The sequence below is a fragment of the Peribacillus sp. NPDC101480 genome (assembly GCF_050277335.1).
Classification (GTDB): domain Bacteria; phylum Bacillota; class Bacilli; order Bacillales; family DSM-1321; genus Peribacillus.
Genome location: NZ_JBNNSB010000003.1, coordinates 507,023 through 611,742, shown reverse-complemented (window position 1 = coordinate 611,742; position 104,720 = coordinate 507,023). Strand labels below are relative to the sequence as shown.

Genomic DNA, 104,720 nt, shown 5'->3' with positions numbered 1-104,720 from the left:
CAGGGAGCAAGCTCCCATCGATTCGCTCGACTTGCATGTATTAGGCACGCCGCCAGCGTTCGTCCTGAGCCAGGATCAAACTCTCCGAAGAAATGCTTGACTTGCTCATTTACTTTTTTGATAGTGTGTGCTCACTTAAAATTTAACGTTGGCGCTTTGTTTTGTTCAGTTTTCAAAGAGCAATTTGTTGTCGTTTCTCTCAGAAGCGACCTCTATAATGTAACACATTCTGTCACGTTTCGTCAACAACTTTTTTTAAAATGTTTTTCACAGCTTGTTAGCTGTTTAAGTTGCTGTCTTAGCGACAAGAAATAATATACCATGTACAAAAAATGTTTGCAATACGTTTTTTAAAACTTTTTCAAAAAAAACCGTTTCACCTATTTTCTTCTATATATCCTTTACACCAACACACCCTTATCCCTGCTTTCTGGACCAAGCTCAATGGTTTATGAATAAACGAAGCATATTTCCAAAGAAACACAAATAGTCATATATAGATATCTTTTTCCATGAGGTGAAGCAATGAATCTGCCATTAATCGGATTACTCATTTCCTACAGTATGACCCTTTACTTATTCAGTACCGCTTATTATGAAGCCATCAAGTTCAGCAGAGAAAAAGGCAAGGTGAATGGTACGACGTTTTTATTCAGCTTTACATTCGCTTTGGTTTTCACACGGATCACCTATTTGTTTCACCCCTATTAAATAAAAGCAGTAAGTCGGGAGACTTACTGCTTTTATACGGAAACTTGCGCTTCTTCATGTACCTTGCTTTTCTTTTCATCTTTTAAGAACATCATCAAACCACCCAATATGATGGTGCCTCCCAGGACCTGAGTCCAGAGTATCGGTTCATCTAATATGAAGTAAGCCAGAATTGTAGCCCCCACCGGTTCAAGTAAGATTCCCATCGAAAGCGTCGAAGTGCTTAACCACTTTAGTGACCAATTGAATAAAGAATGACCTAATAAAGTCGGGAAAATCGCAAGCAAAACGAAATAAACCCAATCGGAAGCAGGGTAAGGCGCCAATGCCTCTCCCTTGAAGATCACATAGAAAAACAATGCAACAGCACTGATTGCATACACGACAAATGTATATGTTATAGAAGAGATACGTTTTCGAACATTTTGACCAAACAGTAAATAACCGGTTACCAGCGCACATGCGATAAGCGAAAGAATATCTCCCCAAAGCGCCATACCACTAATTCTCAAATCGCCCCAGCTAATGACGAGGCTACCTGCTATTGCAATAATGCCGCTCAATATCGCCTTCATTGAAAATCTTTCTTTAAAAAACAGGTAAGCTCCGGCAAAAGCGAATAAAGGCTGGAGGGTGACAAGCACAGTTGAACTCGCGACCGACGTGTAATTAAGCGATTCAAACCATAAAATAAAATGAAAAGCCAAAAACACTCCTGCCGCAATCGAATATAGCCAATCCTTTTTTTCAATGAATTTAAGTTCATGACGGTATTTCATCAAGAAAAACGGCAACATAAGTAAGACGGTAAATAATAATCGGTAAAAAGCGATAACACCCGATGGAGCGGTGGCCAATTTAACAAGGATGGCCGAAAACGATACGGATGCCACACCGATTGCCAACGCTACATAGGGATTCACTTTTGGCATTTGCACTCAAATTCCTCCTTTCAAATGGAATTACATTTCATTGAACTCTATTTTACTATGTTAAAATCATTAGGGTAGTTTTTTTTCAAAAACGGGTATATGGCAACAGACGATCTTATTCTTCGATAATAATTCGGAAGTGGTGAAAAAAATGGAATGGACATTCGACCCTCAATCGGAACTGCAAATCCTTATCAAATTGGGAATTTCAGCTCTACTTGGACTAATTATCGGACTCGAGCGAGAAATGAAGCGAAAACCCGTAGGATTAAAAACAAGCCTGGTCATTTCAATCGTGAGCTGTTTATTAACGATCGTTTCCATGGAATCCGCTTATAAGTTCCCTGGGAGCGATGACGTAAATATCACAATGGATCCCTTGCGTCTAGCTGCCCAAATCGTTTCTGGCGTAGGCTTTATCGGTGCTGGCGTCATTCTCCGGCGGGACAACAACAGCATATCCGGTTTAACGACAGCCGCCATCATCTGGGGAGCTGCAGGAATCGGAATCGCCGTTGGAGCTGGATTTTTCCTCGAGGCCATTGCAGGCGTCATCCTATTGATCATAAGTGTCGAATTGGTGCCCGCAATCGTCACCTGGCTAGGACCGATGAAGTTACGGCAAAAAGAAATCTTTCTGCAGCTGGTCGTACAAAATAAAGATGACATTGCCGTCGTATTGAAAAAAATCAAAGACGAAAAAATATTCATCAAAAACCTTAGAATCAAAGATGTCGCAAATGACAATCACCTTTTGACACTTAAAGTGCTGGTCGATCATAAAGTCAGAACATCGGAAGTGTATTACACCGTTTCCAACCTTAAGGAGATTGAAAGAGTAGAGATCGAAAATGCATAATTAAAAAACCGTTTGATTACCCTCAAACGGTTTTTTTATCATTTTTGCAAAAATCTCATATTTTATATTGACTTTTCGCTAAAATCCGATAAAATAGTTATTGTACCTCAACTCGGGGCATTAGCTCAGCTGGGAGAGCGCTACGCTGGCAGCGTAGAGGTCAGCGGTTCGATCCCGCTATGCTCCATATCCGAAAACCCTTGCGTAGCAAGGGTTTTTTTCTTTGGCTTTAAAAAAATACTTCATTGTGACCATATGAATAATCAGAATCTACATATACACATTTTAGGTTGCATGCTTCAGCAGTGGGCTTAATCTACGGTGCTTAAACAATTTGAGATAAAATCATCGCGAAGGAGTTAAAGAATCCTTTCATTAACAAAGTGCCTACCTCCTTTAAGGAAGTAGGCTCATTCAAATCCATTTTCAAAAAAGCATCGAAATAACTTATAGATTAATCAACTAACATTCCTTCAGGACAATCTATTCAAAAAAGATGCGATAAGCTGTCCTAGCCTTCGAACTCCCTCGATTATTTCTTTCTCATTGGCATAACTGAACGAAAGCCGGAGAAACTCGGTTCCATCGTTTTGATCCAAGAAAAAGTATTTCCCTGGAACATATGAAATACCCTCAGCAAGAGCCTGTGATAACAAATGCGACGTATCCACACCTGGAATTCTCACCCATACAAAGTAACCACCATCTGGTACATACCATGAAACGGATTCTGGAAGAAATTGTTCCATCGAACGGATTAACGCATTACATTTAGAACGATACACATCTTTTAGTAGGTCGAGCCGTTTATCAAAATCGGCGTTTTCTAAGTATACAGCCATTGTACTTTGAGCAAATGGATGGTCTAAATCTTTTTTAAACCACTCTAAAGCCTTAATGAATTCACTTTCTCCCGCTATCCATCCAATCCGCATTCCTGGCGCAACAACCTTGGATAAGGACCCAACGTGGAGGACCCGCCCGCGTTCATCAATGGATTTTATTGGCGCCGGATTTTTATCGAAGGATAATTCTCCGTACGCATCATCCTCTAGAATGAGAAAATCAAACTCGATGGAAAGCTCCAATAAATGCTTTCGGCGCTCAATTGTCATAGTCGTGCCAGTTGGATTTTGAAAGCTTGGGATAGTATAAAGAAAACGCGGAAGGGTTAGACCTGTACGCTTCCTTTGATCCAGCATTTCTTTTAATCGGTATGTTTGGATCCCCTGTTCATCTATAGGTATACTGATAATATGCTTCGTATAGTTTTGAAAAATTTCTAAAGCCTCCATATAGGTGGGAGACTCTACCGCTACAACCGCTTTATCATCAAGGAGAATGCGGGCAATGAGATCAATCCCCTGGCAAGCTCCTGATGTAATCAAAAGCTGTTCTTCTAAAATCAAAATTCCACGCTCTGCCAATCTTTTCTGGATTTGCTGCTTCAGTTTTGCAATTCGTGGACTTCCAAGATAATGGAGAGGCAAATCCTGCTCCTCATCAAGAAGTTTTGCTACAGCTGCCTTGAGCTCCCCAGCAGGAACGAGTGCAGGCTCAGGATAGCCTGAACTCAAGCGAATACAGCCATCCGGCAGATTTGGCATCCATGCACCGGGCGGATCATTCTTAAGTGCCGCTTTAATGTTTTCAGAAAAAAAAGATTCAACATTCACTTCAACCATACACCTTTCCGTCAATGAAATTTTAATTGATACTCGTGATTTTTGAAGCTCCCTTATTTTATATAAGCATAAATCTATTGTAGAAACACTCTAAATTAATTTTAAAATTTCTCTAATGAGAGAAAATAATCACTCTTTGCAAATTCTGGAGTCCCTTTTACAAAGACTTTCTTGGTCACTCCAATGCAATCATAAATTATGTGTGTATGGATGAGGTCGTGATTTTTGTCATCAGTATCTGTAAAGCTGGTTAAAGAACGAAAAAATAAAGAAAGGCAGATCGTTCGCCTTTCTTCACCTTTTATGCAACTCATGGCATTTCTTAACCAATCGCTTCGGTGCCGCACGTAAATAGGCTTCTTGAATTAGATAGGTCAATTCATCCCAGTCTTCCCCATCCGGACTTTGAATAGAGACCCAACCGTGATGTCCTATATATGGAGTTTTGAAAAAATTCTCTTTCTGTAGCAATAATTCTTGAGTTTCTCTATCTGACTTGAACGACAAGCTGAATCCTTTCTCGCTTTCACCTGAAATCACGAAGGATTTCCCATTGATTTTAAAAGTGTTGTGACCGAATCCGTCAATATGTTCAACAGCTTCGGGCAGCGCAAGACAGATATTGCGTACATTTTCAAGCATGGCTGCCGTTTCTTGTGATTTCATGTTTTAATTCACCTATTATCAACTCTATTTTGCATTCACATCGGGTTGGTGAATTCCAAAAGTATTGCCTTCGGTATCAATATAGTATCCTTGCCATGCCATTCCGGGCAGGGCAAATTTGGGCAATGCGACCTTGCCGCCATTCTCAATAATTTTAGCTTCCGTTAAATCGTAATTTTCCACTCCCATGGTACAGGCAAATGCATTTAACGTTTGGTGTGTTTCCGGCGGAGCACTATGACGCTGCATCAAAGCACCATCGATCCCATGTTCATTCTCATTGCCAGTTACTGCTCCAAAGTAAGGCACTCCTGCATATTCACTCCAGTCTTGAAAAGACCATCCGAATACCTCTCCATAAAACTTCTTTGCCCGTTCCATGTCATTCACATGAATTTCAAAATGAACTATTCTTCCCATGATTTCCTCCTAATTCACACAAGAATTAACCGTATCCTTAAATTATTCAGTCAGTGTTCGCTTACAATAACCCATTTATCATTATATTTTAAATGGAAATAAATTCAAAGAACATCATACATCCTATATAACTTTTTAGAAAGACAACAGGAACCACTTTTTAATTCTCGTTTGCTCCGACCAACCGTTTGTATACCAAATATTTGCGAAACTATGCGTATATTTTTGTGAAAGTTGGACGAGACTGCTAGTAAATAATTCTAGGAGGTTATCAAAATGTTTAGATTCGGGAAGAGTAAGCCGCGGAGCAAGGTCGGTAAATTAATAGATAAGCACGGATATACACAAGAGGAGTTTGTAAGTGCGTCCGGTATCTCACGCAATACGATAAGCAGAGTTTGCAGCGACCCTAAGTATGTGCCGTCAGCCGGAGTTTTAAAGAAAATCATGAAGGCGGTTCGAAGTATAGAGGCTGACGCAAAGGCAGATGATTATTTTGATTTATGAACGAATATAAAGCCCAAACATCAAGGGTCAGGGCTTTGTCTTATTCCCCGCTTATCTTGCGTACTGCTTTGGAAGGTACCCAGCCAACATCGCCAGTCTTCGTTAATTCAATCCGGGGCTGTGTACCCTCTCGTTCGATGAACGTGATAGGCATTACTTCGTCTGTTGTTATTGGCCTCTCATCGGAAAACATAATCAAAGATTTAAACACTTGAATTTCCATGCGAGTAAGCTTATTAAAAAAATGATCTACTGTACCTACAAGTAAATCGCCATCCTAATTGTAAAAAACAACCTTCATTTTAATTTTTGTTTACACATATATTGACCTGCTTTATCAGGATAAAAAAATTGATCATTTTTCATTGAATGGATTGAATAAACTTATTAATCCTGATCCACCTCCCGATTTCTGACTTTTTTGATTAAGGATGTTAGGTCGCAAATTTTCCCGGCTGTTTCCCGTTCCAATACCAGCTGTTGCCCAATGGCGAGGGCTAATCTTTCTCCTTTTGCTCTTAATTTGGGATCATTTATACTTTCCAAATCAGGAACATGAGCTAAACCAACCACTCGACGCATCATTTCACACCCCGCGTATCCAAAGGAATCCTGAAGCAAACGCAGCAAATAATCATCTTCATATCCCTGTATGGACACGTAAGAACCGCTTGCTTTTTCCTTCCACAAAGTTCTAAATTCTTCTTCAAAGGTTGTCCAAATTTCCTCTACTGTATTTAATAAATACTCTTGGTATTCAATCCGTTCCTTTTGAATGAGAGTATGTCCTTCATGAGAGCAATAGTTGAGTAATAGATTAGCAATCACAGCTCCAACATCAAAACCCATCGGTCCATAAAAGGCGAACTCTGGATCAATCACTTTCGTGTCCTTTTCCGTGATCATAATGCTGCCTGTATGAAAATCTCCATGGATAAGTGCTTGAGTACGAGTGAGAAATCCTTCCTTTAACTTCGTGATTTCAAGTTTAAGCCGGTCATGACTCCAAATTTCTTCTACGACTGCCTTAATTAGCGGGTTGAATCGATTCGTTTTTGCATCGTAATATGGATCAGTAAATACAAGATCTTCTGTAATTTTGCACATTTCAGGATTTATAAACTGAATTACTTTTTGCTTTTTACATTCAGGATCTAACGCTAAATCGGAAGTTAAAAACAGAGTTCTAGCTAGAAAAGCACCAATGTGTTTTGCAAAATAAGGATAACGATTACGGGCAATTAAGCCTTTACGCATTATGATATGTGTAGATAAATCCTCCATGACAGTTAACGCCAATACTTTATCATAATGATAAACTTTTGGAACTGAACCAGGACAAATTCCATTTTGCATCATCAATGCTTCACTCTCAATACGTGACCTGTCTAATGTTAATGGCCAAGACTCCCCAACTACGCGCGCATAAGGAAGTGCTTGTTTTATAATTACACTTTTTTCCGACGAATCTTGTTCCGCTATACGAAATACTAAATTTAGATTCCCATCCCCCATTTCCTTGCAAATTAGTTGAGCATTCTCCGAAAATAAACCCGGAATCTTTTTAATATATTGCATTGTTTCTAGCTCACTAAGTATATGATAATTTAAATTTGTCATTAATCCCCTCTCCCCTTTCTAAGAGCTCTTTTCCTGAGTAAATTCAACTAGGTGTGTGCAACAACACTAGTATAAGTAAGTTAAACAATTGTTTTTTTTGTATTTACTCACTAAAAGGGTTATGTCATCATATGTTGTTTTTAAGAGAGGGGTGATTAATTATTCAAAATAACAATTTTATAATCAAAGCAACCAACCTAAAGAATCGCCTGCCAAATCAATTTTTCTCTATTATTCGGAAAAGTGTAAGGGCTTATTAATGCGGGGTATGTTGTTATTAATTTTGGACAAGGCATCCCTGACCTTCTCACAAGAAGGCGTTCAAGAGCTTGTGGATACTTACGAATTACGATATTGCCTTTTTGAAGAGCTAAAAAATTCAATCGGCATGCTCCAGCTCCTAAAGGATCCTACTTTGCCTGGCTGCCAGTAAGAAATTTGCTGATACGTTATTGAAAAAATGCAAAAGTTGTCCTGGGACCGGGAATTGGATTTGGTAAGCATGGAGAGGCATATGGTCGAATAGTGTTTCTTGCCGGAGAGGAATGGATTCAGGAGGATACAAGCGGAATTGATATTTCGTTCTCCTTATTTTATCGCGTTACCCTATCCCCAAATATGATATCTATTGCAATGCCAGTGATTTTAATGACAAACAAATCAAAATCATATGGCCCTTTTCTTGTGATTCAAACTGCAACAAAGACTGTGGAATGTGTAAACCTACTATATTTCGTTCGCTTTCAACTACCGATTATATGAAAGTTGTAATTGGAGATAGTATCACAGATTTGGCGATTGCCAAATTGGCTGAACTTGTTATTGCACGAGATTTTCTTTTACAAAAATGTAAAGAGCAGTCTCTTCCTTGTAAAGAATTTGAATCATTTTTTGATGTGATTAAAATTTAAACCAAATTACCAATAAGTGTGGTGAAGATCCATAGATAAAAAGGATTTTGAAAAAATCACTCTCGAATCAATCGAAAAGGCCTTTAAAACATTACAAACAATTAAAGGAAGCCTATCGGAAAGAGGCTGGTTTCCGGCAACCAGCGGGAACCTGTCCATTCGTGTAAAAAACTCTTCGTTAGAGCTTGATCAACCTATTATAGCAATAACATCTAGCGGGAAAGACAAATCGATTGATACTCCAGAAGATTTTATTTTAATTGATTCGCATGGGAATCTTGTGTTTCCTACCAACTTAAAACCTTCTGCCGAGACCTTGATTCATACTGCTATTTATCAATTAATCCCTAATTGTGAAGCTGTTTTCCATGTCCACACTATTTACAATAATCTCATTTCAGATCTTTATGGCGATCAAGGAAAAGTTACCTTCACGAAACATGAAATCATTAAAGCATTTGATATTTGGAAAGAAGATGCTTCCATAACAGTTCCAATTGTAGAAAACTATGCTTCCATTCCTAAATTAGCAGAAGAAATCGGCGGAGTTATCCAACCCGGGGTACCAGGTGTATTAATCCGCAACCATGGAATCTATGTATGGGGAGATAGTGAGTTTACTGCTAAGCGTCATTTAGAGGCATTTGAATTTCTATTTGAATATCAAATTAAAATGTTTTTTCTGAAAAAATTCAACCAAACTTTTTAAAATTTTCAAAAAGGAGAATTTTACGATGGCAACAATTCGCATGCGTACTACCAATAAAAGATTTACAGAAGAACAAGAGGTTAAAAGATTTTTGGATGAACAAGGAGTCCTTTACGAACATTGGGATATGAAAAAATTACCCAAGCATCTTTGTGATGAATTTATACTTTCCGACGAGAAAAAAGAAGAAATTCTTAACGTCTTTGATGCGGAAATTAAATCCCTTGCAAATCGACGTGGCTATAAAGAATGGGATATTGTTGCATTATCCGATGCCACTCCTAATTTAGACGAGCTTCTAAAGAAATTTGAACAAGTACATGTTCATACCGAAGATGAAGTTCGTGCCATCACTGCAGGAAATGGCATCTTTACTATCAAGGGTGATTCTGGTTATTTCGACGTAGAATTATCTGCTGGAGATGTGATTTCTGTTCCCGTTAACATCCCCCACTTCTTTACTTTATTGGAAAACCGTCAAGTAGTGGCCGTTCGTTTGTTTATTGATGCTTCCGGCTGGGTTGCCCACCATTATGATGATCCGGATTTCAAGTCGGAATAGAAACTGATCCATCGATTTAATCTAACCCATCTCTAGCAGCCTGAAGTCCAATTGTTTGCCCCCCTATGCTCTATACGTGTAAACCCTATACTGCAAGGTTTTTTTCTTGTTCTTGAACACATGAAAATCCCCCGCTTCCATTAGAAGCGGGGGATTTTCATCATTCTCGGATAATATGCTTTTAGCTTGCGGCTCTTTTGTCGCTTTTAGACAAACCCTGCAGGGATTGTTTAAAAGCAACAAATATGTATTGCGCTTGTGCTATTTTCGACTAACCATTTTCTTTATGAACTGAACCACAGGTGACACAATGGATTCATGTACATTCGTAAGGGCATAACCGATCAGCCCCATAATTATCAGGGCTATTATTAATCCTATTATCAATCCTGATGTTTCTCTAAGTTCTTCAAGTACAGCATCCATTCCTTATCCTCCCCGGCTTGCCGAAGCGACTTAATTTTACGGTTTTACATCCATTTTACTTCTGAAAGCTTCATTTATCGTTTTTTCTTCGAGCATTGACCGATTCTGTTAAATAAGGTTCATTATAACGCATTGGATGATTATGGTCGAGCTGCCACTTTTACACGCATTCATTGATGTCTTTCACATCATCGCTTCCTGATAAAGGCTTTATTTCTAGCGTTTCTATATAGGTTTAAAAATAAACCTTCGTATCATTCGAACATTCAAGAAAAATTGTAAACCTTTTCATTTGTCCAAAACCGACAAACAAATGACAGAATTATTGTTTTTTAAGAACATTGAGAATATTGTCGAAAAACCGTAAGCTTAATTTATTGAAATACATCTTCTTAGGGGGTGCGCTTTATATGGAAGCCATTACAAGGGACTTTTTCTTATTTTTATCTAAAAATAATCTGCTTAATAATATTGCTAAAAAAAGCGGAGGAAATTTTGCTGCTGGAAAGATCATTGGAGGAACTGATTTCCAAAGTTCCATTAAATTCATTAAACAACTTAATAATAGCGGCTTGTCGGTTACAGTCGACCATCTTGGGGAATTCGTTGATTCCAAGGAAGTGACCCTGGAACGTACGGCAGAATGCATCGAAACCATCGAAATGATCAGCAGGGAAAAACTTGATTCACAGGTTTCTCTGAAGATGACTTCTTTGGGACTTGATATCGATCATAAACTCGTGATTGAGAATATGACGAAAATTCTTGATACAGCCGAAAAACATAAAGTCATGGTCACGATCGATATGGAAGATGAAGTTCGCTGTCAGGCGACAATCGATATCTTCAGGCAGTTCAAGGAAAAATACAGCTGCATAAGTACTGTTCTGCAAGCATATTTATTCCGCACAGAGAAAGATTTGGAGGACCTTGCCCAATATAAGCCATTCCTGCGTCTCGTAAAGGGTGCCTACAAGGAATCTCCCGAGGTTGCTTTTCCCGAAAAGGATGATGTAGATGAAAACTATAAAAAGTTGATCAAGCAAAGTCTTCTTAACGGTAATTATACGGCCATCGCCTCACATGATGACAAAATCATCGAGTATACAAAAGAGTTGGCTAAGAGGCACAACATTCCAAATACACAATTCGAATTCCAAATGCTTTATGGCATGAGAAACAAAACTCAATATGAATTGGTCAAGCAAGGTTACAAAATGCGCGTCTATGTACCATATGGTCTGGATTGGTATGGATACTTCATGAGAAGGCTTGCAGAAAGGCCATCCAATATTGCCTTTGCCTTCAAAGGGATGGTCAGAAGCTAAATATACATTCAACATTATTAATTGCTACAAAAAATCTATTAAAAGGTGTGATTATCAATGATTTCATATAAACACGAACCATTTGTCGATTTTACAAACGAGGAAAACAAAAAAGCTTATCAGGAAGCACTTCAAACCGTTGAGGGCTACTTAGGGCAAGACTACCCTCTTTATATCGGGGCAGAGAAAGTGACGACTGATGAGAAAATCGTTTCATATAACCCTGCAGATAAGCAAGAGGTCATCGGCCGAGTATCGAAAGCGAATAGGGATCTTGCTGAAAAAGCCATGCAGGAAGCTGTTACCGCTTTTGAAAGCTGGAAAAAAGTGAAACCTGAAATCCGCGCTGACGTTTTGTTCAAAGCGGCTGCCATCATTCGCAGACGCAAGCATGAATTCTCTGCGTTATTGACAAAAGAAGCGGGAAAACCTTGGAATGAGGCTGATGCGGATACAGCGGAAGCAATCGATTTCCTAGAATTCTATGCCCGTCAAATGCTGACTCTTAAAGATGGTGTGCCTGTTCAAAGCCGTCCGGGAGAATTTAACCGCTATGATTATATTCCATTAGGGGTAGGCATCATCATTTCTCCTTGGAACTTCCCATTCGCTATCATGGCAGGTACAGCTGTTGCCGCTATCGTCACTGGTAACACAATCCTGTTGAAACCAGCTTCGACTACTCCTATCGTTGCAGCTAAATTCGTTGAAGTGATGCTTGAAGCAGGCCTTCCGGCAGGTGTGTTGAATTTCGTTCCAGGAAGCGGAGCCGAAGTGGGCGACTACCTGGTTGATCATCCAAAAACACGTTTCATTTCCTTTACAGGTTCACGTGATGTAGGTCTGCGTATTTACAAACGTGCTTCAGAAGTGAACGAAGGCCAAATTTGGCTGAAGCGTGTCATTGCTGAAATGGGCGGAAAAGATACTATCGTTGTCGACAAAGAGGCAGATCTTGAATTGGCCGCTCAATCGATCGTGAAATCTGCATTTGGCTTCTCTGGACAAAAATGTTCTGCTTGTTCACGTGCTGTCATCGTAGAAGATGTATACGATCAAGTATTAGATCGCGCTGTTGAATTAACAAAACAACTTACAGTTGGTAATCCTGTAGAAAACCATTTCATGGGTCCAGTTATCGATCAAGCTGCTTTTGACAAAATCATGAGCTATATTGAAATCGGGAACCAAGAAGGACGCATTCTGACTGGAGGAGAAGGAGATAGCTCTACAGGCTACTTCGTTCAACCGACAATCGTTGCTGATGTCGATCCGCAAGCCCGCTTGATGCAAGAAGAAATCTTCGGACCAGTCGTTGCCTTCACAAAAGCGAAGGACTTTAACGAAGCTCTTGAGATTGCCAATAACACTGAATATGGTTTGACTGGGGCTGTCATTACGACAAATCGCCTTAACATGGAAAAAGCACGCGAAGAATTCCATGTCGGGAACTTGTATTTCAACCGCGGCTGTACTGGTGCAATCGTAGGTTATCAGCCATTCGGCGGGTTCAACATGTCAGGAACTGATTCCAAGGCTGGCGGACCGGACTACTTGCAGCTTCATATGCAAGCAAAAACAACATCCGAAACATTCTGATAATGTTCCATTGAGCTATTTGAAGATGATTTGAAACCCCTATGGTTTTCGTATCTTTCATTCTGGATACGGAAACCAAAATGAAGTTAAATGGAGGAAGTGACAAATAGGTTGCTTCCTCTTTTAAAACAAAAAATTATATATTTCATCACGAAGGGAGTCTTTTATGGATTACGCATTAATAATTTCGATCAGCATTTACATGGCTGGCATGCTTCTCATCGGTTACTTCGCTTACAAAAGGACTTCCAATTTAAATGATTATATGCTGGGCGACCGGGGTCTTGGACCTGCCGTCACTGCATTAAGCGCCGGTGCCGCTGATATGAGCGGTTGGCTTTTAATGGGTATGCCTGGTGCCATGTTCGCAACAGGACTAAGTTCAATCTGGATTGTAATCGGTCTCACATTAGGAGCCTATATGAACTGGCTGTATGTTGCACCTAGATTGAGAACCTATACGGAAGTCGCCAATAACTCGATTACGATCCCCGCTTTCCTGGAAAATCGTTTTGGCGAGGGCTCACAGATCTTAAGGCTCATTTCGGCTTTGGTTATCCTCGTATTCTTTACCTTTTACGTTTCTTCCGGAATGGTATCCGGCGGAGTCTTATTCCAAAGTACATTCGGCCTTGATTACCATACAGGTCTATGGATCTTAACAGGCGTCACCGTTGCCTATACTTTATTCGGTGGATTCCTGGCAGTAAGCTGGACAGACTTTGTTCAAGGGATCATCATGGTTGTCGCCTTGGTTCTTGTACCGATCGTCACCCTTTTCCATGTTGGCGGTTTCGGTCCTTCCATAGATACGCCACGTTCCATTGATCCAGCTCTATTGAATATTTTCACGGGGACAAGCTTTTTAGGCATCATCTCATTATTTGCTTGGGGACTGGGTTACTTCGGACAGCCGCATATCATTGTCCGCTTTATGGCGATCAGTTCTATTAAAGAAATCAAGAAAGCCCGTACTATCGGAATGGGCTGGATGATTTTCTCCAGTATCGGTGCCATGCTGACTGGATTCATCGGTATCACATATTTCCATCAGAACAACCTGAAGTTAGCTGATCCTGAAACGATTTTCATAGAGTTAGGGGAAATACTATTCCACCCGCTTATCACTGGTTTCTTGATTTCAGCGATACTGGCAGCTATCATGAGCACGATTTCTTCGCAGCTTTTGGTTACGGCCAGCTCTTTAACGGAGGATATGTACAAAACCTTCTTCCGTCGTTCCGCTTCAGATAAAGAGCTTGTTTTCCTGGGCAGGCTTTCCGTACTGACCATATCCGTCATAGCGCTCATTCTCTCTTGGGAACAGAATGACACGATCCTTGGACTTGTCGGGTATGCATGGGCTGGATTCGGATCTTCATTCGGTCCATTGGTCATACTGAGCCTCTGCTGGAAGCGAATGACAAGATGGGGCGCTTTAGCCGGGATGATCGTTGGTGCCGCTACTGTAATTTTCTGGTCGATGGCAGGATTATCCGATATGATGTATGAAATGATTCCTGGTTTTGGCGCAAGCTTGATTGCCATCATCGTGGTCAGTCTTCTAACAGCGAAACCATCAAAAGAAGTAGAAGAGAAATTCGAAGAATTTGAAAAAACTTTAAAACAAAAATAAAACCCCTAAAAGGAACGGTATTTTTCATATACCGTTCCTTCTTTTTTCTTCCCCCTATACACATCATCCGTTTAAAAGTATTATTAAACTAAGTTGTCATATACTTCAAAAAATAACAGGGGGCCATATATGTCATTAGAAAAAATTCTGACTATCACAAACATCAACGATATAACGGATATGGTCAGCACTTATTTAAAAAAACCAGTCGTCATCGAAAATGACCAATTTTTATTGCTGGCATATAGTTCATATTATATCGAACACTTCGACCAAGCCAATCGGCAAACCATCTTCACAAAGCATTGGCCGATTCCAATTCTGGAAAAATTCATGGATGAGGGCATTGTCGAACAGCTTAAAACCGTGGAGCATCCATTTAGGGTGAAACAAATGGAGGAAATCGGTTTAAATCAAAGAGTCGTTGTAAGCGCCGTTCACAAAGGACAGGTCTTCGGATTCATTTGGGTCCAAGAAACGGAAATGATGACTGAATCCGATTTAGAATTTTTACATGAAGTTTCCCATCATATCGGCAAGCTCCTTTATCAGAAAAAACAGATAAACATGAAAAAAGATGAAGAAAAAAATGAATTTTATCAAAAGGTCATTGACGAAGTCTATCAAACGGAAAATCAAATAAAATGGGAAGCCGCTAATATGAGTCTTCTCATTCCGGAAACTTTCCTTGTCAATGTCTTTACAATCGCTCAATCCGATGCGGAACATTTCGATGAATTAGCTGATACTGTAAGTCTATTCGCCAATGCATTAAATCATTTTACCCATGTATTCACAAACCAATTGAAGATCATCGTTTTGATTGGCAGCAACGGAAAAGGGAAAGACCTGCTTACCGATAGCGCCAATGATTTAACGAACACCGTTCTTTCCCAATTCAATGACAAAAAGGTATTCCCGGGAATCGGAAATGAGTATTCTTCGATTCTTCAATTAAGAAAATCCTATCTCGAAGCCCTGGAAGTGATCAACGCAGCCAAGTTCATCGGTGAACCTGGACAGCTTCCCTTCCAATATAGCAAGCTTGGGATTTTCCGTTACCTCGAAATGATCTCCAACCATCATACTAAAACGAATTATATCAATACGGATTTAGAGATTCTTCAAAAGAAGGACCAGGAAAGCCAGACCAAACTCCTTCAAACACTGGAAATATATCTGTTGAACAATTGCCGGATCAAACCGACAGCTGAACAGCTATATATTCATACCAACACATTGAAATATAGATTGAATCAAATAACCGATCTCACCTCCATCGATTTTGATGACTTTCATTCGAGAATGCAGCTATACATCGATTTACAGCTTATAAAGCAGAGATCTTAAAGAGCATCGCCAATTTTTGGGTTCGGGAGATTAAATAAGCTAAGGAGAGAAGAAACGCGGCTAGGTCTGCCGTATTCTTCTCTCCTTATACATGTTTCACCTATCGTCTTTCTAAAGGGTTAGTACGATTTTTCTGGACTCACCTTATACGGAAACTTTAGGCGTCCCAGTACGAACGAAATCCATGATTTCCTCTTTTGATAGTTTGCTAAGACCCAGAGTTTCAATCGTTCTTCCACTATTCGGTGTGCCCCCAACAAGAATTTCCCCCAAGGTGATCATGGAATCCATCACTGGTGTGTCTAATCCAATATGGTCGGCAATTGAAGCGAATGTTCGCAAACCAAAAGGAATATCTTCGGATAAATAACGTGATTGTAAAGAAGTCGGTCCTTTAATCGGTGTCAAACTGCGGCTTCCATTTAACACTTCCCAGGTTGTTCCTTTTGGGCCATACCCTGATGTATGGAGAAGTTCAGCGATTGTCCTCAGTTCCAAACCAAACCACTTACCAATCTCCAATCTTTCTTGATCCAACTGCTCCATCACCCGAATGACGGATGGGGTCATCCCTTCTTCGTATATATAGAATTCCCCGTTTGAACGCTCAATTCGACCAGCATTCAAAATGGTTCCAGGCGGATGATCGATTGGGTTCATACTGCTCAAACCAGCCTCAAGCACATTGCTGACAGGTGTGATGGATAAAATATCAGCAAGCAAAGCCGTTGCCCAGTCAGTACGGATGGAAGGAAACACCCCTATTTGCACATTGATTTTCACATTTACCCTTACTTTACCCGGTCCCTCAAGTCTTGTCGCATACGGAAGGGTATCCGATTCAGCCAGCACAACATCCTGATTCACCCCTAATTCATTCCAGATCCTCACAAACTCCAAAGATCCCAGCGTTCCTGGCAGGAGAACAACCAATTGATCTGAACTCACTTTATCCGCCAATAAATTCGCATAATCTTTATGCGCAAAAGCTGGTACTGCAACAAGGATGATTTCTGCCCCTTTTAATGCTTGGTCGATGTCACTTGTGACCATCGCTATTTCTGCTGTTCCATTTAACACCTCACCAAGGCATTCAATCCTTTTCGTTGCAAATACATGCTTCATGGCATGACTGAATTTCTCCACTTCAAATAGTCGAACTTCATGTCCAGCCAAACTTAAATCAGCCGCTAATGTATGTCCTCCGTTACCTCCACCTAAAACAGCCACAGATCTTTTCATGTACATTACCCCTCCATATCTTTTTGTCCATATTTCATGCTTGAAATTGTTCTCTACGTACAAATCTTTTTTCACTTCTTTATGACATCCTCTATATAATGTTTTGTACAAACTATACCTGTCATAATGGTGACTACGATTAATAACGATGGAATGAAATAAAGCAGAAAACTATATAACATCATTTTCAATCAGCTCCTTATCCACCTTATTTGCAGTTTTTTTCGCTTCGTTGTTTTTCGTTAGTGAAAGGGCGATAAAAAAGGCAATTGCATTACCGATGAATCCCGGAACGACCCCAGATAAGCCAAAAGGTTCATGCAGGGCAAAGGTCCAAACCAACGTGATGACTGCCCCAACGATGATTGAGCATATACCGGCCGCCGCACTACGTATCTGCCACATGATTCCCATCACCAATGGGCATACGATGGTCGGAGCCCAAAGGTAATAAGAATATTCCAAGGCCGCGATTATACTTGGAACATTGATAGCAAAAATTAAAGAAGCGACCCCTACGACCACAGTCAAGACTCTTCCCATGAATAATTCTTGCTTATCCGATATTTTTTTCCTTCTAAGATAAGGATAGATGTCCCTCATGAAAGAAACCGTCGTTGCATTTAAAAAGGAGCTTGCCGTGGACATGATTACCGCTAATAATGCAGCAACTGCCAATCCAGTCACACCAACAGGCAAAAGCTCTTTCACTATCGTTGGCAAAGCATTATCGGTTTGAATTCCAGGGAATAACACATAAGCGATTAAACCTAGTGAACCTGTGATGAAAAAGAATCCAAAAGAGAAGAAACCCGAAATGATATAGCCTTTCCTGGCCGTTTCAGGATCTTTTGACGAGAAAACCCGTTGTGTGTAAGGAGGAATCAGCGCTTCTCCTAAGAGAAAGGTGACGAACAATCCAATAAAGGTAGCTAGTTCCCAATTGCCCAAAAGGGTAAAATGAACATCAGGGATTTTTTCGATTAAAGTTTCAGTACCGCCCACCGCAAACAATCCAATGATAAGAGAAAGAGGTAATATGACACCTAGCAGGACAAATTGAACGACATCCGTTTGAATGACCGCCATGACTCCTCCAAAAGAAGTATAGAGAATCACCGATCCCATCCCGATCAGGATCCCAACGATCGGAGGTATATCTAGAATTACATTCAGCATGGTTCCTAACGCTAAAGCCTGACCCCCTATAATCCCCGTACATAATCCCACCGAGAGAATCCCCGTCACTAACTTCGCTTTTTTTCCATAATGCCTTTCCATGATATCCCCAACGGTTTGAGCTCCTTTATAGGTTTTTAACCGTGGTGCAATAAAATAGCCAATTAATACACTTGCAATCCCATACGCACAAAAAGCGAACATAAAGACATACCCATCTTTATAAACATTTCCCGCCATTCCAGTTGAGGCCCCTCCACCTAATACAGAAGCTGCCAAACTGGCAAAAAGAATGGTCCAAGTCACTTTCTCTCCTGCAACATTATAGTCTTTAACGGTTTGTATACGCTTACTTGTTTGGTATCCGATAATGCCTATGATTGTGAAATAACCCACGACAAAGATCCAATCTACAATTCCCATACCCCTTCCCCCCTTAATTCTATTATTTCAAATCAGTTTCTCCCTCTCCCTAATTTGAATTATAGAGGTTCGGTGCCTCTCAAGGCATCGTAATGACCGCCTAATTATCGCTTTATAAATGAGGCGATGGATTGTGCTATCAGCACAAAGCTAATCCGCTTTTCTTTCCGGTTCAAGTATCTGCAGCAGTTTAACCGCGAGATAAAGCTCCAACGCCTCTTTGAAGTTCCGCAGATTACTTCCTGTTATTTGTTCTATTTTGTTCAATCTATAAAATAAAGTATTACGATGGATGTTCAATTCCTTGGATGAATTAATCGGACTTAAGCTAGATTCACACCAAGCTGTAATCGTACGGAATAATTCATCATGATCCGGGTACTCTGTTAATTTCGTTATGGTTTCTTCGACAAAATGCTGTGCAGTACTTTTATGTATATAAGATAACAACTCTTCCAAAACAAAATCTTTTATATAAAAAATATCCGGGTGATCCGTCATTTTCTTTCCGATTCTAAGTGCCCTCCAAGCAGCATGGTAGGATTCATTCAGATCGGTTAAGTTACTTCCAATGGTTCCTATGCCGATTGATGCGTCAATTCCCAACTCCTTTAATACTGTAATAAGCAGCTTGCATTTCTTTTTAATCATTTCAGGACTAGCTTCATCATCGATTTCACCATTCAGCATATGAAAGACAACATATTTATCAGACCCCAAAGACACCGTTATATCCTGATTATTCGAGAAGATTTTTTTTATTTTTGATTCTATGTTTATCTTTAAAGATTGAATATATATTTCAGGTGAATCCATCTTTAAAGCTTGGTGATGAATTTCGCTGGTAATGTGATTAAATTGAAAGAGATCGATAACAAGCGTTATCCGGGGCGGTTTTAAATCATAACCCAATTCCCTGCCGCGAGTCAGCAGTAACATTTCATCAGTTTGGTCATGGTCAAAAGCGGCTATTTCCTGAACGAGACTCTGTAATGCCCGTTCACGCAGCAGGGAAGATTTATTGACGATTTCCTCTCGCAATAGGATTTCGGCATATTTTTTAGCTAACATCCCAAACTTCGATACTTCATTAGGATATCCCGTGATGCCTAATGTCCCAACATACTCCCCTGATAATTCAATAGGGATGGTTATTCCAGGTTTCACTCCCTTCAATGTACTCGATACCACTTCATTGTGAGTCATTTCCTTACGACGAAAAATGGCTCCAAGAGAAGCCTGATGCAATGTGCCGATTCTCGACTTATCGCTTGAACCAAGAACCATTCCGTCTTTATCCGTGATAAGTACATCATGACCGATTACTTCACTGGTTATGTTCACAATTTCTTGAGCTAATTTGGCTAACATATAATCCCCCCTGGTTATCGCAAAACTATAACAAAGCTGTTTTCTCATGTATCTTCTTATATTAAATATAAGGGCATTTTCCTTCAAGAATCATTTTCCTTGTCGCCGTTCTATTCACCTCTCCCAATAATCAACGTTATTTATCTTCCTTTAAAGTAATACGCGCTGGTTTAGTCAGAATTAAAATGGCTGGCCGCTAGGACCATGAGAGAAAGAAGAAAAGGGCTAATGAAAAAAACGCCAGCGATTCCGCCGGCGTCATGTTTTTTGCATATTGGTCAAGATACTTTAATCGCACCCAATATTTCCTGTTCCAATTGATTGGTTCTTTCCATTTTTGTTGATTCCGTCCATCCAAAATAACCAGCCATATAATCGATCACTGCATGTTTATGAGTTTGGACTAAATCGATATCGAATAACAGTGTCCCCGTCCTGCGGAAAAAGAAATCCACTGGAGTTGCGGCCATTTCATGATCTAGTGCGTATTTCAGCTGTACGAACAATTTCTTTGGAAGGCCGCTGTTCGCTCCTCCGTCTCCTTCGTTTTTGGCGATATCGAATAACACAGGTGCGTTGGACCCGTACATGGCCAATATCGCTTCGGAATCCTTTACAGCGAGTCCTGAGTCTACTCCCATTTGAATATGTTGCTTGATATAATCGGAGAAGTTGCTTGATCCCCCGACATCCCCTCCGGAAATCGGCATGCCTTTAGTGCTGCTGGCTGGGTAAGTTTTATTGGATTGCTCGGCAAGCTTCCCTGCCAAAAGGTCGACCGTCGTTTTTGCCATTTTACGATAACCGGTCAATTTTCCTCCCGCAATCGTGATAAGGCCAGAATCGGACTCCCATATTTCATCTTTCCTTGATATCTCTGAAGGATCTTTTCCTTCTTCAAGAATCAACGGCCTTACCCCAGCCCAGCTAGATTCGATATCATCATCCGTAATGTTCACTTCCGGAAACATATAATGTATGGACTTTAATAGATAGGCACGGTCTTCGGAAGTAACGGTAGGCACAGCAGGATCACCATCATAAAAAGTGTCCGTAGTTCCTACATAAGCTTTACCGGCTCTCGGGATGGCAAAAATCATCCGGCCATCAGGCGTATCAAAATAAAGCGCCTGCTTCAACGGGAACTTCGATTGGTCGATGACCACATGAACACCCTTGGATAACTTCAGCGTTTTCCCTTGTTTTGATTGGTCCTTCTCACGAATGGAATCCACCCACGGTCCCGCTGCATTAATGACTTTGTCTGCGTATATTTCATAAGCATCACCTGAAAGTAAATCGGCAACTTGGACGCCGTTCACCTTACCATTTTCATATAACAATTTTTCTACTTTTGTATAATTTATCGGTGTTGCTCCTTTATCGACAGCCGCCTTCATGACTTCAATCGTAAGACGTGCATCATCTGTCCGATATTCAACATAATAGCCTCCGCCCTTCAGTCCCGCTTTCTTAACGAGGGGCTCCCTTTTTAGTGTTTCATCCGCAGAAAGCATTTTCCTGCGTTCAGCTTTTTTAACCCCAGCAAGGAAATCATATACCCGAAGTCCAATCGAGGTACTGAATTTCCCGAAGGTGCCACCTTTGTGCATCGGTAACAGCATCCATTCCGGCGTGGTCACATGCGGTCCATTTTCATAAACGATTTCTCGCTCTTTACCAACCTCGGCAACCATTTTTATTTCAAATTGCTTCAAATACCGCAATCCGCCATGAACAAGCTTTGTCGAGCGGCTTGAAGTACCTGCAGCAAAATCCTGCATTTCAACCAAAGCCACTTTCATCCCACGGGTCGTTGCATCCAGGGCGATCCCTGCACCGGTAATTCCCCCACCAATGACAACCACATCAAATTTCTCTTTTTTCAGAGTTTCGACCGTTTCTTCCCGATATATATTTGAAAACCTCATGCCTGACTCCTCCTTTAAGTATTGCATTCTATTGTTTTTTGTATGAATTGGCGCTGTTCACTCGTGAATTCTGCACTTTTACTCATGAATTCGCGCGGTTTACTCGTGAATTCACACTATTTACTCGTGAATTCGCGCTTTACTCCTGAATTCACACGATTTACTCGTGAATTCGCGCGGTTTACTCGTGAATTCACACGATTTACTCGTGAATTCTGCACTTTTACTCGTGAATTCGCGCTTTACTCGTGAATTCACACGTTTTACTCGTGAATTTTGCACTTTCACTCGTGAATTCACACGTTTTACTCGTGAATTCGGTCAATATATTCAATTGATTCATTTGTTCGCATAGTTTATATAGATATTAATATCCCTAATCTGCCATTAAAAACAAAAAAAGAGACCATAAATGCACATTATCGAATTAACGATAACGCATTCATGGTCTCTCCTGTTCTCCGGCCGAGTTATTAACTTGATTTCATTATAGCATACTCCATCTCATTTGAGAAAGAATACATCTTGTTTTTTATTTAAACGCCATAGCGGCATGTACAGCTTTTTTCCAGCCTTCATATAATTTTCCACTATCTTGCTCTTCCATGGATGGTTTAAAGGTTTTATCTACCGCCCATTGCTGGGAGATTTCTTCTTGATCCTTCCAATACCCGACAGCAAGGCCAGCTAAGTATGCAGCACCTAATGCTGTAGTTTCGTTTATGGTAGGCCTCTCGACGGGCACACGTAATAAGTCGCTTTGGAATTGCATCAAGAAGTCATTCTTGACTGCCCCGCCATCCACTCTTAATGTCTGCAGCTCGATTCCTGAATCCGCCTCCATTGCATCAAGGACATCCTTCGTTTGATACGCAAGTGATTCAAGTGTGGCACGAATGAAATGCTCTTTAGATGTGCCGCGCGTCAAACCAAAAACGGCTCCCCGCACTTCGCTGTCCCAATATGGAGTTCCAAGTCCTACAAAAGCCGGTACCACATATACTCCATCCGTACTTTCCACCCGTTTTGCATAGGCTTCGCTGTCCTTGGCATCATGCAGCATCCGCAGTCCATCGCGCAGCCATTGGATGGCGGAGCCAGCTACGAATATACTGCCTTCAAGTGCATATTCGACCTTCCCATTCAATCCCCAAGCAAGGGTCGTCAATAGTCCGTGTTCGGAGCTGACAGCCTTGGCTCCTGTATTCATGAGCATGAAACAGCCTGTTCCATACGTATTTTTAGCCATTCCTTCATTAAAGCAGGCTTGGCCGAATAATGCTGCCTGCTGATCACCGGCTGCCCCTGCAATCGGAATCGATTGGCCGAAGAAATGATATTCGATCGTACGTGCATATTCCTCAGAGGAAGGCCTCACTTCCGGCAGCATCGACTTTGGAACAGTCAATATCTCGAGCAGTTCTTCATCCCATTTCAGTTCATGGATATTGTACATCAATGTCCGGGATGCATTGGAATAGTCCGTTACATGAGCCTTGCCTCCTGATAGCTTCCAGATCAGCCAAGTATCGATGGTACCGAATAACAGCTTTCCTTCATCCGCCTTTTGTCGTGCCCCTTCTACATTATCAAGGATCCATTTCACTTTCGTTCCGGAAAAATAGGCATCTATCAACAATCCCGTTTTATCCCGGAATAGATCATTAAGTCCCTTTTCCTTCAAATCATCACAGATTTCACTTGTTTGCCTGGACTGCCATACAATCGCATTATAAACAGGGTTACCTGTTTCCTTATCCCAAACGACTGACGTTTCACGCTGATTAGTAATCCCGATACCGGCAATTTGCTCTGGCTTTACACCGGATTCAGATAGTACACCGGCAATCACCGCCAAGATCGATCCCCAAATCTCATTGGCGTTATGCTCGACCCAGCCTGGTTTAGGGAAATGCTGCGTGAATTCCTTTTGGGAGGAATGGACGATTTCCCCCTTTTCGTTAAATAAAATCGCCCGCGAACTAGTTGTTCCCTGATCTAATGATAAAATGTATTTTTCCATTGTGTATGCCCCTCCTTTTAATTTAACTGGCGATATTTCTGCTTTCCAATTCATGTGACTGTTTTTTACCAAAAGCATAGGCTAATATCAATAGTACCAGGCTTGCACCCAAAACAGACCAAAATCCTGCTGTTATTTCCCCCATAAAGAATGCTTTATAACAAACGGCACCAAGTGAACCCCCTACAATCGGTCCAATGACCGGAATCCATGAATAGCCCCAATTGGAATTGCCTTTACCGGGTATCGGCAGCAAAAAGTGAGCGATGCGCGGCCCCAGATCGCGGGCCGGGTTAATGGCGTATCCTGTCGTTCCGCCAAGAGACATCCCAATCACGACAATCAATAACCCGACTGCAAATGGGTTTAGGCCCTCTGTAAAATCATTGGCACCTATAAATAATAATCCAAGAACAAGGATGAAAGTTCCAATCATCTCACTTAATAGATTTGAAAATGTGTGCGGGATCGCAGGTGAAGTCGCGAACACACCAAGCTTCGCTCCTGGATCATCCGTAGCTTTCCAGTGTGGCAAATAGTGCAGGAATACTAGAGTCGCGCCCAGGATTGCGCCAATCATTTGGGCAACGATGTAACCGGGCACATCACTCCAAGGAAATTCTCCAATAATGGCAAAACCTACTGTGACCGCCGGGTTTAAATGTGCCCCGCTTATGGACCCTACTGCAAAAACCCCCATGGTAACGGCCAACCCCCACGCAATCGTGACAACAATCCATCCGGCATCCTTTGCATAGGAACCCTTTAAGGATGAACCAGCCCCAATACCTGCTCCGAATACAACTAATATCATCGTGCCTAACACTTCTCCCCAAAATGGAGTCATGATAAAACCCCTCCCCTGTTAAATTATTAAACCTTGCCAACAAATAAAAGGAGATCCACAGCAGAACTATCTTCATAAATAAATTATGAATAGATCTGTTGTGAATCTCCTAGTCTCCGTCACATATATTAACTTGTACTGTAAAATATACTAGGTTATGAAAACGCTGTCAATATTTTGTGAAAAATTAATCTATTTTTCTGTAATTTTTTTCAATTTTCCCCTATTAGACGATATCCCATAATTCAGTTTTGGATGTGGTGATCGACGAAGCTCCAGCATCAAGGGCATTCAGGACTTCATCCGAAGTACGTATGAGGCCGCCTGCAAAAATCGGTGTCTGCAATCGTTCCTTCACTTCTTTTATCATCCATGGCATGGCGCCCGGCAATACTTCGATATAATCCGGCTTGGTTTTCTGCACCAGCTTATAACTTTTCTCAAGCGCATGTGAGTCTATTAAAAAGATTCGCTGGATGGCAATGACCCCCTTTTGCTTCGCCTTCAATATAACGCTTGATTTAGTCGAAATCAGCCCATAGGGATTATATTCCTGACAAATGAATTCTGTCGCGTACTCATCACTTCTTATGCCATGGATCAAATCGACATGATAAATCATTTTCTTATTATGTTGTTTTGCCATCATACTTACATTTTTCAATTGTGATATATGCAAATCAAGAAACACACCTATTTCATAGGAACTTTCTAGAAATCTTTCAAAATCCTTCATGCTTGCTGAAGCAGGCAAAATCTTTTGATCCATCATTATCCTCCTCATTCCCAGAAAAACTCAAAACTTCAAGTTATTTAGTATATTTTAAAGAGCTTGATTTATCAATCACATTTTTTTCATGACAATCTCACAATAACACTAACATACCTGGCACTCCCTTTATAGATTGCGGATAAGGTTGTATGTAAAATATCCCTTAACTCATAAAGAAAGTTTCATTATCAATGCACCTTCGACAAGTTCATACGATTTAATTGTGCCCACCGGAATTTTTCTCACGATGTTCCAAGCATTAACATTCATTTTGATCGTTCTTTTTTCAAATTCAAAAAATGGCGGTCTGTTAAATATCCTTTGGTTGATGAAATTCCTGTCAACTGGTTCCATTTCCACTAATTCAAATGAAATCGTTCTTTTTTCCACATGAACCGGTTTTAATGTAATCCGGAAAGCTACATTTTTCTTAAACATCATTTTTTTCACTTCCATCGTTCCGGAAAGCACAATTTGCTTCGGCGTAATCTCGACTTTAATATCCTGACAAGATGATTTCATTTTTATGATTCTCTCTACCATGGCTTCAGTTACCGATATCGGTATGCCACTTTTGAATGGACTGAATGTACTCATCCTCGCATTCCCCTCCTGCCATGCATATAAAACGTCGGTTATAGCATATGCCGGGTTTCCCGATGCAGTTAACATTCATCTTCCTGATCATATAATAAATTTTTACCAAACGGAGAGGTTGCCAATACTTATTCATAACAGGTTGACGAATAAAACAAAACAAAGAGCCAGTCACTCAAAATGAATGGCCGGCTCTTTTCCCTATAGGTTATTCGATCGCTAATTCTTTTTTAATGATTTCCTTTAGGTTTCTTTGATATTTTTCGGTATGGATACTCACCTTTTTGAGTCGATCAACTAGTGAAAATGGCTCTTTATAATGAGGGGTAATATAGCTTGATTCATTATGTCCAATATGAAGTAGCCCATCAAAGAATCCAATGGAATCAATATCTCCAATAATTCCCTTTCCAATATGTATATCATTTGAATATAAGCGGATTTCTCCTTGATTGCTTTTCAATATTTCATGTTCGACCTTAAGTTGTTGATATCCTGCTTCCAGCCTTCCCTCAGAACGAACGAGATACTTTTTAACATTTTTATGGTTAAAATAAAAATGCAGTTTCCCTTCCTTAATGAAGATGCTGATCCCTCCGCTATTTTCACCGTGTGCAAAAATGACGCCTTCCGTTCCTGAATCCATAAGTACTTCTGCTGTGATTTCAAAGTTTTTGTTTCTTAAATCCGGTGCAACCGAACCCCGAAAAGGGACACTTGATGGATAAAACACTTTGAAAGCAGGCTCAGAAGATTGAGGTTTCAGCTTGGTCATGCCTTCAAGTTTCTTATCTAATGAGCGGCCATCTAAAGGCAGCACACCATATTTTTTTGCTTCTTTCCACCATAGGTCAATTAGCTCTTTAAGCTTCTGGGGATAAATCGAAGCTAAATTGTTCAATTCCGTGAAGTCTTCGTCTGAATGATATAATTCCCACTCGTCATTCTCAAAGTCACCATTAGGAGTATGGGCGGCAACGGCTTTCCAGCCATTATGCCAAATCCCACGATTCCCTATCATTTCGTAATATTGGGTTTCCTTATGGGTTCTTTCTTCACTATCTAATGTGTAAAGCATGCTTGTTCCATGAACAGGCTGCTGTTTGACTCCTTTGACCTGTTCAGGCATATCGATTTCCAGTAACTCTAAAATGGTAGGGACGATATCCGTTACATGATGATATTGTGTACGAATCGTTCCAGGATGTTTGATTTTCCGTGGATATCTGATAATTAGAGGATCTCTTATCCCGCCTTCATGGACATATGATTTATACCATTTAAGAGGCGTGTTGCCCGCAAAAGCCCAACCTTTCGGATAATGATTATTCGCCATCGGTCCGCCGATTTCGTCCAGACGGGTCAGTTTGGATTCTAACGTTTCCGTTGCACCATGCCAGGAATTAACAGTACCTTCCTCTCCACCCATAGCACATGCACCATTATCGGAAAGCAAAATGAATATAGTGTCATCCAAGCGATTGATTTCTTTCAGAAATGAAACGAAGCGACCGATGTGATAATCAGTATGTTCCAAAAAGCCGGCAAATGCTTCTTGAAGACGTGCATACAGTTTCCTCTCATCTGCAGATAGCGCATCCCATGCTTTAACATCGTGATTCCGTTCTGGTAATATTGCATTTTCAGGGACAATACCCAACTCTTTTTGACGTTCGAACCATTGCTCACGAATCGCATCCCACCCCTCATCGAATTTACCTTTATAATGATCGATAAATTCTTTAGGCGCATGGTGTGGTGCATGAGGTGCCCCATATGCCAAATAAGTGAAGAATGGTTTATTTGGAGTTTCAGATGTTTGATCTTTAATATACGAGATTGCTTTCTCCGTTAAATCCTCTGTAATATGGTATCCATCCTCTGCCTTTTTGGGTTGGCGGATCCGATGGTTGTCTTCCACTAAATCCGGGTTCCATTGATTCGTAGCTCCTGGTAAAAAACCGTAAAATCTTTCGAATCCCCGTCCGAGCGGCCAGTTATCGAAGGGGCCCGTATTCGTATGCTCTTTTCCGGGAGTTAGATGCCATTTCCCCACGGCAAATGTGTTATAACCGTTTTCCACAAGCACTTCACTTAGTAAGGCACTATCTTTTCTAACCTTCCCACGGCTGTGCGGAAAGCCGCTATCATATTCAGCTACAAAGGATACACCTGCAGAATGGGGATTCCTTCCTGTTAATAAGGCCGCCCTGGTCGGAGAGCAAATCGCGGTTGTATGAAAGTTGTTATAGGCAAGCCCTTCTGAAGCCAAACGATCAATATTGGGTGTTGAAATAGAAGACCCATAGCATCCTAATTGCGAAAATCCAAGATCATCCAAGAGAATGACCACAACGTTTGGTTTCTTATCTGAGGTCTTTGAAGTATCAGGCCACCATGGAGTCGATTCTTCTACTGTTTTAGCTATTTTACCTAGAAATGTTTCATCTTGATACGTACTCATTTTCATACCTCATCCCTTATTTTTTTACAACGTCATATCTCTTCAATACGATTTTTCCAAATTGGGTAAACACTCGGTCCATAATGAATCCCATCAAGCCAAGTATGACTAGACCAACGAAAATCCAATCCGTTTTAAAGTACAATCGTGCATTCCAGATCATGTACCCGATTCCTTCATTTGCCGCAACCATCTCTGCACCAACAATGGCCATAAATGAGGATCCCATCGCCAATTTTGCTCCAGTGAAGATATATGGGAGGGACGCAGGTATAATGACATGGAACATGATCTGTAATTCCGATGCCCCCATACTTCTCGCTGAACGAAGTTTATCTTCTTCTATCGCCAATACACCAGTCATTGTATTGATTACGACAATAAAGAAAGTTGCATACATAATCAGAAAGATTTTCGATTGCTCACCAATTCCAAACCAAAGCATGAATAACGTAATAAATGCCAGGGGGGGGATAAAGCGAACAAAATTGATTATGGGGTCAAATAGTGCTCGGATAACCTGAACGCGCCCTACTAATAACCCAATCGGGATTGCCACGATATTACCTAACGTCCAACCTGTAATGACCCTTAAAAAACTTACCCACATATATAAAAACAGGGAACCATCCTTACTAAGATCGATGGCACCTTGCCAAACGGCTAGGGGACTCGGTAAAAATTGAGGGTCAGAGAAGCTTGCAGCCATGCTCCAAATCAAAAGAACGATAGCCCAGGCGATCATTCCACTTTTCACTAATTTCTTAAAGAAGGCAGGAACCTTCTTCTTTTTTCGAGGTTGAGATGCCTCTTTTTTTATGATTTCCTGTCCCAATACACTCATGTTTTTATCTCCTATCAATCAAAATGTGCTTGAATGTTTTGATAAAAAAGATTGAATTCTTTATCGGTGAACATTCTTGGATATGGCAAGGGAATATCATATATATCCGTAATTCGGGAGGATGGACCAACAGACATGACACCAATGCGATTACCTAGTAATAATGCTTCCTGAATATCATGTGTTACAAAGATGACCGTTTTATTTGTTTCTTTCCAAATTCGAATCAATTCTTTTTGCATCGTTCTTCGGGTCATTGCATCGAGTGCCCCGAAAGGTTCATCCATTAATAAGATGTCAGGATCATTAGCTAATACCCTTGCTAATTGCACGCGCTGTTTCATCCCTCCAGAAAGCTCTTTAGGGAACTTCCCTTCATGACCCTTTAAGCCAACAAGTTCAATGAAATAAGAAGATTTCTCTTCACGATTCGATTTAGGTGTTTTCTTCATTTTCAATCCGAATTCGACATTTTCCTTAACAGTCAGCCATGGAAATAGAGCTGCATCTGCTTGTTGGAAAACAACACCTCGATTGCTTCCGGTCTTGTTTACCTCCTCTCGGTCCACGATAAGTTTCCCGGAAGTTTTTTCAATGAATCCAGCAATCATGCTCAATAAAGTGGACTTTCCGCATCCGCTTGGCCCAAGTAAGATAAAGAACTCACCGCTTTTTATCGTCAAATCTATATTCTCAAGGACGTAATGACTATTTTCATTGAAGGATTTCGATAAATCGGAAATTGAAATCGCAATAGGTGACTTCATTACTTCGTCAATTACTGTACTCATATCACTTCACTCCTTTTAATTGACAGAAAAAACTTTGATGCAGCACATCCTGAACCATGTCATAAACGAGAATATCAACGACAGATATGGCTGCATTTTTCTAGTAAGTGACGGATTCAGGCAATGCTTTTTTTAATGGCTCAAGAGCTAATTTTTCTTTCAATTCATACGAATCTTGTAATATTCCTTTTTCTTCAAGCCATACTCTCATATCCTCGAGGTGAACGGCATCTTCCTTTGTAAATCCTAAAACATAATTTGTTCTTTCTAGATCCTTAAGTGCATCTTCTTCTGGTATTTTCAGCTGTTCGAATGCCAGTTTTGCAGTTTCCCCTTTATGGCCATCCACATAGTCAACTCCTTCAGATAAGGCTTTCAATGCATGTTCAAGAGATTTTGGATTTTTTTCAACAAATGATCTTTTTGCAAGAAGATAGCTATCAATCGTCACTCCTGCACCAACCAAATTATCAAGTTGATTTACTTCATCAATTTCCTTAAATGTATCTGTAAGTGCACCACTAACCCAAACAGCATCAATATCGCCTTTTTTCATTCCAATAATCGCTTCGTCAGGCGTACTGTATGGAACATATGTGATATCTTTTTCATTGATTTTATTAGCTTCTAAGTATTTAGCCCACACATATTCATAGACAGTTCCTTTTGAAACTCCTAACTTTTTCCCTTTTAAATCACTTGCCGATTCAATATCCCCTTTAACAAGTAGCTGGGTTTCCTTGGAGGAATCCTCTTTCCCTCTTGTCAGTGTTCCTAAAATCACCATATCCCCTTTACCTAACGAGTTTAACAAGGCGTAATCTGCAGCTATTCCAGTATCAGCTTGTTCTGTTAATACAGCATTAACCGTGTCAATTCCCATGGCAAAATTGGTAAGCTTTGCTTCTACGCCGTAATTTGAGAAGTATCCCTGTATCTCTGCCGCCCTGAATTGAAGTGAACCACCTGCTGCAGTATCAATAGCCATCCTTATAACGTCACTGTTAGGTGCACCAGCATCTTCTGAAGGAGATGAGGAACATCCAGCGATAAATAAAATGTTTAACATCGAAATAACAACCAATAAAGACCTCAAATTTTTCATGTTCATATCCCCTATGGCACTTATTTTTTTAAGTTGGCAACACATCTAAAACCCATATGCCCTGTAGAGCTGTCAATCATATTATAAGTACGGGCTGAAATCCTATAACGATTACAATATGATCGATGGCATAGATAGGATCCGCCTTTTATCAGTTTTGCAAAAGGATCGGGATCGAGGACTTCACTTCCATGTTGAATTGAAAATGTATCCTCGCACCATTCCCACACATTCCCCGACATGTTATAAAGGCCAAAATCATTCGGTTCAAAGGTATCAACAGGAGCCGTTCCTAAAAATCCGTCTTCTACCAAATTTTCGTTTGGAAAATTGCCTTGCCAAATATTACAGTGATGCTTTCCCCCTTGGTGCAACTCATCCCCCCAAGGATATTTACGATTTACCACTCCACTGGCAGCAGCATATTCCCATTCCGCTTCTGTCGGAAGTCTTTTTCCAGCCCATCTACAAAACGCTTTGGCATCATTCCATGACACATGGACGACCGGGTGGTGAAAGCGATTCACGATTGAGGAATCCGTCCCTTCCGGATGCTTCCAGCAAGCATTTCGAACAGCTATCCACCAAGGTGTTTTTTCGGCTGCCCCCACCATATCCCGTTCCATTCGTTTGTTGACAAACAAGTTAAAAACAAAAGACCATCCATATTTCTCCGCATCTGTTACATAACCGGTATCCTTTATAAAACAATAGAATTGTTCATTTGTTACGGCGTATCGGTCCATGTAAAAGGACTCAATCTTTACTGTTCGTGGTGGATATTCACCATCTTCTCTTGAACTATCTTCATCACTTGATCCTAGTAAAAATTCACCTGCTTGTATCAAAGACATATTATAGAAATCGTTTTTCTTTGTCGGGATCGAATCAAGGTCAGTTTCAATTGAAAGAAAATTCCGTCTTTTTAATACAGTACAGCATGATTTCATATTTGTTGTTTTCATGTTTCCACTCTCCAATGAATCTTCTCCTAGGCACTGCTTATGCCTGTATTATCACAATTTTTTCCGAACAAAAAAGGACACAGAAATGTTGTAATGAACAACAATTCAGTATCCTTTGGTTGACCAATTGGATAATCCAATTTTATTCTCTTTTCTTTATGCAATTTAACAATAAAACATAAATACTCATTAATCAAGTAGGTTTAATTATTTTATTTATTTTTTTCAGTCTTCCCTACTAATCGTTGTTTTAAAAAACCACGTCTAAACCTGATCTAAAAAGTGGTATAAAAAGCCGAATACAGAAAATGATCATGCCAGGAACCGAGTAATAAACGGTATATTCGAAATATTCAACCTCCAACTCTTGACCTTTATAAAAACTACCTGTATAGTCATAGTTAATTTAATAGACACTCTTATCCAGAGAGGTGGAGGGACTGGCCCTTTGATGCCTCAGCAACAGACTATTCATGTACTGTGCTAATTCCAGAAGTTTAAAAACTTGAAGATAAGAAGAGTATATAGCTTTGTTGCCAACACCTCTTCTTATTTTTTAAGAAGAGGTTTTTTATTTTTAAAAGGAAAGAAGGAATGCAACATGTCAATCACATTAACGAAAGCACCATTTAGGGCCGATCACGTCGGAAGTTTATTAAGACCGGAACGTTTACATATTGCCAGAAAGCAATTTAGGGAGGGTACCCTTTCAGCAGAGCGGCTTCGTGAAATTGAAACCGAAGAAATCAATCGGATTGTCGATAAACAAATTGAAGTTGGATTGGAGGCTGTTACGGACGGCGAGTTCAGACGAACATGGTGGCACTTTGACTTCCTCGAACAATTAAATGGCATCGAGGGATATGTGACTGAAAAAGGTCTCACATTCGATGGTGTGGAAACAGAGAGATATAACGTTCGCAATACCGGGAAGGTTTCATTCAATCCTGAACATCCCTTCATTAGTGATTTCATTGAATTGAACAAAATCGTGAACGGACGTGCCGTTGCTAAGCAAACCATTCCCAGTCCGAATCAGTTATTTGCTGCAGGTATTCATAATGAAGACATCTACCCTGATATTGAAGATTATGCAAATGATATCATCAAGGCGTATCAGCATGCTTTGAAAGCCTTTTATGAAGCAGGTGTGCGTTATCTTCAATTGGATGATGTATATATTGCCAGACTTTCAGCTCCAGATTTCCAGTTCAAAGATGGAAAATATACGAGGGAACAGTTAATTGATCTTGCACTTCGTGTCATTAATGGAGCATTGGAAGGCAAACCAGAAGACCTTGTCGTCACTACCCACCTATGTCGCGGAAACTATCAGTCGACTTGGGCGTTTGAAGGAAGCTATGCCCGTATCGCTCCAACTTTATTGGCAAAAGAAAAAGTGGATGGATTCTTCTTGGAATATGATGATCAACGCTCAGGGGATTTCAAACCATTGGAATACATTCCAAATGGCGGTGCACAGGTTGTACTGGGGGTCGTCACTTCAAAAAATGGGGAAATCGAAGACAAGGAAGCTGTTAAGGCACGCATTAAAGAAGCCTCGCACTTCGTTCCTCTCGAACAATTATGCTTAAGCCCTCAATGCGGCTTCTCCTCCACCCATCACGGCAACAAGCTAACCGAAGAACAGCAATGGGAAAAGCTGAAATTCGTCGTTGATGTAGCAAAAGAAGTGTGGGAATGATTCATCTTTAAATGTAACGTAAAAGCTAGGCATTAGGCAGGCCTAGCTTTTCTTCAAAACAGCTCAATAAAATGTTTTGCCGTTTTGGAAAGATAACGATCTTGTCTAAAAACCAAAGCTATATTCGATTGAATTGAAGAATCGATAATATCCAACACTTTCACTCCTTTTATAATATGAGGTGAAACAGCTGATTTCGGAACAATACTCGCCCCAACTCCAGCTGAAACCAGAGAGAGCAGAACATTTACATCATGGCATTCGCATAAAATATTTGGCTGTATTTCCCGTTTTTTAAATTCCTCGATAATTTCTTCGTAAATCCCTTGTCCTTTTTCCCTATGCACTAAAAGCAATGGGATATTTTCAATATCCTTTAAATGAACCCTACTCTTTGAAGTGAAACTGTCCCAAACCTCAGGTACAACAAAAACATTCGGCACTTGTCCTATGTTCAAAATGGAAAGACCCTTCATCTCGACAGGTAAATGAACAATGGCAAGTTCAATATCCTGATTCTCCAAATAATTACTTATTTCATATGGATCTCCTGCGAATATTTTAAAGGAAACGGAAGGATATTTTTTCTTAAAATCATTAATTTTATCAGGTAAATAAGACATATAGGCAAGTACGGAACCTACTGAAAGGGTACCTTTAATTCCCTCACCCGTTTCCTTCACTTCGAGCAAGGAGTCCTCGAAATATTGCAGCATATTCTTAGCCTTCTCGTAAAGTACCCTCCCAGCTTCGGTCAATTCCATACTTTTACCGTTCCTTTTTCGCTCAAGTAAAGTAGTCCCTAATTCTTCTTCCATAAGGCGGAGCTGCTGGCTTAATGGCGGCTGTGACATATTCAATTTTTTTGCTGCACGGGAAACCTGGCCTTCTTCTGCAAGAATAAGAAAATATCGTAATTGTCTAATATCCATTTTGGCACCTCTAATATATATGTAAAGCGTATATAAACTTAATTATATAGATATTTTAAATATGATACAAACAGCAGTAAAATATATTTGTTTACAATATAAAGGGGTGTTCAAAATGGAGAAATTCAAGGATCTAAACAAAAGCTTCATCAATGGGGAATGGATGGAAGGCTCAAGTCAACGCAAATATAATATTTTAAACCCATACAATAATGCCGTGATTTCAAATGTGAGCTTGGCTACATCAAAACAGCTCGAAGAATCATTTGAAATAGCAAAAAATGCTCAAAAAGGTTGGGCAAAAACATCAGCTGAAAAACGTCGTCAGGTCCTGCTTAAAGTTGGTGAATTCCTACAGGAAAACCGGAATGAAATCGTTGAAATGATTTCCCGTGAAACGGGTGGATCGCTTATTAAAGCAAATGTTGAATTTCAGCTTACTATGGAAATAGTCGAAGAATCTACTAACATGGTGGATGAAATATATCAAATGCATGAGGTTCCGTCAGCTATAGATCATAAAGTCAATCATATACATCGACTGCCACTAGGAGTTATTTCTTCAATATCTCCGTTTAATTTTCCGATGAACTTGTCAATGAGAACCATCGCACCAGCCATTGCATTAGGAAATGCAGTCGTTCACAAACCGGACGTTCAAGTTGGATTTACTGGAGGAATCATCATTGCTGCAGCATTTGAATATGCCGGTCTTCCAATAGGCGTCTTTAATATGATCCTAACTGACCTGGAAGAAATCGGTGATGGCATGCTGACAAACCCGATCCCCAAATTAATCAGCTTCACAGGTTCTACTCCTGTAGGACAGCACATCGGGGCCATTGCAGGGAAAAACCTAAAACGAGTTGCGCTGGAGCTCGGCGGTAATAATCCTTTCATTGTATTATCTGATGCAGATGTGGACCGTGCCGTTGATGCTGCAATTTTTGGGAAGTACATTCACCAAGGACAGATTTGTATGTGCATTAACCGCATAATCGTGCATAAAGACCTTTACGAAGAATTTACTGCAAAATTCGTTGAACGTGCAAAAGCTCTTCCATTTGGTGACCAATTAGATCCTAAAACAATCATTGGACCACTTGTGAACGAGCGTCAATTAGAAAAGGTACAACAAATCATCGAGGAAACTAAAGCTGCTGGGGTCAATGTAGCACTTGAGGGAGAACGCATTGGCAATGTACTGACACCAACTATTTTCCGGGATGTACAGAACTCGGATAAAATCGCACAAACAGAAATGTTTTCCCCTGTCGTGTCCATCATTCAAACAGAAACAGATGAAGAAGCCATTGATATCGCCAATGACACCATTTATGGTTTAAGCTCGGCTATCTTCACTTCTGATCTGGAAAAGGGCGAACGCTTGGGGTTGCAAATCGACAGCGGAATGACACACATCAATGATCAAACCGTTAATGATGGAACGAACATACCATTCGGCGGGAACAAAATGAGTGGTTTAGGCAGATTCGGAAGCCCATGGATTGTCGAAGAATTCACTGTTACGAAATGGATTTCCCTTCAAACACAATATCGTGAATATCCATTTTAACCATTAAATCATCAGGCATCTGATACAACCTTTTAGGATGTATACAGATGCCTTTTTTCAGTAATTACGTACTAAGGAAAGGTCACAAAAAAAAGAACGGCCACCAGCACGTCCCCTTTTTACTTGCAGCTATCATCATCATCCATTTTTTTCACAAATATATCATCCGTCACCCTATCTTCCAGCTTGTTCCTCAAGGCCAATTCCGCAGCCTTCCCGTCACTAGGCGATCCGTCCGCGAAATACATCGGAAACAAGGAGAAAAACATAATATAGAAAGAAAAATAGATAAATTGATACCAGATTACCGAGCTGTCCAGGATATTCTGATACACTAAGCTATATATGATCAGCATGCTGACCAAATTAAAGATAGACCCGCCTAAATATATAAGCGTATTCGTCAATCGATTATCATGTTTCAATCCCTTGAACTCGCAAGTCCCATTCCAAAAATAATATTTCCTCACCTCTATGTTCCGAAAGGCGAAAAGTTTATTACCACAACCGATCAATATTTTCTTTTCTGATCCCCCAAAGATCGTAACAAAGAAAATATGCCCGCTCAAATGTATCAGCGTAACGATCGGCATGATCAAAAAAAAGGAAAATAGAAATTTAATGATATCAGAGAGACCAAACATGTTTTATCACCCCTCCTTACCAGAGCATTATCAGGATGCTACTCTGATACCCTGCCCACACTAGTTATAACTAGTAAATTTTCACAGTGGTAATATGTTGCTTTCCACAACTGATAGGAGGATAATTTGTCCTCTTCTGCTTAATCCGGCCTTCCACCGATTAATTCGACCTATCTCCTGCTTTATTCGACCTTTCATAAATTAATTCGACCTTCCTCCTGCTTTATTCGACCTTTCATCAATTAATTCAACCTATCTCCGCTTTATTCGGCCTTCCATCAATTAATTCGACCTTCCTCCTGCTTTATTCGACCTTTCATCAATTAATTCGACCTTCCTCCTGCTTTATTCGACCTTTCATCGATTAATTCGACCTATCTCCTGCTTTATTCGACCTTCTACCCATTAATTCGACCTATCTCCTGCTTTATTCGGCCTTCCATCAATTAATTCGACCTTCCTCCTGCTTTATTCGGCCTTCCATCAATTAATTCGACCTATCTCCTGCTTTATTCGACCTATCTCCTGCTTTATTCGACCTTTCATCAATTAATTCGACCTATCTCCTGCTTTATTCGGCCTTCAAAAAAAACAGGCTATCTCCTTCCCAAAAATTCCGGAAAAGTGATAGCCTTTACATCTTTATTTAGCGATTGGGGGTGCGAAGAATTTCTGCGTTGTTTTGTCCTGGCCTCAAGCCAGCATGTTTATATTCAGGGGTGAAAACCGATGTTTTGATTGGACAGGCGATTTGCTTCTGGACATTTCCTTTTCCGTCAGGTACCTCGACGATCATTCCCCTCTCCTTCAATTGGGGGTGTTCGGCCGCTTCGGTGAAGGTCAGCACTGGTTCTGCACAGGCCTCGAAATCAGCGAATATTCCCTGCCATTCTTGAAAATCTCTTTCAAGGAAAGCAAGTCGGATGGCCGTTTTAAACCTGATTCCGCTATCTTCATCGCTATTCATGCTCAGTTCATATAATTCGGGTGCACCGATCGCTTCACATAATGCTTTTCGAAAAGGGGGCTCAAGGCTTCCTACCGAAAAATGACGTCCATCTTTCGTTTCGTAAAAGTCATAAAAGGACCCTCCGTTCAACATCAGTTTTTCTGGTTCAAGCTCGAGGCCCCCTTGTAAATTCAAAGGTGCGGATATGGCATTCAAGGCAAAGCTGCAATCGGTCATGCTGATGTCGATGGCTTGGCCGAATCCCGTTCTTTCCCTGTGAATGACTGCAGATAATATACCGATAACAGCATGCAATGAGCCTCCGGCAAGATCTGCTATTTGGGTTCCGTTTTTTGCCGGTCCGCCCTTTTTCGTACCGGAATAGCCTGATAAGCCTGCAATCGAAATATAATTGATATCATGTCCCGGTCGGTCTTTATAGGGACCAGTCTGGCCGAAGCCCGTGATGGAACAGTAAATCAGCTTTGGATTGATCGATTTTAATGCCTCATACCCCAGTCCCAGACGTTCCATTACACCTGGACGGAATTGTTCAATGACGATATCGTATTCCTTCACTAGGTTTTTTACGGATTCGATTGACTCAGATTGTTTTAAATCCAGTGTAATCGACTTCTTCGATCTGTTAAGATATTGGTTCACACCCCATGAATCCTTTGCTCCCGGCCTCTCTACCTTCAAAACATCCGCTCCTAAATCCGCTAGCATCAAAGTGGCAAATGGGCCTGGCAGTAACGTTGAAAAGTCCAATACTTTTAAATGAGTCAATAAGGTCATCAGCCGTGCACCTTCCCTTTCCATTGAAAATATTAAAAGCTTTCCGCGTCGCTCTGTAAATTCAATTTAGCAGAGATTACGATTATCATATAACACCTCTCATCAGATATGTATAAATTTCCATTTAACAAAAATAAAAAGCTAGGAATCAGTTTCCTAGCTTTTTGATAATGAGCCTAACAAGTAAAAGCCGGACAATTCAATACTGCATTGTCCGGCTGATTTCACTTTAAGGTTGTTCATTCATATTTTTTGTCAAAGTCAAATTCGACTTCATCAAGTTTAACGAATTTAGTTTTTCTTATTAGTTTATAGCCAAACCATAGACCAAGGAAAAGCGGGATTCCCAGATATGCAGCTATAACACTGCCCCAATCGATCTGGTCTGAGAAAAAGGCTTGGATATTTTGGGACAGGATGACGATCATGCCAATTAATATGGCAAAGATCGGACCTATCGGGAACCATAATGCCTTATATGGCAGCTTCTCCAATGAATGGCCTTGAGCGATGAATGCTTTCCGGAAACGGTAATGGCTGATGGATATGCCCAGCCAAAAGATGAATCCTGTAATTCCAATGGCATTCATTAACCAAATATACACTTTACCATCACCGAATACGGAGGCTAAAAAGGCAAGCATGCCAATGGAACATGTCAAAATCATGCCTGCAACCGGTACTCCGCGTTTATTAAGTTTTGCAAAAATACGCGGTGCTTGCCCATCTTTTGCCATAGAATATAACATACGCGTAGATGCATATAGACTGGAGTTACCTGCAGATAATACTGCTGTTAAAATGACGGCATTCATAAGCGAAGCAGCAAATGCAACTCCAGCTTTTTCAAAAATGAGCGTGAATGGACTTACCATGACGTTATCGCCTTGTAAACTTGGATTCGTATAAGGGATAAGCAGTCCTATTACGAAGATTGCAAATACGTAAAAGAGCAGGATTCTCCAGAATACACTTTTAATGGCCTTCGGTATATTCCTTGCTGGATCTTCACTCTCACCGGCAGCCACACCGACAATTTCAGTACCTTGAAAAGAAAAGCCAGCAGCTATGAATACAATGAAAACACCCATGAACCCACCCGGGAAAGGGGCCTCATCGACGGTGAAGTTTTTAAAGCCTACCGCTTCGCCGCCCATAATGCCGATGATCATTAGCAGCCCGACGATTATAAAAATAACGATGGCCGTGACTTTTATGAAGGAAAACCAGTATTCCCCTTCACCATATCCTTTAACGGATAAATAGTTCAATAGGAAAATGAGCACCAAGAATGATGAACTCCACAACAATGATGGACTATTCGGAAACCAGAATTTCATGATCATTGTCGAGGCCGCCAACTCTGCCGCTATCGTCATCGACCAATTGAACCAATAAGTCCATCCCAAGGCAAACCCAAATGCCGGATCGACGAATTTCGATCCATAGGTACTGAATGAGCCGCTTGTCGGCATGAATGCTGCCAGTTCCCCTAAGCTCGTCATCACAAAGTACACCATTGCCCCAACTAAGGCATAAGCAAGTAATGCGCCGCCTGGTCCAGCTGTATGAATGGCTGCCCCGCTGCTGAGGAACAGCCCGGTGCCAATAGCCCCGCCAATGGAAATCATCGTTAAATGGCGGGATTTTAAACCGCGCTTTAGTTCTTGTCCTTCTTGCTGTGGAGGATGCAAGATGTCATGTTCTTGTTTTGGTATCATAAATTTTCATCCCTTTCTATATAAGCGCTTTCATATATGGAGAAATCCATTTGATAAATTTTCCTATTTCATAGACTTTCAAATAGACCTAATTTACAATTCGAATTCCTTTTCTGAATATATGCAATTTTCATGCCAAGTTTATAAAACGCAATATTCAACAAATCATCAAAAAAATCGCCTTAAATAGACAAATTTTTTTGCACTTTACGCCATGTTTTTTTGCACATTATGCCATGTTTTTTTGCACATTTATTCATTTGGTTTAATTTAAACACATTCCAAATATTACTAAAAGAATATATTCAAAGAATATTTCTATCAAAATCCATTTTTCTCCATTTTATTCCTTTAAATGTCATATTTTTTGCGAGTTTTCTCCATTTGATAATAATTATGAAACGATGTAAAAATGAGGTATTCTCATGAAGGAGTTGAGTGTTATGAAAGGTAAGGTATTTTTAGGAACTGCACTATCCATCGGTCTATTATTTTCTGCTATTCCCAATCAAGAAGCTTTAGCGGCAAAAAATGTGTTAAGTGTTGAAAAGTACAATAAGCATAAGGATTCGCTAGAATACAAGTCTGGGAAACTTACGGATCCCTCAAAGCAAACGGCAGAAGATATCATTCTTACCTTTTTTGATGAAAACAAAAAGTCTTACAAGCTAGAAAAGCAAAAGGCGAAAGACTCCTTCACGATCGAGAAAGAAAGCAAGGATGAACTGGGCAATACCGTCCTTAGATTGCAACAAACCTATAAAGGCGTACCTGTATGGAATTCCACACAAGCAGTATTGATTGATGCTAAAGGTGTGTTGACCGTCGTGTCCGGTACGGTTGAAGCCAATCTAAACACGAAATTAGGGAAAAAGGCTAAAAAAGGCATCAGTGAATCCGAAGCTATCAAAATAGCTGAAGCGGATCTAGGGTTCACACCTGCCTACGAACAATCACCTGAATCTGACCTATATGTATATGCAAATGAAGGCAAGGCCGATTATGTATATAAAGTCAATTTGAAATTCTTAAGTCCGGAACCAGGAAATCATAATTATTTCATTTCAGTCAAAACGGGTAAAATCCTGAATAAATATAATACACTGGATGAAGTAACGGGGACCAACTCCGTCGGAACGGGCACTGGCGTCTTAAACAATACGGTGTCGCTGAACACTACCTTATCCAACGGTCAATACTACTTACAAGACAATACACGCGGTAAAGGCATCTACACGTATAATGCCAATAACCGTTCAAGATTGCCTGGTACGCTCTTTTCAAACACAACAAATGCATTTACTGCTTCTGCCGATAAAGCTGCGGTGGATGCCCATTATTATGCGGGTAAAACCTATGATTATTACAAATCCACGTTTGGCCGGAACTCCTATGATGGTAATGGAACCATCCTGAAATCAACCGTCCATTATGGCTCAAGATACAATAATGCTTTCTGGGATGGCACCCAAATGGTTTACGGTGATGGAGATGGCACGACGTTCATCCCATTGTCCGGCGGGCTCGATGTCGTTGCGCATGAACTGACTCATGCCGTCACTTCCTCGGAATCGAACCTTACCTATCAATATGAATCCGGTGCTTTGAATGAAGCGATATCTGATATTTTTGGCACCGTTGTGGAATTTAAGAATCAAAGTGCAAAAGCCGATTATTTGGTCGGGGAAGATATTTACACACCTAACATTTCCGGTGATGCACTCCGCTCGATGGCTAATCCAACATTGAATGGTGACCCTGACCATTATTCGAACCGTTATACAGGAACGGGTGATAATGGCGGAGTCCACACGAACAGCGGAATCATTAATAAGGCAGCTTATTTAATCTCTGCAGGCGGAACCCACCATGGCGTGAGTGTATCCGGAATCGGCATCGATAAACTAGGAACCATCTTTTACAGGGCAAATACAACATATTTAACTTCCTCATCGACTTTTTCACAAGCCAGAGCGGCGGTCATACAATCGGCCTCTGATTTATACGGTTCAAGCAGTGCAGAAGTCACGGCCGTCAAAAATGCCTTTACAGCTGTCGGTGTGAATTAAGAGATTTACCTTTATGATAAACACCTCCCTAGCTTCACCTCTAGCGGAGGTGTTTTTTCTTATGCTGGCTACCCCGATCATTTCAGCAGTTCGCTGCCTTCTTTCGGCCTTAATGTTTGGAATTCCGTCCTTTGGTACGGGGAGAACCTCAATAAAAACAATCTTGTCGTTTGCTAAAAATGATTAATTCCGTAAAATAGTTGCTTTTCTTCTTATTAACTGTCAAGCTTAGATAATCTGGACTATATTGAATAGAACAAGTAGGTGACGAACATGATTGAAGTTAAAACTTCCACACTCAGTGATGGTGAGTTCAATAGAGGCGTATTCGCAACACGAGATATTAAAAAAGGTGAGCTTTTACATGAGGCACCTGTCATTGCATATCCAAACGAGGAGCATGTTTTCATAGAGAAGACATTGCTGGCTGACTATGCGTTTGAATATGGAATAAACCATACTGCCATGCTTTTAGGCTATGGCATGCTGTTTAATCATTCTTATACACCCAACGCTACGTATGACATAAACTTCAAGAATCATACGTTTGATTTCTTTGCTTACACCGACATAAAGGCAGGAGAAGAAATCCTGATTAATTATAATGGTGAAGTCGATAATGAGGATCCGCTTTGGTTCAATAAAGAAAATGATGGTGAAGATGAAGCTGAATGATCATTGATCATTCATGAAAGCACTTGTACTTTTTAAAACCTGTCCAAGGTTTTTCGAAAGTATAAGTGCTTTTCCTTTTTCCTTTCACCGGCTTGATGAATTCACTGCTGGATTTTAAAAAGATCATACGCAATAAATAAAGCCCCATTAAGAATAACTTAATGGGGTCATTTCACCTTAACGTACGGATGGGTTACTTGATTTTGTTTTGGTTATTGATTGGAATTGGCCCTTAACCTTATCAATGGTTTCGGGTGTAGCTAGGGATTTTATTTGACTCATCGTTTTTTCACGGGTTTTCTTATTGCGCATTAAAAATGCAGCTGCTCCTATCAGGACGGTTCCAAGCATTTTGTTTGATGGCATGTTAGTTTCCTCCTTCAAGTTAGTCCTATATAGTATTCCCTCTATGGACTGATTTAAACAAAAGCATACTTGGGAGAGCGATTTCGCTTTTATTTATCCTTGCTCAGGCTTTCGATAAACTTTAGGCTTTCGGGATTTTTCACGACTTTTTCAGCTTCATCCGGATCAGCTTTCGTTAGCTTCATATTGTAAAGTTTATATGTCAGCACTCTTTTCACTGACTCGTCAATTCTATCCATTGGAACTTCCCCTGCTTTTACTGCTCGCAGTAATCCGTTATATACTTCAAGCTCATGGGCATATTCATGACAGACAAGTAATAAGTCAGCTCCTGCAAGAATTGCCTGCTTCCCCATCTCTTCATAAGAGAAATACTTGTTCACAGCACCCATTTCCAAATCATCTGTAACGACAAGTCCTTCATATTTGAGTTTCCCCCGAAGCAGGTCTTCGATGATGATTTTAGAAAGGCTCGCTGGTTTTTCTTTATCATAGGCTGGATATTTAATGTGGGTCACCATCACGAAAAAATTTTGGTTATCCAGTTCACTTATGATTTGCTTGAAAGGATAAATATCAGAATTTTCCAGATCAAGTTGGTTTGCCTCCACGGATGATGTTTCGACATGCGGATCGATTTCGCTGCGTCCGTTTCCAGGAAAGTGCTTCAATGCACCAGTTATCGATACATCGTTCAAGCCTTGAATGGCTTTCTTTCCGTATTGATACACCTTTTCCGGATCTTGTCCCAATGAACGCTTATCCGTTTTCGATAGATCAAGAACAGGGGCAAAATTAATGTTAATCCCCATGGAGCCCAGTTCTGTACCATTCAATTTGGCCACTTTGTACACGTCTGTAACGGATGCATTATTTCCAAGGTCCTGTTGTGCAGGGAGGGGCGATACCCGTTCCTTCATCCGAATGATGTCCCCTCCTTCCTGATCGATGGCAACCATCAACGGGAGTGAATGGGTACTTTGATTGGCCATTTGCTGAAGCGAATTGGATAACCTGGCCACTTGTTTAGGGGATTTCATATTGCGGTCAAAATAAATGACGCCCCCTATATGTTTTTGTTCGATAAGCTCCGTAATTTCACTGCTCTTTTCGGTTCCCTTGAAACCGACCATCATAAGCTGTCCGATTTTTTCTTCAAGCGTCATTTTTTTTAGCAATTTTTCTATTCTTTCATGGTTATCCGCACCGGCTTCTTTCCCTTTTTCCGCTCTGTAATTCACATCCATATTCAACTGAATGAACACCACTGTAAAAGTGAGGATTGCGATGAGGAAAAGACCCCAATATATATTTTTTTTATTCTTCATGCTTTGACCTTCATTGACATTTTCTCTGTCCTTCCTTGATAGCCCTTTTATTGATTTTGCTGTACACATCTTAATCATGTTCATAAAGTGACAATTCTATATCATCATTGCTGATTTTTTTGAATAAAGCATTAGCCGCGTACCATACTACAAACATAGCCTAAATAAAAGGAGATGCCCCCATGAACGGAATCTTGAAGAATATTGCCGTCACCTTCAGTCATGCAGTCGATTATGCAAAAGAAAAAATAACGGCCTTTACAGGATCAACTTCTGTTACGATAGCGGAATTGAGTGAGCACATCATCAATCAGCCTGAAACAAAACTAATCAGGAAAAACCTTTTAGGTATACCTTTTTCTTTTTATCATTTACAAAAAGAAGACGTTACGTACTATTTGGAAATGAAAAGCTCACAGGTTCTCCAGTTGGATGTTCAAGCGCATAATCATCCGATTGTGTCTTACAGGTCTTATCGAGATAAATCCAGCTTGCCCACGGCCATTAGGTTTCCTAAAACCCTTTTATCCGAATGACTTCGTTACAAAAATAAAAAAGCTGATATCCCCTGCATATGGGGTTATCAGCTTTTTTCAATCTTATAGGGAGAAAAAACGGTCTCTTTCACTTGAAATCCATTTCTCTGCATCTTCTTCATCCTTTTTAACCAACCGGTTAACGAGGATATCATGCCAAATGTAATTTTCGAGAAAATTGATATGAATGGGATCATCTGTGTAGAACGCGGTTTCCCTCGTTTCGGGCGAAGGGCCGTAAATCGTCTCCTTGCCATCGATGGATAAAATGAACCATTTGTTTTCTCCGATATTTTCCACATAGCTTGTTTTGCGATGTATATCTATACCTGATAATGGGTTTTCAACCTGAAATGCAATCCCCTTTAGAGTGCAATGCGCGGCGACCCCTTTTAGCTCTTGTTCAAGTTTTTCATACATCTCGTCCCATAAGGAAACCACCACCCTTTTCTCGGCTTTGTGAATCAAAGTACGGCAGAAGGATAGGATGTGCCCTTCACCCTTAAGCGTCATTACACGATTGTCGGACATCGGTTCGATTTTCTCGAATTGCTTTAGTGTATGACTGATGGATTGATAGGTATTGTTCCATTTTGATTGAACCGATTCCAAAAAAACATCGACTGGCAGCGGTGAATATTTTATCGAGTCATTGATTTCCTCTTTTAAGACGATTCCTTCTTCTTGCAGTCCATTTAATATCTCATAGATGCGGGCCCTCGGAATTCCTGATTCCTTGCTTACTTGATAGGCACTGGCTGGGCCTTGGCGAACCAAAGAAACATAAGCCTTTGCTTCATATTGACTAAACCCGAGAGACTGTAGTTTTTGAATGATATCTTGCATAGTACCTCCTAGTGCTTTTAGTAAGTTATATGCCTATCATACCAAATCTCTTATCGAAATCTATTTCGAATTCAAATCGGCATGACTCATAATATTCTTATTTACAGAATGGTTTCGATTAGTTACTATCTAAATAGTGACTAATAAAAACGGCTTATGGCTTCTGCAAAACAAGCAATCCAGCCTGACTGCCATTGATACGGAGGCTTCTTAGATGGAAGATATACAAATTTCAACACTTTTGCTGCTGATGTTTTTCGGATTTTTGGCAGCATTCATTGATTCTGTGGTCGGCGGCGGCGGCCTGATTTCGATACCCGCTTTATTATTTTCAGGACTTTCCCCGTCAGCAGCGATCGCAACGAATAAGTTAGCAAGTTCCATGGGGTCTTTAACAAGTACCATTGCCTTCATTCGCTCAGGTAAGGTTGATTTCAAATTGGTTTCCAAACTTTTCCCATTGATTTTCATAGGTTCCCTGCTAGGAGCTTGGGTTGTCAATTTCGTCTCGCCTGAATTATTAAAGCCAATGATCTTGGTTCTATTAATAGCTATTGCCATTTATACCTTTTTTAAAAAGGACTGGGGCCAGAAATCGACTTACCATAAACTCACATGGCAAAAGGCTGCACTATTTGCGTTCGCTATATTTGCGATTGGTTTTTATGATGGGTTTTTGGGCGCTGGAACGGGATCTTTCATTTTGTTTGCCTTTTTAATGATTGGCTTTGATTTTTTGCACTCTGCAGGAAATGCAAAATTTTTGAACTTCGGAAGTAATTTGGCAGCACTGATCATGTTCATATTCCTTGATACCGTCAATTTTTCCTATGGAATACCGATGGGGATCTCCATGATAGCAGGAGCGTTGGCCGGTTCTAAATTTGCTATTAAAAAGGGAGTGGCCTATGTAAGAGTATTATTTATCATAATAACTGTCATTCTGATCATGAAAAATATAATGGATTACTTAATGGGCGGCTAATTTTTAAAAAAATAGAATTCAGCACCTGATTCCCGCCACAGTATGTGACATATAGGAATTATTTGGGTATATGATAGGTATAGACTGTGTGGAAAGGTGTGGTTGGATGATTGAAAAGTGGAATGGCGAAGAAATGGCAGATGCATCAGGGCAAACCATTGTGATTACTGGTGCCAATAGTGGGCTTGGCTTCGAAACGGCTTTTGCACTGGCGGGTAAGGGGGCAGAAATCATCCTTGCTGTCCGGAATGCTTCAAAGGGAGAAAAGGCGGTCGATAGAATCCTAGGGGTCCACCCTAAGGCGAATGTACGCGTGATGCAGCTGGATTTAAGTGATTTAAGCAGCATTCGGCATTTTGCCGATTCCTTTCAGGAAAACTATGACTCACTCTCCGTCCTCATCAATAATGCAGGTGTGATGATTCCGCCATACAGTAAGACGAAGGATGGTTTCGAGCTGCAATTCGGCAGCAATCATCTCGGTCATTTTGCTTTGACAGGTCTCCTTCTTCCGCTAATCCTTTCTACGCCAAAATCGCGTGTGGTCACATTGAGCAGCTTGGCCGCCATCAATGGATATATAGACTTCGAAAACTTAAATGGTGAAAACGGTTATAAACCAATGAAATACTATGGGCAAAGCAAACTGGCCAATCTACTCTTCGCCCGTGAATTACAGAACAAATTCACCCAGCATGGTGCAAGTCAGATCAGTGTTGCCTGTCATCCGGGCCTTTCCCATACTAATCTCATGTCACGCGGATCTGGCAAACCCATAAATAGATTCGTGCACTTTCTTTCGAAAACCATCACCCAGCCGGCAAGTATGGGAGCATTGCCTACCCTTTATGCCGCAACGGAGCCTACATTAACAGGCGGGGAGTACATCGGACCCGATGGAAAGAAGAGCAGAAAAGGCTTTCCTAGAAAAGACGATATCATCGATACCTTATATAATGAAGAAACTTCTAAAAGATTATGGGATATTTCAGAAACCTTGACAGAGGTCAAATATCGTTTCACTGTAAGCATCACACCAAAATGACTCTATATTTCCCCTGTTTTTTCATGAACGGTGCAAAAAAAAGAGGGAGCATAATGCCCCCTCTTTTCGCTTCATCATTCAGCGTCAAAAACTTCGACTTTTTCCATTTTATCGCCATTTTTCATAGCTTTGGCTGTTTCTAATCCAGATGTCACTTTACCGAATACTGTGTGAACACCGTTAAGATGCGGTTGTGGTTCGTGCACGATAAAGAATTGGCTTGAGCCTGTATCTTTTCCGGCATGTGCCATTGATAGGCTTCCAGCCTCATGTTTGTGAGGGTTTCCTTCTGTTTCACATTTGATTTGCGTGCCGCTTCCGCCTGCGCCTGTACCTGTTGGATCTCCGCCTTGGCTTACGAAACCAGGGATTACACGGTGAAAGACCACACCATTATAAAATCCTGTGTTTGCCAAGTTTTCGAAGTTAGCCACTGTGTTCGGTGCTTCGTTCGGGAAAAGGTCGAATTCGATTTTTTCCCCATTTCCCATAAGTATGTATCCTTTTTTAGCCATGTAAAACATCTCCTTTAATATGAACTGAATCAAATCTTATAGTACCACTTTTAGAAGCAGAAAGAAAAGCAAGCGCTACTTATTTCGAATTGTATCATTATACATTCCTATATTTTTTCTTTTATAATGGAGTAGATTCATTATTATAAGGGGGAATGTACCATGATTCAGCAATTTGATGCTTTAGTCGTGAACAAGCAAGATGATCAATTCACCGTTAACATTCAGAAACTATCACTTGATGATCTACCTCAAGGCGAAGTGCTCATCCGCGTTCATTATTCCGGTGTGAACTATAAAGATAGCCTTGCAGCCATTCCGAACGGAAACATCGTCAGCAGCTATCCGATCGTTCCGGGCATTGATATGGCTGGTGTAGTCGTTTCATCTGAGGATTCCCGCTTTAAAGAAGGAGACGAAGTCATTGCGACCTCCTATGGGATTGGCGTTTCCCAATCAGGAGGCTATAGTCAGTTTGCCCGTGTTCCTGCAGAGTGGATCGTCCCGTTACCTGATGGCCTTACAATGAAAGAGGCGATGATCATCGGAACGGCCGGTTTCACTGCAGCACTATCGGTTCTGCGATTGGAGGAAAATAACCTCACTCCTGAGCAAGGGAGCGTTCTCGTCACTGGTGCAACTGGCGGGGTTGGCAGTTTCGCTGTCTCGATCCTTTCCAAACTTGGCTATTCCGTTGAGGCGAGTACAGGAAAAGAATCGGAACATGGATACTTGAAGAAAATCGGTGCGGCGACCATTGTATCACGAGAAGATGTATATGATGGCAAGCTGCGGGCACTGGGCAAGCAAAAGTGGAGCGGCGCGGTAGATCCCGTCGGCGGTGAACCGTTAGCATCGGTCCTTAGCCAAATCAAGTATGGCGGAGCTGTAGCGGTCAGTGGATTGACAGCTGGTACAAGCCTTCCTTCCACCGTCTTTCCTTTCATCCTAAGAGGGGTTAATCTTCTTGGGATCGATTCGGTCAATTGCCCGATGGATACAAGATTGAAAGTTTGGCATCGTCTTGCCACCGATTTTAAACTCGAGCATTTAGAACAGCTCATTCAACAGGAAATTACACTTGAAGAATTGCCTGACGTCCTTCCTACCCTATTAAAAGGGGAAGCAAGAGGCAGAACGATCGTTAAGCTATAATCCAAAAAGTGACGAGAGCATGGCTTCTCGTCACTTTTCATTGTGAACTTTCATTGATAGGGAGACTGATATCTACAATCGTCCCTTCTCCCACTTCGCTGCTGAAATGAATTTCCCCGTTATGCTCATGGATGATTTTAGTGCTGACCATGAGCCCAAACCCTGTTCCTTTTTCAGAAGTGCTATAAAAAGGCTGGCCTAGATGCTTCATGCGCTCATTTGAGATTCCGCAGCCTTGATCAATGAACCGGATCATTGCAGAGTCACCTTCTTGGTTTAACTCTATATGAAGTTTGCCGCCATTCGGCATGGCTTCTATCGCATTATTGACGACATTCGTGAATACTTGTTTTAACTGATTCGGCTCGCCAAAGACAGATGCCGAATCCGTATTATATTCCTTGATGACTTCGACATCATTCAATATCGCTTGAAACTCAGCTAACGTAATTACACTATCCAATATATCGTTAAGCTGAATGAATTCACAAACCTTCGCTTCAGGCTCTGCTAAACTTAAAAACTCATTGGCCAGGTTTTCGATTTTTTCTACTTCACTGACCATCATTTCAAGATAGTCCTTTTGCTCAGGATCTTCCCTTAATAATTGTAAAAATCCTTTCACCGTAGTTAATGGATTTCTTATTTCATGTGCGATTCCCGCAGCCATCTGTCCTACCGCCGATAACATATTGGATTTACAGAGCAGCTCTTCGGTCTTTTTACGCTCCGTAATATCCCTGCAAAATACCTGTATGGCCGGTTGACCTTTATATATAATCGGAAGACCGAGTGTTTCTCCATAAAATACTTGGCCGTCAAGTCGGATGAACTTTTGTTCCAGTAAACCAACAGCCTGATGATCGTCCCTCATGATCTCGATTCTTTTTTGTACACTTTCCCGGGACTCCAGGTGAACGAACTGAAAAACCGATTTACCGATAATATCTTCGACACTATCCATCCCAAGCATTTTTGCCCCCATGGGATTCATGTACTCTATTATCCCATTGCGATGTACAAAAATCGCTTCAGGTGACACTTCAACTAAACTGCGATACCTTTGCTCACTTTCCTTCAAGGCAGCTTCAGCAAGTTTTTGATTCGTGATGTCCCGATAAACGAAAACGAGGGCACACGTCTCATTTTCATCATTACGGATATTGAACAGGGAAATGCTTACATCGATTAACTGGCCATCCTTCCTTAACCTGACCGTTTCAAAGCCTTTCCTTTGTATCCCTGCCTTAATCTGGTCATGCAATTCATTGACTGACTCCTTCAAGAAATCCGGAATAATTGGAAACGGCATGCCTATGAGCTCATCATTCGTCCAACCGAAAAACTCTTCAAAAGCTGCATTCACTTGAAGGGTCTTTCCTTCCAGATCAACAATGGAAATGGCGTCCGGGTTGTTCTCCATGAAAGACTTAAATTTCTCGGTATTATCCTTCGTCTGTTCCCCCATTTGCCCTTGTCCATAATTAATAAGCCTTTTACTCATCAATTTTTTTATTCCTTTCTTATCCGGAAATTTACAGTCTCAATTTTACAGTATCAGTAAATCATTTGCCAGTTTTATCATAATGCTTTATCCAAGTTAAGGATTGATGCACAAAGAGGCCAAACCACCATAAGGTTCAGCCTCTTTCTTAAAATGTATTATAAATATTTGGACATTCTGTACCTGTTGGTTCATAAAAGCAATGAAGCTTGAAACGTCCAACCAGGGGCTGATTATACCAGGTGGCCGGACAATCTCCCGGTGGCCTGAAGTACCATAGGCTAAATTTCGAGGGCCAAATCCTTTCACCATTTACACTGCGGCGTGCAAGTCTTTTTTCCCTGTCCCTTGCCCGCTGATAAAAATACCCCTTCTGTACAGCTTCAAAAGCATGCTCCTGATAGATCATGTCTGGAATCGTCCTCAGCCCTTTGAAATCGGAACAATTCGATCTAATCCGATTGACCCCTACATTACCGATCATCAACATGCCCTGATCACCTTCTCCCTCGCCTTCCGCCCTAAGCAATCTTGCCAATAAGGCTATATCGGCATCAGTGTGCTTTACAACGGCCATTCCATCACCTCCACTTTTTTTATCCTATGCCTCGCAGATGGAAAAATACTCCGTTTATTAACAAAATCTTCATACGAGATACACGTCCTATCAATAATACAACCCTATACTTAAGTAAGGCTGGATAGCACGCGTGGCTATCATGGTATTTGGCGAAGGCGGGGCCAATACTTTCTTTATACATATAAAAAAGGCAACACATAATGTGCGTCTCGGACTGTAGACAAACTCGATGAAATTCGAGTTTATCTACAGTTTTTTAAAGGTTTGTACAATTTGCCTTCAGGCCCTCGCTTAACTCAAAAAGGTTGCGGAATGGTGTCATTCCGCAACCTTTTGTCTGCAAACTGAGGCCGCACACATTGTGCAGTCCTTTTATCTTGTCATTCTTTCGATTCAAATGCCGATTCAAACGCCAATGATACCTTTTCGAACTCTTCATCCGATTCGATATCGAGCAGTTCACCTTCGCCTTCGACCCTGAAAAAGAAAATATCGATATCTTCATCTGTATCCTCTTCAATATCTTCTAGCAAACCTACTGCAACATATTCCGTTCCTTCTACATCCAATGAACCTAAAACCTCAACTTCATGACCTTCATCACTGTCATCAGTAAGGGTGAAAATTTCACCTTCACGAATTTTTCCCATACTACCTCTCCTCTCATATCCATTAATAATGGAGTTGTTTCCATAGTATATCTACTAATCCATTTAGAAACAAATTTTTGCCCTGGAAAATGTTAAATTTCATTCTTACATGAAAAGAATCAATCAATAGATATTATGGAAGAAAACTATTATCCCATAAGCTATTTATCATTTTTCATTATTTACCAATACTTTCCCTTTATTAACATCATTTAAAAAATTATCTAAAAACGGCTATAAAAATGTAATTTAATTCCGAATAATCTTATATATACTAATATTAGCAAATTGAATCTGGATTTAATGAAGGAGGAAGATTTCTTGGCTGTTAAGAGGGTCGATCACGTTGGCGTTGTTGTAAAAGATCTTGAAAAATCCATCGCCTTTTATCAAGATGTGCTTGAATTAAAATTAAAAGCACGCATGACTCATACTAATGGGGTAATCGAACTGGCATTCCTCGGTTACGAAGAGTCTGACGAAACAGAAATAGAATTGATTCAGGGATATAGCGACACACTGCCATCCGAAGCAACGATCCACCATTTTGCCATTACCGTGGATGATATCGAAGGTGAATATGCCCGGATCAAAAGCTTGGATAACACCGAGCTGATTGATGAAGAGATCGTCACCCTTCCAAATGGTTATCGCTATTTCTACGTTTATGGACCGGAAAAAGAGTGGATTGAATTTTTCCAAAGGTAAAAAGCATACTAAAAAAGCAGAGTCTTAGAGACTTCTGCTTTTTTAACGCTTCTTCAGTATTTTAGCAAAATTTACAGATAAAAAACCTTTCTTTACTTAACTGAAGTAATTTCTTAATATTCTGCATTTATCCTAAAAGTAATAATATTTTTGGAGGTATGCATTTTGGGGAAAATGACCAAAAAGGTAGCAGGAATTACGTTAGCGGGCGCGGTAGCCATTTCATCACTGGGTATTTCAACTATGAAGGAAGATGTTCAGGCCAAAGACAAGAAAAAAGAACCAACAAACGTCATCATGATGGTGATGGATGGGACAAGTACAGGAGCCACAACCCTTTCAAGGTGGTATAAAGGCGGTAATCTAGCCATGGACGAAATGCTGTCTGGCGGCATGCGTACATATTCTGCTGAATCGGCCATTACAGACTCAGCTCCTGCAGCAACAGCGCTTGCGACAGGAAATAAATCCAATGATAAATTTGTCGGTGTCCTGCCAGCCGTCGTTAATTCTCCAGGGCTCGATCCGGTTAATCCGAAAAATGCCCATAAACCAGTCGCTAACGTTTTGGAGGGTGCGAAACAAGCCGGAAAGGCTACTGGAATCATTTCTACATCTGAAATCCAGCATGCTACACCCGCAGGCTTCTCCGCTCACGTGACACATCGAAGCAATTATGGTGATATTGCGGAACAGCAGGTTTATCAGGGGATTGACGTCGTTTTGGGAGGGGGCAAGGAATCCCTTTTACCTGGTAAAACAAAAAATGCAAGAATTGATGGAGAAAACCTTTTGGAAGTGCTTGATGAAGACAAGTATGATTTTGTTGAAACCCGTGCCGAGCTGTTAAACTCTAAATCGAATAAAATTTGGGGTAGCTTTGCACCAAGTGCACTGGCATATGATTTTGATCGTGAAACAACAAAGCCAAGTGAGCCCACTTTGGCTGAAATGACCAACAAAGCCCTTAAAACCTTGAAAAAAGATAAAGATGGCTTCTTCTTATTTGTCGAAGGAAGCAAGATTGACTGGGCTGCTCACGGAAACGACACGATTGGAATGATTAGTGATACTTTAGCTTTTGATGATGCCGTGAACGAAGCCCTTAAGTTTGCAAAAAATGACGGAAACACGATGGTCATTGCTGTAACGGACCATGGGAACAGCGGAATTACAATGGGTAACGTAAACACGAACTCCTCCTACCCGGAAACTCCCGTATCAGCCTATATCGATCCATTAAAGAAAGCGAAGATGACTGTTGAAGGAGCTTTAAGTAAGTTAAAACCAGATCATTCCAATCTAAAAGAAGTTGCAGCACTGTATGGACTTGATGATCTGACTTCTGAAGAAACAGCAAAACTTACCTCTTCTAAAAACATAGGTACTGAAATGACAAAGCTGCTTGCTAACCGTGCCAACATTGGCTTTACAACAGGCGGTCATACAGGGGAAGACGTATTCCTGTATTCTTATGGCCCTTCAAAACCGACTGGATTAGTGGAGAATACAGACCTCGCTAAAAAAATGGCCGCATTCATGGGCTTTGATTTACAAAAATTATCGAATAAACTATACATGAATGCTAAAGATTCCTTTGAGAAAAAAGGATATTCAACCCGTATTGATGTTACAGACCCGAATAACCCGGTTTTCGTAGCGAAAAAGGGGCAGCAAAAAGTAGAGTTGCCTGCAAATAAGAATATCGTTATCAGCAAGACCCCTAAATCCACTAAGCAAAAGGAAATAAATGCCATAACTGTTTACAACGGAAAAGACTTCTATATATCTGAACAAGCATTAAAGGCAGTCAAGTAAGCAACACTTTTGAATGGGAAGGAGCCCATGTTTTTAACAAGGGCTCCTCAGACTGTAAACAAATTAATTAAAGTCCCAGTTGATTTAAGAAATCCGCTCCCTTTCCGCCGACTGTCTGCCAAGCCTCCTCACCGCAAGCGGCTGTGGGGTCTCGGCTAGCCAGTTATTCGGCAGGAGTGTCGCCAATTTCTTCAATCTAATGAGGTTTCATCCGTATAAACAAGGAAAAAGCACTACACTGCCCTTTATTCGGACTCCATACCCCTTTTGTCGCCAAACTGAGGAGCCCTTGTTAACAAGGGCTCCTTTTCTAATGAATGATTTAGAACTCCCTGCTTCACCAGCTTGACTTTTTGACACCCGGCAGTTGCCCTTTATGAGCAAGTTCCCTAAAAACGATACGTGACATGTTGAATTTGCGCATATATCCACGGGGCCTTCCCGTCACTCCACAACGATTGTGAACTCTTGTCGGCGAAGAGTCACGAGGGAGTTTGGCCAATGCGTCATAATCCCCTTTCTCCTTCAATTCCTTTCTAAGTTTTGCATACTTTTCGACCATTACCAGCTGTTTTTCTGCTTTTATCACCTTGGATTTTTTCGCCATTTTAATTCTCCTTTTTTAATAATCTTGATTTTATTAAATCTATAAACTATTCACAATTCGTTCCGCTGCCTGTCTTGCTCCCGATATATTCCTCGAAATCGGTCCCATTTCAATTTGTTCCAGTCTTCCTTTTCCACATACTTCTGCAGGCTGAATGGATTCACATCCAGATGGTGGACGGATGGAGAACGTAAATATGGCATTGAAATGACTTCCGTACAATGCTTCCATCTTGCCAATGGCTCTTCATTTCTATCAACAATCGCAAGCTGGTCCACTGTTGTTTTTCCTGACTTAAGTAAAAATGCAGCCATCGTGATACCTTGAATGCCTCCGCCAATAATGATCCATTCCAACTGAACTTCCCTCCTTTTATATCCATCTCCTTCAATAAAACATAATCATTACGATTTAAACCTTAAAATTACTTCGTTTCTCGGTGAAGCGTATGTTTCTTTAATCGCGGGCAGTACTTCTTCAATTCGATCCTGTCCGGGTTATTCCGCTTGTTTTTCGTTGTGATATAATTGCGGTCCCCTGATTCTGTGCATGCTAATGTAATGTTTACTCTCATTTTTATTTCCTCCTAAAGTTTTTAATGAACGCTTTCCGTAAATGCAGGCAATCGATCTTCATACAAAGACCAATCCTGCAGCAACTCTTTTTCCGTCAATAAGCATTGATCTAATTCAGCTTCTATTTTCTGTTGATTTATTTGAATTCCAATCATCACCAATTCCGTCATCCTGTCACCGTATACTTCATTCCACCGTTCCAATAATTCAGGCGCTTCCTTTAAAATTTGGCGCTGTTCTTCCTCAGGGTATGCTGCGATCCATTTACCGGCGGCTTGTAAAGTTAATGACGGTCCTGCCTGCGATAGCAAGCCTGCCGTATCATTTCTCGATGCCAGCCAAAGGAAGCCCTTTGCCCTCACCACTTGTACGGGCCAATTTTCTAACCACTCCATCAGCCTCTCGGGATGAAACGGTATTTTCCTTCTGTAAACGAAGGATGAAATCCCATACTCCAGGGTCTCTGGGATATGCTCTTCATTCAATTCCTTTATCCAGCCCGCTCCTTGGCTTGCCTCTTCAAAATCAAATAAATGTGTATTCAATACATCCTTTAGCGGCACCTTGGAATGATTTGTTTCAATGATCCTTGCATCCGCATTCATTTTATGAAGAACCGCCTTTAATTCCTCAACAGCGTCATCATCCATTAAATCGATTTTATTTAACAGGATGACATTGGCGAACTCTATCTGATCTATTAGTAGATCGACCACTTCCCTGCCATCGGCAGCATCAGTTGCCTGAATCCTGTCAATAAGTGTTTCTCCGGAAGTGAAGTCTTGCCAAAAGTTATACCCATCAACAACGGTGACCATCGTATCAAGCCGGCAATATAACGATAAATCAATTCCCATGCCTTCATCAACATAGGTGAAGGTCTGGGCTACAGGTACCGGTTCGCTTATCCCGGTCGATTCAATCACGATGTAATCAATGTCCCCTTGTTTCGCCAATTTCTCCACTTCAATCATCAAATCCTCACGAAGCGTGCAGCAAATGCAGCCATTCTGCATTTCCACCAGTTTTTCATCGGCCCGGGTAAACCCTCCCTGTTTGACTAGTGAAGCATCAATATTGATTTCACTCATATCATTAACGATGACGGCAACCTTCAGGTCATTCCGATTTTCAAGAATATGATTCAAAAGCGTCGTCTTTCCCGCCCCAAGGTATCCACTCAATACCGTAACCGGAATTTTCTTCATCTCCATCCATACCACTCCTTTACCTGTTTTCTTTTCTGTTTGTAAACCAAAATGATTACGATTTAAACGCCGAAGCCATCACCCATATAAAAACACTCTCTAATAATAAAACGTAATCATTACTATTTGCAAGTTTTTTTCAAAATTGCCTCCGAATACTTTTTCTGAACAAATGTAATCACTATTGCTCCGACACCTGCAGCATGTGCAATCAAGGATAAACGAAAGGTACTGACATTCTTAATGAAACTAAAACAAAAATCAAATGGAAGCCCAATCACACATAACTTCATGTGTAATGAACCTCCATTGCAGTTTTATCTTTTATTGTACTTCCTTATTGCAAGCTGCTGTTCATCAACAACGTCCCAATATACAATACATTTTTCTTTTTCTTTGTTGTAATTCGAAAAAAATTATTGGTTACTGAGCTTATTCCGCCATTTCCCACCCTGAAGATGTTACTGTCTTTTGTTCAAAAGTTTCAATCTCTCTCTGTTTCGCCAGCTTAGAAGCTTGTGACATGGACCACGTTAAATTCCCAAAGGCAATCACTGTCCCGATCGAGATAACTAACACCTTTTTACAAAGTATTTTCTTCAATAGCTTCCTCCTGAGAATGTATTGGAATACTCTAAATATAAACCAACATTGTTAATCTAACATGTAGCTGCTGTAAATGTACGAAATTATTTCTGTACATATATAAACACAAAAAAGCTGAGTGCATATGCAGTCAGCTTTTCATAGGTGGTTCTTATTTATAAAACACTTTGTCGACGTTGTATTTAGCATGAAGCTTATTGATCATGTACGTTTCATAGATTTCACGTTCCATAGCGTCTTCGACTAAAAGAATGTCAATTTTCTTGACTTCATTACGATGCTCTTTAATCGGAGAAACATTATCCTCAAAATGCTTCTTGACCCTTGGTCTTAATTTACGGGCTTTACCGACAAAAATCAGTTCATCATTCTCATTGTAAAACAAGATGATGCCGCCTTTATCACGGGGAATCAAATGAAAATCGATAAACCCGTAAATTTCAGGAATGACAGCTTCGTCTCCTTCTATAACTTGCTTTCTTTGTTTGATGCTTATATCCGCTGCAGGGATTTCAATTTTAATCATTACAATTCACGTCCTCTATTTGTATAAAGTGAAACTTTCAATCGGAATCGAAACTCCAGTTTCACGCCAAGCTCATCACTTCAATCTTAAAGGTAAATGGTATCATAATTATGAGTGAAAAGCCATGAATGCCTTGATCGGTTTAGATGATTTTGGATTAAATATAAAGAAGAAGACTCGCTGGGAGCCTCCTTCTTTGTCGGAAATATCCTTTACCACCTGTGAGCCTTTGCATTGCTTCTTAGTATAATGTTTGTTTGTGATTCTTGCGTGTGGCCATTAACTTGAGATTTTGAACGCTTAGGTCTTGTCCAATTATGGTGAAACTTTTGAGAATGTGGATCTAATTGATCTTTATAGCTCATTCTGTGTCACCTCATCATTAGGATTTGGATATTCCGTTCAGTGATAGTAATCCCCATCACTTGTTCTAGTATTTTATTTTTCCAAGCCATTTATACATATTCTTTAAAAAGCGAATTCAGCTGACTTGCCTTTTGCAAGGACTTCCCCTTCTTCATCCACCGCATCACTTGTCATGAGGGATATGCCCAATATGTCTCCATCATTTAGAATGAAACCAATGTTTCCGCTTTTTGAACCGTTTCCTTCTATTTCACCAGTAAGTTCTTCCAAGTATATCTCATCTTCCCATGTCAGATGTTCTTCCCTGTCCGTTTCAAGGAAAGCAACTGGGGAAAACTTAATTTTTTTATCCGAATTGTTTTTGATTTCCACGTTCACTTTTACGATATCGAAATCTTCATCATGCGTATACCCGTGGAAGAAATCAATCATGCTGTAATCCGGAGTGGCATGCATCACTTTCATTTCTTTAACTTTAACCTCGATCGGGCCAACATTGAGCGTTTCATTAACCTTTTTATAGGCCTTCAAAGTTAATTCGCCTTTGGCATCAGAAACATTCTGACCGATCTGGTTCAAGTTTATATCATCAGGAAGCTGTGGATTCGGAACATAGACATCCTTTTTTTCCAGTGGTCGTGCAATTTCCTCTGTTTTATCTTTAGCTGTAGTTTCTTCTTCGTAAGCTGGTTGTGTATTAAGAGCGCCAAATGCGGTTAATAACAGGGCACCAATCATCAGTCTGTTCATTGAATCCCTCCCTGAAGTGTAATTACTTCTTTAATAGATCAAAGATGATTTTGGCCTGATCCGTGTTATCGACCTGCCCGGCAAAACGTTCTTTATATGGGCCGTATGCGTAGACCGGAACATCTTCACCCGTATGTCCCCCAGTAGTCCAGGCAGTATTGGTCCGGTTATCGAATATAGCTTCGATGGCATTATCGACGTTCGTCACATTTTTTGTTTTTGCAGCTTCTGTTACCGTTTTGATTTCATCATCAGTTAGCTTCACTTCATTTTGGTTAATATATTGCTTTAACGTCTTTTCAACATCGGCTCCTTTGACAATGGCATCCGCCATGAAGTCAGGGGTGCGTTTGGCTGCCTTGATCGGTTCACCGTACCAGTTATATATTCCTTTGGCTCCGATCGAGAATCCTCCTGTAGAGTGATCCGCAGTAGCCACCACTAAGGTATGTTTGTCTTTCTTCGCAAATTCCATGGCTGCTTTGTATGCTTTTTCAAAGTCTTCCATTTCACTCATTGCACCTACGATATCATTATCATGTCCGGCCCAATCGACCTGGCTTCCCTCGACCATAAGGAAGAATCCATCTTTATCTTTATTCAAACGCTGGATCGCTGAACTTGTCATGTCTTCCAAAGAAGGTGTTTCACTTGGGCGGTCAATCATTTTCGGGAGTCCTTCAGAAGCGAATAAACCAAGAACCTGTTCATTTTTGTCCTTAAGCATTTGGTTTTTATCAGTCACATAACTGTAACCGTCTTTTTCGAAGGCTTTCGCCAAATTGACATCAGGCCGGACAAAATTGGACTTACCACCGCCCAATAGGACGTCAATTTTATGTTTGCCCCTGATTAAATCATTATAATAATCGTCTGCAATTGAATTCATGTTTTTCCGATTTTCATCATGGGCGCCAAAAGATGCAGGTGTAGCATGAGTGATTTCTGAAGTGGCAACCAATCCCGTCGCTTTTCCTTTTTCCTTTGCTGCTTCCAATACCGTTTTGACTTCGGATTTATCATTATCCACTGCAATGGCAGCGTTATAAGTCTTCACCCCTGCAGACATTGCCGTTGCGGCTGAAGCTGAATCCGTTATATTTTGTGCAGAGTCTTCTGGGTAAGTCATCTGCTGGCCAACCAAGTACTTATCAAACTCGGTCCGTTCCGCCGCCTTCGTACCCGGGTTATCTTTTAAATACCGGTAAGCGGAGGTATAGGAAACACCCATGCCGTCACCGATCAGGAAAATCACGTTCTTGATTTCCGGTTCTTTTTTTGGGTTACCCTTTGCCGAAACATGATCCGCAGCGGACCATGATAAACTTCCAAATGCTAATGCCGAAACGAGTGTAATCGGTAAAACCTTTTTACTCCATGTGCTATTCAAATGAATGACCTCCCGTTAATCTTTTCTATTTAATTTAACTATAGGTGAAGAAAATGAACTCAATGTCAAGGCTATGTAAAAAAGCAGCAGGATAATTGTTAAGACAAGGTAAAGACAGCAATGTCACGAAATTGTATGCACTTTTATGAAGTTGTTGGTTATTCAGGAAAATCATCAGTAGTGGGGGCATATTACAGGCTTTAGAGGAATGAAAAAGATTTGGTTAACACCAACGTGGGTAAATGATCTTGAACAGGGTTCTTTACAATCCACGTCTTCAAATCGGTGGTTAGGATTTTAAAAATGCTAAAGGGGAAAAGAAAATAAAGCATCCAATCAGGATGCTTCAGAGTCAGACTATAGACAAATTCGAAGAAAAGTTTAGGGACGGAAAGGAAGCAAATTTCTTAAATCACCTGGAACATTGATTGAAGCGTAGGGCACTCGCTTTCCCAGGACGGTCCGGGAGCCCCCTCGGCGCTCTTTGCGCCTGAGGGGGTCTCCCCTGGACTCGCTTTTCCCGCAGGAGCCTCGCACCTTCCATTCCAATCAACTGGAATCGTTTTTAAAGAAAAACTGTAGAATGGTCTCATCCCGAACTGTTTAAGACTAGTTTATACTTCATGGTTTTTTACTGTTTTACAAAACTTCTACTTAATTAAAGAAGACACCAAAGGTGCTTAAGGCGAGGAGGCTTGGTAGACAGTTCAACTTTAACGCGTTATAAAGAAAAAAACTGTAGGATTTTCACTATTATTTCTCTACAACTAAACATTCCAAAGCACGGGCCGCATTCACTCTTGCCACCTCGATTGAATCGGCAGATGACAAGGCGACTGCCACCCTTCTGCCTGCCTTTGTAACAGGTTTTCCGAAAAGGCGCACTTGTGTATTAGGTAAAGCCAAAGCCTTTTCAACACCAACTATAGAATATTCCGATAACTCTTCTTGAGCTTTTAATGGACGGCTGGCACCTGGGCTGATCAGCTTGATTTCCGGGATGGGGAATCCTAGAATCGCCCGAATATGAAGAGCAAACTCGGACAAATTCTGAGTCACTAATGTCACTAGCCCCGTATCATGCGGACGTGGGGAAACTTCACTGAAATAGACTTTATCCCCTGAGAGGAAAAGCTCAACCCCGAATAATCCGTACCCACCAAGTTCATCAGTAATGGCATGGGCAATTTTTTTCGCTTCCATTATTTGAGCTTCTGTCATATTATGCGGCTGCCAGGATTCAATATAATCCCCGCCCTGCTGAATATGGCCGATGGGAGCACAAAACATAGTACCATTTACAGCCCGAACAGTAAGCAGCGTGATTTCCGAATCAAAACGGATAAATTCTTCAATGATCACCCGGCCATTTTGAACCCGGCCGCCTTCCATCGCGATTTTCCAGCAATCTTCCAGGTCACCTTCCGTGCGGCACACACTTTGCCCTTTACCTGAAGAACTCATCAGCGGTTTAACGACATTGGGAAAGCCAACTTCCTTGGCAGCTTGGACAAATTCTTCATATGTATCGGCGAATTTGTACGCTGCTGTCGGAATCTCCAGAGTTTCAGAAGCCAATCTCCTGATTCCTTCACGATCCATAGTCAATTTAGCCGCTCTTGCCGTCGGAATGACATGAAAGCCTTCCTCTTCCAACTTTACTAATTCGGATGTAGCGATGGCCTCGATTTCCGGCACAATCAAATCAGGTTGTTCTTTTTCTACAACTTCCCTTAGTTGTTCCGCATCCAGCATATCGATCACATAACTGCGATGAGCGACTTGCATGGCAGGGGCATGTTCATAGCGGTCTACAGCAATGGTCTCCACACCAAGCCGCTGTGCTTCAAGTATGACTTCTTTCCCCAATTCACCTGAGCCCAATAATAAAATCTTTTTTGATTTATACATTCAGTCTCTCCTCCTTAATTCCTCAAAATCATTATATACGAACTATAAACGAATAAACATAAATATTTATTCGTATTTTCATTTGTATTACACCAAAAACATTAAAAAAATTATTTAATTTGAGTTTTTCCAAAAAACACACTTGACAAATAGGAATAATAAGCTTTATGCTGGATGAAAATATATAAGCTGACCAGTTCACTGGAGGCTCCCTATTCAACATGAATAGGGAGCCTTTTCGTTTTTATCAATAAGGGAGGAAATACACTATGCAAAAGGAATCGGTGAGGCCCATTTTCCCTATATGGAATGAGAAGAAAAATGGCCGCTTTGAGGATATGAAGTACATCAATCTGCCCGACAGATTATTTTTCGAATGGTGCCGGCAGCAATATGCCCTGAATAGAGGGGTTTACAATGCAATCGATAATTGGTTCTATCAATATGGCATTGACCATATACTTTACCGAAGGATCAACCTTTTAGCCTTTTTGGAATTTGCTGCTCCCCCGGCACAAGCAGCCGGAAAGACAAAGTTCATTAAATTTGGCAGTGGCGGACTAACTAAAAAGTTGCAGGAGTTCATTGCAGATTAACCTGAATCTTATAGGCCCCTTATCAGTAATACGCCCAATCTCCTCCTACTGGTAAGGGACAATTTATGCGTATGTCGAAATTTGCAATACGATTATTTTTGAAAATGTAAGCGCTTTCTATTATAATGAAATTAGGTTGGATGGCATGCGTGGCCGTCAAAGTATCTGGCGTAGGTGGGGCCAATACTAGCGCTAAGGAAGTTAATCTTCTTTACCGCAAAACTATTAGTATTCCTTTTGGTAGGGGCTGCAATATTACTGGGACATGGAGAATGTCCGTTAATTTTAGGCTAAAAAGCGAGTTAATCATGCAATCGATAAGTAAAGCATAACTTTACTTATTTTTTGCAGCAGCCCTCATCGTTTCAAGTCTAATGGTGTATAAGACTAAAAAGCTCTTCCCCATGGTAACGGAGTTGAGCTTTTTCATTTGGTCAAAATTCACATATATAACCCTGCCAAGAAAATCCCAAGCGACTTCTGATAAATCTCATCGAACTGTGATATAGGGAGGGGATTCGTTCCTTTGCCCAGCTCCACGGTAAACCCCGGCCTGCGCCAATCCTGAATGAACCAATCCTTATACCCTGCGTAACTATTGGCAGATTTGACAGGCTCATATCCACTGACCCTCGCAAACTCATTGACTATCGTTTCCGATTCGGGCGGTTCCAAACCTTCAAAACCCCAATAAATGACCTCTCCTTGGGTATGGAACGCAAGGACTTTGCCAAAGTCACGTTTTCTTGTCAACTCAGACATTGCAATGGCTTCCGGCTGTGTAAGCGGCCCTTCCCCGGGATAATTTGCCGGACCTGGCTCCGTTACATTATTGCGTTCTTTTTCCAGTTCCCATTTGGCGGGAAATTGATCATTCAGATCCACCCCGTTAATATTTGCCTTCCAGCCAGAGAAGTCTTCGCTTCCGTTATTCCATTCCAAGAGCCGTCGTCTTAATGACTCATCTGCAGGCGGGCCTTTAAGAACCAACTCCACTCCGTCCGGATTCACCATTGGGACGATCGACAGCATCGTCTGTTGATAAAAAGGAAACAGAGATAGACCGCGGATGTCAGCCTGATTCGTGATTGCGAGTAAATAATCATTTAAAAAGGTCATGATCACAGGCGTCGTTATCCACTCATTCGCATGAAAGGAACCATTGTAGTGAACTCGTTTGTTACCATTCCCAATCAGCACTTCGGGGATATCCCTTTCAAGCACCGAGTCCCCGATGGGGGAGGTTTTAATAAATGGATAGATAGTTTTCAAACGTCTTACATCCGTCATCATCGTCTCATAATCATATTCCCGATTTCCTTGAATAAGCCTCCACGTAATCCTTAATGGCACAGAAATTGTCTGACCGACTTGCAGGGCATTCGGGTTGAGATTGGGATTAGCCAAAAATAGGGCATCCAATGAAAGATTACGTGATCTTGCAATTGCCCATAACGAATCGCCTTGCTTAATACTATAGCCGGTCGTCGTAAAGCCAGGAATTTTGATTTGTTGGCCAATCATAAGTGCAAGTGGATCAATCCCACTATTGGAATCAATGATAAGTTGGTAATTCACCTTGAATAATTGGCTATAATACCACAAGGAATCATTCTGCCGCACAAAAACGTCCATACTGCACCTCCTCTTAAGCAAATGTATGCTAATTTGATTTAATTATTGCCAACGCACCCTCCCCCATAGAAAAGTCACTCCTCAAAACGAACCAAATTAGGGGCATCATCCAGAATGCTTAGATATTGCTCAGTATTTCCATACCTACCCTCAGGGTCCAATTCCTGATATCTTTTGAATTTCGCTATCCGATCTCCTTCTTTGACCCAGCCCAAATGCTTTAAGCGAATGTCGGATAACTTGTGAGGCAATTCAAAGACATTTTCTGCAAATCTCCCACAATGCTGCGGCCTATCGTTCCATTTGCATTCAAACCCCTCCCGATACCTGACAAGGAACGGCCGGTAATACCGGTGTGCGCACCAGCGATCATCCTCCCTGTAATGGGTTTCATTCCAAAAGTCATATAACCGGAAGCAATATACATCGACTTCTTGATCACTTATCAGCTGCTTGACTACCTCTTTGAATCTTTTTTCAAACATTTCATCAGCGTCAAGATTTAAAATCCACTCGGGATTCGACTTCACCGTCTCCGACCATTGCTGTTTACGAAGTTCTATTTCATTGGAGAACTTGGAGACATCATTCCTGATGATGCGTACTGGCATCCCCCTCAATACTTCTAAACAAACCTCTGCGGAATCGTCCGTGCTGCCATCATCAATAATCACGGCTTCATCAATATAATCACGAACTTCCTCTAAAACCTTCCTTAGATAACGGTCACTTTCATTTTTGATGACCATGCTCAGCGTTAATTTGGGACTGGATACCCCTGAAGCTTCCCTCTTATTATCCGTCCGATCAAGAAATTCCATCGCACCGTCCAAGTCCGAATCCCTGTATATATGATAAGCGGGCAAGTGGGTATCAACGTACATGGAAAATCCTAAAGCTGCGGCACGAATGCAAAAATGCCGGTCTTCACCCCAAAATGATAGATTCTCGATCATTTTAAAATTCACACCTGCTTTCAACGCTTTTTGGCTGATGAGTGTACAGGCACCCAATCCCCCAACTTTATGAACACCAGGTGTTCTCATCTGTCGGATGTACGACTGATAACGTGTGGTGATCTCCGAATCCGCCAACGGTTGACCGCGTGATATCTCCCATTGGGTGTATTCATCATATAACCATACTTGAGGCCGTTCTTCGGCATCAGGCTGCCATTTTGTCCAGAAAATATTAGAGATGATATCCTTTTTGGCAGAAATAAGCTGCTTGATGGTCAGAGGGTATAACAGGAGGTCCGAGTCGATAAGAAATAAATAATCATAGTCTTCCTTAATCGCGTGTTCAATCATCATATTTTTGAAATCAGCGACCTTCCATACCAGATTTTCATTCCAGTAATGGGTAATGCCATTACACACGTATACATCGCTTTGATTGGATGCCAGTATTTTGACATTGCTCCGCTCCTGACTGAAATCCTCGAGCATTTTGCTTGATCGCTCATCTTCATTGTCATCAATGAAGAAAATGCCAAGCTCCAGTCCCTCCACATCCAGCCTTTTAAGTGAGAGCAGGAACTTTTGTAAAATATCTGGTTTCTGGTAAATCGGACTGCCTACTAACACCCGATTTTTTTTACTAGCCATAAATTCCACCCTTTACCGATAATTTAAGTAACTCGCCCCCAATTAATCTGACAGCATGACTTTTTTCCAAACCATTTATAACTATATATTCTTACCGAACTTGTCGGGTGTCATTTATATAATGGAGCCATGCATAAACCAAAACAGGCATCCATTCATGAATGGATGCCTGTTTGCATTTACTAGATTGGTAGTCCCATATTTTACGCTTCTTGCGGTACAGATAAACCTAAACCTTCGGCAATGCGCGTTCCGTATTCCGGATCGGCTTTGTAAAAATGGCCGATTTGACGAAGCTTGATTTCTTCCAATTCCACAGGTTTCATTGCGCCCACGATCGTGTCAACAAGGCGGGTTTTCTCTTCGGCACTTAATAGACGGTATAAGTCACCTGCTTGGGTGTAGTGATCATCACTATTATGACCGACTTGTGCAGCTTGCCCAGTCACCTCGAAAGGAGTGACTTTATTTTCTCTTGATTCGGCAGGGCCTCCAAAACTATTCGGCTCATAATAAACAGATCCCTTGCCATTGTCATCAGCACGCATGAAGCCATCACGCTGATAGTTATTCGCTTCCACTTTCGGACGGTTAACCGGAAGTTGGTTGTGATTCGAGCCCACACGGTAACGGTGTGCATCTCCATATGCGAATAGGCGTCCTTGAAGCATCTTGTCTGGGGAAGCTTCAATTCCCGGTACGAATGTTCCTGGTGAGAACGTGGCTTGCTCCACTTCAGCAAAGTAGTTTTCAGGATTTCTGTTCAATACCATACGACCAAGCTCGATCAGCGGATAATCTTTTTGAGACCATACCTTCGTCACATCGAATGGATCGAAACGGTATGTATCCGCATCTTCCAAAGGCATGATCTGAACATACAATTTCCATGCAGGGAAGTCCCCTTTTTCAATGGCATTGAAAAGATCTTCCGTATGGTAATCAGGGTTTTCACCTGCTAGTTTTGCTGCTAGATCCACATCAAGGTTTTTGATGCCCTGTTCTGTTTTGAAGTGATATTTCACCCAAACGCCTTTTCCTTCAGCATTCACCCATTTAAATGTGTGGCTTCCGAAACCATGTGTATGACGGAGTGTAGCAGGAATGCCCCGATCAGACATCAGGATCGTCACTTGGTGCAGCGATTCCGGTGAATGTGACCAGAAATCCCAAACAGCCGTAGGGTTTTTCAAATGTGTTCTAGGATCTCTTTTTTGTGTATGGATGAAGTCGGGGAACTTAATCGCATCGCGAATAAAGAATACAGGCGTATTATTACCGACGATATCGTAGTTTCCTTCTTCCGTGTAGAATTTAACAGCAAATCCACGCGGATCACGGACTGTATCAGCAGAACCCAATTCACCTGCAACTGTGGAGAAACGGATAAAAAGATCTGTCTTCTTGCCCACACCATTGAAAAGTTTAGCTTTCGTGTACTGAGAAAGGTCGTTCGTTACTTCGAAAGTTCCGAATGCACCGGCACCCTTCGCATGAACTACACGTTCAGGCACACGTTCACGGTTGAAGTGGGCTAGTTTTTCCAATAAGTGTACATCTTGAATGAGCACCGGGCCGCGTTCGCCGGCAGTGATCGAGTTTTGATTATCTCCAACTGGTGCTCCCCAGCTTGTAGTAAGGTTTCTCTTATTTGTCATAATTGAACCACCTTTTCATTATTATTTATGTATATAATGATAAAGCTTCTCAGAAAAAAATCAATACTTATTTATAATAATTTTAATATAATAATCAATCCATTGTTTTTTTATTTATATTATGACTTCAACAATCTCCAGCATATGGAAATGTATAGTGATATAAACCGTTGAATGGTCAGCATATTGCCATAATCACATTCCTAATAATGGTATACGACCCTTATAACCAATATTCCTTCACACCGAGTGATTTTATCATTTCTCCTACCAATGGGTTAGTAATCGATAATGATGCCGAATATTCATAGATACTTTGCGCTACTTCACCCATCTCCTTCTATTTATCTTATAACAAACCTAAGTGTTCTCCTGTGACTTTGTTCACTTCATCTGCCTTTATTTACATGGTGAATATAAGGATGCATAGAAACCGAATTTTCATTGCTTTTGTGGACCTTTATTTCAGCTGACCTCTTCCAGTACATGGCCTTCCCCCTTATTTTGCTAGAGAAATTGTAAACATACTGGTTTGTGTTGGTTTGTGTTCGTATAGAAAATAAGATACTATTACGTTAAAATGACCGTCCAATAAGAGTAAGGGTGATATATATGAATGAGCGCAAGCAATTGGTAGTTAAATATGCACACCAATTATTTATTGAAAAGGGATATCAAGCAACATCCATTCAGGATATTTTAGATTATAGCGGCATTTCAAAAGGAACATTTTATAACTATTTTTCTTCTAAAAGCGAATTGCTTAAGGCAGTCTTCCTAACTTCGCAGGAAAAATTCGAAAAAGAGCGGAATGAATTGCTTATTGGGCAAAACCTTGCAGATATTGAGATATTCATCAAACAATCAGAATTACAAATGCACTCCAACAAAAACAATAAAATCTTTTTCTTATATGAAGAAGTAATGATTTCAAATGATACCGAACTTAAGAACTTCATCACACATGCTAAATTCCAGCATATCCATTGGCTATCAAAACGGTTTCTGGACATTTTCGGTGCTGATAAAAAACCCTATATTTTGGACTGTGCCATTCTTTACTCGGGAATGATGCATCAAACTATTCATTTTAATGCTTTGGCTAAAGAGCCAGATTTCAACCCTACTGAAATTATCCGTTATTGCGTCGATAGGATTAAATCGATTTTCGAAGATGTCAGCCAGTCAAATGCACAGCTTTTGGAACCCGATCTCATTAAGCAATGGCTGCCAGAGTGCTTCCATTCACAGCAGGATTTTCATACTGCACTCCTGCACTCTGCAAACGACCTAAAAAAGATGATTCTAAGGCTATGCCAAGATGATGAAGCAGAACGGGTTAAAAACCTAAAATTGATTCACTTTATCCAAGAGGAATTATTACAAAACGTTGAACCGCGAACCTTTCTAATTGAAAGTGCCCTGCTTTCCTTAAACACCAATCCAAAATTGAAAAACACATTGGAATTAAGTGAATTCGAAAAGATCATTGCCAACAATTAAATAGAAAAAGAAGACAAATGGGGTTCGGAATGGTCTTATCCCAAACCATGGTTTCACAACAAAACTAAGTTATACTAAATGGTTTTTTAGTTTTATAAAATCCTCAATGGATTGAAGAAAACTAGCTGAAACGTTCTTTTTGAGGGTTTGTAAAATAGGAACGTTAATTTCCTCTACGGCACTCGCTTTCCGCAGGAGTCTCGTACCTTCCGTTCCAATCAACTGGACTTTTAAACTGCTCTAAGACCCTTAAATGGACCTTTTTCCAATCTTGGGGAATACATATCGTAATCCTCTTTTTTTGTGACAATTCTGCAAACATATAACTGAAATTCATGAAATTTTAGTATAATGACTTGTAGTTAAGGTGACTTCAGGAGGAGTTTTTCATGAACATAATTATGCGTTTTCTTATCAACGGGCTGGTATTGCTCGTTATTGACTGGCTTCTCGACTCCATCACGATTAAATCTTACGGAACAGCCTTGCTGGCGGTTTTTATATTATCAATCATGAACTTGCTGGTTAGGCCCATTCTCCAGCTTATCACATTGCCGATCACCATCCTGACGTTCGGGTTGTTTTCTTTCATTATCAATGCCTTCACATTCCAAATCACTTCCTATGCCGTCAGTGGCTTTGTAATAAATTCTTTTTGGGGAGCTTTAATCGGATCATTGTTATTGAGTTTCATTCAAAGTCTTCTTATAAAACAGAGTAAAAAAAACCGTCAGTAGCATACTGACGGTTTCATACTTTAGACAAACTCGATGAAAAATCGAATTTGTCTAAAGTTTTTTTAGGATCTATATACTGAAACAGTAAGTCGAATGGTGACGGTTTTTCGTATCATTTTCATTTTCATAACAGCCTTCGATATTTCCCGGGCTATTCCCCTAAATTTCGCTAAGCATCACTAGCTGTTTTCTCTTTTTTGACAATACTTTCCCCATAACTATACAAATCAAATCGAGTGCTCTGGAAATCAGTATCAATCGATTCATGGAATGGAATGGCTTCTTACCGGAGTGGAATGTACAGGTTCCTGTAGATGCCTTCGAGCGTAACCGAAATGAGATCACTTATAATCAATATCAGCATAATCGCAACCCTTTCATTGATCATCCTGAATGGGCCTCCGCCATGTGGCAATGATGAAACGAACAAGCTGTTCCTTATTTTTGGGACAGCTTGTTCACTATTAAATGTCTAAATTTTTAGAAAAATCATATAATTTTATTTTGTTTGTATAGCATTATAATTAGTTTCGAAAGATTATTATACGATGAAAAATTATAGGATTACTTTTGTAGTAAGCGTTTTCATTTTTTGCTTTACATTATTCCTATTAAAATATATTATTTAGTTGTAATATTATGTGAAAAATCAATAAATAATATGTATTCTCCTCTACTAGTGATAAAATGCTAGATAGAGAAAATTAAACTCCAACATAGAAAAGGGGAAAATTATGCAAAACTCCAAAGAATCTCAACTACATAGAGGTTTGGAAGAAAGACATATCGCATTAATGTCTCTTGGCGCAGCCATTGGAGTCGGATTATTTCTCGGCTCGGCATCTGCGATTAAATTAGCTGGTCCAGCCATCATCATTTCTTATGCCATTGGCGGACTTATGATCTATCTTATCATGCGTGCACTAGGTGAAATGGCGATAAAAAATCCAGTCGCAGGCTCTTTCAGTCGCTACGCAAGCGAATTTGTCGGTCCTCTTGCCGGATATATAACCGGATGGAATTACTGGTTCGTTTGGATCGCCACTTGTATGGCTGAAATTACTGCAGTCGGAATCTATATGCAGTTTTGGTTCCCTGATACTCCGCAATGGGCTTGGGCGTTAGCCGCACTCGCCATCATGACAACGATTAACTTTCTTGCTGTAAAAGCTTACGGTGAATTGGAGTTTTGGTTCGCCCTTATTAAAATCGTAACGATCATCCTAATGATCGTCCTTGGCTTTGGAATGATCATCTTTGGACTGGGGAATGGCGGAATCGCAGTCGGATTCGGCAACCTTGTTGAAAACGGAGGATTTTTCCCGAATGGAATTTCTGGTGTCATCCTCTCGTTCCAAATGGTCATGTTCGCCTATTTGGGAATTGAAATGCTCGGTGTTACCGCAGGTGAAGTTAAAAACCCTGAAAAATCTTTAAAAAGAGCCATCGATACCGTTTTTTATCGGATTTTACTTTTTTACGTTTTAGCTCTGACAGTCATTTTATCAATCACTCCATGGGATGAAATGAATGGGGAAAACAGCCCATTCGTTATGATGTTTGATAAAATCGGTATTCCAGGCGCAGCAGGAATCATTCAGTTTGTCGTACTGACAGCAGCCCTTTCATCTTGTAACAGCGGGATCTTCAGTACAGGAAGAATGTTATTCAACCTAGCGCAGCAAGGTGAATCACCAAAAAGTTTCGAACGTACAACAAAGTCAGGCGTTCCTGGCGTTGCCATTATCGTTTCGGCTATCGTGCTTCTTTTCGGTGTTTACCTTAACTACATGGAAGCCGATAAAGTTTTCACTTACGTCACAAGTGTCGCTACATTCGGTGCACTCTGGACATGGGGAACCATACTTGTCACACAGATCATGTCTAGACGGAAAATGAGTCAGGGAGAAAAACAAGGCTTGTCTTACAAAATGCCTCTTTTCCCATTCACTTCTTACTTAACTTTAGCCTTTTTAGTATTCGTAATGGTAGTACTCGGTTTTTCAGCAGATACAAGAATCGCTTTAATCGTTGGTCCGATTTGGATCTTACTGTTGGTAGCCCTGTATTATGTGACCGGCTTGCATAAACGGAAAAGATAAATGTCAGAGGGTGCCAATCTAATTGGCACCCTCTCTTTCTGCCTTCACCTTTTACCCCTTCTTTTGATCACCCAATGGACCGCCGCACCAGCTCCGCCTAAAATAATGAGGATAGGCAAGTTTCCTATTATAAAAACAATGATTCCTGAACCCGCTTTAAGTAATAGATTCGCACTTGTTGCAAGTTGTTTCTTCGTTCTTTCCCATGTATTCAATTCCTTATTATCAATGCCCGGCACAACTATCCGGTCCTGTGATAACGTGATGGTAACCGTCGAATATGAGGTCTGGTTCTCAAGATACTTCATTTGCCCGGTCAGCTGCTCTATTTCTTCTTGCACCACGGCAAGATCGGATGATATTTTCAACAAATCTTCGGTCTTCTCAGCATCCTTCATGAATGCAAGCAACCTTTCCTCTACTGCTCTCTTTGACTTCAATCTTGCTTTTAAATCTACATATTGCTCCGTTACATCCTGTCCTGTCACATTCCTTCCGACCACTTCTGAAGCCTCACCCTCGCTATCGGCTAGAAAATCCTGAAAATGGGTTTCAGGGACCCGAACAGTGATCGTTCCTTCCACCAGTTCTTCATCTTCCCTGTATACATTGGACTCGACAACATATCCGCCATATTCAGCCACCTTATTCTCAATCTTCATTTGTGCCTTTTCGAGGTTCTTCACCTTCAACTCAAGCTGGGCTTGATGGATGACCTTTCTTTCATCCGTCACTCCTTCCTTTTCCGCCGCTTCTTCCTGTTGCACCATATTCCCGGAAATTGAAGCGTCCATTTTACTTTCCGCCTTTTCATCATGTGATTCAGATGCAGAATCATTTTTTTCATTACTGCTGCATCCAGCAAGTAAAAGGAACAAACTGAACATTAACATCACTATTTTACGGTTCATCGGTATTCCCCCTTTTTTTAATAGTACCGACGTAAAGTTTGGAAGAAAGTTACACTTCTTGATTAAAGGGGATGTTTTATTTTCAGAGTGAGAAGGTAAGGGTATAAGAACATACAAATAATGAAGAAAGAAGAGGATCGCTTTATGAACTACGGAAAATTAGCTAAAAGTGTATTGGTACCTGTGGTTGGAGGCTCACTTGTGGGGATATTCGCCACAAGGAATTCAAAAGAAATTTATGACAAACTCAAGAAACCTGCTTTTGCTCCTCCTTCCTGGACTTTCCCCGTTGCTTGGACCAGCCTTTATACAATCATGGGAATAGCGAAATATCGTATTGCATCCAAAGAAAAAGAATCGAAGTCCGCTGAACGCCTCTATGATACTCAACTAGGGTTGAATTTCTTATGGTCTTTTTTATTCTTCAAATGGGGCTTGCGCGGAACAGCTTTTATTGAAATGGCTGCACTGCTGACCTTGATTACATTAACGGCATTCGAGTTTTATAAAATAGACCGTACATCCGGTTTAGCGATGGTTCCCTATATTGCTTGGGTCACCTTTGCATTGGGATTGAACTTTTCCATCTTCAGGAATAATTAATCACAAAAAAGGAAGCGCCCCTTGTATTAAGGAGCGCTCTCTTTTAGGTTTCACGAGTAAATATTGAAAACGAACGAGTAAATCCTCAGTTTTCACGAGTAAACCTCTATTAATTATTGATATTCGTAATCCTGCCTTCAATTTCAGCCGTGATCTTTCCGCCTTTAAAGGTTTCTTTTACATAGTTAACGAATGCTTCCAGGTCAGCATGTCCAAACACACGCTCTTTTCCTTTCAGTACGGTATAGTTATCACCGCCGCTTGCCATGAAATCATTGACGGCCACCGTGTATGTTTCGGTATCCTTGATAGGTGTTCCGTCCGCTTTCTCCAATAAGGTGACGCGTTCCGTGACAGGTTTACTGAAGTCGGCTGTATAGCTCAGTCCAGAAATTTGCAAGGTTTTCGGAGATCCTTCAACGATCCATTGCTGTTGAAGCAGCGTTTTCACTTCCGCTCCAGTCAGTTCCAGCTTAACCAATACGTTTCCGAACGGCTGGATTTTCGCTAAATCGGAAAAAGTGACTTCCCCCTTTGGAATATCTGCACGAATTCCGCCTGGATTCATGAAGGCAAAATCGGAATTCAAATCTGCCTTCATGGAATCGGCAATTAAATTCCCAAGGCCCGTTTCCTGCGTATACGCATTGGTTCTTAAAATTTTCTCATCCGTTGTCCCAAGCGGGGCTTTCAACTCGGGGAACATGTCTAGATAGTCGTTAATGAATTTCGTCGTCCCGGCATCAGGTCTAATGCCATCTTGTGTAACCGTGACAATCTCAGCTGACTTTTTGACAATATCCTTTGTGTTTGGATCGATTTCCAAATCCACATCTTCAAAAGCCGTTCCATAAGAGTAAGCTTGTACAATCAATTTATTATCCACATAGTTGTTGACCTTCGCATGATTATCTCCCGCTAAGATCACATCTACTTCATCATCCACTGCATTAGCAAGATCAGCCACTTCGCCTGTAATGACCCCTTCCTTTTCAGTGCCTGGGTCATGTGAGATGATCACAATCGATTTGACGCCTTTTTCTTTCAACTCATTAACCGCCTTATTTACGGCAGGTGCCTGTTCTATGAATTCTACATTCTTAATGCCATCCGGACTTACTTTTTGAGGTGTGGCATTCGTGACTACACCTATGAACCCAATATCAACCCCGCCGACCTTTTTTATGACGTAAGGGTCCAAAATCGGTTTTTTCGTGTCTTTATATACGACATTGGCAACTACATATGGAAAGTTCAATTTATCGAATACCACATCGGATGTTGGCGACTTTCCGCCATTGATTTGAGCCATCAGGGTTTCTACCCCTTTGTCGAACTCATGGTTCCCGACAGTTCCGACATCGAATTTCATATCATTCAAAAACTGAAGCGTCGGTTTGTCCTGGATTAAAGAAGAAACGGGTGCACTTGCACCTACAGCATCCCCTGCCGAAAGTAAAAGTGTATTTTCAGGGTTTTCAGCTTTACGCTGCTTCAAGTGCGCAGCTAAATAATCGGCACGCCCTTGTTTGATACCGCCAAAATCGGAAGTGGTATCAAGCTGGCCGTGAAGATCATTGATCCCGAGCAGTTGCACCTTAACGTTTTCTTTTCCCAAATTATATTTGTAAATGCCAAAGCCTTTATCATCCTTTTTGCCTGTATAGGAAATCGGGCTGTCTTCATTTAAATATTCCGCACCTTTAGGTGATGAGGTGAAAGTAACGTCCACCTTACCTGAAATCGGGGCAATCGACCAGTTATTATCAGCAGTTGGATTGATTTCACCCTCTTGTGTGATGTAATCCATCAAGATCTGGCGATTTTCATCCGCAGAGTCAACTACATATTCGCTGCCCTTGACTCCCGGGAAGTTCCCCCCGCCCGAAGCACGGTAATTATTCGTCACTACGATGAAATCTTGATTCGGGTCCACTGGTTCACCATTATATTTCAAATCTGCAATCCTGCTTGAATCCGACACTTTTATCCCTTTTTCATCATAGCGCGGAGCTTTGGTGACATCGATTTGATACGTAACGCCGTCAATCACATCAAAGTTATAAACGGCAAACTTTCCATTAAGCAGCTCCTGTTCCTCAGACTTGGCAGGATCGATTGTATTATATTTCCCGGCAGACATTTCTAGCCACTCTTTAACCACGGACCCTTTGATCTTGATGGCCTTCAAGGTATTATCGTATAAATATAAATCACCGGCGCTGCGAATGGTCAATCCGCCTTCCTTGATTTCGGTGAATTCCTCGACTCCATTGCGACCCGCTTTGAAAGGGGCTCCTACAGAGAGAATCGGCAAGTCCTTGTATTCAGGACGGTTGCTTTGGATGTATTTTTCTACATACCATTTCTGTGCGCTCGTCACGACCTGTACGGAAGGATCGTCTTGCACAAGGGCGAAGTAACTATGAATTGGAGCTGTAGTCGTTCCAATTGGCGTGTTGACATACTTGATCGTTCCTTCGTGATCCTTCTTCACGGCTTTGACGACAGATGCATCTTCAGCCGCTTTTTTTCCTGTTATTTTATCGTTGATTGCCCGTGTTGATGAATCGGAATTGACGACTTTCCATTTCCCCTTGATATTCTGGATATCAAGGTCGATGATCCCGAGATTACTGCCGCCATATCCTGCTTGAACGGCTGGTACACCATTGATGGTACCCTTTTTATTATCCACGCCATTAAGGATTTTTCCTTGGCCATCTTTGAATAGGCTGTCTAAAGAAGCCTCATCTTGTGCCGGAAAGACCTTATGGGTATGGGAGAACGTGATGGCATCGATGCCGGATACCTTGCTTAATGAGTAGATGACATCCTCGGTATTCTTGGTGTCGCCATTAAACCCGGAATGTGTGAGCGCCACGATGACATCCGCGCCCTTTTTCTTCATTTCAGGTACATATTTTTTTGCAGTCGTGATGATTTCTTTTGTAATGACCTTACCTTCAAGGTTCGTTTTATCCCAATCCATGATTTGCGGAGGGGCAAATCCAATGTAGCCTATTTTTACTGATTTTTCTTTTCCATTGATGTCCTTTACTTTCTTTGTGACGATTTTATAAGGAGTATATTTATTTTTATCATTCTTTGAATCATTGTCTTTATCTTTTTTATAAACATTGGCATTGACATAAGGGAAGTTCGCATCGTTGATGGCCTCTTCCAAATAAGCTAAGCCATAATTGAATTCATGATTGCCGAATGTGGCCACATCATAGTCTAGCAAGTTCATCGCTTTATAGACAGGATGGACTTCACCCTTTTTCAGCGGCGCTATTTTCGCTTTGTACGTACCTAGCGGCGTCCCTTGAATAAGGTCGCCGTTATCCACTAAAACGCTATTTTTCACTTCTTTTCGTGCCTGTTTGATTAAAGAAGCTGTACGGGAAAAGCCGACAGAGTCCGATACGGCATCCTTATAATAATCATAGCTCACCAGATTAGTGTGTATATCTGTCGTTTCCATGATCCTTAGTTCAAAAGGTGCATCCGAAACGGAGGCTGCCAGGCTGTTGCCGAAGTTACTCGTATTGCCGTTATACTTGGAGACAACCGATACTTTGATCCAATAACCCGATTTGTACGAGTTGAAGTACGCAGAGAACTTTTGGGCCGATTTAATATCCGCCTCAATGGCTGACTGTGAAATGACCTTCGTCCCATTCATTAATTGAAAGACAACGGTTTCATTTCCTTTGTTCCCTTTTTTCGGTGTGACCGTTACAGTCGCTTTGGTGCCTTTTGAGTAATTAACAGTAGGAGCTGAAATCGTAAATGGTTCAGTCTTGGCCGGTTTCTTATTAGACTCTTTGGCGGATGTCTCCCCCGGTACGGCAAATGGGGCTGTAATCAAACTCACAGCAAGAATCGGGGCGAGCATCTTATTAACATGCATTTTGAACGACATACTTCACAACCCTTCTATTTTTGTAAAATGCTAGAATAATATATCATGATTTTGTCGAATAAACGCCAAAATTTACCTTAATATTACGAATTTTGAATAAACAGTACCTTTTACCTATTTTCATTCAGTGAACACGGACCTTTTTTCCTTCAAATATATATAAAGGCTGGCCCATGCACATGAGCCAGCCTGCTTAATGAAATGCTTACTGAAGAATCCAATAAATCATCTAAACCATTGAAACAAATTAATTTCGTTACTATTCTTTATCGTTTTCTTCATCTATTGATTTTTCTCATTCGTTTTTTTTGCCAAGCCTCTATAAACAAGGTTTCATCAAAACAAAAGTGTAATTTAACGTAACTCAAAATAAAAGTCATAAAAATGTCACTTATGTAAAAATTTTTCGGCATATATAATTACATTTATGCTTAAAAGAAAGGATGTTTTTATTTGCCTAGTAATAAAAAGGAAGGCATAATCTTTGGACTTTTTATGTGTTTTGGTATGGTCCTTATTATGTCAGTTTACAACACAGCTTTACACGGCTTGTCATCGTTTACCGTAGGGGGTGCAGTAATTCAATTTGCGGTAACATTTATCGTCGCTTTTATTGCAGAGTCAATAGTTGAACCGAAGGCGCGTAAACTTGCATTATCACTGCCTTATGATAAATCGAAAGAATCCAACTTTATTATTGCAATTGCCTTTTGCATGGTCCCTGTAATGGTCCTTATTATGTCAGTATATGGGCTTATTTTAACTAGTTTAATGATGGGGATTGAGGGTTCAATCTTCATAGCTTACCTTAAAACAGTTTGTCTAAACTTTATCGTGGCGCTACCATCACAGTTACTGATTGTTGGACCAATCTCACGCTGGTTATTAACTAAATACATTAAACCAGCGACACAAAAGCCAAAATTAACAAAAGTTTGAGTGCGTAAATATTAATATATATGACAAATAAATAAAAAGGATTAAGCTAATACGCTAATCCTTTTTATTTAATATGTTATAACCTACTGCGTTAAGACGAAAAATCCCTTATATCATGAATTGACCTGTCCCATCCAGACCAAGGCGTTTTCCTGTGAAGCGACCATTATATCCAATATGGATTCCCTGCTTGTCCTCCTTCCATAATCCCTTTTTTTATTACCAGTTTTAAAACATAAAGACTATAAATCCCGATCTATTAAACTGGCGGATACCGGTTCGATGCCCATCTCCCTCGACCAAATGGACAGCTGGCCTATATGGTGAATTTCGTGCGCTATCAGATGGCGCAGTATCCTGCCTTTTTCGTATGTCCCCTCCATCCAAGCTGGCTGAATCATTCCATTCTCTTCTTCAATAGCATGCGAGTTCAAATATTCAATGATCTCAGAATGATAACTAGCGGATAAATCTTCGACCTTTTCGATCGTATCATAAGCTTCCAAATCGATCGCGACATCAGGCTTCCCTTGTATGGCCCTGATCCAGCTGCATTCGACATCGATAATATGGGCGAGTGTCTTCAATATATTCCCCATCCCTCCTGTGCGCTGCCGTTTCAGCTCCTCATTCGGTAAGGACCGGCACCACTTGAACCACTCATTTCGCACCTGCCAGTTATAATTGAATAAGATCAACATCCATCCCTGCCTCCTAACACTCTTTGTCGTCAAGCATCCTTCAGCCTTTGTATTGATAATAATCCTGTCTTTGAATGGTTTTGAATCCACAAGATTCATAGAGTCTTAAAGCATGCCCATTAGTCGCCTCTACCTCGAGAAAAATATCATATCCCAACTGGCATTGTTCGGCTACGACCTTTTTCAATGCCTTTCTGCCAAGTCCTTTTCCCTGGTATTTTGGCAAAATGGAAAATCCATAAATCCACGCTTCCCGGCCAGAGTGATCAACACGGATCTTACCGACTGCAAGACCACCCTTTTCAATCATCATGGTTTTCAGAGTATCCTCATAGAGGATGCGCTGATAATAATCCTTCGCCTCTTGTTTCGTAAATTGGAAACATTGAATATCCAGCTGAATTTCCGTTTCCTCATCATCCCTCCGTGAAGGGCGAACGACTGCATCACCATAATCATCAAGCTCCGTTTCGGACCATTTCATTTGAAACTCAGAAAAAGCAAACTCACAATTGAGCTGCTTCAAAAATCCTGTCCCTGAATGGGATTGAGCAGGTGAGTTCAAAAGAATCAACTTATAGTTGCGCTCTGCGGCACTCCTTATGGCCTCTTCCATCAGCTTTGTAAAAATGCCTTGCCTACGGAAATCAGGATGCACCATTCCGCACATCTCCACTTTGTTTCCAAAATCGTATAGACCTAGAAAACCAACAAGCTTCAATCCATCATAGTGAAAAAAGTCATTCTTATTCACACCATTTCGACTGCGAAGCGTTTCCCAGTTCAGCTTTAAAGTAAAACCTTCCCGTTCACATTCATGCTGCAGGATCTGAATATCTTCTAGCTGTTGACTTTTCATTTTTTCCCACCCCTTTTCCATATTATCAGTTTATTACCAAACAATAAGAAAAGCAGCACCCTTTTACTCGGATACCGCATACTTCTATAAGTTTATTGATGAATGTTGTTTTTTTAAAAGTATTTTCACTTTAATCCATAAAACTAAAATCGTATGAGGGGAGGATTTCCTATCTAATTCCATTGACGGATGAATTATAGTAGTAAAATGATTCCAAATGACGATTATTTTTTACCTATTTTGTGCTATATTCCAAATAATGGTTTATTATTTTTTTATTTGAGTGTAAGGGAGGGGTTTAGCAAAGTCTTGATTTTCAGATAGTACCCATTTCTTTATACCCGAATTCCGGACCCTTTTTTGAATAGAATCCGAAATTCGGTGTTTATCACCTGGCACATACGCCCTGAGGTTATCGTTTTTTCGTTTTATGAGCGGACTTTTTTAAGTTCTCTACGTCCGTTGTCAGTTCTTTTAATTGTTTACCGAAGCGGAAGAGCAAAAACATAGAAACGACGAATGGATAGCCAAATTCGCTAACTAATGAAACCCACATAGTAGCATCCTCAATCATCATCCTCTTCACCCCTTTTCTTGTATCTGATATCTAAAGTGAAACTTGTTTAAAAAAATCAATCTAGCACTATTGATTCATGGAAAAAAGAACGAATGTTCGTATATAATTGATTTATTCCCCTTGTCTATCACTTTATTAATTAAAGGAGGGATAACAATGAACCAATTAACTTCTCATTTTTTTTCTCATTCATTGGAGTTTCTGCAGCAACAGTACTCATCTTTCTTTGAACAACCCATCATTCAAGTATTTTTACAGAACCCAGAGCATTTAAAGATTTTCACTGAAACTCTTGATTCCCCTTCTTCCCACAACATTTGCCATCTCAACGAGACTTTCAAAATTTTCTATTACCGGGCTAAAGTATACAAATACATGTGCTCCTTAATTTACTTTTTCTCTGTTGATTTTGATAAAAGGGCACGGAAACAGCGGGAACGCTATCGAATGGTACTTGATGCGGCACCAAGGGATACTGGCGGATTCATCGATCGAATCGGCACTATGGACGTTCAACTTGAAAAGATGGGGGAAACGAATGAACTCGCTTCACACATAAGTGATGAAGAGATGATAAAAGCCTTGAAAAAGTTAACAGCCAAACAAAGCCTGGTTCTGACCATGATCTTTTCCTATGGCCTATCCAACAAGGAAATTGCTGCCTATTTCCATGAGTCGCCACAGAATATCTCAAGCATCCGTAAACAAGCTCTAAAAAAACTTCGAAAGCACTATATGGATGAGGTATATGTTAGAAAGGAGAAAAGCCATTGTGGATAAAAAACTGTCAAAAGAAGAATTAATGGATCTAATCGACTCTTTGAATCCTAAAATAAAAAAATCGTTAAAAAACACGAACTATCAAGACCGGAATGATCTGGAGCAAGAAATTAAACTCAAGATCATTGAATCATATGAAAAAATCGCAGCAATCGAGGCCCCAAATTTCGAGGAGTTCCTTGCAGAATTCCTTACTAAGCAAAAACAATGAAAAAGTACCAAGTCCAGAGCAAGGATGCTGGGCTTGGTACTTTTTTTCTGAATATCGTTATGATGGTTTCAATGTCAGCGTATCACCCTTTGGGTCGTCTAAAGTGGTTTTATGATAAGTACCTTCTGCCCAATCGTCAAGCTGATCGTGGTACCACTCACTTTTCACGTTACCTGATTGACCAGGGCCAACAAGGTGATATCCTTGATTCATATCGGCCAGGTCGATGACAAATCTCCAGGACCCGCCATGATTAACGGTTCCATCATCTAAAAATGCCGCCGCCTGTACGGTGACACTGCTGCCGCCTACCGGCATTCCGCCGCCGCTGTTAAATACATAATTTAATGGGGCGACACTCGAGAGCGGGTGGTTAAACCTGACCTGATGATAGTCTCCCCATTCCCAATCAGCTATATCGTCACCTTGTGATTCTCCCAGTTCCGTTAATGTCTCCTGCAGCGACTTGGCAAGCACCTGCTCAAGTCCGCCCGCCTCATCAATCCAAGGGCCCGGCTTACCGTCCAGTGCCCGCCTTAGTAGTTCATCGACGGCCGACCGCCTTCCATTAAAGAGGTTGAGGGTTTCCTCAGGTATTTCTTCCTTAAGCAGAACATCACCTATTTTTCGCATCCAGACATTAAAGATCATCGGTGCCGCTTCATCAACGGAATCAATATGATTCCATTTTTTCAGAATCGTTAGTGCCTGGTCTTCCTTTTTCCCAGATGGACCTTTCAATACCTCCACGAATTGAGGAACAAACTCCTTAGCTTGCAAATTCACTGTATCCATCTGCAGGCTTTGCATATCCTCGGCCGTAAGCTTTTTATTGGCTTTTAAAAACTCCTGTATCCTCATCTGACGGTACGGCTGTGCCCAGTTATTGCTGATGTGGTAAGGATAATCATCTGAGATGACTTTATTATTCGCCGTCGAAATGAATCCCTCTTCCGGATTCACCGTTTTTGGAAGTTCATCAAAGGGAATATAGCCTTTCCACTCAAATTCATCCGTCCAGCCAGGTACAGGCAGCATACTATCGCCTTTTTTCCTGATTGGGATTTTCCCATTCGCCTTATAGGCAATGGTCCCGTCGACTGAGGCAAAGATAAAATTCTGGGCCGGCGTTTCGAATTGCAAGAGGGCCTTTTCGAATTCTTTCCAGCTTCCCGCTTTATTCATATTCAGTACCGCTTCAAGCTCGGCAGATGGATCAAGTGCCGTCCACCTTAATGCAAGCACGGTATCTTTTCCGCTTTTCCCAGCAAACTCGGAGACAACCGGTCCATGGCGGGTAACCGTCACTTTATAGTCGAGTGTTTTACCACCCTTCACCTTTATGGGTTCGTCCAAGATTTCAGCTTTTTCCCAGTTGCCTTTGTAGGAGAATTCTTTCTCGTTTTCCGGGTTTCTCCTCTCAATATACAGATCCTGTACATCCGGACCGGTATTGGTCACACCCCAAGCCACCTTTTCGTTATGACCGAGGATGATGCCCGGAATCCCGGCAAAAATAACACCGCTCACATTGACCGACGGGGCCTCCAAGTGCATTTGATACCAAACGGACGGTGTAGCTAATCCCAGATGGGGGTCATCGGCCAATAACGGCTGACCGGAATCCGTTTTCTTGCCTGAAACTACCCAGTTATTGCTGCCGTTGAATTCATAAGGAATAACGGCCCCGGCAAAACTTTTTTCAATATCCAGTTCTTCCTTGCTGATGATATATGGAGCGCTCTTTGGATAATTAGGGAATAAATCATATGCTTTTTCCTTGGGGAACGTTTGCAGCAAATACTGCCTAAACGCCTGATCTTCCCAGTTCCCGCCTAAATCAAAGGCCATATATTTACCGATGGTCAGCGAATCGACGGGTGTCCACGGCTCTGGTTCGTATCCAAGCAGAGTGAACTCCGCCGGCCATTTCCCATTCTCCTTCAATTCATTGATATAAAGATTTACCCCCTCGGCAAACACATCCAAGGCATCTTTCCCGTCACTTGAATACGCTGCATAAGAGGCTTCAGCCGCCCTCCTCAACCCAAGTGTACGGAAATACTTATCGTTTTTGACGGTTTTCTCACCAATCACTTCACTCAATCTTCCTGAAGCCTGACGCCTGCTTAAATCCATTTGAAATAAACGATCCTGTGCTTGGATATACCCTTGGGCTAAATACAAATCATGTTCATTCGCTGCGTTGATATGCGGGACCCCACTTGAATCCCTCACCACCGTAACCGGTTTCAAAAGACCTGGAAGCGATATTTCCCCCTTCGTTTCCGGCAAGGATCTTGAAAGAAATACATTTGCAGCAATCAAGACAGACAGCAAAAGTATCATCATGATTCCAAAACTCCATAGCACCAGCTTTCTCCACTTCCGTTTTGGCTTTTGCTGAGGTACGGCAACTTCCATCGATTCATCTCCCTCTCTCTCCCCATAAAACTCTCTTTCTTTCTATTTAAGATATTCCGCGTTTCCACCCATCTTTCCTACCAACATCCTTACATTCTCTCTTTTTATTTCAGTAAGGCTGGAAAGGTTCAAGGACAAATTTTTCCTGGGCAAGGTCGAATTTCTACCGCGAAATTGCTCCGATAAACATTAAATCAAATGCAAAAACACCGATACAATGTATCGATGTGGCAGGGAATTCTAGCTATTTGCAATAATGTATTCAATGACTTTATCTGCATCGTCTGTATAAAAGAGAGCTTTATCAAAGTCATGGGCCGCCTTCGTCTCGGCTTCCATGTATTCAATCACGGAAAGGAGACCAAGTAGCCTCTTCCATTTATGAGTTTTCTCGAGAAGTTTTCTTTCCTTTTTTATATCCTCTGGTATGAATTCATTAATGATAAAACATGGGTCGGAAAATGAGGGGTCCCGAAAACGCTCGTTCAAGGCTCGCAATTTATCCCGATCCCATTCGGCCCTTACCAAGTCCGATATGACCGAGACATTTTGGACCGAATCGAGGATGCGTTTGGACAAAATATCATATTCTTCGTCCTCCAAGCCTTTATCCGTCATGATTCCTACACAATACCATTTTTCGTTATGATCAGGTTCTTCATTTTTCTTAAAAAACACTCTTCGTCCACCTTCCTTACACGCTTTACATTATTCACTTTACTTAAATGAAAATCAACATGCCCTTACGCCATTAACTATATCATGAAGAAATATCGATGGACGATAAAGTATGAAAGCTTCCTGGGAACTACATGACATAGAAAAAAGATACCCTAAAATAGGATACCTCCATCATACTGGCTGAAGAGCCAGCCCTCTTTGTTTAAACAGATATTCCAGTGCCTGCCTGAATGATAGGAAGGCTTTTACCTGATTTGCGAAATCAAGTTTGACGATCTCTTTCACGGCATCAGGGGCAAAGCCGACAAACATCGTTTCCGTACCCATCAACGCAAGTGCCCCCACTAATTGATCCAACAGGGAGAGCATATTGCTTTCCTTCGTAAAGTTAATTCCGGAGAAATCCATGATCAGTACTTCCGCATGCAGATCTGCACATTTTTGCAGTACCGTCGATTGCATCGACTCCATTCTCCAATCGTCAATTCGTCCGATCAACGGTAGGAGCAGCACATCCTTTAATACGGTCTGAACGATCGGGGTGGACAATTCCTCCATGACTTCTTGGTTTTCTTTTATCTTCTGCAAAGAATCGTTTGCCATTTTCGCCATTTCTTTATAATGATTCACGTAACTGATACTCACACAGTGTATGAACTGGTCCAGGATTGCATCAATTATCGAGCTTGCCTTTAGCAGAATTTCAATCGAGTAATAGCGATTGCTTACTTCTTCTTCAATGAAACTCCAGAAAAGGTTACGCACAAGCTGAGCTTCCTCAATATTCTTATCTAAAGGAATCCCCATATCCACGATGCGCTTACCTATTTCCATACCCGTTATTTTCATACTTTCCATTGCCTGTGCCTTTCCATGAATCAAGGCATCTGCATGAATTTGAATAAGCTTTGACCGTACCTCTTTACTGGTTTCAAAATCATAGAGCGGTTCCTCTTCTTCAAACAACTCGATATGCTCCACTAAGATATATTTAAATTTTTCAATTTTTTCACCGATCATTCTTAATTCTTCCATGTAGACCTCCCATACAGGGCTTTTATCACATTTTATCAAATAATGAATGGTTAAGGATATAAAATCCTTCTATTACCAATATGATAATAGACGTTTACCCTTTTCTTTATAAGGGTATTATGCTATATGACATTGGAGGGATTATCATGAAAAAAGATCAACAAGACTTCGAATCTGAAAACATGAGCGATTTAGTAGAACTCATAAACAGTAAAAATAACAGCCGCAGAATCTTGGATGTACTACGGCGTAATAAAAAGGCTAAAAGTAAAAGCACAGATAAAAAATGAAAAAACCCAGTCCAAAATGGTCTGGGTTTTTTCATTGGATAAAATAAAAGTGCTGAGTTTGTTGTATTAAGCAATCTCAGCTCTCCCGTCATTAACTATTGAAAAGCCACTACCTTTTTCTCCGGATTTCCTTCACATGGTTTCCTTCAGTGGTAATATAGACTGTTTCATCAATTTTGTATGTTAAATAACGGTCACAATCAATTTCCAACGTTTTCCCATTGCTGAATTTCATTGCGCAATTGGATCCCTCTTCGGTTTCCGTAACATCAATGACTTCGTTCGTCTTAAAACCGACTGCCTTGCCATCGGAGAAATGAGGATAGTATTTTTCAACAATCTCCACCTTTTCCAATCTGCCCGGACTTGTTAAGTATACAACGAATAATATAATTAAAACGGCTATTAACCCAATGAGAATTACTGCTTTTCGATTCACTCTATCTATTACCCTCTTCTCTTATCAATCTATTATTCAATATCCATTTTCACTAGATTATATTCAGCATTCCGGAAAAACATGATAGAAAAGATCATTTTATTTAACGATTCTCTTTTCAACCATCACCACACAAGCGGCAGCCAGGATGATCAGGATCGATACAGCCGAGATGACCCCTCCCCAGCCGAACTTCATCAGGAATATACCGCCTGATGCCCCCACTATACTTGATCCCGCATAGTAGAACAGGAGATATAAAGCGGATGCTTGTGCCTTTTCACTCTTATCAGCCAAGCTTCCGACCCAGCTGCTCGCAATTGAATGTGCTCCAAAAAAGCCAAATGTAAACAGTGCAAGCCCCATTATTTTCAGCAAAAGCGGATCCAATAGGGTTAAAAGGGCGCCCATCAGCATAATAGCGATTCCGGTAAGAAGTACAATCCTTCGGGTATATTGATCGGCGAGCTTTCCCATCCATGTTGAACTAAATGTCCCCACAAGATAGATTATGAAAATGAAGCCAATCAATGTTTGTGATAAATGATATGGCGGTCCCATTAAAGGTATACCCACAAAGTTATAAACGGTAACGAACGAGCCCATTAATAGGAAGGCCATGCCGAATAAGAGTACTAGTCCGCTATTCCTTAAGTTATTGATCAGGGAGGTTTTGATTCTCGACAAAGAGACTCCTGCCCGGACGGCATGCTGTGAAGGCGGAAGCATCCACCAAAAAGCCAGACTGATGATCAAACTTAAAGCCCCAAGGCTTCCAATCGCTATGTTCCATGAGAAATGGTCGGTCAGCACGCCGACAATCAGCCTGCCAGCCAATCCGCCGATACTCGAACCGCTCACATAGATCCCCATCACATAGCCAAGGCTTTTCGGATGAAACTCTTCATTGATATAGGCCATCGCAATTGCCGGGAAACCTGCAAGCACCGCTCCTTGAATCGCCCGTATTGCGATCAGGATGTATAGATCATCCTGGATGAAGCTGACACATATGGATAACAATGCAGACAGAGTGAGCGCCGTCCCCATTATTTTTTTCCTATCGATATTTTCTGAGAAAAAAGAAACAAGCAATAAACAGAGTGCAAGCGTTCCAGTTGCGAAAGATAATGTAAGGCTTGCCATTGCAGGAGAGACTCCGAATTGCTTTGCGAAAACCGGAATGACCGGTTGGGTACTATACAGATCCGCAAACGTTACAAAGCTACCAAGAAATAAAGCCAAGATTGTTTTCCTGAATGATTTACCAGCAGGCTCGATATAATTCACTTTTGTTCAGACCCTTCACTATTTAACTTCCCCCCTATGTTAATACGAACTTCCCGAGTTGTCTATTTCGTCACTTTTGTCCAACGGGAAAGTTATGTTCCAGCTAATCACAAAAACCCTCCACTGCACGCAGTGAAGGGTTTTTCATTAATATGAACGTTTACCATCCCGCTCACTTTCCTTAAGGAGCCAATACACTGGCATACCTATAATGAGGATGATCACCGAGTACAGGGCATTTAAAGGTGTTTGGATTAATGTGCTTAAAACAATGTATATTGCGCCAGCAATCGCCACGATGGGGATGAATGGGTAAAACGGCACTTTATACGTTTTTGCATCCGGATCTTTCCTGCGTAAGATGAAGACCGCAAAGAAAGCTAATCCATAAAAACAGAAGACAGAGAATACGGCCATATTGGTAAGTTTGTCAGGGTCTGTTGCAACCATCATGATGATTGCAATGATCACTTGCAATACCGTCGCATTTATAGGTGTTTTGAACTTGGGCGATATTTTTCCGATTTGTTTATGGCCTGGCATCATTTTATCAGTCGCCATCGCCAAGGTAATGCGTGGAAAGGTCAAAAGCTTTCCGTTCAAGCAACCGAAGATTGAAATCGCAATTCCGATCGATATCAATTTCCCGCCAAATTCACCGAATAAAAGCGTTGCCGCAACATTCGCTGCATTCGTACCATGCGCTATGACTCCCTCCGCCCCCAATACAGAAAGCATGGCAAGATTCACACCCAAGTAAGCGACCATGACCACGACTAATCCCGTTATGATTGCCCGCGGCAGCGTTTTCTGCGGATTTTTCATTTCCCCTGCCATGAAGCCGACATTCATCCAGCCATCATACGCCCAGAGCGTAGCCAAAATCGCACCGGCCATACTGATTTTCATTGAACTTTCGCTATCGACATTGAATACAGGCATATCACCTTGTGCGATACCGAACACCGCTATGAAAATAATTGGGATCAATTTAGCAACGGTTGATAAGGTTTGGATGATACCGCCGTATTTTGTACCCAGCAAGTTCATGCCTGCTATGAATACGATCGTAAGAATCCCTATCGCCAAAGAGTAGCTTGAAGCGATCTTAAATATTCCTGCAACTAATAACCCGAAGTATAAACTGAGTGCGCCCATGACAGCAGGTCCGTATACCAATGTCTGAACCCAGCCGCATAGGAATCCCCATGCTTTACCGTACACTTCTTCCATATAGACATATAAGCCGCCCGTTTTAGGAATCCGTGTACTCACTTCCGCAATCGTCAACCCGCTTGCAAGGGTAATCAGACCGCCTATCAGCCAAGCTAACAAAGCCATGGTTGAATTACCGCTCAATTCAAGCACGTCACCAGGTCTCATGAAAATACCAGAACCGATAACTGTTCCAACTACAATAGATGTTCCAACCCAAAAGCCAATCGTTTTCTTCAATTGGTCATTTCTCATGTTGTCCTCCCCAGGTGTACACATGTACTTTATTTATACTAAAATTATATCATATAAATTATATGGAAATAGTTTATGTAATCATTTGAATATTACAAAAAATACTCAAACACGTTGGTACCATTACGCTCAGGGAGCTTTATTACATTTATATTTTTTTTACTAATTATGTCTGGAACTACACTAAAAACCGAATATTTTTTTATTATAAAAGGAATTATTGATATTAAACTCAATAATAACGAATTAAAAACTCAAAAACTCAATTATCATTCGTCATGAATTTCATGGGAATCCTGCCTATTTTCGGACACATAAAAAAGCCACCCCGTATCGACGGGGTGGTCACTCTCCTCTTTCAAGCTTCATTTCGTATTACCAAATAATGAATAGAAGCACAACCGCCAAGACGATCCGGTAAATGGCAAAAGGAGTCAATTTAACTTTATTGATTAAAATCAAGAAAAAGCGGATACAGAATAATGCAAAGATAAATGCACTGATGAAACCTGCAATAAAGAACGGCAGAACTTCAGGTGTGAAGCTTTCCCAGTATTTCACGATTTTCAACAAGCTGGCACCAGCCATGATCGGCACTGCCATGATGAATGTGAAATCGGAAGCCGCCCGATAGCTCATACCCAAAAGCACTCCACCTGAAATGGTCGAGCCTGAACGTGAGAATCCCGGCCATAGTGACAAACATTGAATTAACCCTACACCAAAGGCCTGTTTATAAGTGATTTGGTCAACCGTCTCTGCAGTCAGCTTTGGACGGAATTTATCCGCAGCAATCATCAAAAATGCGCCTAAGAACAATCCGACGATAACCGTCTTCATCGTAAATAAATGATCATCAATATAATCTTCGAATAAAAGACCTAAAACGCCCGCCGGCAACAATCCGACAATGATCTGCAATAGGTTAAGCTTTTGGCCGTTCACAGCCGATGTGCCTTTCAGCTTCCTTAAACCAAGCAAGTCCATGAATCGTCCCCAGAAGAGCACGACAACGGCGAGTATCGAACCAAGCTGGATGACCACCTTGAAGGCATTGGCCACTTCACTCCCGAAAAGTTCTTTCGAATTCAGCCATAAATCATCAACGATAATCATATGCCCTGTAGACGATACAGGAGCAAATTCAGTTAATCCTTCCACAAGACCAAGGATAACTGCAACAAAAATTTCCCACATATTCATTTTATTCACCTCATAATTCGAACACCTATTTATGGAAATATCATATGTATTTTACTCGTTGTTTAAAATATTGTCTATTAAACATTGCTGAAACAATTCAAGCGTACATGTATGATAGGGTTCAAGATAAAGTTTAAAGGGGAAGTGATGATTTTGCAAAACATATTGATTTTCGCCCATAGAGGGTCCAAGGGTACGCATCCTGAAAATACCATGGCAGCATTTCAAAAGGCGGCAGAAATCGGGGCAGAGGGGATCGAGTTCGATGTCCACCTCAGTTCTGACGGGGAATTGGTCATCATCCATGACGAAACACTTGATCGAACGACCACCCTTACAGGTTATGTAAAAGATCATTCGGCACAAAAACTGAAAACGGCTGATGCCGGGAGTAAATTTTCCAATGAATTCCTTGGGGAGCGGATTCCTTTTTTAATGGACGTTTTCGACTGGGCTATGGGAAATGCTTTATTGATGAATATCGAAATCAAAACGGATAAACTCGCTTACAAAGGAATTGAACAGAAGATCATTGATTTAATTCGTCAATATGGAATGGAAAATCGGGTGATCCTCTCTTCCTTCAACCATCAATCCATTGAAAAAGTGAAGATGCTTGCCCCAGATCTTGAACGTGCATTATTGTTCGAGGGACTACCTGAAAACTTCGAAGAAATCTTACGTGATAAAAAAGAGTCGGGTTTTCATCCAGATAAAAACAGCTTGACTCCAGCAGTTAGAGAAAAAGCGAAAAAACTTGGATATAAAATCCGGCCTTGGGTCGCCAATGATGAAGTCGACATCGTCAGGCTGGCAGGGTTGGGAGTCGACGTCATCATGACTGATTTCCCTGAAAAGGCAATCAAGATTTTAAAAGCTTGGCAGCCACATGGCTGAACAATGCGAAAGAGAAGGAGCAATGCCCCTTCTCTTCCAAATCCATATTTATTCAATTAATTAACGAGAAAAGTTTGAACCGCCTAGTTGTTGTTCAGCCATTTGAACCAAACGTTTTGTGATTTCCCCACCAACAGATCCGTTAGCACGAGAAGTAGTGTCAGCACCTAGGTTTACACCAAATTCACTAGCGATTTCATTTTTCATTTGTTGTAGAGCTTGTTCTGCACCAGATACTAAAAGTTGATTGCTGTTATTGTTGTTTGCCATGTGTTTTCACCTCCTACTAATATTAATTAGCATTTTAAGCTTAAATTATTATTGCCAATTTATTGTATTTTTTCATCTGTGTTTCTCACAATCCTAAGCTCTTTATCATGAATTTCTTTTTATGCTCATAAACTGTTAGGAAACTTTCAGTAGGAGGGAAAAGAAATTGCAAATACATGTGGTTAGGCCAGGCCAGACGTTATATGGCATCGCCCAGACGTACAGCGTAACCGTTGACAGGCTCGTTGAATCAAATAAGATCCCTAACCCAAATAATCTTGTTTCGGGGCAGGCCCTTGTCATTCCAATCGTCGGCAGTTATTATTTCGTTCAACCGGGTGATAGTCTTTATTCCATTTCCCAAAGGGTTGATGTCCCTGTTCAAGAATTGGCAAATATAAATGGCATTTCCGAAAATCAAACCCTATCCGTTGGATACCGGCTCTATATTCCGGCTCGGAGGAAAAGGACCGCCGAATTCAACGGCTATGTCGAGCCGAGGGGTACGACGGTTGCACCGGCCCTTGAGACGGCCGCCAGGGAAGCAGCACCCTATTTAACCTACTTAGCCCCTTTCAGCTTCCAGGCGCTACGAGACGGCTCCTTAAAAGAGCCATTGCTCAATGAATTCCCTGCCATCGCCAGAGAAAATAAAAATGTCCTGATGATGGTGATCACGAATCAGGAGAATGACCAATTCAGCGATGAGCTCGGGCGAATCATCTTAACGAATACTTCCGTTCAGAATAAGTTCCTGAACAATATCGTTACAACGGCAAAGAAATATGGTTTCCGCGATATCCACTTTGACTTTGAGTATTTACGCCCAGCCGACAGAGAAGCCTATAATCAATTTCTCCGAAAAGCCAGGGATCGCTTCAAGAAGGAAGGATGGTTCATTTCCACGGCACTGGCCCCTAAAACAAGTGCTGAGCAAAAAGGCCGTTGGTATGAGGCCCATGACTATAAAGCACATGGTGAAATCGTCGACTTCGTCATCATCATGACATATGAATGGGGATATAGCGGCGGACCCCCAATGGCAGTGTCACCAATTGGACCTGTTCGGGATGTTCTCGAATATGCCGTCACCGATATTCCTTCCAACAAGATCATGATGGGGCAAAATCTATATGGCTATGATTGGACCCTGCCTTTTGTACAGGGATCCACTGCCAGGGCCGTGAGTCCGCAGCAAGCCATCCAGATTGCGGCGGACAATGATGTTTCCATCGAGTATGATGAAACCGCACAGGCCCCGCACTTCAATTATACCGATATTGAGGATAGGAAGCATGAGGTGTGGTTTGAAGATGCCAGATCGATTCAGGCAAAATTCGATTTACTCAAAGAATTGAACTTAAGGGGAATGAGTTATTGGAAGCTCGGCTTAGCCTTCCCCCAAAACTGGCTGCTCATCAGTGATAACTTCAACGTACGGAGAAGGGTTTAAGAAAAGATAAAGGAATACCGAAGCTCAAACGGGCATATAATCAATCATCGAGCATGAAGTCCATTCAGGATACGTGACTCAGCACCAAAAGCCTTCCGACATCTTCCGGAGGGCTTTTATCATTTACTATAATTCGATAGGCAAGATGCCGATATTCATCATTCAAAGTTTGTCTGTCCGGACCCTTATGAGCCAAGCCTTTTTTGACCATACTATAAGGAACAGCTCAAAGGGTGTGAAAAAAATGATTCGAATCGGTCCATACTTCAGCACCGTTCCCAGATTTCCGCGTTTCATCAGATTGCTTTCCATCATCGCATTATTTTTACTATCATTCGGGGTCTTGATCCACATTGTGGAGCCAAAGAGATTCCCCACCTTACTTGATGGCATCTGGTGGGCAATCGTGACGATGTCAACGGTCGGCTATGGAGATTTCACTCCCGTGACCAATCTTGGCAAAATCATTGGGATGGTCCTCATTTTGTCAGGGGCCGGCCTGATTACTTCTTATTTTGCGTACATCGCTAAAATTTCCATATCCAATGAACAGCAATTTCTAACAGGAAAGAAAGTATTCGGCGGCGGCGGACATATTATCATTGTGGGCTGGAATGGCCGTTCCAAGAGAATCATCCAAAACATTCATGATCGTAAGCACCATCAATCCATTGTCCTTATAGATGATACACTGCAAAAGCACCCGCTTCCAAGGACGAATATCCACTTTATCCAAGGAAAGGCTACATTGGATTCCGTTTTGCAGAAAGCCAATATTAAACAAGCCATACGCGTCCTTATTACGGCTGACCTTAAGCAAGACGAGCTGCAAACGGATATGTTCTCGATATTAACGTTACTGGCTGTCAAAGGTCTGAATCCTCATGTGTATTGTCTTGTGGAAATATTGACGCATGAACAAAAGGAAAATGCTTTACGGGCTGGGGCAGACGGTATAGTCGAAACGAATAAATTCGCGAGTGAGTATATGCAGGAGTGCTTATCTAAGGGAATCATTGTGGAAGCAGAAGAACAAAAAGATCAGGATGGATTGAACCTCAAACAGCTGAGCATCCAGGATGACTGGGTGAAATTGACGTTTAAACAGTTGAACGTAAAGCTATTCGATCAAGACATTTTATTGGTCGGCATCATTTCAGGAGGCAAGACCTTAATCAAGCCCCCCGGAGATGTAATCATACATCGTGATGACACCCTGCTCATCATTGATGATTAATGTAATAAAAGCTTTTCCAAATCCCGGACAAGCGTCTTTCCTAATGAGATATAGTTTTCCGGAAATTCGGCATCCGGATTTTCAGGCTCGGCAAATTGATTGAAGGAAGCGGAGAGGTTTCCGATATTTCCTTCATCATCAATCCCGTCCTCGTACTTATGAGATAACAAAAACGGCTGTAAGAGTTTGACCATTACCCCGTCCTGATCGAGTGAACCATCAACAGCCTTGAAAGGGACTCTCAAGAATTGGTAGCCATCACTGTCATCAATCTTATAATCAAAAGACCCGTGGTCATAATCCCATCCTCCGCCAATCGCATATCCTTCCGGTTTTAACTTCGTCTCCAGATCGAACAAACCGAATGTTTTCCCTTCCAATTGAGAAGAAATTTTAATCATTGTATAAAACCTCTTTCGCTAATTTTCTATTAGCTTAACCAAAGTGCCATAAAAAAAACCTGGCCTTATTGTTCCTTCAATTGGAAAAAGGAATGGGCGTTCCAAGCAATCCTTACGCTTTTGTGAAGTTTCCTTCTCTTCACCTGACACTGCTTTTGCTTTTCAAACAGAGAAAAAGGCATCATGCTGGATGTATTTCCAGCTTGATGCCTTTTTTATTATAAGCGCTGTTCGAGCTCAGCTTTTTTCTTTTCATAACCAGGCTTGCCTAAAAGAGCAAACATGTTCACCTTATAGGCTTCCACTCCAGGCTGATCAAATGGATTTACACCCAATAAGTATCCGCTCATCGCACAAGCTTTCTCGAAGAAATATACAAGGTAGCCAAAAGTATAAGCATCGAGTTGCGGAACCGTTACGATCAGGTTTGGAACGCCACCGTCCGTATGGGCTAACAGCGTACCCTCAAATGCTTTATTATTCACGAATTGCACCGACTCACCTGTAAGGTAATTCAGGCCATCCAAATCATTTTCCGCTTCTTCAATCAAGATTTCATGACGGGCCTTCTCCACTTTGATGACTGTTTCAAAAAGGTCACGCCGTCCTTCCTGAACATACTGCCCTAATGAATGCAGGTCAGTCGAAAAGTTGGCCGATGAAGGGAATATCCCTTTTTGATCCTTTCCTTCACTTTCTCCAAATAATTGTTTCCACCACTCAGAGAAGTATTGAAGCCCAGGCTCATAGTTTATCAGCATTTCAATCGTTTTCCCTTTATTGTAAAGGATATTCCGAACCGCCGCATATTGGTATGCCTGATTCTCACCTAGCTCGGAAGAACTGAAGTCCGTCCTGGCACGCTCGGCTCCCTCCATGATTTGATCGATATCCGCCCCGCTGACCGCAATCGGAAGCAGTCCTACAGCCGTTAAGACCGAGTAACGTCCGCCAACATCATCAGGAATGACGAAAGTTTGGAAACCTTCCTCCGTTGCTACCGTTTTTAATGCGCCCTTTTCTTTATCAGTGGTCGCATAAATGCGGCTCTTAGCTTCTTCAACACCGTATTTTTGCTCCAGCAGTTTCCGGAAAATCCTGAATGCCAGTGCAGGCTCCGTGGTCGTACCGGATTTAGAGATGACATTGATCGAGAAATCCCTATTTTCCAATAGGTCCATTACGTCCTGCATATATGTAGAGCTTATATTATTACCCACAAATAAAATTTGCGGTGCATTTCTTTTATCCGACGGTAAAATGTTATAAAAACTATGTTGAAGCATTTCAACTGCCGCTCGTGCTCCCAGGTATGATCCACCGATACCGATAACCAGCAACACATCTGAATCTTCTTTTATTTTCGCTGCCGCTTCCTTGATCCTTGAAAACTCTTCTTTATCATAATTGGCGGGTAAATCAAGCCAGCCAAGATATTCATTGCCTGCCCCTGTCTGCTCATGCAGGGAATGGTGTGCCACTTTTACAGCATCCTGTAAATAGGTAATCTCATGCTCCCCGAAAAACGGCAGGGCTTTTGAATAATCGAAACGAATATGGGCCATTCAAATTCCTCCTTGGATTCTTTAGTTTCCCTTTCACTTTATCTGATGTAATTCTCATAATCAAGAAATCGATCAAGTAAATAACGAATTATGACTATAAAGTAATCTCCCACCTGGCAAGGCGGGAGAAAGGATCATACCACTTTTTTATAATGAAGCCCGTAAAATGGCAAGGACATCTTCACGGTTCAGGACTTTGAATCGTCCAAACTCCCCTCTGCTCATCGCTTTATCAGCCATGACTTCCAATTGTGAGTCATCGATGCCATAGTCCGAAAGATTGGTCGGCGCCCCTAAGCTGCTCCAAAATGCCCTAAGTCTTTCAATGCCTTCAAGGGCCGCTTCCTCATCCGTTTTACCTTCAGGATCTACATGGAAAACACGGACTGCAACTTGTTTAAAGCGTGCGACATTTTCATGGAGCACATGCTTCATCCAATTAGGGAATAAGATGGCCAATCCTCCTGCATGCGGGATGTCATAAACAGCTGAAACGGCATGTTCAATGTTATGCGTTGCCCAATCACCGCTGTAACCAACCCCAAGCGACCCATTCAAGGCTAGATTTCCAGCATATAGGATAGTGGCCCGGTGCTCGTAATCTTCCAGGTTTTCCAATAACTTAGGGGCGGTTTCAATCACCGTCGATAACAGCGATTCACAAAAACGGTCTTGAAGCGGCGCATACGTTTCCGGATGGAAGTACGTTTCGAATACATGTGACATCATATCGACCATTCCGTATACCGTTTGATCTTTCGGTACCGAAAAAGTGTTTTCAGGATCCAAAATGGAGAATTGCGGAAATACCAACGGACTTCCCCATCCATATTTCTCTTTCGTTTCCCAGTTTGTTATGACAGATCCGGAATTCGCTTCAGAGCCGGTTGCAGCTAAAGTCAGTACCGTTCCGAATGGAAGGGCCTCTTCGACTGGCGCCTTCTTGATGACAAGATCCCATGGATCTCCCTCATATTTAGCACCTGCAACGATGGCCTTTGTAGCGTCTATGACGCTTCCTCCTCCAACGGCAAGGACAAAGTCGATACCATATTCTTTACAAAGGTCAACACCTTTACGGACTGTTGAGATGCGTGGATTCGGTTCAACTCCGGAAAGTTCGTGCACCTCTGCATCGATTTCTTTCAAGACATTGACCACTTTTTCATATAAGCCATTTTTCTTTATGCTTCCCCCGCCGTATACAAGTAAGACTTTATCGCCATACGCAGGAATTTCAGCTTTAAGGCTTTCAAGCTGACCTTTCCCGAAGATTACTTTAGTAGGATTTTTATAAGTGAAATTCTCCAATGGATATCTCTCCTTTATGACACATTGACTCCGTTTTTGAATTGTCGACAGTGCCAAGTGCTAGTTTTTCTTTTATTCATTATGACCAATGTTCCATTTAAATACAAAATATCCGCCCGGAACTTTTGAGTAGATGTATATTTACATGATGGAAAAGCATGATAAGTAAAGAACTGATTTTTTCAAAAAAAGGAGGCTGTACAATGAGTGGAATACAAAGAACTGCACTTGTTCTTACAATAATTGGGGCAATCAACTGGGGTTTAATAGGTTTTTTCCAATTTGACTTAGTCGCTTCGATTTTCGGTGGGCAAGATGCTGGATTGGCCCGTATCGTTTATGGATTGGTTGGAATTGCCGGTCTCATTAATCTTGGTCTTCTCTTCAAACCAAGTCCTGAAATTTCCAGAGAGCCTGAAACCAAACCGACTCGTTGAGATCATGACAATGGACAATGTCTCTGTTCGATAAAATAAAGCCGGACCATGGATAAACATGACCCGGCTTTATTTCATTCATATGCCCCGCTACCAGCCATGACAATGGACAAAAAAAACCGGCTGATCTAAGGATCGGCCGGTTCAAAAAAAATTATTTTTTGATTAAGTCTTCGCGTTGAGATTGTTCAATCCACTCTTGAAGTTTGTCTTTCAATGTGTTGAAACCTTCAGTAGATTCGATGTGAGATGTCGCTTTAACAGATGCTTGGCGTTTTTTCGGAGCTTTTTTCGGAGCTTCAGTACGCTCAGGAGCTTCTTCTGTAGCGCGGATCGATAAGCCGATTTTTCCAGCAGCTGAATCGATGGAAAGTACTTTAACTTTCACTTCATCGCCCACTTTTAAATGTTCGTTGATATCTTTAACGAAGCCGTGAGTAATTTCAGAAATATGAACTAAACCTTGAGTTGAATCGTCTAGAGCAACAAATGCACCGTATGGTTGAATACCAGTTACTTTACCAGCAACTACCGCACCAATTTCGAATTTTTCAGACATGGTAACACTCCTATTTTATATATATTTTTTCGTCTTTTCACGCAATAAAAAATTATATCACATAATTGGAAAATAATCAAAGTTAAGTATACCATACTTTTTAGGATTTTACTCATTAAAAATGTTTGTTTTTTGGAAATAATAAATATTATAAGATCTTTATTTATAACTTATCCTAATAATTTGCAAATAACCTCTATTTCCCTTAATTTATTTACTCATTTTTCTAAAGATTGTAATATTAAAACACTATTCAATTCCGCATAATCATAGTAAGATGAGAAAATGTTTTAAAAATTTAGTAATATGCAGCTAGATATTTTTTTTACATCTAAAGGAGATTTTCCATCATGTCAAAACAAGATCAATGGACTTCAAAACTCGGGTTCATCCTGGCAGCCGCGGGATCCGCTATTGGATTGGGTGCCATTTGGAAGCTCCCATATATGACTGGGCTAAATGGAGGAGGGGTCTTTTTCCTGCTCTTCATTTTATTCACCCTGCTTATAGGTGCACCGATATTAATAGCGGAATTCACGATTGGCCGCAATGCACAGAAAGATGCCATTAGCGCATATAAACATATCGCCCCGGGGAAGCCTTGGGCATTAATCGGATATGGCGGTGTCGTCGCTTCCATCATTCTGCTTTCCTTCTTCAGTGTTGTTGGAGGCTGGATCATCTCTTATTTAGCGAGAAGCTTTACAGGTTCCCTCTCAAACTTGACTCAAGAAGAATATGGAAACTTCTTCAATAAGATAATCAGTAATCCTTATGAAACGGTCATCGCTCAGTTATTATTCATGGTCTTTACCATTTGGGTCGTGCAAGGCGGCGTTTCCAAGGGAATTGAAAAAGCGAATAAATATATGATGCCTTCCTTGTTCATCCTTTTCATCATTCTTCTTATCCGTTCCTTGACTCTGGATGGAGCGATGGAGGGTGTTAAATTCTTCTTGAAGCCGGACTTTTCCGCATTAACAGGGGAAACGATCCTATTGGCACTGGGCCAATCCTTCTTTGCACTAAGTGTCGGTGTTTCCGTGATGGTAACCTACGCGTCCTATTTAAGCAAAAAAGAAGATATTACAAAATCAGCCTTTTCGGTAGTTGGGCTGAATATCTTCATTTCCTTGCTGGCTGGTTTGGTCATCTTCCCTGCTGTTTTTGCACTAGGCTTCAGCCCTTCGAGCGGGCCTGGACTGGTATTTGTCGTGTTGCCAGCCGTTTTCAATGAAATGGCTCTTGGTGGGATCTTCATGTTCATTTTCTTCATATTATTATTATTTGCCACCCTTACTACGGCATTCTCCATTCTCGAAATCGTCGTTGCCGCCATGATAAAGGGTGATGCTGCAAAGCGTAAGAAGGCTTCTTGGATAGCCGGTATCACAGTTTTCTTAATTGGGATTCCAAGCGCATTATCATTCGGGGTGCTTTCGGATGTGAAGATTTTCAATTTATCCATATTTGATTTCGCTGATTATCTGACAAGCAATATCGCGCTGCCAGTCGGCGCCTTGTTCATATCCCTTTTCATCGGCTATCAAATGAAAAGGATCGAGGTACAAAAGGAGTTCGAATCAGGCGCTGATTCCGGACGATCACTTTTTAAAATTTGGTACTTCCTGATTCGCTACATCGTGCCGATCATGATCATACTCGTATTCCTTAAGTCAACTAATCTCATTTAACATTCAACATGCCGTTTCGATATTTATCGATGCGGCATTTTTTTCACAAAACCTACATATTCCGTTACTTCCCCTAAGTAATAATATGGTAAAATAATTACATAATAAAAATATATTTCCTGAAAAAGGAGTGTCTGACCATGTCAAATATCGCGAAGAATATCCGGCAATACCGAGAAGATCACAACCTCACTCAACAGGAACTGGCTTTGAAATTGCGCATCGGCACGAAGAAAATCGAAAAGTATGAATCAGGTGAATCGGTTCCTGATACACAAACCATTTTACGGCTTTCCACCGTTCTTGACATTCCGGCTTCAGAATTCCTGAAAGATGCCCAAACCGGTAACCCAGCTGGTATCGACGAGGACATAAAAAAACTGATTGAAGAAATCGGAACCAAAAAAGCGGAGCTCATTCTAAGAACAGCTAAGGACTTTAGCGAAGAACAAATTCTGAAAGTTATGCATACTTTATATAATACACAAGCTTAATTCAAAAAATGGGTCGTAGTATGTGTATTTTTTTTCACGGTACTGGATATACTATGATTAACACTTTCTATGTTAATCCATTAGATTAACTCTTTTTTCTAATTCCCCCTATGGAAAGGGATCCGGCTGCTAAAGGCCGGATCCCTATTTTTTTGCTTTTATTGACAATGTTTCTTCATGAAACGTTCCATTCTTCGAAGCGCCTCTTGAAGCTGTTCCATCGAGGATGCATAAGAACAGCGGATATGGCCTTCACCGCTTTCCCCGAACACATCTCCCGGTACAACGGCAACAAGTTCTTCCGTCAGAAGTTTTTCAGCAAATTCCATCGAAGTCATCCCCGTCTTCTCGATTGATGGAAAAGCATAAAAAGCCCCGCCAGGATTATGGCAATCCAACCCCATATCGTTAAATGATTTCACGATATAATTTCGTCTTCTCCGATAACTGCGACGCATTTCTTCCACATCCTGCATACCGTTCTTTAATGCTTCCAATGCAGCATGCTGCGCAACGGTCGGCGCACACATCATCGCATATTGGTGAAGCTTAAGCATCGCTTCCGAAATTTCCTTAGGTGCACAAACGAACCCAAGACGCCATCCAGTCATCGCAAACCCTTTCGAAAACCCATTGATGACGATTGTCCGCTCAAGCATGCCGTCAATGGCAGCAAAAGAAGTGAATTCCTCATCATAAGCAAGTTCGGCATAGATTTCATCGGAAATCACCAGCAAGTCATGCTTTTTAACGATGTCAGCAAGCATCACCAATTCTTCCTGCCCAAGCTGGGTTCCCGTCGGGTTATTCGGTGAACAGATTAAAACGGCCTTCGTTTTAGGTGTGATAGCCGCTTCGAGTTGTTGGGGAGTCAACTTAAAGTCTTCTTCCTTGGATGTTTGGACTGTGACCGGTATTCCCCCTGCCATGGTCACAAGCGGTGCATAGGCGACGAAACAAGGTTCGACGACAATGACTTCTTCACCTGGATTCAAGATGGTCCTCAGGGCAATATCCAGGGCCTGGCTTGCTCCGACCGTGACAATGATTTGATCGTCCGGTCTATACGAAACATGGAACTGCTTCTCCATATACCGGCTGATTTCCGACCTTAATTCAAATAATCCGGCATTGGCCGTATATGAGGTATATCCTTCCTCCAAGGAGTTGATCGCCGCTTCCCTTACTGCCCAAGATGTAACGAAATCCGGTTCACCCACACCAAGCGAGACGACCCCTTCCAAATTGGCTGCCAAGTCGAAAAAGCGGCGGATGCCTGATGGTTTAAGCTCTGCAATCGTTTTTGAAACATAACTCGTTTTAATCATGGTGACACCACTATCCGCTTATCTTCTTCAGTTTGATCAAAAATGGTTCCATCATGCTTGTACTTTTTCATAATGAAGTGAGTCGTCGTAGAAATGACGGAATCCAGTGTCGAAAGTTTTTCCGAAACAAAGCTTGCCACTTCGTTCATCGAACGTCCTTCGACAATGACTGAAAGATCATAAGCCCCAGACATTAAATAAACGGACTCGACTTCTTTGAACTTGTAAATCCTTTTTGCAACATCATCGAAACCGACGCCGCGTTTTGGGGTGACTTTTACATCGATCATAGCTGTGACACCATGGTATTCATCCACTTTAGCCCAGTTAATGACTGTTAAGTAACGTACAATGACCCGCATATCTTCTAATTTCTTCAATGTTATTTCAATGTCCGATTCTGATTGATCGGTCATTTTAGCCAAATCCTTCAGATCAATCCGGCTGTTATTTTCAATGATTCTCAAGACTTCCAATTCCTCTTCATTCAAGTGCATTGGAAAACCCCCCTTTTGGAATTCACTAATTTAGCTGTGATGGTTTGGCTGGCAGATAGTCTCACGAATTACCTTATTAGACTTTTTAAACAACCTATATGACAATATAATTTAATAAGTCCTATGCTGTCAGGATAAACTTACACTATTATATCAAAATTGGCTGGTGACCTGTTATAGTAATTGTATTTTTTCATCGTTATTATTACAATTACTGTTATGCAACAGTATTAAAGGACCTTTTTTGGAATATTCAGGTTAACATGGGTTTTTATCATTGACCAATAACGGAGGAGGAGCTTTTTTTGGAAAGTCATACAATCAAAGGTGTCGAACGGGTGGGTGATATAGAAATCTATTTTGAATATGACCGAATCGATGATTCTCTCCCCACCCTTGTCCTGCTTCACGGATTTTTGTCATCGAGCTTCAGTTTCCGTAAATTAGTCCCCTATTTAATCAAGGAATACAATGTGATCTCCATCGACCTCCCGCCATTCGGGCAAAGCGGAAAAGATTATCGATATACATATTCATTCCGAAACATCGCTAAATCCGTCGTTCTATTCTTGGAGGGAAAAGGCATCAGGAAATTCAGTATCATCGGCCATTCCATGGGCGGGCAGATTTCCCTGCAGCTCATCAAGTCATATCCTGATCTTGCAGACCATGCCATTCTACTTGCAGGTTCAGGCTATCAGCCCGGCTATTCGGAAAAAATGAAGATGGTCAGTTACCTGCCTTTCTTTTCATACGGGATAAAACGGTATCTGCAAAAGTCAGGTATCGAAAAGAACTTGAAAAATGTCGTCCATGACCCGGCGATGATTGACGATGAAATGCGGCAGGGATACCTAGGGCCATTCATTAAGAAGCATG

98 protein-coding genes, 1 tRNA gene, 1 rRNA gene, 1 pseudogene and 1 riboswitch (1 of these 102 cut by a window edge) are annotated in these 104,720 nt (G+C 41.1%); of the genes and pseudogenes, 37 read left to right on the top strand and 64 right to left on the bottom strand.

All coding sequences use genetic code 11. The features are described from left to right. A 16S ribosomal RNA gene (locus tag ACQKMF_RS14260) occupies window positions 1-91 on the bottom strand; the annotation flags it as partial. A 434-nt stretch (window positions 92-525) separates the two neighbouring features. Between ACQKMF_RS14260 and ACQKMF_RS14255 the strand changes: the two genes are divergently transcribed. Next, window positions 526-711 carry a hypothetical protein gene (locus tag ACQKMF_RS14255; protein WP_101223533.1) on the top strand — a complete coding sequence of 62 codons (186 nt, stop codon included), beginning with the start codon at window positions 526-528 and terminating at the stop codon, window positions 709-711. 32 nt (window positions 712-743) lie between these two features. Here ACQKMF_RS14255 and ACQKMF_RS14250 read toward each other — a convergent pair whose 3' ends face one another. Next, on the bottom strand, window positions 744-1,643 hold the full coding sequence (locus tag ACQKMF_RS14250; protein ID WP_397315660.1) for a DMT family transporter: 900 nt from the start codon (window positions 1,641-1,643) through the stop codon (window positions 744-746). 151 nt (window positions 1,644-1,794) lie between these two features. Between ACQKMF_RS14250 and ACQKMF_RS14245 the strand changes: the two genes are divergently transcribed. Together ACQKMF_RS14245 and ACQKMF_RS14240 are read left to right on the top strand one after the other, a co-directional pair. After that, window positions 1,795-2,502, top strand: coding sequence for an MgtC/SapB family protein (locus ACQKMF_RS14245; RefSeq protein ID WP_101223535.1), 708 nt, complete (start codon window positions 1,795-1,797; stop codon window positions 2,500-2,502). 114 nt (window positions 2,503-2,616) lie between these two features. Then, window positions 2,617-2,689 (top strand) — tRNA-Ala (locus ACQKMF_RS14240). 286 nt (window positions 2,690-2,975) lie between these two features. Here ACQKMF_RS14240 and ACQKMF_RS14235 read toward each other — a convergent pair. From ACQKMF_RS14235 to ACQKMF_RS14225, 3 genes are all read right to left on the bottom strand, one after another. Then, the gene (locus tag ACQKMF_RS14235; RefSeq protein WP_427573746.1) at window positions 2,976-4,178 is read right to left on the bottom strand and encodes a PLP-dependent aminotransferase family protein; all 1,203 of its coding nucleotides are present in this window, start codon (window positions 4,176-4,178) and stop codon (window positions 2,976-2,978) included. Between the two features lie 303 nt (window positions 4,179-4,481). Beyond that, window positions 4,482-4,853 (bottom strand): MmcQ/YjbR family DNA-binding protein, encoded by a 372-nt coding sequence (locus tag ACQKMF_RS14230; RefSeq protein WP_101223537.1) that lies wholly within the window; start codon window positions 4,851-4,853, stop codon window positions 4,482-4,484. 24 nt (window positions 4,854-4,877) lie between these two features. Further along, a complete protein-coding gene (locus ACQKMF_RS14225) occupies window positions 4,878-5,273 on the bottom strand; it encodes a VOC family protein (protein WP_101223538.1) in 396 nt (131 codons plus the stop codon). Between the two features lie 276 nt (window positions 5,274-5,549). On the opposite strand from ACQKMF_RS14225, the gene ACQKMF_RS14220 reads away from it, so the two are divergent. Beyond that, window positions 5,550-5,780 (top strand): helix-turn-helix domain-containing protein, encoded by a 231-nt coding sequence (locus ACQKMF_RS14220; protein WP_101223539.1) that lies wholly within the window; start codon window positions 5,550-5,552, stop codon window positions 5,778-5,780. Window positions 5,781-5,820: 40 nt separating this feature from the next. Here ACQKMF_RS14220 and ACQKMF_RS14215 read toward each other — a convergent pair whose 3' ends face one another. Together ACQKMF_RS14215 and mtnK are read right to left on the bottom strand one after the other, a co-directional pair. Next, window positions 5,821-6,003 (bottom strand): hypothetical protein, encoded by a 183-nt coding sequence (locus ACQKMF_RS14215; protein ID WP_402944007.1) that lies wholly within the window; start codon window positions 6,001-6,003, stop codon window positions 5,821-5,823. 164 nt (window positions 6,004-6,167) lie between these two features. Continuing rightward, window positions 6,168-7,400: an S-methyl-5-thioribose kinase gene (gene mtnK, locus ACQKMF_RS14210; RefSeq protein WP_402944004.1), complete on the bottom strand. Its 1,233-nt coding sequence runs from the start codon at window positions 7,398-7,400 to the stop codon at window positions 6,168-6,170. A gap of 942 nt (window positions 7,401-8,342) precedes the next feature. Between mtnK and ACQKMF_RS14205 the strand changes: the two genes are divergently transcribed. Both ACQKMF_RS14205 and ACQKMF_RS14200 read left to right on the top strand, forming a co-directional pair. Then, window positions 8,343-9,020 (top strand): methylthioribulose 1-phosphate dehydratase, encoded by a 678-nt coding sequence (locus ACQKMF_RS14205; RefSeq protein WP_402944067.1) that lies wholly within the window; start codon window positions 8,343-8,345, stop codon window positions 9,018-9,020. 25 nt (window positions 9,021-9,045) lie between these two features. Next, on the top strand, window positions 9,046-9,582 hold the full coding sequence (locus ACQKMF_RS14200) for a cupin domain-containing protein (RefSeq protein ID WP_402944001.1): 537 nt from the start codon (window positions 9,046-9,048) through the stop codon (window positions 9,580-9,582). Between the two features lie 261 nt (window positions 9,583-9,843). Here ACQKMF_RS14200 and ACQKMF_RS14195 read toward each other — a convergent pair whose 3' ends face one another. Further along, the gene (locus tag ACQKMF_RS14195) at window positions 9,844-10,008 is read right to left on the bottom strand and encodes a hypothetical protein (protein WP_230176254.1); all 165 of its coding nucleotides are present in this window, start codon (window positions 10,006-10,008) and stop codon (window positions 9,844-9,846) included. 410 nt (window positions 10,009-10,418) lie between these two features. On the opposite strand from ACQKMF_RS14195, the gene ACQKMF_RS14190 reads away from it, so the two are divergent. The 4 genes from ACQKMF_RS14190 to ACQKMF_RS14175 all read left to right on the top strand — a co-directional run bounded on the left by ACQKMF_RS14190 (window position 10,419) and on the right by ACQKMF_RS14175 (window position 15,921). Continuing rightward, window positions 10,419-11,336, top strand: a complete 918-nt coding sequence (locus ACQKMF_RS14190; protein WP_137019574.1) for a proline dehydrogenase family protein — start codon at window positions 10,419-10,421, stop codon at window positions 11,334-11,336. 57 nt (window positions 11,337-11,393) lie between these two features. Further along, the gene (pruA, locus tag ACQKMF_RS14185) at window positions 11,394-12,935 is read left to right on the top strand and encodes an L-glutamate gamma-semialdehyde dehydrogenase (RefSeq protein ID WP_230176253.1); all 1,542 of its coding nucleotides are present in this window, start codon (window positions 11,394-11,396) and stop codon (window positions 12,933-12,935) included. A gap of 166 nt (window positions 12,936-13,101) precedes the next feature. Continuing rightward, the gene (gene putP, locus ACQKMF_RS14180) at window positions 13,102-14,571 is read left to right on the top strand and encodes a sodium/proline symporter PutP (RefSeq protein ID WP_342603298.1); all 1,470 of its coding nucleotides are present in this window, start codon (window positions 13,102-13,104) and stop codon (window positions 14,569-14,571) included. A gap of 129 nt (window positions 14,572-14,700) precedes the next feature. After that, window positions 14,701-15,921 (top strand): PucR family transcriptional regulator, encoded by a 1,221-nt coding sequence (locus ACQKMF_RS14175; RefSeq protein WP_427573741.1) that lies wholly within the window; start codon window positions 14,701-14,703, stop codon window positions 15,919-15,921. A gap of 144 nt (window positions 15,922-16,065) precedes the next feature. Here ACQKMF_RS14175 and ACQKMF_RS14170 read toward each other — a convergent pair whose 3' ends face one another. The 13 genes from ACQKMF_RS14170 to ACQKMF_RS14110 form a co-directional block, all read right to left on the bottom strand. Continuing rightward, on the bottom strand, window positions 16,066-17,163 hold the full coding sequence (locus ACQKMF_RS14170) for an NAD/NADP octopine/nopaline dehydrogenase family protein (protein ID WP_402943990.1): 1,098 nt from the start codon (window positions 17,161-17,163) through the stop codon (window positions 16,066-16,068). Between the two features lie 171 nt (window positions 17,164-17,334). Then, a complete protein-coding gene (locus ACQKMF_RS14165; protein WP_402943987.1) occupies window positions 17,335-18,765 on the bottom strand; it encodes a sodium:solute symporter family protein in 1,431 nt (476 codons plus the stop codon). A gap of 150 nt (window positions 18,766-18,915) precedes the next feature. Next, window positions 18,916-20,136 carry a CdaR family transcriptional regulator gene (locus ACQKMF_RS14160; RefSeq protein WP_427573738.1) on the bottom strand — a complete coding sequence of 407 codons (1,221 nt, stop codon included), beginning with the start codon at window positions 20,134-20,136 and terminating at the stop codon, window positions 18,916-18,918. A gap of 278 nt (window positions 20,137-20,414) precedes the next feature. Continuing rightward, a complete protein-coding gene (locus ACQKMF_RS14155; protein WP_402943982.1) occupies window positions 20,415-22,067 on the bottom strand; it encodes a glycerol-3-phosphate dehydrogenase/oxidase in 1,653 nt (550 codons plus the stop codon). A gap of 532 nt (window positions 22,068-22,599) precedes the next feature. Then, window positions 22,600-24,090 carry a glycerol kinase GlpK gene (gene glpK / locus ACQKMF_RS14150; RefSeq protein ID WP_427573735.1) on the bottom strand — a complete coding sequence of 497 codons (1,491 nt, stop codon included), beginning with the start codon at window positions 24,088-24,090 and terminating at the stop codon, window positions 22,600-22,602. Window positions 24,091-24,112: 22 nt separating this feature from the next. Continuing rightward, window positions 24,113-24,937, bottom strand: a complete 825-nt coding sequence (locus tag ACQKMF_RS14145) for an MIP/aquaporin family protein (protein WP_427573733.1) — start codon at window positions 24,935-24,937, stop codon at window positions 24,113-24,115. A 226-nt stretch (window positions 24,938-25,163) separates the two neighbouring features. Beyond that, window positions 25,164-25,706, bottom strand: coding sequence for a glycerol-3-phosphate responsive antiterminator (locus tag ACQKMF_RS14140; protein ID WP_048683275.1), 543 nt, complete (start codon window positions 25,704-25,706; stop codon window positions 25,164-25,166). A 171-nt stretch (window positions 25,707-25,877) separates the two neighbouring features. After that, complete coding sequence (locus ACQKMF_RS14135) at window positions 25,878-26,306, bottom strand: hypothetical protein (RefSeq protein ID WP_427573730.1); 429 nt, start codon at window positions 26,304-26,306, stop codon at window positions 25,878-25,880. Between the two features lie 208 nt (window positions 26,307-26,514). Beyond that, window positions 26,515-28,770 carry an arylsulfatase gene (locus ACQKMF_RS14130; RefSeq protein WP_427573728.1) on the bottom strand — a complete coding sequence of 752 codons (2,256 nt, stop codon included), beginning with the start codon at window positions 28,768-28,770 and terminating at the stop codon, window positions 26,515-26,517. A 16-nt stretch (window positions 28,771-28,786) separates the two neighbouring features. Next, the gene (locus tag ACQKMF_RS14125) at window positions 28,787-29,614 is read right to left on the bottom strand and encodes an ABC transporter permease (protein WP_427573726.1); all 828 of its coding nucleotides are present in this window, start codon (window positions 29,612-29,614) and stop codon (window positions 28,787-28,789) included. Between the two features lie 14 nt (window positions 29,615-29,628). Beyond that, the gene (locus ACQKMF_RS14120; protein ID WP_427573724.1) at window positions 29,629-30,405 is read right to left on the bottom strand and encodes an ABC transporter ATP-binding protein; all 777 of its coding nucleotides are present in this window, start codon (window positions 30,403-30,405) and stop codon (window positions 29,629-29,631) included. Window positions 30,406-30,505: 100 nt separating this feature from the next. Next, entirely contained in the window at window positions 30,506-31,516 is a 1,011-nt protein-coding gene (locus ACQKMF_RS14115) for an ABC transporter substrate-binding protein (protein ID WP_427573722.1), read from the bottom strand. Between the two features lie 14 nt (window positions 31,517-31,530). Then, complete coding sequence (locus ACQKMF_RS14110) at window positions 31,531-32,475, bottom strand: formylglycine-generating enzyme family protein (protein ID WP_427573720.1); 945 nt, start codon at window positions 32,473-32,475, stop codon at window positions 31,531-31,533. A 416-nt stretch (window positions 32,476-32,891) separates the two neighbouring features. Continuing rightward, window positions 32,892-32,993, top strand: a riboswitch (SAM riboswitch). Between the two features lie 83 nt (window positions 32,994-33,076). Between ACQKMF_RS14110 and ACQKMF_RS14105 the strand changes: the two genes are divergently transcribed. Then, window positions 33,077-34,180, top strand: coding sequence for a 5-methyltetrahydropteroyltriglutamate--homocysteine S-methyltransferase (locus tag ACQKMF_RS14105; protein ID WP_427573718.1), 1,104 nt, complete (start codon window positions 33,077-33,079; stop codon window positions 34,178-34,180). Window positions 34,181-34,233: 53 nt separating this feature from the next. Here ACQKMF_RS14105 and ACQKMF_RS14100 read toward each other — a convergent pair whose 3' ends face one another. After that, window positions 34,234-35,112 (bottom strand): LysR family transcriptional regulator, encoded by an 879-nt coding sequence (locus tag ACQKMF_RS14100; RefSeq protein WP_101223554.1) that lies wholly within the window; start codon window positions 35,110-35,112, stop codon window positions 34,234-34,236. Window positions 35,113-35,227: 115 nt separating this feature from the next. On the opposite strand from ACQKMF_RS14100, the gene ACQKMF_RS14095 reads away from it, so the two are divergent. Continuing rightward, window positions 35,228-36,688: an aldehyde dehydrogenase family protein gene (locus ACQKMF_RS14095; RefSeq protein ID WP_427573715.1), complete on the top strand. Its 1,461-nt coding sequence runs from the start codon at window positions 35,228-35,230 to the stop codon at window positions 36,686-36,688. Between the two features lie 119 nt (window positions 36,689-36,807). Here ACQKMF_RS14095 and ACQKMF_RS14090 read toward each other — a convergent pair whose 3' ends face one another. From ACQKMF_RS14090 to ACQKMF_RS14080, 3 genes are all read right to left on the bottom strand, one after another. Continuing rightward, entirely contained in the window at window positions 36,808-37,332 is a 525-nt protein-coding gene (locus ACQKMF_RS14090; RefSeq protein WP_191930761.1) for a hypothetical protein, read from the bottom strand. A 646-nt stretch (window positions 37,333-37,978) separates the two neighbouring features. Further along, window positions 37,979-39,079 carry a CaiB/BaiF CoA transferase family protein gene (locus tag ACQKMF_RS14085; protein WP_402943955.1) on the bottom strand — a complete coding sequence of 367 codons (1,101 nt, stop codon included), beginning with the start codon at window positions 39,077-39,079 and terminating at the stop codon, window positions 37,979-37,981. A 239-nt stretch (window positions 39,080-39,318) separates the two neighbouring features. Next, entirely contained in the window at window positions 39,319-40,800 is a 1,482-nt protein-coding gene (locus tag ACQKMF_RS14080; RefSeq protein ID WP_427573713.1) for an amino acid permease, read from the bottom strand. Window positions 40,801-41,243: 443 nt separating this feature from the next. Here ACQKMF_RS14080 and ACQKMF_RS14075 point away from each other — a divergent pair, with 443 nt between their 5' ends. Both ACQKMF_RS14075 and ACQKMF_RS14070 read left to right on the top strand, forming a co-directional pair. Then, window positions 41,244-42,869, top strand: a complete 1,626-nt coding sequence (locus ACQKMF_RS14075; protein WP_101223560.1) for a M4 family metallopeptidase — start codon at window positions 41,244-41,246, stop codon at window positions 42,867-42,869. 273 nt (window positions 42,870-43,142) lie between these two features. Next, window positions 43,143-43,544 (top strand): SET domain-containing protein, encoded by a 402-nt coding sequence (locus tag ACQKMF_RS14070; protein WP_034310428.1) that lies wholly within the window; start codon window positions 43,143-43,145, stop codon window positions 43,542-43,544. A gap of 177 nt (window positions 43,545-43,721) precedes the next feature. On the opposite strand, the gene ACQKMF_RS14065 is transcribed toward ACQKMF_RS14070, so the two are convergent. After that, window positions 43,722-43,910 (bottom strand): hypothetical protein, encoded by a 189-nt coding sequence (locus ACQKMF_RS14065; protein WP_260285626.1) that lies wholly within the window; start codon window positions 43,908-43,910, stop codon window positions 43,722-43,724. Window positions 43,911-43,999: 89 nt separating this feature from the next. Then, on the bottom strand, window positions 44,000-45,238 hold the full coding sequence (locus ACQKMF_RS14060) for a glycoside hydrolase family 3 N-terminal domain-containing protein (protein WP_402943946.1): 1,239 nt from the start codon (window positions 45,236-45,238) through the stop codon (window positions 44,000-44,002). A gap of 182 nt (window positions 45,239-45,420) precedes the next feature. Between ACQKMF_RS14060 and ACQKMF_RS14055 the strand changes: the two genes are divergently transcribed. Beyond that, window positions 45,421-45,774, top strand: a complete 354-nt coding sequence (locus ACQKMF_RS14055) for a hypothetical protein (protein WP_101223563.1) — start codon at window positions 45,421-45,423, stop codon at window positions 45,772-45,774. Window positions 45,775-45,837: 63 nt separating this feature from the next. On the opposite strand, the gene ACQKMF_RS14050 is transcribed toward ACQKMF_RS14055, so the two are convergent. Beyond that, window positions 45,838-46,620 (bottom strand): TrmB family transcriptional regulator, encoded by a 783-nt coding sequence (locus ACQKMF_RS14050; RefSeq protein WP_101223564.1) that lies wholly within the window; start codon window positions 46,618-46,620, stop codon window positions 45,838-45,840. 214 nt (window positions 46,621-46,834) lie between these two features. Here ACQKMF_RS14050 and ACQKMF_RS14045 point away from each other — a divergent pair, with 214 nt between their 5' ends. Together ACQKMF_RS14045 and ACQKMF_RS14040 are read left to right on the top strand one after the other, a co-directional pair. Further along, complete coding sequence (locus tag ACQKMF_RS14045; RefSeq protein ID WP_101223565.1) at window positions 46,835-47,605, top strand: sulfite exporter TauE/SafE family protein; 771 nt, start codon at window positions 46,835-46,837, stop codon at window positions 47,603-47,605. 106 nt (window positions 47,606-47,711) lie between these two features. After that, window positions 47,712-48,650 carry an oxidoreductase gene (locus ACQKMF_RS14040; protein ID WP_101223566.1) on the top strand — a complete coding sequence of 313 codons (939 nt, stop codon included), beginning with the start codon at window positions 47,712-47,714 and terminating at the stop codon, window positions 48,648-48,650. A gap of 74 nt (window positions 48,651-48,724) precedes the next feature. Here the strand turns inward: ACQKMF_RS14040 and ACQKMF_RS14035 are convergent, their stop codons facing one another. Beyond that, window positions 48,725-49,165 (bottom strand): peptidylprolyl isomerase, encoded by a 441-nt coding sequence (locus ACQKMF_RS14035; RefSeq protein WP_264639729.1) that lies wholly within the window; start codon window positions 49,163-49,165, stop codon window positions 48,725-48,727. Between the two features lie 162 nt (window positions 49,166-49,327). Between ACQKMF_RS14035 and ACQKMF_RS14030 the strand changes: the two genes are divergently transcribed. Further along, complete coding sequence (locus ACQKMF_RS14030) at window positions 49,328-50,320, top strand: NADPH:quinone oxidoreductase family protein (RefSeq protein WP_101223567.1); 993 nt, start codon at window positions 49,328-49,330, stop codon at window positions 50,318-50,320. A gap of 37 nt (window positions 50,321-50,357) precedes the next feature. Here the strand turns inward: ACQKMF_RS14030 and ACQKMF_RS14025 are convergent, their stop codons facing one another. The 3 genes from ACQKMF_RS14025 to ACQKMF_RS14015 form a co-directional block, all read right to left on the bottom strand. Continuing rightward, the gene (locus ACQKMF_RS14025; protein ID WP_427573707.1) at window positions 50,358-51,824 is read right to left on the bottom strand and encodes a PAS domain-containing sensor histidine kinase; all 1,467 of its coding nucleotides are present in this window, start codon (window positions 51,822-51,824) and stop codon (window positions 50,358-50,360) included. Between the two features lie 148 nt (window positions 51,825-51,972). Beyond that, a complete protein-coding gene (locus ACQKMF_RS14020; RefSeq protein ID WP_063234126.1) occupies window positions 51,973-52,401 on the bottom strand; it encodes a cell wall hydrolase in 429 nt (142 codons plus the stop codon). Window positions 52,402-52,784: 383 nt separating this feature from the next. Further along, window positions 52,785-53,054 (bottom strand): DUF1292 domain-containing protein, encoded by a 270-nt coding sequence (locus tag ACQKMF_RS14015; protein ID WP_101223569.1) that lies wholly within the window; start codon window positions 53,052-53,054, stop codon window positions 52,785-52,787. A gap of 321 nt (window positions 53,055-53,375) precedes the next feature. Between ACQKMF_RS14015 and ACQKMF_RS14010 the strand changes: the two genes are divergently transcribed. Both ACQKMF_RS14010 and ACQKMF_RS14005 read left to right on the top strand, forming a co-directional pair. Further along, on the top strand, window positions 53,376-53,762 hold the full coding sequence (locus ACQKMF_RS14010; RefSeq protein ID WP_230176238.1) for a VOC family protein: 387 nt from the start codon (window positions 53,376-53,378) through the stop codon (window positions 53,760-53,762). 174 nt (window positions 53,763-53,936) lie between these two features. Then, entirely contained in the window at window positions 53,937-55,580 is a 1,644-nt protein-coding gene (locus ACQKMF_RS14005) for an alkaline phosphatase (RefSeq protein WP_427573770.1), read from the top strand. Window positions 55,581-55,917: 337 nt separating this feature from the next. Here ACQKMF_RS14005 and rpsN read toward each other — a convergent pair whose 3' ends face one another. The 10 genes from rpsN to purT all read right to left on the bottom strand — a co-directional run bounded on the left by rpsN (window position 55,918) and on the right by purT (window position 63,519). After that, window positions 55,918-56,187: a 30S ribosomal protein S14 gene (gene rpsN, locus ACQKMF_RS14000; RefSeq protein WP_402943918.1), complete on the bottom strand. Its 270-nt coding sequence runs from the start codon at window positions 56,185-56,187 to the stop codon at window positions 55,918-55,920. Between the two features lie 50 nt (window positions 56,188-56,237). Beyond that, window positions 56,238-56,543, bottom strand: coding sequence for a hypothetical protein (locus ACQKMF_RS13995; RefSeq protein WP_402943915.1), 306 nt, complete (start codon window positions 56,541-56,543; stop codon window positions 56,238-56,240). A 68-nt stretch (window positions 56,544-56,611) separates the two neighbouring features. Beyond that, window positions 56,612-56,761: a 50S ribosomal protein L33 gene (gene rpmG / locus ACQKMF_RS13990; RefSeq protein ID WP_034310390.1), complete on the bottom strand. Its 150-nt coding sequence runs from the start codon at window positions 56,759-56,761 to the stop codon at window positions 56,612-56,614. A 21-nt stretch (window positions 56,762-56,782) separates the two neighbouring features. After that, a complete protein-coding gene (locus tag ACQKMF_RS13985; protein ID WP_427573703.1) occupies window positions 56,783-57,976 on the bottom strand; it encodes a GTP-binding protein in 1,194 nt (397 codons plus the stop codon). A 426-nt stretch (window positions 57,977-58,402) separates the two neighbouring features. Next, on the bottom strand, window positions 58,403-58,573 hold the full coding sequence (locus ACQKMF_RS13980) for a hypothetical protein (protein WP_156500230.1): 171 nt from the start codon (window positions 58,571-58,573) through the stop codon (window positions 58,403-58,405). 154 nt (window positions 58,574-58,727) lie between these two features. Next, entirely contained in the window at window positions 58,728-59,108 is a 381-nt protein-coding gene (locus tag ACQKMF_RS13975; RefSeq protein WP_170946990.1) for a nucleotide excision repair endonuclease, read from the bottom strand. A 206-nt stretch (window positions 59,109-59,314) separates the two neighbouring features. Then, window positions 59,315-59,467, bottom strand: coding sequence for a YpzG family protein (locus ACQKMF_RS13970; protein ID WP_072272311.1), 153 nt, complete (start codon window positions 59,465-59,467; stop codon window positions 59,315-59,317). A 103-nt stretch (window positions 59,468-59,570) separates the two neighbouring features. Continuing rightward, complete coding sequence (locus ACQKMF_RS13965; protein WP_427573701.1) at window positions 59,571-60,218, bottom strand: DUF4352 domain-containing protein; 648 nt, start codon at window positions 60,216-60,218, stop codon at window positions 59,571-59,573. 22 nt (window positions 60,219-60,240) lie between these two features. Next, window positions 60,241-61,608, bottom strand: a complete 1,368-nt coding sequence (locus ACQKMF_RS13960) for an alkaline phosphatase (protein ID WP_402943900.1) — start codon at window positions 61,606-61,608, stop codon at window positions 60,241-60,243. 753 nt (window positions 61,609-62,361) lie between these two features. Further along, complete coding sequence (gene purT / locus ACQKMF_RS13955) at window positions 62,362-63,519, bottom strand: phosphoribosylglycinamide formyltransferase 2 (protein ID WP_427573699.1); 1,158 nt, start codon at window positions 63,517-63,519, stop codon at window positions 62,362-62,364. A gap of 269 nt (window positions 63,520-63,788) precedes the next feature. Between purT and ACQKMF_RS13950 the strand changes: the two genes are divergently transcribed. After that, the gene (locus ACQKMF_RS13950) at window positions 63,789-64,115 is read left to right on the top strand and encodes a hypothetical protein (RefSeq protein ID WP_402943897.1); all 327 of its coding nucleotides are present in this window, start codon (window positions 63,789-63,791) and stop codon (window positions 64,113-64,115) included. 441 nt (window positions 64,116-64,556) lie between these two features. Here the strand turns inward: ACQKMF_RS13950 and ACQKMF_RS13945 are convergent, their stop codons facing one another. The 3 genes from ACQKMF_RS13945 to katA form a co-directional block, all read right to left on the bottom strand. Continuing rightward, window positions 64,557-65,750 carry a M14 family metallopeptidase gene (locus ACQKMF_RS13945; protein ID WP_101223577.1) on the bottom strand — a complete coding sequence of 398 codons (1,194 nt, stop codon included), beginning with the start codon at window positions 65,748-65,750 and terminating at the stop codon, window positions 64,557-64,559. A 74-nt stretch (window positions 65,751-65,824) separates the two neighbouring features. After that, window positions 65,825-67,357, bottom strand: a complete 1,533-nt coding sequence (locus tag ACQKMF_RS13940) for a glycosyltransferase (protein ID WP_427573696.1) — start codon at window positions 67,355-67,357, stop codon at window positions 65,825-65,827. 203 nt (window positions 67,358-67,560) lie between these two features. Next, a complete protein-coding gene (katA, locus tag ACQKMF_RS13935) occupies window positions 67,561-69,015 on the bottom strand; it encodes a catalase KatA (RefSeq protein ID WP_402943889.1) in 1,455 nt (484 codons plus the stop codon). Window positions 69,016-69,627: 612 nt separating this feature from the next. On the opposite strand from katA, the gene ACQKMF_RS13930 reads away from it, so the two are divergent. The 4 genes and pseudogenes from ACQKMF_RS13930 to ACQKMF_RS13915 all read left to right on the top strand — a co-directional run bounded on the left by ACQKMF_RS13930 (window position 69,628) and on the right by ACQKMF_RS13915 (window position 73,357). Continuing rightward, the gene (locus tag ACQKMF_RS13930; RefSeq protein WP_101223580.1) at window positions 69,628-70,518 is read left to right on the top strand and encodes a TetR/AcrR family transcriptional regulator; all 891 of its coding nucleotides are present in this window, start codon (window positions 69,628-69,630) and stop codon (window positions 70,516-70,518) included. A gap of 389 nt (window positions 70,519-70,907) precedes the next feature. Further along, window positions 70,908-71,255 (top strand): phage holin family protein, encoded by a 348-nt coding sequence (locus tag ACQKMF_RS13925; RefSeq protein WP_101223581.1) that lies wholly within the window; start codon window positions 70,908-70,910, stop codon window positions 71,253-71,255. A gap of 283 nt (window positions 71,256-71,538) precedes the next feature. Next, a pseudogene (locus tag ACQKMF_RS13920) lies at window positions 71,539-71,673 on the top strand (endonuclease); the annotation flags it as partial. Between the two features lie 316 nt (window positions 71,674-71,989). After that, window positions 71,990-73,357 carry an amino acid permease gene (locus ACQKMF_RS13915; RefSeq protein ID WP_101223582.1) on the top strand — a complete coding sequence of 456 codons (1,368 nt, stop codon included), beginning with the start codon at window positions 71,990-71,992 and terminating at the stop codon, window positions 73,355-73,357. 44 nt (window positions 73,358-73,401) lie between these two features. Here the strand turns inward: ACQKMF_RS13915 and ACQKMF_RS13910 are convergent, their stop codons facing one another. Then, window positions 73,402-74,268 (bottom strand): DUF4349 domain-containing protein, encoded by an 867-nt coding sequence (locus ACQKMF_RS13910; protein WP_402943883.1) that lies wholly within the window; start codon window positions 74,266-74,268, stop codon window positions 73,402-73,404. A gap of 144 nt (window positions 74,269-74,412) precedes the next feature. Here ACQKMF_RS13910 and ACQKMF_RS13905 point away from each other — a divergent pair, with 144 nt between their 5' ends. Further along, a complete protein-coding gene (locus ACQKMF_RS13905) occupies window positions 74,413-74,871 on the top strand; it encodes a TspO/MBR family protein (protein ID WP_232782953.1) in 459 nt (152 codons plus the stop codon). Window positions 74,872-74,980: 109 nt separating this feature from the next. Here the strand turns inward: ACQKMF_RS13905 and ACQKMF_RS13900 are convergent, their stop codons facing one another. Further along, window positions 74,981-78,799: a bifunctional 2',3'-cyclic-nucleotide 2'-phosphodiesterase/3'-nucleotidase gene (locus tag ACQKMF_RS13900; protein ID WP_427573691.1), complete on the bottom strand. Its 3,819-nt coding sequence runs from the start codon at window positions 78,797-78,799 to the stop codon at window positions 74,981-74,983. Between the two features lie 453 nt (window positions 78,800-79,252). Here ACQKMF_RS13900 and ACQKMF_RS13895 point away from each other — a divergent pair, with 453 nt between their 5' ends. Then, entirely contained in the window at window positions 79,253-79,738 is a 486-nt protein-coding gene (locus ACQKMF_RS13895; protein WP_402943874.1) for a DUF2798 domain-containing protein, read from the top strand. A 242-nt stretch (window positions 79,739-79,980) separates the two neighbouring features. Here ACQKMF_RS13895 and ACQKMF_RS13890 read toward each other — a convergent pair whose 3' ends face one another. The 3 genes from ACQKMF_RS13890 to ACQKMF_RS13880 all read right to left on the bottom strand — a co-directional run bounded on the left by ACQKMF_RS13890 (window position 79,981) and on the right by ACQKMF_RS13880 (window position 81,875). Beyond that, window positions 79,981-80,439: a DinB family protein gene (locus tag ACQKMF_RS13890; protein WP_101223586.1), complete on the bottom strand. Its 459-nt coding sequence runs from the start codon at window positions 80,437-80,439 to the stop codon at window positions 79,981-79,983. A gap of 40 nt (window positions 80,440-80,479) precedes the next feature. Then, window positions 80,480-81,298: a GNAT family N-acetyltransferase gene (locus ACQKMF_RS13885; RefSeq protein ID WP_101223587.1), complete on the bottom strand. Its 819-nt coding sequence runs from the start codon at window positions 81,296-81,298 to the stop codon at window positions 80,480-80,482. Between the two features lie 412 nt (window positions 81,299-81,710). Further along, on the bottom strand, window positions 81,711-81,875 hold the full coding sequence (locus ACQKMF_RS13880; protein ID WP_081088496.1) for a YvrJ family protein: 165 nt from the start codon (window positions 81,873-81,875) through the stop codon (window positions 81,711-81,713). A gap of 156 nt (window positions 81,876-82,031) precedes the next feature. On the opposite strand from ACQKMF_RS13880, the gene ACQKMF_RS13875 reads away from it, so the two are divergent. After that, window positions 82,032-82,655, top strand: a complete 624-nt coding sequence (locus tag ACQKMF_RS13875) for a sigma-70 family RNA polymerase sigma factor (protein ID WP_101223588.1) — start codon at window positions 82,032-82,034, stop codon at window positions 82,653-82,655. Beyond that, the gene (locus ACQKMF_RS13870) at window positions 82,648-82,866 is read left to right on the top strand and encodes a hypothetical protein (protein ID WP_101223589.1); all 219 of its coding nucleotides are present in this window, start codon (window positions 82,648-82,650) and stop codon (window positions 82,864-82,866) included. The genes ACQKMF_RS13875 and ACQKMF_RS13870 overlap by 8 nt, the downstream gene beginning before the upstream one ends. Window positions 82,867-82,923: 57 nt before the next feature. Here ACQKMF_RS13870 and ACQKMF_RS13865 read toward each other — a convergent pair whose 3' ends face one another. The 3 genes from ACQKMF_RS13865 to ACQKMF_RS13855 form a co-directional block, all read right to left on the bottom strand. After that, entirely contained in the window at window positions 82,924-85,290 is a 2,367-nt protein-coding gene (locus ACQKMF_RS13865; RefSeq protein WP_427573687.1) for a penicillin acylase family protein, read from the bottom strand. Window positions 85,291-85,530: 240 nt separating this feature from the next. Next, window positions 85,531-85,968, bottom strand: a complete 438-nt coding sequence (locus ACQKMF_RS13860) for a hypothetical protein (protein ID WP_402943857.1) — start codon at window positions 85,966-85,968, stop codon at window positions 85,531-85,533. A 174-nt stretch (window positions 85,969-86,142) separates the two neighbouring features. Then, on the bottom strand, window positions 86,143-87,006 hold the full coding sequence (locus tag ACQKMF_RS13855) for an STAS domain-containing protein (RefSeq protein WP_230176224.1): 864 nt from the start codon (window positions 87,004-87,006) through the stop codon (window positions 86,143-86,145). 146 nt (window positions 87,007-87,152) lie between these two features. Here ACQKMF_RS13855 and ACQKMF_RS13850 point away from each other — a divergent pair, with 146 nt between their 5' ends. Beyond that, the gene (locus ACQKMF_RS13850; RefSeq protein ID WP_230176223.1) at window positions 87,153-87,296 is read left to right on the top strand and encodes a hypothetical protein; all 144 of its coding nucleotides are present in this window, start codon (window positions 87,153-87,155) and stop codon (window positions 87,294-87,296) included. A 109-nt stretch (window positions 87,297-87,405) separates the two neighbouring features. On the opposite strand, the gene ACQKMF_RS13845 is transcribed toward ACQKMF_RS13850, so the two are convergent. The 4 genes from ACQKMF_RS13845 to ACQKMF_RS13830 form a co-directional block, all read right to left on the bottom strand. Beyond that, complete coding sequence (locus tag ACQKMF_RS13845; protein ID WP_101223592.1) at window positions 87,406-87,735, bottom strand: hypothetical protein; 330 nt, start codon at window positions 87,733-87,735, stop codon at window positions 87,406-87,408. A gap of 99 nt (window positions 87,736-87,834) precedes the next feature. After that, entirely contained in the window at window positions 87,835-89,025 is a 1,191-nt protein-coding gene (locus ACQKMF_RS13840) for an MFS transporter (RefSeq protein WP_230176222.1), read from the bottom strand. A gap of 147 nt (window positions 89,026-89,172) precedes the next feature. After that, window positions 89,173-90,495: an APC family permease gene (locus tag ACQKMF_RS13835; protein WP_427573683.1), complete on the bottom strand. Its 1,323-nt coding sequence runs from the start codon at window positions 90,493-90,495 to the stop codon at window positions 89,173-89,175. A gap of 375 nt (window positions 90,496-90,870) precedes the next feature. After that, on the bottom strand, window positions 90,871-91,698 hold the full coding sequence (locus tag ACQKMF_RS13830; RefSeq protein WP_101223595.1) for an undecaprenyl-diphosphate phosphatase: 828 nt from the start codon (window positions 91,696-91,698) through the stop codon (window positions 90,871-90,873). A gap of 147 nt (window positions 91,699-91,845) precedes the next feature. Here ACQKMF_RS13830 and ACQKMF_RS13825 point away from each other — a divergent pair, with 147 nt between their 5' ends. Continuing rightward, window positions 91,846-92,595: a glycerophosphodiester phosphodiesterase gene (locus tag ACQKMF_RS13825; protein ID WP_402943842.1), complete on the top strand. Its 750-nt coding sequence runs from the start codon at window positions 91,846-91,848 to the stop codon at window positions 92,593-92,595. A 60-nt stretch (window positions 92,596-92,655) separates the two neighbouring features. Here the strand turns inward: ACQKMF_RS13825 and ACQKMF_RS13820 are convergent, their stop codons facing one another. After that, window positions 92,656-92,865 (bottom strand): alpha/beta-type small acid-soluble spore protein, encoded by a 210-nt coding sequence (locus ACQKMF_RS13820; protein ID WP_034310322.1) that lies wholly within the window; start codon window positions 92,863-92,865, stop codon window positions 92,656-92,658. A 166-nt stretch (window positions 92,866-93,031) separates the two neighbouring features. On the opposite strand from ACQKMF_RS13820, the gene ACQKMF_RS13815 reads away from it, so the two are divergent. After that, on the top strand, window positions 93,032-94,318 hold the full coding sequence (locus ACQKMF_RS13815) for a glycosyl hydrolase family 18 protein (protein WP_402943839.1): 1,287 nt from the start codon (window positions 93,032-93,034) through the stop codon (window positions 94,316-94,318). 244 nt (window positions 94,319-94,562) lie between these two features. Then, complete coding sequence (locus ACQKMF_RS13810) at window positions 94,563-95,555, top strand: potassium channel family protein (RefSeq protein ID WP_402943835.1); 993 nt, start codon at window positions 94,563-94,565, stop codon at window positions 95,553-95,555. Here the strand turns inward: ACQKMF_RS13810 and ACQKMF_RS13805 are convergent. The 3 genes from ACQKMF_RS13805 to ACQKMF_RS13795 all read right to left on the bottom strand — a co-directional run bounded on the left by ACQKMF_RS13805 (window position 95,552) and on the right by ACQKMF_RS13795 (window position 98,832). Next, window positions 95,552-95,956, bottom strand: coding sequence for a YugN-like family protein (locus ACQKMF_RS13805; protein WP_230176218.1), 405 nt, complete (start codon window positions 95,954-95,956; stop codon window positions 95,552-95,554). The two genes, ACQKMF_RS13810 and ACQKMF_RS13805, sit on opposite strands and share 4 nt — an antisense overlap. A 218-nt stretch (window positions 95,957-96,174) precedes the next feature. Beyond that, window positions 96,175-97,521 carry a glucose-6-phosphate isomerase gene (locus ACQKMF_RS13800; protein ID WP_101223600.1) on the bottom strand — a complete coding sequence of 449 codons (1,347 nt, stop codon included), beginning with the start codon at window positions 97,519-97,521 and terminating at the stop codon, window positions 96,175-96,177. 147 nt (window positions 97,522-97,668) lie between these two features. Continuing rightward, a complete protein-coding gene (locus ACQKMF_RS13795) occupies window positions 97,669-98,832 on the bottom strand; it encodes an iron-containing alcohol dehydrogenase (protein ID WP_427573679.1) in 1,164 nt (387 codons plus the stop codon). 203 nt (window positions 98,833-99,035) lie between these two features. Between ACQKMF_RS13795 and ACQKMF_RS13790 the strand changes: the two genes are divergently transcribed. Further along, the gene (locus ACQKMF_RS13790) at window positions 99,036-99,269 is read left to right on the top strand and encodes a DUF378 domain-containing protein (protein WP_063234087.1); all 234 of its coding nucleotides are present in this window, start codon (window positions 99,036-99,038) and stop codon (window positions 99,267-99,269) included. A gap of 154 nt (window positions 99,270-99,423) precedes the next feature. Here the strand turns inward: ACQKMF_RS13790 and yugI are convergent, their stop codons facing one another. Beyond that, entirely contained in the window at window positions 99,424-99,828 is a 405-nt protein-coding gene (gene yugI / locus ACQKMF_RS13785; protein ID WP_063234086.1) for a S1 domain-containing post-transcriptional regulator GSP13, read from the bottom strand. 350 nt (window positions 99,829-100,178) lie between these two features. Here yugI and ACQKMF_RS13780 point away from each other — a divergent pair, with 350 nt between their 5' ends. Both ACQKMF_RS13780 and ACQKMF_RS13775 read left to right on the top strand, forming a co-directional pair. Beyond that, window positions 100,179-101,522 carry a sodium-dependent transporter gene (locus ACQKMF_RS13780; protein ID WP_402943822.1) on the top strand — a complete coding sequence of 448 codons (1,344 nt, stop codon included), beginning with the start codon at window positions 100,179-100,181 and terminating at the stop codon, window positions 101,520-101,522. A gap of 140 nt (window positions 101,523-101,662) precedes the next feature. Next, entirely contained in the window at window positions 101,663-102,016 is a 354-nt protein-coding gene (locus ACQKMF_RS13775) for a helix-turn-helix domain-containing protein (RefSeq protein ID WP_260358697.1), read from the top strand. Between the two features lie 158 nt (window positions 102,017-102,174). Here the strand turns inward: ACQKMF_RS13775 and ACQKMF_RS13770 are convergent, their stop codons facing one another. Both ACQKMF_RS13770 and ACQKMF_RS13765 read right to left on the bottom strand, forming a co-directional pair. Then, window positions 102,175-103,344 carry an aminotransferase gene (locus ACQKMF_RS13770; protein WP_402943818.1) on the bottom strand — a complete coding sequence of 390 codons (1,170 nt, stop codon included), beginning with the start codon at window positions 103,342-103,344 and terminating at the stop codon, window positions 102,175-102,177. After that, a complete protein-coding gene (locus ACQKMF_RS13765; protein ID WP_101223605.1) occupies window positions 103,341-103,841 on the bottom strand; it encodes an Lrp/AsnC family transcriptional regulator in 501 nt (166 codons plus the stop codon). Before ACQKMF_RS13765 ends, ACQKMF_RS13770 begins: the two co-directional genes overlap by 4 nt. Before the next feature lie 305 nt (window positions 103,842-104,146). Here ACQKMF_RS13765 and ACQKMF_RS13760 point away from each other — a divergent pair, with 305 nt between their 5' ends. Then, window positions 104,147-104,720: the 5' portion of an alpha/beta fold hydrolase gene (locus tag ACQKMF_RS13760; RefSeq protein ID WP_427573676.1), read on the top strand. 269 nt of this gene lie beyond the right edge of the window; the window shows 574 of its 843 coding nt (coding positions 1-574); the start codon lies at window positions 104,147-104,149; its stop codon lies off the right edge, out of view.

What these genes read in the sequence shown, in the direction of transcription:
- ACQKMF_RS14035 (WP_264639729.1), bottom strand. Translation starts at nt 49,165, where the DNA reads ATGGCTAAAAAAGGATACATACTTATGGGAAATGGGGAAAAAATCGAA.
- ACQKMF_RS13945 (WP_101223577.1), bottom strand. Translation starts at nt 65,750, where the DNA reads ATGGACGTTTTTGTGCGGCAGAATGATTCCTTGTGGTATTATAGCCAA.
- ACQKMF_RS14090 (WP_191930761.1), bottom strand. Translation starts at nt 37,332, where the DNA reads ATGTTTGGTCTCTCTGATATCATTAAATTTCTATTTTCCTTTTTTTTG.
- ACQKMF_RS14220 (WP_101223539.1), top strand. Translation starts at nt 5,550, where the DNA reads ATGTTTAGATTCGGGAAGAGTAAGCCGCGGAGCAAGGTCGGTAAATTA.
- ACQKMF_RS14195 (WP_230176254.1), bottom strand. Translation starts at nt 10,008, where the DNA reads ATGGATGCTGTACTTGAAGAACTTAGAGAAACATCAGGATTGATAATA.
- ACQKMF_RS14085 (WP_402943955.1), bottom strand. Translation starts at nt 39,079, where the DNA reads ATGACCTTATTGACTCATTTAAAAGTATTGGACTTTTCAACGTTACTG.
- ACQKMF_RS13890 (WP_101223586.1), bottom strand. Translation starts at nt 80,439, where the DNA reads ATGTTGATCTTATTCAATTATAACTGGCAGGTGCGAAATGAGTGGTTC.
- rpmG (WP_034310390.1), bottom strand. Translation starts at nt 56,761, where the DNA reads ATGAGAGTAAACATTACATTAGCATGCACAGAATCAGGGGACCGCAAT.
- ACQKMF_RS14140 (WP_048683275.1), bottom strand. Translation starts at nt 25,706, where the DNA reads ATGGATCAAAAGATTTTGCCTGCTTCAGCAAGCATGAAGGATTTTGAA.
- ACQKMF_RS13780 (WP_402943822.1), top strand. Translation starts at nt 100,179, where the DNA reads ATGTCAAAACAAGATCAATGGACTTCAAAACTCGGGTTCATCCTGGCA.
- ACQKMF_RS14255 (WP_101223533.1), top strand. Translation starts at nt 526, where the DNA reads ATGAATCTGCCATTAATCGGATTACTCATTTCCTACAGTATGACCCTT.
- ACQKMF_RS13965 (WP_427573701.1), bottom strand. Translation starts at nt 60,218, where the DNA reads ATGAACAGACTGATGATTGGTGCCCTGTTATTAACCGCATTTGGCGCT.
- ACQKMF_RS14060 (WP_402943946.1), bottom strand. Translation starts at nt 45,238, where the DNA reads ATGAAGAATAAAAAAAATATATATTGGGGTCTTTTCCTCATCGCAATC.
- ACQKMF_RS14075 (WP_101223560.1), top strand. Translation starts at nt 41,244, where the DNA reads ATGAAAGGTAAGGTATTTTTAGGAACTGCACTATCCATCGGTCTATTA.
- ACQKMF_RS14250 (WP_397315660.1), bottom strand. Translation starts at nt 1,643, where the DNA reads ATGCCAAAAGTGAATCCCTATGTAGCGTTGGCAATCGGTGTGGCATCC.
- putP (WP_342603298.1), top strand. Translation starts at nt 13,102, where the DNA reads ATGGATTACGCATTAATAATTTCGATCAGCATTTACATGGCTGGCATG.
- ACQKMF_RS13925 (WP_101223581.1), top strand. Translation starts at nt 70,908, where the DNA reads ATGAACATAATTATGCGTTTTCTTATCAACGGGCTGGTATTGCTCGTT.
- ACQKMF_RS14045 (WP_101223565.1), top strand. Translation starts at nt 46,835, where the DNA reads ATGGAAGATATACAAATTTCAACACTTTTGCTGCTGATGTTTTTCGGA.
- ACQKMF_RS13950 (WP_402943897.1), top strand. Translation starts at nt 63,789, where the DNA reads ATGCAAAAGGAATCGGTGAGGCCCATTTTCCCTATATGGAATGAGAAG.
- ACQKMF_RS13875 (WP_101223588.1), top strand. Translation starts at nt 82,032, where the DNA reads ATGAACCAATTAACTTCTCATTTTTTTTCTCATTCATTGGAGTTTCTG.
- ACQKMF_RS14170 (WP_402943990.1), bottom strand. Translation starts at nt 17,163, where the DNA reads ATGAAAAGATCTGTGGCTGTTTTAGGTGGAGGTAACGGAGGACATACA.
- ACQKMF_RS14020 (WP_063234126.1), bottom strand. Translation starts at nt 52,401, where the DNA reads ATGGCCGTTGTAAAGCACACTGATGCCGATATAGCCTTATTGGCAAGA.
- glpK (WP_427573735.1), bottom strand. Translation starts at nt 24,090, where the DNA reads ATGGAAAAATACATTTTATCATTAGATCAGGGAACAACTAGTTCGCGG.
- ACQKMF_RS14055 (WP_101223563.1), top strand. Translation starts at nt 45,421, where the DNA reads ATGAACGGAATCTTGAAGAATATTGCCGTCACCTTCAGTCATGCAGTC.
- ACQKMF_RS13765 (WP_101223605.1), bottom strand. Translation starts at nt 103,841, where the DNA reads ATGCACTTGAATGAAGAGGAATTGGAAGTCTTGAGAATCATTGAAAAT.
- katA (WP_402943889.1), bottom strand. Translation starts at nt 69,015, where the DNA reads ATGACAAATAAGAGAAACCTTACTACAAGCTGGGGAGCACCAGTTGGA.
- ACQKMF_RS13905 (WP_232782953.1), top strand. Translation starts at nt 74,413, where the DNA reads ATGAACTACGGAAAATTAGCTAAAAGTGTATTGGTACCTGTGGTTGGA.
- ACQKMF_RS14115 (WP_427573722.1), bottom strand. Translation starts at nt 31,516, where the DNA reads ATGAACATGAAAAATTTGAGGTCTTTATTGGTTGTTATTTCGATGTTA.
- ACQKMF_RS13800 (WP_101223600.1), bottom strand. Translation starts at nt 97,521, where the DNA reads ATGGCCCATATTCGTTTCGATTATTCAAAAGCCCTGCCGTTTTTCGGG.
- ACQKMF_RS13775 (WP_260358697.1), top strand. Translation starts at nt 101,663, where the DNA reads ATGTCAAATATCGCGAAGAATATCCGGCAATACCGAGAAGATCACAAC.
- ACQKMF_RS13880 (WP_081088496.1), bottom strand. Translation starts at nt 81,875, where the DNA reads ATGATGATTGAGGATGCTACTATGTGGGTTTCATTAGTTAGCGAATTT.
- ACQKMF_RS14095 (WP_427573715.1), top strand. Translation starts at nt 35,228, where the DNA reads ATGGAGAAATTCAAGGATCTAAACAAAAGCTTCATCAATGGGGAATGG.
- ACQKMF_RS14165 (WP_402943987.1), bottom strand. Translation starts at nt 18,765, where the DNA reads ATGGGAATTGTAGATTGGATCTTTGTCGTGGGTTATTTCACAATCATA.
- ACQKMF_RS14130 (WP_427573728.1), bottom strand. Translation starts at nt 28,770, where the DNA reads ATGAGTACGTATCAAGATGAAACATTTCTAGGTAAAATAGCTAAAACA.
- ACQKMF_RS13865 (WP_427573687.1), bottom strand. Translation starts at nt 85,290, where the DNA reads ATGGAAGTTGCCGTACCTCAGCAAAAGCCAAAACGGAAGTGGAGAAAG.
- ACQKMF_RS13805 (WP_230176218.1), bottom strand. Translation starts at nt 95,956, where the DNA reads ATGATTAAAATTTCTTCTCAATTGGAAGGGAAAACATTCGGTTTGTTC.
- ACQKMF_RS14145 (WP_427573733.1), bottom strand. Translation starts at nt 24,937, where the DNA reads ATGACTCCATTTTGGGGAGAAGTGTTAGGCACGATGATATTAGTTGTA.
- ACQKMF_RS14070 (WP_034310428.1), top strand. Translation starts at nt 43,143, where the DNA reads ATGATTGAAGTTAAAACTTCCACACTCAGTGATGGTGAGTTCAATAGA.
- ACQKMF_RS14125 (WP_427573726.1), bottom strand. Translation starts at nt 29,614, where the DNA reads ATGAGTGTATTGGGACAGGAAATCATAAAAAAAGAGGCATCTCAACCT.
- ACQKMF_RS14160 (WP_427573738.1), bottom strand. Translation starts at nt 20,136, where the DNA reads ATGTTAGCCAAATTAGCTCAAGAAATTGTGAACATAACCAGTGAAGTA.
- ACQKMF_RS14080 (WP_427573713.1), bottom strand. Translation starts at nt 40,800, where the DNA reads ATGATACCAAAACAAGAACATGACATCTTGCATCCTCCACAGCAAGAA.
- ACQKMF_RS13915 (WP_101223582.1), top strand. Translation starts at nt 71,990, where the DNA reads ATGCAAAACTCCAAAGAATCTCAACTACATAGAGGTTTGGAAGAAAGA.
- ACQKMF_RS14135 (WP_427573730.1), bottom strand. Translation starts at nt 26,306, where the DNA reads ATGAGTACATTCAGTCCATTCAAAAGTGGCATACCGATATCGGTAACT.
- pruA (WP_230176253.1), top strand. Translation starts at nt 11,394, where the DNA reads ATGATTTCATATAAACACGAACCATTTGTCGATTTTACAAACGAGGAA.
- ACQKMF_RS13825 (WP_402943842.1), top strand. Translation starts at nt 91,846, where the DNA reads ATGATTTTGCAAAACATATTGATTTTCGCCCATAGAGGGTCCAAGGGT.
- ACQKMF_RS14015 (WP_101223569.1), bottom strand. Translation starts at nt 53,054, where the DNA reads ATGGGAAAAATTCGTGAAGGTGAAATTTTCACCCTTACTGATGACAGT.
- ACQKMF_RS14175 (WP_427573741.1), top strand. Translation starts at nt 14,701, where the DNA reads ATGTCATTAGAAAAAATTCTGACTATCACAAACATCAACGATATAACG.
- ACQKMF_RS14225 (WP_101223538.1), bottom strand. Translation starts at nt 5,273, where the DNA reads ATGGGAAGAATAGTTCATTTTGAAATTCATGTGAATGACATGGAACGG.
- ACQKMF_RS13885 (WP_101223587.1), bottom strand. Translation starts at nt 81,298, where the DNA reads ATGAAAAGTCAACAGCTAGAAGATATTCAGATCCTGCAGCATGAATGT.
- mtnK (WP_402944004.1), bottom strand. Translation starts at nt 7,400, where the DNA reads ATGACAAATTTAAATTATCATATACTTAGTGAGCTAGAAACAATGCAA.
- ACQKMF_RS14200 (WP_402944001.1), top strand. Translation starts at nt 9,046, where the DNA reads ATGGCAACAATTCGCATGCGTACTACCAATAAAAGATTTACAGAAGAA.
- ACQKMF_RS13810 (WP_402943835.1), top strand. Translation starts at nt 94,563, where the DNA reads ATGATTCGAATCGGTCCATACTTCAGCACCGTTCCCAGATTTCCGCGT.
- ACQKMF_RS14050 (WP_101223564.1), bottom strand. Translation starts at nt 46,620, where the DNA reads ATGCAAGATATCATTCAAAAACTACAGTCTCTCGGGTTTAGTCAATAT.
- ACQKMF_RS14245 (WP_101223535.1), top strand. Translation starts at nt 1,795, where the DNA reads ATGGAATGGACATTCGACCCTCAATCGGAACTGCAAATCCTTATCAAA.
- ACQKMF_RS13820 (WP_034310322.1), bottom strand. Translation starts at nt 92,865, where the DNA reads ATGGCAAACAACAATAACAGCAATCAACTTTTAGTATCTGGTGCAGAA.
- ACQKMF_RS14065 (WP_260285626.1), bottom strand. Translation starts at nt 43,910, where the DNA reads ATGCCATCAAACAAAATGCTTGGAACCGTCCTGATAGGAGCAGCTGCA.
- purT (WP_427573699.1), bottom strand. Translation starts at nt 63,519, where the DNA reads ATGTATAAATCAAAAAAGATTTTATTATTGGGCTCAGGTGAATTGGGG.
- ACQKMF_RS13855 (WP_230176224.1), bottom strand. Translation starts at nt 87,006, where the DNA reads ATGGAAGAATTAAGAATGATCGGTGAAAAAATTGAAAAATTTAAATAT.
- ACQKMF_RS14230 (WP_101223537.1), bottom strand. Translation starts at nt 4,853, where the DNA reads ATGAAATCACAAGAAACGGCAGCCATGCTTGAAAATGTACGCAATATC.
- yugI (WP_063234086.1), bottom strand. Translation starts at nt 99,828, where the DNA reads ATGTCTGAAAAATTCGAAATTGGTGCGGTAGTTGCTGGTAAAGTAACT.
- ACQKMF_RS13910 (WP_402943883.1), bottom strand. Translation starts at nt 74,268, where the DNA reads ATGAACCGTAAAATAGTGATGTTAATGTTCAGTTTGTTCCTTTTACTT.
- ACQKMF_RS13790 (WP_063234087.1), top strand. Translation starts at nt 99,036, where the DNA reads ATGAGTGGAATACAAAGAACTGCACTTGTTCTTACAATAATTGGGGCA.
- ACQKMF_RS13830 (WP_101223595.1), bottom strand. Translation starts at nt 91,698, where the DNA reads ATGAATATGTGGGAAATTTTTGTTGCAGTTATCCTTGGTCTTGTGGAA.
- ACQKMF_RS13940 (WP_427573696.1), bottom strand. Translation starts at nt 67,357, where the DNA reads ATGGCTAGTAAAAAAAATCGGGTGTTAGTAGGCAGTCCGATTTACCAG.
- ACQKMF_RS13930 (WP_101223580.1), top strand. Translation starts at nt 69,628, where the DNA reads ATGAATGAGCGCAAGCAATTGGTAGTTAAATATGCACACCAATTATTT.
- ACQKMF_RS14030 (WP_101223567.1), top strand. Translation starts at nt 49,328, where the DNA reads ATGATTCAGCAATTTGATGCTTTAGTCGTGAACAAGCAAGATGATCAA.
- rpsN (WP_402943918.1), bottom strand. Translation starts at nt 56,187, where the DNA reads ATGGCGAAAAAATCCAAGGTGATAAAAGCAGAAAAACAGCTGGTAATG.
- ACQKMF_RS14105 (WP_427573718.1), top strand. Translation starts at nt 33,077, where the DNA reads ATGTCAATCACATTAACGAAAGCACCATTTAGGGCCGATCACGTCGGA.
- ACQKMF_RS14110 (WP_427573720.1), bottom strand. Translation starts at nt 32,475, where the DNA reads ATGAAAACAACAAATATGAAATCATGCTGTACTGTATTAAAAAGACGG.
- ACQKMF_RS14100 (WP_101223554.1), bottom strand. Translation starts at nt 35,112, where the DNA reads ATGGATATTAGACAATTACGATATTTTCTTATTCTTGCAGAAGAAGGC.
- ACQKMF_RS13850 (WP_230176223.1), top strand. Translation starts at nt 87,153, where the DNA reads ATGAAAAAAGATCAACAAGACTTCGAATCTGAAAACATGAGCGATTTA.
- ACQKMF_RS13985 (WP_427573703.1), bottom strand. Translation starts at nt 57,976, where the DNA reads ATGGAGATGAAGAAAATTCCGGTTACGGTATTGAGTGGATACCTTGGG.
- ACQKMF_RS13970 (WP_072272311.1), bottom strand. Translation starts at nt 59,467, where the DNA reads ATGAGCTATAAAGATCAATTAGATCCACATTCTCAAAAGTTTCACCAT.
- ACQKMF_RS14040 (WP_101223566.1), top strand. Translation starts at nt 47,712, where the DNA reads ATGATTGAAAAGTGGAATGGCGAAGAAATGGCAGATGCATCAGGGCAA.
- ACQKMF_RS14190 (WP_137019574.1), top strand. Translation starts at nt 10,419, where the DNA reads ATGGAAGCCATTACAAGGGACTTTTTCTTATTTTTATCTAAAAATAAT.
- ACQKMF_RS14155 (WP_402943982.1), bottom strand. Translation starts at nt 22,067, where the DNA reads ATGAGGTTTTCAAATATATATCGGGAAGAAACGGTCGAAACTCTGAAA.
- ACQKMF_RS13900 (WP_427573691.1), bottom strand. Translation starts at nt 78,799, where the DNA reads ATGTCGTTCAAAATGCATGTTAATAAGATGCTCGCCCCGATTCTTGCT.
- ACQKMF_RS13770 (WP_402943818.1), bottom strand. Translation starts at nt 103,344, where the DNA reads ATGATTAAAACGAGTTATGTTTCAAAAACGATTGCAGAGCTTAAACCA.
- ACQKMF_RS14025 (WP_427573707.1), bottom strand. Translation starts at nt 51,824, where the DNA reads ATGAGTAAAAGGCTTATTAATTATGGACAAGGGCAAATGGGGGAACAG.
- ACQKMF_RS14005 (WP_427573770.1), top strand. Translation starts at nt 53,937, where the DNA reads ATGACCAAAAAGGTAGCAGGAATTACGTTAGCGGGCGCGGTAGCCATT.
- ACQKMF_RS14215 (WP_402944007.1), bottom strand. Translation starts at nt 6,003, where the DNA reads ATGGAAATTCAAGTGTTTAAATCTTTGATTATGTTTTCCGATGAGAGG.
- ACQKMF_RS14120 (WP_427573724.1), bottom strand. Translation starts at nt 30,405, where the DNA reads ATGAGTACAGTAATTGACGAAGTAATGAAGTCACCTATTGCGATTTCA.
- ACQKMF_RS13835 (WP_427573683.1), bottom strand. Translation starts at nt 90,495, where the DNA reads ATGAGAAATGACCAATTGAAGAAAACGATTGGCTTTTGGGTTGGAACA.